General features: G+C 60.4%; 101 protein-coding genes, 2 tRNA genes, 1 other RNA gene and 1 pseudogene (2 of these 105 cut by a window edge). 43 read left to right on the top strand and 62 right to left on the bottom strand.

The window, feature by feature from the left end:
* The 4 genes from H9642_RS03805 to H9642_RS03790 form a co-directional block, all read right to left on the bottom strand.
* A protein-coding gene (locus H9642_RS03805) for a DEAD/DEAH box helicase (RefSeq protein ID WP_251835063.1) crosses the window boundary here: on the bottom strand, nucleotides 1–600 show its beginning. 729 nt of this gene lie to the left of the window's left edge; 600 of the gene's 1329 nt are visible here — the first part of the coding sequence; it begins with the start codon at nucleotides 598–600; the stop codon falls past the left edge of the window.
* Between the two features lie 350 nt (nucleotides 601–950).
* The gene (gloA, locus tag H9642_RS03800) at nucleotides 951–1343 is read right to left on the bottom strand and encodes a lactoylglutathione lyase (RefSeq protein ID WP_251835062.1); all 393 of its coding nucleotides are present in this window, start codon (nucleotides 1341–1343) and stop codon (nucleotides 951–953) included.
* An 88-nt stretch (nucleotides 1344–1431) separates the two neighbouring features.
* On the bottom strand, nucleotides 1432–2649 hold the full coding sequence (locus H9642_RS03795; protein ID WP_251835061.1) for an argininosuccinate synthase: 1218 nt from the start codon (nucleotides 2647–2649) through the stop codon (nucleotides 1432–1434).
* A 100-nt stretch (nucleotides 2650–2749) separates the two neighbouring features.
* Nucleotides 2750–3673 carry a flagellar protein MotY gene (locus H9642_RS03790; protein WP_251835060.1) on the bottom strand — a complete coding sequence of 308 codons (924 nt, stop codon included), beginning with the start codon at nucleotides 3671–3673 and terminating at the stop codon, nucleotides 2750–2752.
* Between the two features lie 239 nt (nucleotides 3674–3912).
* Here H9642_RS03790 and pyrC point away from each other — a divergent pair, with 239 nt between their 5' ends.
* The 4 genes from pyrC (at nucleotide 3913) to bfr (ending at nucleotide 6699) form a co-directional block, all read left to right on the top strand.
* Nucleotides 3913–4959 (top strand): dihydroorotase, encoded by a 1047-nt coding sequence (gene pyrC / locus H9642_RS03785; protein ID WP_251835059.1) that lies wholly within the window; start codon nucleotides 3913–3915, stop codon nucleotides 4957–4959.
* Complete coding sequence (gene rnt, locus H9642_RS03780; RefSeq protein WP_251835058.1) at nucleotides 4956–5627, top strand: ribonuclease T; 672 nt, start codon at nucleotides 4956–4958, stop codon at nucleotides 5625–5627. Before pyrC ends, rnt begins: the two co-directional genes overlap by 4 nt.
* A gap of 194 nt (nucleotides 5628–5821) precedes the next feature.
* Nucleotides 5822–6043: a bacterioferritin-associated ferredoxin gene (locus H9642_RS03775; protein ID WP_251835057.1), complete on the top strand. Its 222-nt coding sequence runs from the start codon at nucleotides 5822–5824 to the stop codon at nucleotides 6041–6043.
* Nucleotides 6044–6228: 185 nt separating this feature from the next.
* Entirely contained in the window at nucleotides 6229–6699 is a 471-nt protein-coding gene (gene bfr, locus H9642_RS03770) for a bacterioferritin (RefSeq protein WP_251835056.1), read from the top strand.
* A gap of 68 nt (nucleotides 6700–6767) precedes the next feature.
* On the opposite strand, the gene grxD is transcribed toward bfr, so the two are convergent.
* Nucleotides 6768–7094 (bottom strand): Grx4 family monothiol glutaredoxin, encoded by a 327-nt coding sequence (gene grxD, locus H9642_RS03765; protein WP_251835055.1) that lies wholly within the window; start codon nucleotides 7092–7094, stop codon nucleotides 6768–6770.
* A 338-nt stretch (nucleotides 7095–7432) separates the two neighbouring features.
* Between grxD and argF the strand changes: the two genes are divergently transcribed.
* Complete coding sequence (argF, locus tag H9642_RS03760; protein ID WP_251835054.1) at nucleotides 7433–8353, top strand: ornithine carbamoyltransferase; 921 nt, start codon at nucleotides 7433–7435, stop codon at nucleotides 8351–8353.
* Entirely contained in the window at nucleotides 8350–9459 is a 1110-nt protein-coding gene (locus H9642_RS03755) for an ABC transporter ATP-binding protein (RefSeq protein ID WP_251835053.1), read from the top strand. Before argF ends, H9642_RS03755 begins: the two co-directional genes overlap by 4 nt.
* 44 nt (nucleotides 9460–9503) lie before the next feature.
* Here the strand turns inward: H9642_RS03755 and H9642_RS03750 are convergent, their stop codons facing one another.
* The 3 genes from H9642_RS03750 to ybaK form a co-directional block, all read right to left on the bottom strand.
* Nucleotides 9504–10289, bottom strand: coding sequence for a PhzF family phenazine biosynthesis protein (locus tag H9642_RS03750; RefSeq protein ID WP_251835052.1), 786 nt, complete (start codon nucleotides 10287–10289; stop codon nucleotides 9504–9506).
* 73 nt (nucleotides 10290–10362) lie between these two features.
* Entirely contained in the window at nucleotides 10363–11856 is a 1494-nt protein-coding gene (glpK, locus tag H9642_RS03745) for a glycerol kinase GlpK (RefSeq protein ID WP_251835051.1), read from the bottom strand.
* A gap of 99 nt (nucleotides 11857–11955) precedes the next feature.
* The gene (ybaK, locus tag H9642_RS03740) at nucleotides 11956–12423 is read right to left on the bottom strand and encodes a Cys-tRNA(Pro) deacylase (protein WP_251835362.1); all 468 of its coding nucleotides are present in this window, start codon (nucleotides 12421–12423) and stop codon (nucleotides 11956–11958) included.
* Between the two features lie 101 nt (nucleotides 12424–12524).
* Between ybaK and glpD the strand changes: the two genes are divergently transcribed.
* On the top strand, nucleotides 12525–14066 hold the full coding sequence (glpD, locus tag H9642_RS03735) for a glycerol-3-phosphate dehydrogenase (RefSeq protein ID WP_251835050.1): 1542 nt from the start codon (nucleotides 12525–12527) through the stop codon (nucleotides 14064–14066).
* Between the two features lie 150 nt (nucleotides 14067–14216).
* On the opposite strand, the gene metE is transcribed toward glpD, so the two are convergent.
* The gene (gene metE / locus H9642_RS03730) at nucleotides 14217–16508 is read right to left on the bottom strand and encodes a 5-methyltetrahydropteroyltriglutamate--homocysteine S-methyltransferase (protein WP_251835049.1); all 2292 of its coding nucleotides are present in this window, start codon (nucleotides 16506–16508) and stop codon (nucleotides 14217–14219) included.
* Between the two features lie 191 nt (nucleotides 16509–16699).
* Between metE and metR the strand changes: the two genes are divergently transcribed.
* Together metR and H9642_RS03720 are read left to right on the top strand one after the other, a co-directional pair.
* Complete coding sequence (gene metR / locus H9642_RS03725; protein WP_251835048.1) at nucleotides 16700–17629, top strand: transcriptional regulator MetR; 930 nt, start codon at nucleotides 16700–16702, stop codon at nucleotides 17627–17629.
* A gap of 151 nt (nucleotides 17630–17780) precedes the next feature.
* Nucleotides 17781–18701 carry a bestrophin family protein gene (locus H9642_RS03720; protein WP_251835047.1) on the top strand — a complete coding sequence of 307 codons (921 nt, stop codon included), beginning with the start codon at nucleotides 17781–17783 and terminating at the stop codon, nucleotides 18699–18701.
* Nucleotides 18702–18782: 81 nt separating this feature from the next.
* On the opposite strand, the gene putP is transcribed toward H9642_RS03720, so the two are convergent.
* Nucleotides 18783–20273: a sodium/proline symporter PutP gene (putP, locus tag H9642_RS03715; RefSeq protein WP_251835046.1), complete on the bottom strand. Its 1491-nt coding sequence runs from the start codon at nucleotides 20271–20273 to the stop codon at nucleotides 18783–18785.
* A 226-nt stretch (nucleotides 20274–20499) separates the two neighbouring features.
* A complete protein-coding gene (locus tag H9642_RS03710) occupies nucleotides 20500–22539 on the bottom strand; it encodes a TonB-dependent receptor (protein WP_433962660.1) in 2040 nt (679 codons plus the stop codon).
* A gap of 192 nt (nucleotides 22540–22731) precedes the next feature.
* Between H9642_RS03710 and lon the strand changes: the two genes are divergently transcribed.
* From lon to H9642_RS03685, 5 genes are all read left to right on the top strand, one after another.
* Complete coding sequence (gene lon, locus H9642_RS03705) at nucleotides 22732–25107, top strand: endopeptidase La (protein ID WP_251835045.1); 2376 nt, start codon at nucleotides 22732–22734, stop codon at nucleotides 25105–25107.
* Between the two features lie 256 nt (nucleotides 25108–25363).
* Nucleotides 25364–26530 (top strand): acyltransferase family protein, encoded by a 1167-nt coding sequence (locus tag H9642_RS03700; protein ID WP_251835044.1) that lies wholly within the window; start codon nucleotides 25364–25366, stop codon nucleotides 26528–26530.
* A gap of 101 nt (nucleotides 26531–26631) precedes the next feature.
* Nucleotides 26632–27375 carry a carboxy-S-adenosyl-L-methionine synthase CmoA gene (gene cmoA / locus H9642_RS03695; protein WP_251835043.1) on the top strand — a complete coding sequence of 248 codons (744 nt, stop codon included), beginning with the start codon at nucleotides 26632–26634 and terminating at the stop codon, nucleotides 27373–27375.
* A complete protein-coding gene (gene cmoB / locus H9642_RS03690) occupies nucleotides 27372–28331 on the top strand; it encodes a tRNA 5-methoxyuridine(34)/uridine 5-oxyacetic acid(34) synthase CmoB (RefSeq protein ID WP_251835042.1) in 960 nt (319 codons plus the stop codon). Before cmoA ends, cmoB begins: the two co-directional genes overlap by 4 nt.
* A gap of 129 nt (nucleotides 28332–28460) precedes the next feature.
* Nucleotides 28461–29537, top strand: a complete 1077-nt coding sequence (locus H9642_RS03685; RefSeq protein ID WP_251835041.1) for a GGDEF domain-containing protein — start codon at nucleotides 28461–28463, stop codon at nucleotides 29535–29537.
* Nucleotides 29538–29570: 33 nt separating this feature from the next.
* On the opposite strand, the gene pdxJ is transcribed toward H9642_RS03685, so the two are convergent.
* The 12 genes from pdxJ to rpoE form a co-directional block, all read right to left on the bottom strand.
* Nucleotides 29571–30317, bottom strand: a complete 747-nt coding sequence (gene pdxJ, locus H9642_RS03680) for a pyridoxine 5'-phosphate synthase (protein WP_251835040.1) — start codon at nucleotides 30315–30317, stop codon at nucleotides 29571–29573.
* Nucleotides 30310–30993, bottom strand: coding sequence for a DNA repair protein RecO (recO, locus tag H9642_RS03675; protein ID WP_251835039.1), 684 nt, complete (start codon nucleotides 30991–30993; stop codon nucleotides 30310–30312). Before recO ends, pdxJ begins: the two co-directional genes overlap by 8 nt.
* A gap of 57 nt (nucleotides 30994–31050) precedes the next feature.
* Nucleotides 31051–31947, bottom strand: a complete 897-nt coding sequence (gene era, locus H9642_RS03670) for a GTPase Era (RefSeq protein ID WP_251835038.1) — start codon at nucleotides 31945–31947, stop codon at nucleotides 31051–31053.
* The gene (gene rnc / locus H9642_RS03665; protein WP_251835037.1) at nucleotides 31940–32629 is read right to left on the bottom strand and encodes a ribonuclease III; all 690 of its coding nucleotides are present in this window, start codon (nucleotides 32627–32629) and stop codon (nucleotides 31940–31942) included. The genes era and rnc overlap by 8 nt, the downstream gene beginning before the upstream one ends.
* Complete coding sequence (locus H9642_RS03660) at nucleotides 32626–33003, bottom strand: DUF4845 domain-containing protein (protein WP_251835036.1); 378 nt, start codon at nucleotides 33001–33003, stop codon at nucleotides 32626–32628. The genes rnc and H9642_RS03660 overlap by 4 nt, the downstream gene beginning before the upstream one ends.
* Before the next feature lie 80 nt (nucleotides 33004–33083).
* Nucleotides 33084–33941, bottom strand: a complete 858-nt coding sequence (gene lepB, locus H9642_RS03655; protein ID WP_251835035.1) for a signal peptidase I — start codon at nucleotides 33939–33941, stop codon at nucleotides 33084–33086.
* A 5-nt stretch (nucleotides 33942–33946) separates the two neighbouring features.
* Nucleotides 33947–35746 (bottom strand): translation elongation factor 4, encoded by a 1800-nt coding sequence (gene lepA, locus H9642_RS03650; protein ID WP_251835034.1) that lies wholly within the window; start codon nucleotides 35744–35746, stop codon nucleotides 33947–33949.
* A gap of 141 nt (nucleotides 35747–35887) precedes the next feature.
* Nucleotides 35888–37318 carry a DegQ family serine endoprotease gene (locus H9642_RS03645; RefSeq protein ID WP_251835033.1) on the bottom strand — a complete coding sequence of 477 codons (1431 nt, stop codon included), beginning with the start codon at nucleotides 37316–37318 and terminating at the stop codon, nucleotides 35888–35890.
* A gap of 28 nt (nucleotides 37319–37346) precedes the next feature.
* On the bottom strand, nucleotides 37347–37802 hold the full coding sequence (locus tag H9642_RS03640) for a SoxR reducing system RseC family protein (RefSeq protein WP_251835032.1): 456 nt from the start codon (nucleotides 37800–37802) through the stop codon (nucleotides 37347–37349).
* On the bottom strand, nucleotides 37799–38734 hold the full coding sequence (locus H9642_RS03635; protein WP_251835031.1) for a MucB/RseB C-terminal domain-containing protein: 936 nt from the start codon (nucleotides 38732–38734) through the stop codon (nucleotides 37799–37801). Before H9642_RS03635 ends, H9642_RS03640 begins: the two co-directional genes overlap by 4 nt.
* Nucleotides 38735–38746: 12 nt before the next feature.
* The gene (locus H9642_RS03630) at nucleotides 38747–39331 is read right to left on the bottom strand and encodes a sigma-E factor negative regulatory protein (RefSeq protein WP_251835030.1); all 585 of its coding nucleotides are present in this window, start codon (nucleotides 39329–39331) and stop codon (nucleotides 38747–38749) included.
* 30 nt (nucleotides 39332–39361) lie between these two features.
* Nucleotides 39362–39946, bottom strand: a complete 585-nt coding sequence (gene rpoE, locus H9642_RS03625; protein ID WP_251835029.1) for an RNA polymerase sigma factor RpoE/AlgU — start codon at nucleotides 39944–39946, stop codon at nucleotides 39362–39364.
* A gap of 364 nt (nucleotides 39947–40310) precedes the next feature.
* On the opposite strand from rpoE, the gene nadB reads away from it, so the two are divergent.
* Entirely contained in the window at nucleotides 40311–41930 is a 1620-nt protein-coding gene (gene nadB / locus H9642_RS03620; RefSeq protein WP_251835028.1) for an L-aspartate oxidase, read from the top strand.
* On the opposite strand, the gene H9642_RS03615 is transcribed toward nadB, so the two are convergent.
* Together H9642_RS03615 and H9642_RS03610 are read right to left on the bottom strand one after the other, a co-directional pair.
* Nucleotides 41899–42351 (bottom strand): protein YgfX, encoded by a 453-nt coding sequence (locus H9642_RS03615; RefSeq protein ID WP_251835027.1) that lies wholly within the window; start codon nucleotides 42349–42351, stop codon nucleotides 41899–41901. The genes nadB and H9642_RS03615 overlap by 32 nt on opposite strands.
* Complete coding sequence (locus tag H9642_RS03610) at nucleotides 42335–42589, bottom strand: FAD assembly factor SdhE (RefSeq protein WP_251835026.1); 255 nt, start codon at nucleotides 42587–42589, stop codon at nucleotides 42335–42337. Before H9642_RS03610 ends, H9642_RS03615 begins: the two co-directional genes overlap by 17 nt.
* Nucleotides 42590–42708: 119 nt before the next feature.
* Between H9642_RS03610 and ygfZ the strand changes: the two genes are divergently transcribed.
* Complete coding sequence (gene ygfZ, locus H9642_RS03605; protein WP_251835025.1) at nucleotides 42709–43650, top strand: CAF17-like 4Fe-4S cluster assembly/insertion protein YgfZ; 942 nt, start codon at nucleotides 42709–42711, stop codon at nucleotides 43648–43650.
* Between the two features lie 28 nt (nucleotides 43651–43678).
* Nucleotides 43679–44515 carry an HDOD domain-containing protein gene (locus H9642_RS03600; protein WP_251835024.1) on the top strand — a complete coding sequence of 279 codons (837 nt, stop codon included), beginning with the start codon at nucleotides 43679–43681 and terminating at the stop codon, nucleotides 44513–44515.
* An 18-nt stretch (nucleotides 44516–44533) separates the two neighbouring features.
* Here H9642_RS03600 and ung read toward each other — a convergent pair whose 3' ends face one another.
* Nucleotides 44534–45250: a uracil-DNA glycosylase gene (gene ung, locus H9642_RS03595; RefSeq protein ID WP_251835023.1), complete on the bottom strand. Its 717-nt coding sequence runs from the start codon at nucleotides 45248–45250 to the stop codon at nucleotides 44534–44536.
* A gap of 122 nt (nucleotides 45251–45372) precedes the next feature.
* Between ung and H9642_RS03590 the strand changes: the two genes are divergently transcribed.
* From H9642_RS03590 to mmsB, 5 genes are all read left to right on the top strand, one after another.
* Nucleotides 45373–46866: a CoA-acylating methylmalonate-semialdehyde dehydrogenase gene (locus H9642_RS03590; protein WP_251835022.1), complete on the top strand. Its 1494-nt coding sequence runs from the start codon at nucleotides 45373–45375 to the stop codon at nucleotides 46864–46866.
* 142 nt (nucleotides 46867–47008) lie between these two features.
* The gene (locus H9642_RS03585) at nucleotides 47009–48175 is read left to right on the top strand and encodes an isobutyryl-CoA dehydrogenase (protein WP_251835021.1); all 1167 of its coding nucleotides are present in this window, start codon (nucleotides 47009–47011) and stop codon (nucleotides 48173–48175) included.
* A gap of 41 nt (nucleotides 48176–48216) precedes the next feature.
* Nucleotides 48217–49035, top strand: a complete 819-nt coding sequence (locus H9642_RS03580; protein WP_251835020.1) for an enoyl-CoA hydratase — start codon at nucleotides 48217–48219, stop codon at nucleotides 49033–49035.
* A 108-nt stretch (nucleotides 49036–49143) separates the two neighbouring features.
* Nucleotides 49144–50247, top strand: a complete 1104-nt coding sequence (gene dspII, locus H9642_RS03575; protein ID WP_251835019.1) for an enoyl-CoA hydratase/isomerase DspII — start codon at nucleotides 49144–49146, stop codon at nucleotides 50245–50247.
* 128 nt (nucleotides 50248–50375) lie between these two features.
* A complete protein-coding gene (mmsB, locus tag H9642_RS03570) occupies nucleotides 50376–51311 on the top strand; it encodes a 3-hydroxyisobutyrate dehydrogenase (RefSeq protein ID WP_251835018.1) in 936 nt (311 codons plus the stop codon).
* Between the two features lie 238 nt (nucleotides 51312–51549).
* Here mmsB and H9642_RS03565 read toward each other — a convergent pair whose 3' ends face one another.
* Genes H9642_RS03565 through H9642_RS03555 form a run of 3 tightly spaced genes read right to left on the bottom strand, consistent with a single transcriptional unit; the run spans nucleotide 51550 to nucleotide 56475 of the window.
* Nucleotides 51550–52902, bottom strand: coding sequence for an HlyD family type I secretion periplasmic adaptor subunit (locus H9642_RS03565; RefSeq protein WP_251835017.1), 1353 nt, complete (start codon nucleotides 52900–52902; stop codon nucleotides 51550–51552).
* 7 nt (nucleotides 52903–52909) lie between these two features.
* Entirely contained in the window at nucleotides 52910–55066 is a 2157-nt protein-coding gene (locus H9642_RS03560; RefSeq protein ID WP_251835016.1) for a type I secretion system permease/ATPase, read from the bottom strand.
* A gap of 59 nt (nucleotides 55067–55125) precedes the next feature.
* A complete protein-coding gene (locus tag H9642_RS03555; RefSeq protein WP_251835015.1) occupies nucleotides 55126–56475 on the bottom strand; it encodes a TolC family outer membrane protein in 1350 nt (449 codons plus the stop codon).
* Nucleotides 56476–56781: 306 nt separating this feature from the next.
* Here H9642_RS03555 and H9642_RS03550 point away from each other — a divergent pair, with 306 nt between their 5' ends.
* On the top strand, nucleotides 56782–59463 hold the full coding sequence (locus tag H9642_RS03550) for a retention module-containing protein (RefSeq protein WP_251835014.1): 2682 nt from the start codon (nucleotides 56782–56784) through the stop codon (nucleotides 59461–59463).
* On the opposite strand, the gene H9642_RS03545 is transcribed toward H9642_RS03550, so the two are convergent.
* The 3 genes from H9642_RS03545 to H9642_RS03535 form a co-directional block, all read right to left on the bottom strand.
* On the bottom strand, nucleotides 59416–61458 hold the full coding sequence (locus tag H9642_RS03545) for a bifunctional diguanylate cyclase/phosphodiesterase (RefSeq protein WP_251835013.1): 2043 nt from the start codon (nucleotides 61456–61458) through the stop codon (nucleotides 59416–59418). The two genes, H9642_RS03550 and H9642_RS03545, sit on opposite strands and share 48 nt — an antisense overlap.
* A gap of 9 nt (nucleotides 61459–61467) precedes the next feature.
* Entirely contained in the window at nucleotides 61468–62133 is a 666-nt protein-coding gene (gene lapG / locus H9642_RS03540; protein ID WP_251835360.1) for a cysteine protease LapG, read from the bottom strand.
* A 116-nt stretch (nucleotides 62134–62249) separates the two neighbouring features.
* Nucleotides 62250–62504, bottom strand: coding sequence for a hypothetical protein (locus H9642_RS03535; protein WP_251835012.1), 255 nt, complete (start codon nucleotides 62502–62504; stop codon nucleotides 62250–62252).
* A 160-nt stretch (nucleotides 62505–62664) separates the two neighbouring features.
* Between H9642_RS03535 and H9642_RS03530 the strand changes: the two genes are divergently transcribed.
* The 4 genes from H9642_RS03530 to H9642_RS03515 all read left to right on the top strand — a co-directional run bounded on the left by H9642_RS03530 (nucleotide 62665) and on the right by H9642_RS03515 (nucleotide 64956).
* Complete coding sequence (locus H9642_RS03530) at nucleotides 62665–62874, top strand: cysteine-rich CWC family protein (RefSeq protein ID WP_251835011.1); 210 nt, start codon at nucleotides 62665–62667, stop codon at nucleotides 62872–62874.
* Nucleotides 62875–62877: 3 nt separating this feature from the next.
* Nucleotides 62878–63570: a pseudouridine synthase gene (locus tag H9642_RS03525; RefSeq protein WP_251835010.1), complete on the top strand. Its 693-nt coding sequence runs from the start codon at nucleotides 62878–62880 to the stop codon at nucleotides 63568–63570.
* A gap of 372 nt (nucleotides 63571–63942) precedes the next feature.
* Nucleotides 63943–64800: an alpha/beta fold hydrolase gene (locus H9642_RS03520; RefSeq protein ID WP_251835009.1), complete on the top strand. Its 858-nt coding sequence runs from the start codon at nucleotides 63943–63945 to the stop codon at nucleotides 64798–64800.
* An 82-nt stretch (nucleotides 64801–64882) separates the two neighbouring features.
* A tRNA-Gly gene (locus tag H9642_RS03515) sits at nucleotides 64883–64956 on the top strand.
* 90 nt (nucleotides 64957–65046) lie between these two features.
* Here the strand turns inward: H9642_RS03515 and H9642_RS03510 are convergent.
* From H9642_RS03510 to rlmE, 15 genes are all read right to left on the bottom strand, one after another.
* Complete coding sequence (locus H9642_RS03510) at nucleotides 65047–65424, bottom strand: BON domain-containing protein (RefSeq protein ID WP_251835008.1); 378 nt, start codon at nucleotides 65422–65424, stop codon at nucleotides 65047–65049.
* 252 nt (nucleotides 65425–65676) lie between these two features.
* Nucleotides 65677–67782, bottom strand: a complete 2106-nt coding sequence (gene pnp / locus H9642_RS03505; RefSeq protein WP_251835007.1) for a polyribonucleotide nucleotidyltransferase — start codon at nucleotides 67780–67782, stop codon at nucleotides 65677–65679.
* A 164-nt stretch (nucleotides 67783–67946) separates the two neighbouring features.
* Nucleotides 67947–68216 carry a 30S ribosomal protein S15 gene (gene rpsO, locus H9642_RS03500; RefSeq protein ID WP_251835006.1) on the bottom strand — a complete coding sequence of 90 codons (270 nt, stop codon included), beginning with the start codon at nucleotides 68214–68216 and terminating at the stop codon, nucleotides 67947–67949.
* Nucleotides 68217–68337: 121 nt separating this feature from the next.
* Complete coding sequence (gene truB / locus H9642_RS03495) at nucleotides 68338–69255, bottom strand: tRNA pseudouridine(55) synthase TruB (RefSeq protein WP_251835005.1); 918 nt, start codon at nucleotides 69253–69255, stop codon at nucleotides 68338–68340.
* Nucleotides 69256–69258: 3 nt separating this feature from the next.
* Entirely contained in the window at nucleotides 69259–69642 is a 384-nt protein-coding gene (gene rbfA / locus H9642_RS03490) for a 30S ribosome-binding factor RbfA (protein ID WP_251835004.1), read from the bottom strand.
* Between the two features lie 128 nt (nucleotides 69643–69770).
* Nucleotides 69771–72257: a translation initiation factor IF-2 gene (gene infB / locus H9642_RS03485; RefSeq protein WP_251835003.1), complete on the bottom strand. Its 2487-nt coding sequence runs from the start codon at nucleotides 72255–72257 to the stop codon at nucleotides 69771–69773.
* Nucleotides 72258–72285: 28 nt separating this feature from the next.
* Nucleotides 72286–73767 carry a transcription termination factor NusA gene (gene nusA / locus H9642_RS03480; RefSeq protein WP_251835002.1) on the bottom strand — a complete coding sequence of 494 codons (1482 nt, stop codon included), beginning with the start codon at nucleotides 73765–73767 and terminating at the stop codon, nucleotides 72286–72288.
* Nucleotides 73768–73814: 47 nt separating this feature from the next.
* Nucleotides 73815–74273, bottom strand: coding sequence for a ribosome maturation factor RimP (rimP, locus tag H9642_RS03475; protein ID WP_251835001.1), 459 nt, complete (start codon nucleotides 74271–74273; stop codon nucleotides 73815–73817).
* Between the two features lie 297 nt (nucleotides 74274–74570).
* Nucleotides 74571–74656, bottom strand: a tRNA-Leu gene (locus H9642_RS03470).
* Between the two features lie 12 nt (nucleotides 74657–74668).
* Complete coding sequence (secG, locus tag H9642_RS03465) at nucleotides 74669–75049, bottom strand: preprotein translocase subunit SecG (RefSeq protein WP_251835000.1); 381 nt, start codon at nucleotides 75047–75049, stop codon at nucleotides 74669–74671.
* Between the two features lie 2 nt (nucleotides 75050–75051).
* A complete protein-coding gene (gene tpiA / locus H9642_RS03460; protein WP_251834999.1) occupies nucleotides 75052–75807 on the bottom strand; it encodes a triose-phosphate isomerase in 756 nt (251 codons plus the stop codon).
* Nucleotides 75808–75906: 99 nt separating this feature from the next.
* A complete protein-coding gene (glmM, locus tag H9642_RS03455) occupies nucleotides 75907–77244 on the bottom strand; it encodes a phosphoglucosamine mutase (RefSeq protein ID WP_251834998.1) in 1338 nt (445 codons plus the stop codon).
* A 14-nt stretch (nucleotides 77245–77258) separates the two neighbouring features.
* Nucleotides 77259–78113: a dihydropteroate synthase gene (folP, locus tag H9642_RS03450; RefSeq protein ID WP_251834997.1), complete on the bottom strand. Its 855-nt coding sequence runs from the start codon at nucleotides 78111–78113 to the stop codon at nucleotides 77259–77261.
* A 12-nt stretch (nucleotides 78114–78125) separates the two neighbouring features.
* Nucleotides 78126–80033 (bottom strand): ATP-dependent zinc metalloprotease FtsH, encoded by a 1908-nt coding sequence (gene ftsH, locus H9642_RS03445; protein WP_251834996.1) that lies wholly within the window; start codon nucleotides 80031–80033, stop codon nucleotides 78126–78128.
* Nucleotides 80034–80189: 156 nt separating this feature from the next.
* Complete coding sequence (gene rlmE, locus H9642_RS03440) at nucleotides 80190–80819, bottom strand: 23S rRNA (uridine(2552)-2'-O)-methyltransferase RlmE (protein WP_251834995.1); 630 nt, start codon at nucleotides 80817–80819, stop codon at nucleotides 80190–80192.
* A gap of 71 nt (nucleotides 80820–80890) precedes the next feature.
* Between rlmE and H9642_RS03435 the strand changes: the two genes are divergently transcribed.
* Complete coding sequence (locus H9642_RS03435) at nucleotides 80891–81202, top strand: YhbY family RNA-binding protein (RefSeq protein ID WP_251835359.1); 312 nt, start codon at nucleotides 80891–80893, stop codon at nucleotides 81200–81202.
* Nucleotides 81203–81240: 38 nt separating this feature from the next.
* Here the strand turns inward: H9642_RS03435 and H9642_RS03430 are convergent, their stop codons facing one another.
* The 9 genes from H9642_RS03430 to grpE all read right to left on the bottom strand — a co-directional run bounded on the left by H9642_RS03430 (nucleotide 81241) and on the right by grpE (nucleotide 92092).
* The gene (locus H9642_RS03430) at nucleotides 81241–81675 is read right to left on the bottom strand and encodes a DUF4149 domain-containing protein (RefSeq protein WP_251834994.1); all 435 of its coding nucleotides are present in this window, start codon (nucleotides 81673–81675) and stop codon (nucleotides 81241–81243) included.
* On the bottom strand, nucleotides 81653–82132 hold the full coding sequence (greA, locus tag H9642_RS03425) for a transcription elongation factor GreA (RefSeq protein ID WP_251834993.1): 480 nt from the start codon (nucleotides 82130–82132) through the stop codon (nucleotides 81653–81655). Before greA ends, H9642_RS03430 begins: the two co-directional genes overlap by 23 nt.
* Nucleotides 82129–85350 (bottom strand): carbamoyl-phosphate synthase large subunit, encoded by a 3222-nt coding sequence (carB, locus tag H9642_RS03420; RefSeq protein WP_251834992.1) that lies wholly within the window; start codon nucleotides 85348–85350, stop codon nucleotides 82129–82131. Before carB ends, greA begins: the two co-directional genes overlap by 4 nt.
* A 15-nt stretch (nucleotides 85351–85365) precedes the next feature.
* Complete coding sequence (leuE, locus tag H9642_RS03415; RefSeq protein WP_433962659.1) at nucleotides 85366–86019, bottom strand: leucine efflux protein LeuE; 654 nt, start codon at nucleotides 86017–86019, stop codon at nucleotides 85366–85368.
* Between the two features lie 12 nt (nucleotides 86020–86031).
* Nucleotides 86032–87168, bottom strand: a complete 1137-nt coding sequence (gene carA / locus H9642_RS03410; RefSeq protein WP_251834991.1) for a glutamine-hydrolyzing carbamoyl-phosphate synthase small subunit — start codon at nucleotides 87166–87168, stop codon at nucleotides 86032–86034.
* Between the two features lie 201 nt (nucleotides 87169–87369).
* Complete coding sequence (gene dapB / locus H9642_RS03405) at nucleotides 87370–88173, bottom strand: 4-hydroxy-tetrahydrodipicolinate reductase (protein WP_251834990.1); 804 nt, start codon at nucleotides 88171–88173, stop codon at nucleotides 87370–87372.
* A gap of 80 nt (nucleotides 88174–88253) precedes the next feature.
* Nucleotides 88254–89378, bottom strand: a complete 1125-nt coding sequence (gene dnaJ / locus H9642_RS03400) for a molecular chaperone DnaJ (protein ID WP_251834989.1) — start codon at nucleotides 89376–89378, stop codon at nucleotides 88254–88256.
* Nucleotides 89379–89501: 123 nt separating this feature from the next.
* The gene (gene dnaK, locus H9642_RS03395) at nucleotides 89502–91427 is read right to left on the bottom strand and encodes a molecular chaperone DnaK (RefSeq protein WP_251834988.1); all 1926 of its coding nucleotides are present in this window, start codon (nucleotides 91425–91427) and stop codon (nucleotides 89502–89504) included.
* A 98-nt stretch (nucleotides 91428–91525) separates the two neighbouring features.
* Entirely contained in the window at nucleotides 91526–92092 is a 567-nt protein-coding gene (gene grpE, locus H9642_RS03390; RefSeq protein ID WP_251834987.1) for a nucleotide exchange factor GrpE, read from the bottom strand.
* 203 nt (nucleotides 92093–92295) lie between these two features.
* Here grpE and recN point away from each other — a divergent pair, with 203 nt between their 5' ends.
* Complete coding sequence (gene recN / locus H9642_RS03385; RefSeq protein ID WP_251834986.1) at nucleotides 92296–93969, top strand: DNA repair protein RecN; 1674 nt, start codon at nucleotides 92296–92298, stop codon at nucleotides 93967–93969.
* Nucleotides 93970–94047: 78 nt separating this feature from the next.
* On the opposite strand, the gene fur is transcribed toward recN, so the two are convergent.
* A complete protein-coding gene (gene fur / locus H9642_RS03380) occupies nucleotides 94048–94452 on the bottom strand; it encodes a ferric iron uptake transcriptional regulator (RefSeq protein ID WP_251834985.1) in 405 nt (134 codons plus the stop codon).
* A 94-nt stretch (nucleotides 94453–94546) separates the two neighbouring features.
* Here fur and H9642_RS03375 point away from each other — a divergent pair.
* Nucleotides 94547–94906 (top strand): annotated as a pseudogene (locus H9642_RS03375) (outer membrane protein assembly factor BamE); the annotation flags it as partial.
* Nucleotides 94907–94954: 48 nt separating this feature from the next.
* Here the strand turns inward: H9642_RS03375 and H9642_RS03370 are convergent.
* Entirely contained in the window at nucleotides 94955–95272 is a 318-nt protein-coding gene (locus H9642_RS03370) for an RnfH family protein (RefSeq protein ID WP_251834984.1), read from the bottom strand.
* A complete protein-coding gene (locus H9642_RS03365) occupies nucleotides 95265–95699 on the bottom strand; it encodes a type II toxin-antitoxin system RatA family toxin (protein WP_251834983.1) in 435 nt (144 codons plus the stop codon). Before H9642_RS03365 ends, H9642_RS03370 begins: the two co-directional genes overlap by 8 nt.
* Nucleotides 95700–95876: 177 nt before the next feature.
* Between H9642_RS03365 and smpB the strand changes: the two genes are divergently transcribed.
* Entirely contained in the window at nucleotides 95877–96359 is a 483-nt protein-coding gene (smpB, locus tag H9642_RS03360) for an SsrA-binding protein SmpB (RefSeq protein WP_251834982.1), read from the top strand.
* A gap of 53 nt (nucleotides 96360–96412) precedes the next feature.
* Here the strand turns inward: smpB and H9642_RS03355 are convergent, their stop codons facing one another.
* A complete protein-coding gene (locus H9642_RS03355) occupies nucleotides 96413–97180 on the bottom strand; it encodes a GntR family transcriptional regulator (RefSeq protein ID WP_251834981.1) in 768 nt (255 codons plus the stop codon).
* A 357-nt stretch (nucleotides 97181–97537) separates the two neighbouring features.
* Between H9642_RS03355 and H9642_RS03350 the strand changes: the two genes are divergently transcribed.
* The 12 genes from H9642_RS03350 to H9642_RS03295 all read left to right on the top strand — a co-directional run bounded on the left by H9642_RS03350 (nucleotide 97538) and on the right by H9642_RS03295 (nucleotide 111926).
* Nucleotides 97538–99226 (top strand): lactate permease LctP family transporter, encoded by a 1689-nt coding sequence (locus H9642_RS03350; RefSeq protein WP_251834980.1) that lies wholly within the window; start codon nucleotides 97538–97540, stop codon nucleotides 99224–99226.
* A gap of 83 nt (nucleotides 99227–99309) precedes the next feature.
* A complete protein-coding gene (locus tag H9642_RS03345) occupies nucleotides 99310–100134 on the top strand; it encodes a (Fe-S)-binding protein (RefSeq protein WP_251834979.1) in 825 nt (274 codons plus the stop codon).
* Nucleotides 100131–101570, top strand: coding sequence for a LutB/LldF family L-lactate oxidation iron-sulfur protein (locus H9642_RS03340; protein ID WP_251834978.1), 1440 nt, complete (start codon nucleotides 100131–100133; stop codon nucleotides 101568–101570). Before H9642_RS03345 ends, H9642_RS03340 begins: the two co-directional genes overlap by 4 nt.
* The gene (locus H9642_RS03335) at nucleotides 101570–102241 is read left to right on the top strand and encodes a LutC/YkgG family protein (protein WP_251834977.1); all 672 of its coding nucleotides are present in this window, start codon (nucleotides 101570–101572) and stop codon (nucleotides 102239–102241) included. The genes H9642_RS03340 and H9642_RS03335 overlap by 1 nt, the downstream gene beginning before the upstream one ends.
* Complete coding sequence (locus tag H9642_RS03330; RefSeq protein ID WP_251834976.1) at nucleotides 102238–105045, top strand: FAD-binding and (Fe-S)-binding domain-containing protein; 2808 nt, start codon at nucleotides 102238–102240, stop codon at nucleotides 105043–105045. Before H9642_RS03335 ends, H9642_RS03330 begins: the two co-directional genes overlap by 4 nt.
* A gap of 139 nt (nucleotides 105046–105184) precedes the next feature.
* The gene (locus tag H9642_RS03325) at nucleotides 105185–105445 is read left to right on the top strand and encodes a PA2433 domain-containing protein (RefSeq protein ID WP_251834975.1); all 261 of its coding nucleotides are present in this window, start codon (nucleotides 105185–105187) and stop codon (nucleotides 105443–105445) included.
* 69 nt (nucleotides 105446–105514) lie between these two features.
* Entirely contained in the window at nucleotides 105515–105847 is a 333-nt protein-coding gene (locus H9642_RS03320; protein WP_251834974.1) for a PA2433 domain-containing protein, read from the top strand.
* 59 nt (nucleotides 105848–105906) lie between these two features.
* Nucleotides 105907–106155 (top strand): PA2433 domain-containing protein, encoded by a 249-nt coding sequence (locus H9642_RS03315; RefSeq protein WP_251834973.1) that lies wholly within the window; start codon nucleotides 105907–105909, stop codon nucleotides 106153–106155.
* A gap of 105 nt (nucleotides 106156–106260) precedes the next feature.
* Nucleotides 106261–106654: a transfer-messenger RNA gene (gene ssrA, locus H9642_RS03310) on the top strand.
* A gap of 166 nt (nucleotides 106655–106820) precedes the next feature.
* The gene (gene imuA, locus H9642_RS03305) at nucleotides 106821–107447 is read left to right on the top strand and encodes a translesion DNA synthesis-associated protein ImuA (RefSeq protein WP_251834972.1); all 627 of its coding nucleotides are present in this window, start codon (nucleotides 106821–106823) and stop codon (nucleotides 107445–107447) included.
* Between the two features lie 7 nt (nucleotides 107448–107454).
* Nucleotides 107455–108861 carry a Y-family DNA polymerase gene (locus H9642_RS03300; protein ID WP_251834971.1) on the top strand — a complete coding sequence of 469 codons (1407 nt, stop codon included), beginning with the start codon at nucleotides 107455–107457 and terminating at the stop codon, nucleotides 108859–108861.
* Nucleotides 108858–111926: an error-prone DNA polymerase gene (locus H9642_RS03295; protein ID WP_251834970.1), complete on the top strand. Its 3069-nt coding sequence runs from the start codon at nucleotides 108858–108860 to the stop codon at nucleotides 111924–111926. Before H9642_RS03300 ends, H9642_RS03295 begins: the two co-directional genes overlap by 4 nt.
* Nucleotides 111927–112003: 77 nt before the next feature.
* Here H9642_RS03295 and H9642_RS18365 read toward each other — a convergent pair whose 3' ends face one another.
* Complete coding sequence (locus tag H9642_RS18365; RefSeq protein ID WP_251834969.1) at nucleotides 112004–114397, bottom strand: hybrid sensor histidine kinase/response regulator; 2394 nt, start codon at nucleotides 114395–114397, stop codon at nucleotides 112004–112006.
* Nucleotides 114394–115343, bottom strand: the 3' portion of a protein-coding gene (locus H9642_RS03285) for an EAL domain-containing response regulator (protein WP_251834968.1). 295 nt of this gene lie beyond the right edge of the window; only the last 950 of its 1245 coding nucleotides appear in the window; the start codon falls outside the window, past its right edge; the stop codon is at nucleotides 114394–114396. Before H9642_RS03285 ends, H9642_RS18365 begins: the two co-directional genes overlap by 4 nt.

Genomic DNA, 115343 nt, shown 5'->3' with positions numbered 1-115343 from the left:
GCGCAGCACCTTGGCCACTACATCGCGCAGGCCGTTGCCGCCGCTGGTGGCGGAGAACAGCAGGGTTTGCTGGCGAGCCGCGCATTCACCGGTCAGGCGCTCGATGTCTTCGGCAAAACCCATGTCGAGCATGCGGTCGGCCTCATCGAGCACCAGCACTTCGACTTCATTGAGTTTCAGGTTGCCGGCGTTGAGCTGCTCGATCAGTCGCCCCGGAGTGCCGATGAGGATATCCGGCACCTTGCGCAGCATGGCCGCCTGGACCTTGAAGTCCTCACCGCCGGTGACCAGGCCAGACTTGATGAAGGTGTACTGGGAAAAACGTTCCACTTCCTTGAGGGTCTGCTGAGCCAGCTCGCGGGTCGGCAGCAGGATCAGCGCACGGATACGCACGCGCGGCTGGGCATCGCCGATCAACCGATTGAGCAGTGGCAGGACGAACGCGGCAGTCTTGCCGCTGCCGGTCTGCGCAATGACGCGCAGGTCACGTCCTTCCAACGCCGGTGGAATGGCCTCGCGCTGCACGGGAGTCGGCTCGGTAAACTTCAGCTCGGCTACGGCCTTCAGCAGGCGTTCATGCAGGGCGAATTGGTCAAACACGTCGGAGCTACCTCAAGAAAAAGCGTTATGGCGGCATAGCCTAAAGGGAAACCCTCCACGGCGCTGCACTTGTTTTTCAAGCAAGGATCAAAAGTTATTCATGTCCCACCAGGGGAGGAGGGTAATCGTCAGCAGATCGAGAATAGTCCAGCGCTAGCCCCCGAGACCCCGGCAACAATTAACGCCTGGCCAACCCGTGCCAGGCGGCATTTCTCGCCGACTGAGCCCGGATATTGAGGAGCAACAACTCCCTAGTATCAAGGCTACGAGTGGCATCAGGCTGGCGAGGACGTCCTCCTTATCAGGGAGGACGTCCTGGTCTATGAGGTGCGCTGGACTGAGCGGATAAATCAGTCGTTACGCTGCGGCGAAAGCAACTCGATTTTGTAGCCGTCCGGGTCTTCAACAAAGGCCAGGATGCTGGAGCCGTGCATCATCGGACCCGGTTCTCGGGTGATCTTGCCACCCCGGGCGCGGATGTCGTCGCACGCTTTGTAGACGTCTTCCACTTCCAGCGCAATATGGCCGTAACCGGTGCCCAGTTCGTAATGCTCGACGCCCCAGTTATGGGTCAGCTCGATCACGCTGTTCTCGGCTTCGTTGCCATAGCCGACGAAGGCGAGGGTGAATTTGCCGTCCGGGTAATCCTTGCGGCGCAGCAGCGTCATCCCCAGCACTTCGGTGTAGAAGGCGATGGATTTATCCATATCGCCGACACGCAGCATGGTATGTAGCAGTCTCATTACATTCTCCTTATCCGATCCGGTTTCCATCGGCTCAAAATGCAAACCCCGGCACATGGCCGGGGTCTTCAGGCACTGTACAAGCTTATCAGAGCGGCGAACGGCCCTTGCCGGCGGCGATGCGCAGACGCAGGGCGTTAAGCTTGATGAAGCCGGCGGCATCGGCCTGGTCGTAGGCGCCCGCATCGTCCTCAAAGGTGGCGATGGTGGCGTCGAACAGGGAATCGTCAGACTTGCGACCGGCGATGATGATGTTGCCCTTGTACAGCTTCAGGCGCACCACGCCGTTCACCGTGGCCTGGGACGCGTCAATCATCTGCTGCAGCATCAGACGCTCCGGGCTCCACCAGTAGCCGTTGTAGATCAGGCTGGCGTATTTGGGCATCAGCTCATCTTTCAGGTGGGCGACTTCGCGGTCCAGGGTGATGGACTCGATGGCGCGGTGGGCCTTGAGCATGATGGTGCCGCCGGGAGTTTCGTAGCAGCCGCGGGACTTCATGCCGACGTAGCGGTTTTCCACGATATCCAGGCGACCGATGCCATTTTCGCCGCCAATGCGGTTCAGCTCGGCCAGGACGGTGGCCGGGCTCAGCTCCTTGCCGTCAATGGCGACGATGTCACCGTTGCGGTAGGTCAGCTCGATGTAGGTGGGAGTGTCCGGTGCGGCTTCCGGAGACTTGGTCCAGCGCCACATGTCTTCTTCGTGCTCGGTCCAGGTGTCTTCCAGCACGCCGCCTTCGTAGGAGATGTGCAGCAGGTTGGCATCCATGGAGTACGGCGATTTCTTCTTGCCGTGGCGCTCGATCGGGATCTCATGCTTGGCGGCGTAGTCCATCAGCTTCTCGCGAGACAGCAGGTCCCACTCGCGCCAGGGTGCGATGACCTTGACACCCGGCTTCAGCGCGTAGGCACCCAGCTCGAAACGCACCTGGTCGTTGCCCTTGCCGGTCGCGCCGTGGGAAATGGCGTCGGCGCCGGTTTCGTTGGCGATCTCGATCAGGCGCTTGGCGATCAGCGGACGGGCAATGGAGGTGCCCAGCAGGTATTCGCCTTCGTAGACGGTGTTGGCGCGAAACATCGGGAACACGAAATCACGCACGAACTCTTCGCGCAGGTCGTCGATGTAGATTTCCTTGACACCCATGGCCTGGGCCTTGGCACGGGCCGGCTCGACCTCTTCGCCCTGACCGAGGTCGGCGGTGAAGGTCACCACTTCACAGTTGTAGGTATCTTGCAGCCACTTGAGAATCACCGAGGTGTCCAGGCCACCGGAATAGGCCAGAACTACCTTGTTAACGTCCGCCATGCCATCGCTCCACGGGGTAGTACGAAAACCTGAGATTCTACTGGTCCCGGCGCGCAAATTACAGCGCCGCATGCCCCGGCGGTGCGGATTGCGCCCCGATTCAGGCCGGGTTGGCGGTGCCCTGGCCTTTGGCGACCTGCTCTTGTTTCACAGTGGAGGGCTCGATGCGATCGAGGTAGAGCGTCACGCGGCGATTTTTAGCCTTGTTGGCTTCGCTGCTGTTGGGCACCAATGGGTAACGCTCGCCGTGAAAACGCACCGTGATGTGCTCTTCAGGAATGCCGTTGGCTTTCAGGTAATTGGCCACGGCCAAGGCCCGGCGGCGCGACAGGTCGCGATTGGTCAGCCGGTTGCCGGTATTGTCCGAATGCCCTTCGAGCTGGATCTGATTGATGCTCGGATCGGCCTTGAGCAACAGCAGAACGCGATCAAGTTCCACGCGAGTCGCCTCATCCAAGTCGATACCGCTGTAGGCGAAGCCCAGCTGCAGGCGCTTGACCTGATCGAAGTTCACCGGCAGCAGCTGCGTCGCGCAATGCTGGTAATCGGCATAGGCTTTGCCGAAGCTCACCGGCAGCAGGCGCACCTCCAGTGCTTCGTTGGTCTGCCAGGTGCGATGGCGCACCAGCGGCGAGCGCCCCTCCAGCAAACCGGTGAGCAGACGCGCCGCCTGCAGCTGGCTGCTGCGCAGCGATACTTCACCCTCGCCCACCGACACCTTGCCTAGATCGATGTCCTTGCGCTCCGGTTGCCAGGGCGCCGCAGCCGCCAGCAAGGTCGCGGACCCCGGACGCATCCAGCGTTGATGACTGACCAGTCGGAAGGTGGCCTGCTCGCCAGCACGGCGCACGAACTGCCCGGCACCGAATTTGTTGATCGGCTGCGTCAGTCGGCATTCGAACTGATCGCCTTCGACCTGCCATTGCGCATGCTCCAGGCGAGGCTGGAACGACAAGGCAGCGGCCGGCAGGCTGACGAACAGGCTGACGAACAGGCTGGGCAGGATGAAGTAGCGCTGGCGCACGGAGGGCTCCACGGAATAAGCGGCGTTCCTGTGAAGTATCGGAGCCGGTGGAAAAAACTTGAGGGGCAAATGGGTGTAGAGCGGCGGTTTTGCGCGAACGCGCACAGATTCAACCTCTCCTATTGGCTTTCCGGGTTACGGTGCTTTATCGACTTTTCTGCTGGCAGTCGATGGCGTGCAGCCGGAAGCAGCGTTTTCCGGTAGCATTCGCGCCACGTTTTACCCGTTTGGAACCTTCGATGACTGACCGTCTGACTCTGCTGCGCCCCGATGACTGGCATATTCACCTGCGCGATGGCGCCACCCTGGCGCAAACCGTAGCCGATGCCGCACGCACCTTTGGCCGCGCCATTATCATGCCCAACCTGGTGCCGCCGGTTCGCAATGCCAGCGAGGCCGACGCCTATCGCCAGCGCATTCTCGCTGCGCGCCCGGCAGCCAGCCGCTTCGAGCCGCTGATGGTGCTGTACCTCACCGACAAGACCAGCGCCGAAGACATCCGCCAGGCCAAGGCCAGCGGCTTCGTGCATGCAGCAAAGCTCTATCCGGCCGGCGCCACCACTAACTCGGACTCAGGTGTGACCAGCATCGACGGGATTTTCCCGGTCCTCGAAGCCATGGCCGACGTCGGCCTGCCGCTGCTGGTGCACGGCGAAGTCACGCGCGGCGAGATCGACGTCTTCGACCGTGAAAAGGCGTTCATCGACGAGCACATGAGCCGCGTGGTGGAGCGTTTCCCGACCCTGAAAGTGGTCTTCGAGCACATCACCACCGCCGATGCCGCGCAGTTTGTACGCGAGGCCTCCGCCAACGTCGGCGCCACCATCACCGCCCACCACCTGCTGTACAACCGCAACCATATGCTGGTCGGCGGCATCCGCCCGCACCTTTATTGCCTGCCGATCCTCAAGCGCAACGTGCATCAGGACGCGCTGCTGGACGCCGCCACCAGCGGTAATCCGAAGTTCTTCCTGGGCACCGACTCGGCGCCCCACGCCCAGCATGCCAAGGAAGCCGCCTGCGGCTGTGCCGGCTGCTACACCGCGTACGCCGCCATTGAGCTGTATGCCGAAGCGTTCGAGCAGCGCAATGCCCTGGACAAGCTGGAAGGTTTCGCCAGCCTGTTCGGCGCCGACTTCTATGGCCTGCCGCGCAATACCGATCGCATCACCCTGGTGCGCGAAGACTGGACCGCACCGGTCAGCCTGCCGTTTGGCGATCAGCGCCTGATGCCGCTGCGCGCCGGTGAAGTTCTGCGTTGGCGCCTGCTGGAGACCCAAGCGTGAGTGAAGATCTGTACGACGACGAACTCGACGGTCGTCCCTCCGCCGACCTGCGCCATCCCATGGCGCGCCGTTTTCGCGGCTACCTGCCGGTGGTCATCGATGTCGAATCCGGCGGTTTCAATTGCCAGACCGATGCGCTGCTGGAAATCGCCGCGGTCACCATTGCCATGGATGAACAGGGCCTGCTGTATCCGGACCACACCTACTTCCATCGCGTCGAACCCTTTGCAGGCGCCAACATCGAGCAGGCGGCGCTGGACTTCACCGGCATCAAGCTGGACCACCCGCTGCGCATGGCGGTGAGCGAAGAGCATGCATTGACCGATATTTTTCGCGGCGTGCGCAAATCGCTCAAGGCCAATGACTGCAAGCGCGCCGTCCTGGTCGGCCACAACAGCAGCTTCGATCTGGGCTTCCTGAATGCCGCCGTGCTGCGCACCGGCATCAAGCGCAACCCGTTCCATCCGTTCTCCAGCTTCGACACCGCCACCTTGGCCGGGCTCGCCTACGGGCAGACCGTACTGGCCAAAGCCTGCCAGGCCGCCGGCATCGACTTCGACGGACGCGAAGCGCACTCGGCGCGCTACGACACCGAGAAAACCGCCGAACTCTTCTGCGGCATCGTCAACCGCTGGAAGGAAATGGGCGGCTGGGACCTGAACGATTAAGCGTTCCCACGCCACGCACTTGGCGCAGCCGATCGGGTCTGCGCCATTGCGCCATGACGTGCGCTTCCCCTGCCTCACTGCTTGCCTGGCTTCGTCACCGCTCAGGGACCGCCGTTCATCCGAGCAAGTTTTGACAATCATTCTCATTGCGATTAGCATCCCCGCATCCAATCAAGCGCAACGAGTAATGCCTTATGTATGTCTGTCTCTGCCAGGGTGTCACCGACGGTCATATCCGTGATGCGATCTACGAGGGCTGCTGCAGCTATCGCGAAGTGCGAGAAACCTTGGGCGTAGGCACCCAATGCGGAAAATGCGCGTGCGTCGCCAAACAGGTGGTGCGTGAAACCATTAATGAGGTCCAGGCCGGACAATCCTCGATGCTCGCCTACCCTGCCAGCTTCAGCGTTGCCTGACCCCGTCAGGCAAAGGTCACCCAAGCCGGGCTTCGCCCGGCTTTTTCGTTAGCGCTAGAATTGGCTACGCAGCCAACGCTGACTGTAATGAGATTGTTTCGCTTTGCGATCAAGGACTTAGGTTTGACACTGGCCGGCCGCGAAGCCAGACTTCTCATTCTCTCCATCTTGCCAGGCGGGCTACTATGAAAGGCGACAAGCAAGTCATTCAGCACCTCAACAAGATCCTTGGCAACGAGCTAGTCGCGATCAACCAGTATTTTCTGCATGCTCGCATGTATGAAAACTGGGGCCTGAACAAGCTCGGCAAGCACGAGTATCACGAATCCATCGACGAGATGAAGCATGCGGACAAGCTGACCCAGCGCATCCTCTTTCTCGAAGGGCTGCCCAACCTGCAGGATCTGGGCAAACTGCAGATCGGCGAAAACCCGCGTGAAATGCTCGAGAGCGACCTGCGCCTGGAACATGCCGGCTTGATCGACCTGCGCGCCTCCATCGCTTATTGCGAGAGCGTCGGCGACTACGGCAGCCGTGACCTGTTGGAAGACATCCTCGAGTCCGAGGAAGAGCACGTTGACTGGCTGGAAACCCAGCTCAGCCTGATCGGCTCGGTCGGCCTGGAAAACTACCTGCAGTCGCAGATGGGCGACTAGATCGCGAAGCACTCGCGAACGCCACGCATAAAAAACCCGCCGATTGGCGGGTTTTTTATGCAGCCGATTCAGGCCTGGGCCTTGGCTACCGCTTCCTTGATCAGGGTCTGCAGTTCGCCCTTCTCGAACATCTCGCTCATGATGTCGCTGCCGCCGACCAGCTCACCGCCGACCCACAGCTGAGGGAACGTCGGCCAGTTGGCATAGGCCGGCAGGTTGGCGCGAATTTCCGGGTTCTGCAAAATGTCCACGTAAGCGAACTTCTCGCCGCAACCCATCACGGCCTGCGCGGCACGTGCGGAGAAACCACACTGCGGGGCATTGGGCGAGCCTTTCATGTACAGCAGGACGGTGTTGCTGGCGATCTGCTCTTTGATGGTTTCGATGATATCCATGGGGCACCTCGGCTAAAACGATTGCCGACCCAGGTCGGCGGGCAGGCGGCGATTGTAGCGGAAAACCCAGCAAGACGCTCAGTCATACTGTTCTTGCAGGCCGGCGAATTTTTCGCTTGGTGCGCCCTGCTGTCGCCTATCCTTGGACGTTCCAGGCTGCGGTATGGGGAAAATGTGACGGAGTGCGAGGCAATTTGCACCGACGCGACATTTCCCGATAAGATCCGGCCCTTTCCCACTTCGTCGCCCCCGAGCGACCTCATCGCGCAGGTCTTCCTCTGGTTGTGTTGGCGTGTTTCGCCAGCGAGCCTGACAGCGTTGTAATTAAGGTAATGAAAATGAGCGCACGGCACTTTCTTTCGCTGATGGATTGCACCACCGAGGAGCTGAACGGCCTGCTGCGCCGCGCCATCGAGTTGAAAGACCTGCGCAACCGCAACATGATCTTCGAGCCGCTGAAAAACCGCGTACTGGGGATGATCTTCGAGAAAGCCTCGACCCGTACCCGCCTGTCGTTCGAAGCCGGCATGATCCAGCTCGGCGGCCATGGCATGTTTCTCTCCCCGCGCGACACCCAGCTGGGCCGTGGCGAGCCGATCAGCGACAGCGCTATTGTTATGTCGAGCATGCTTGACGGCATCATGATCCGCACCTTTGCCCACAGCACCCTGACCGAATTCGCCGCCCATTCACGCGTGCCGGTGATCAATGGGCTGTCCGATGAGCTGCACCCCTGCCAGTTACTGGCCGACATGCAGACCTTTCTGGAAAAGCGCGGCAGCATCGCCGGCAAGACCGTGGTCTGGATCGGCGACGGCAACAACATGTGCAACACCTATATAGAGGCGGCCATCCAGTTCAATTTTCAGCTGCGCATCGCCTGCCCGGCCGGTTACGAACCCAGCGCCACATTGCTCGCCAAGGCAGGCGACCGTGTGCAGATCCTGAGTGATCCGCGCGAGGCGGTAGCCGGCGCCCACCTGGTGAGCACCGATGTGTGGACCTCCATGGGCCAGGAAGAAGAGGCCGAAGAGCGCCTGGCCAGCTTCCGCCCCTACCAAGTCACCCGCGAGCTACTCGACCTGGCCGCCGAAGACGTGCTGTTCATGCACTGCCTGCCCGCGCACCGTGGCGAAGAGATCAGCCTCGATCTGCTCGACGACCCGCGCTCCGTGGCCTGGGAGCAGGCGGAAAACCGTCTGCACGCCCAGAAGGCCCTGCTCGAATTCCTCATCGAACCGGCCTACACCAACGCATGAGCAACGAACTGCTGCTTAACCTGCACGATCTGGCCTGCGGCTACAAAGATCAGAAAATCGTCCAAGGTCTCAACCTGCATTTGAACAATGGGGATATCGGCTGCCTGCTCGGTCCCTCCGGGTGTGGCAAGACCACCACGCTGCGCGCCATCGCGGGGTTTGAGTCGGTCTTCGACGGGGAGATCCGCCTGGCGGGCGAAGTCATTTCCCGCGCCGGCTTCACCCTTGCCCCGGAAAAGCGCCGCATCGGCATGGTCTTCCAGGATTACGCGCTGTTTCCCCACCTGAGCGTGGCGGACAACGTGGCGTTCGGCATTCGCAAACACCCCGAGTGCGCGCGCATCACCGCCGAAATGCTCGATCTGGTCAAGCTCGGACATCTGGGCAAGCGCTACCCCCATGAACTGTCCGGCGGCCAGCAACAGCGTGTCGCACTGGCCCGTGCACTGGCACCGCAGCCGCGCCTGTTGCTGCTTGACGAGCCCTTCTCCAACCTGGATATCGAACTGCGCCGCAAGCTCAGCCATGAAGTGCGCGAGATTCTCAAAGCCCGTGGTACCAGCGGCATTCTGGTCACCCATGATCAGGAAGAGGCTTTCGCGGTCAGCGACCAGGTCGGCGTATTCCGCGATGGCCGCCTTGAGCAATGGGACACCCCGTACAACCTCTATCACGAGCCGGTGACCCCGTTCGTCGCCAGCTTTATCGGCCAGGGCTACTTCATTCGTGGCCAGTTGCTGTCGCCGGAAACCGTGCACACTGAACTGGGCGTGATCCACGGCAACCGAGCCTACAACCTGCCCGTCGGCAGTGCCGTGGATGTGCTGCTGCGCCCGGACGACATCATCTGCGACCCCGACAGCTCTCAGAAGGCCTTGATCATCGACAAGACCTTCCTCGGCGCCTCGACGCTCTACCTGCTGCAGCTGTCGACCGGCACTCAGCTGGAGTCGATCTTCCCCAGCCATGCCGACCACTGGATTGGTGAAAACGTCGGCATTCGCGTAGCTGCCGACCATCTGGTGATCTTCCCCGCCCAGGGCAGCATCGCTGCCCATACCACCCTGCCCGAATCCGGCGTCCGTCGTTTTAGCAGCGCCAGCTGAACCCATTCCCCGGTGTGCATACTCTGCCCCGGGGAATTTTCTCGTCAGTCCAGATACAACTCGCCGCGCGCCACCAGAGTAGCGTGGCCCGCAATCCGTACCCGCTCTCCATCTAGGCGACACTGCAATTCGCCCCCACGCGCCGAGCATTGGAAGGCACTGAGCTCCTTGCGCCCCAGACGCGCAGCCCAGTAAGGGGTCAGCGCGCAATGGGCGGCGCCGGTCACCGGGTCTTCATCAATACCGATGGCCGGTGCGAAGTAGCGCGAGACGAAGTCGTGGTTGTCTCCTGGCGCACTGACGATCACGCCTTGCCAGGGCAGCCGCGCCAGCTCTGCCAACAGGGGCCGACAGGAGCGCACCTGAGCCTCGCTGGCGACAATCACCAGCAGGCTGTCTTTGTTGGTCAGCACCTGTTGCGGTTTCAGACCAAGAATTCTGGCCAGCTCCTGGGGAGCTTCCATAGGGCCGGAAGGGATCGCCGGAAAATCCAGTTCCAGGCGCTCGCCGAGCCGGCGCACGCGCAAGACGCCGGACAGACTGGTAAAGGACAAACTGTCACCCGGCTCGCCATACACCTCGAACAGCACCTTGGCGCTGGCCAAGGTCGCGTGGCCACACAGCGGTACCTCGGTGGCCGGAGTAAACCAGCGAATATGCCAGGCATCGGCCTCAGCTACCAGAAACGCTGTTTCCGCCAGGTTATGCTCGGCGGCGATGCGCTGCATCTGCTCATCAGCCAACCAGTGTTCAAGGCGATAGACAATTGCCGGATTGCCCGCAAAGGGGCGGTCACTGAAAGCATCGACCTGATGGAAAGGCAAGGGCATGGCAGTTCCTCGAAAACAGAAAGAGATTGTACGGAGCGTACGTGGAGCCGCTGGGCGGGACCGTGATATGCCGCTACGAAACGACCTCGCTGCGCACCCGGCTCACTGCATTCAGCCAACCGGCATATAACTCGGCACGCACCGTTTCGGCCATGTTCGGCTGGTAACGCTGCTGGCGTTGCCAATGGCCGGCGATTTCGTCCAGGTCGCGGTACACTCCGGCCTGCAAACCGGCCAGGTAGGCTGCGCCCAAGGCCGTGGTTTCATTGATTTGCGGGCGCTCCACGGGTACGCCCAGGATGTCGGCCAAAAACTGCATCAACCAATTATTGACCACCATGCCGCCGTCCACACGGAGAGCGCTGGGTGCAGCGGCACCGTCCTGCGCCATGGCTTCGAGCAGATCGCGGGTCTGGTAGCACACCGCCTGCAGGCCGGCGGTGACGATTTCCTTGATGCCGGTATCACGCGTCAATCCGAAAATCGCACCACGCGCCTTCGGGTCCCAATAGGGCGCGCCGAGGCCGGTGAACGCTGGCACCAGGTACACGCCGCAGGCCTCGCCGGTCTGGCGGGCCAGCTCTTCACTGTCCTCGGCATGCTTGATCAGCTTAATGCCGTCGCGCAGCCACTGCATGGCGGCACCGGCGACAAAGATACTGCCTTCCACCGCGTAGGTGACTTCGCCCTTGAGACGGTAGGCCACGGTAGTCAGCAAGCGGTTGCGGGACGTCACCGGCGTGGCGCCGGTGTTCTGGATCAGGAAGCAGCCGGTGCCGTAGGTGCTCTTGACCATGCCCGGCGAAAAACAGGCCTGCCCGATCAAGGCCGCCTGCTGGTCGCCCGCCATGCCCAGTACCGGCAACGCGGCGCCCAAAATCCCGGGTTCGATGACGCCGAACTCCGCCGCGCAGTCCAACACCTCGGGAAGCAGGCTGCTCGGAATGTCGAACAGCGCCAGCAGGTCCGCATCCCACTGCTGGGTATGGATATTGAACAGCAACGTGCGCGCGGCATTGCTGGCATCGGTGCGATGCACCTTGCCGCCGGTCAGGCGCCAGAGCAGGAAGCTGTCCACAGTGCCGAAGCGCAGCTCGCCGCGTTCGGCCCGCTCACGGGCACCCGGCACATGCTCGAGAATCCAGCGCAGCTTGCCGGCGGAGAAATACGGGTCGATCAACAGGCCGGTGCGGGCGTTGATCAGCGCCTCATGGCCTGCAGCCTTGAGCGCGGCGCAGTAATCCGCGGTGCGCCGATCCTGCCAGACGATGGCCGGGTGGATCGCCTCACCCGTGGCCGCGTCCCACACCAGGGTGGTCTCACGCTGATTGGTGATGCCGATGGCGCGGATGTCCGCTGCCTGCAAACCGCTCTCGCTCAGTGCCTGGCGGCAGACCGCCAGGGTGCTGAACCAGAGATCTTCGGGATCATGCTCGACCCAGCCATCGGCGGGAAAGTGCTGAGCAAACTCCTGCTGAGCACTGGCCCGCGCTCCGCCATGGGCATCGAAGATGATTGCCCGGCTGCTGGTGGTGCCTTGATCGATAGCCAGAAGGTAGTGGCTCATGGCGTTTCCTTGTTGTTATGGCTGCGGCGAAAAAACGTGGGCGGCTCGCCCAACACCGGAACAGGTGGAAGTATGCCGTGAGTACCAGCCCGCCGCAGCCTATCGTCCAATGACAGCAAAGCTCCCTTGGGTATGCACGGCCAGCACTTCGGCGGCCAATTCCACTTCCAAACCACGACGCCCGGCACTGACATGGATGGTCGGATGCGTGCGAGCCGATTCGTCGATGAACGTGCGCAGCCGCTTTTTCTGTCCCAGCGGGCTAATGCCCCCGACCAGGTAACCGGTGGCGCGCTGTGCGGCAACGGGATCGGCCATTTCCGCTTTTTTCACCCCGGCGGCCTGAGCCAGCGCCTTCAGATCGAGGGTGCCGGCGACTGGCACGACGGCGACCAGCAACTCGCCCTTTTCGCTTACGGCCAGCAGGGTCTTGAACACCCGCTCCGGTACCAGACCGAGTTTTTCCGCCGCCTCCAAACCGTAGGAGGCGGATTTAGGATCGTGGTGATAACTGTGCACCTGATGGTCGGCACGGGCTTTTTTCAGCAAGTCGATGGCGGGTGTCATGGTGAATAGGCAGGATGGTGGTCGATGCTCGCTACGGTAGCGCAAAAACACGGGCAGTTAACCTAGAGTTTCACTGATGCCGTCCGGCCCCAGGAGCCCGCATGACCCTATCCCCTCCCCCGCTCGCCGAAACCTATGACCTGGCCGTGATCGGCGGTGGCATCAACGGCGCCGGGATTGCCGCCGATGCCGCTGGACGCGGCCTCAAGGTATTTCTCGGCGAGCAGCACGATCTTGCCGAGCACACCTCCTCGGCGAGCAGCAAGCTCGTCCACGGCGGTCTGCGTTATCTGGAGCATTATGAGTTCCGACTGGTGCGCGAAGCGCTGGCCGAACGCGAAGTGCTGCTGGCCAAGGCGCCGCATATCGTGCGGCCGCTGCGCTTCATCCTGCCGCACCGCCCACACCTGCGCCCGGTGTGGATGATTCGCACCGGACTGTTCCTCTACGATCATCTGGGGCGTCGGCAGACACTACCCGCCTCGCGCAGCCTGCGTTTTGGCACCGACAGCCCGCTGCGCTCAACCATGACGCGCGGTTTCGAGTACTCCGACTGCTGGGTAGACGATGCCCGACTGGTAGTGCTCAACGCCATGGCTGCCCGCGAACAGGGCGCCCATGTGCACACTCGCACACGCTGCGTCAGCGCACAGCGCCGCCATGGCCTGTGGCACCTGCATCTGGAGCGTGCCGACGGCAGTCGCCTGTCGATCCGCAGCCGGGCCCTGGTCAATGCCTGCGGGCCCTGGGTGTCTCGTTTTATCGAAGATGAACTCAAGCAGCGCTCGCCCCGCCAGATACGCCTGGTGCAAGGCAGCCATATCGTGGTGCCGCGCCTGTACGAAGGCGAGCAGGCTTATATTCTGCAGAACGAGGATCGGCGCATCGTGTTCGTCATTCCCTGGCTGGAGGCCTTCAGCCTGATTGGCACCACGGACCGAGAGTACCTGGGCGACCCTGCCCGCGTCATGATCGGTGACGAGGAAATCGATTACCTGCTGGCGGTGGTCAACCTGCACTTCAAGCACCCGATCAGCCGCACCGATATCCGCCATAGCTACTCCGGAGTACGTCCGTTGCAGGAGGATGAATCCGACGATCCGGCCGCGGTGACGCGCGACTATTGCCTCGAGCTGAGCGACCAGGCGGGCAACACGCCCTTGCTTTCGATATTCGGCGGCAAACTGACCACCTATCGCAAGCTGGCTGAAGCGGCGCTGGAGCAGTTGAGCCCCTACTTTCCGAATATGGGAGCCCGCTGGACGGCAGACACCCCACTGCCCGGCGGCGAAGGCATGAGCAGCCCGGAAGTCTTGATGAACGAACTCTTGACTGATGCCCCATGGCTGCCCAAGGCCCTCGCGCGGCGCTGGGCAACCAGCTACGGCACGCGCAGCTGGAAACTGCTGGAAGGCGTCACGCAGCTGGCCGATCTGGGTGAATACTTCGGCGCGCAGCTGTATGCCCGGGAAGTGGATTATCTTTGCCGCGAAGAATGGGCCTATGCAGCCGAGGACATCCTCTGGCGGCGCAGCAAGCTCGGCCTGTTTCTGAATGCCGGGCAACAGGCAACACTGGCCGCCTACTTGCAGCGCGAATATCCGCATCGACCCTGGCCGCAGGCCTCGGTCACGCTGGGTTAACGCTGCAGACGAGCGACACGAACCAATGTAGGGTGGATGTCGTGTTCACATCCACCATTGCACCGCTCGGTGGAGCGCCACCCGGTGGATCGCCACCCGGTGGATCGAGAACGCGTGATCCACCCTACTTTTCCCCGCTATCGGCCGCCCTTAGGCAAACTGCCCGCGCAACTGCCGTGCCGCCGCCACCATGTTGATCAGCGCCGCTTCGGTTTCCGGCCAGGCGCGGGTTTTCAGGCCGCAGTCCGGGTTGACCCACAGCCGTTCGGCGGGGATGCGTTTCACCGCTTGTTGCAGCAGTTGAATCATTTCCGCCGTGTCCGGCACACGGGGCGAGTGGATGTCGTAGACGCCCGGGCCGATGTCGTTGGGGTAGTGGAAATCGCGGAAGGCTTCCAGCAGCTCCATCTGCGAGCGCGAGGTCTCGATGGTGATCACGTCGGCGTCCATCGCGGCTATCGCTTCGATCACATCATTGAACTCGCTGTAGCACATATGCGTGTGGATCTGCGTTTCGTCGCGCACGCCACTGGCACACAAGCGGAAGGCATCCACCGCCCACTCCAGATACGCCTTCCAGGCCGTGCGGCGCAACGGCAGCCCTTCGCGAAACGCCGCTTCGTCGATCTGCACGATGCGAATGCCGGCGGCCTCCAGGTCGCACACCTCGTCGCGGATCGCCAGCGCCAATTGGCGGGCCTGGATCTCGCGCGACACATCTTCGCGCGGGAACGACCACATCAGCATGGTGACCGGGCCGGTGAGCATGCCCTTCATCACCTTGGCGGTTTGTTGCTGGGCATAGCGAATCCACTCCACGGTCATCGGCGCGGGACGGCTCAGGTCGCCATAAATCACCGCCGGTTTGACGCAGCGCGAGCCGTAGCTTTGCACCCAGCCAAAACGGGTAAAGGCGTAGCCGTCCAGCTGTTCGGCAAAGTACTCGACCATGTCATTGCGTTCGGCCTCGCCATGCACCAGCACATCCAGACCTAACTGTTCCTGCACCGCCACCGCATGGCGGATCTCGGCGTGCATCGCTTCGGTGTAGTCGGTCAGCGACAGCTTGCCCTGCTTGTAGGCCTGGCGGGCCAGGCGGATCGCCGGTGTCTGCGGGAACGAGCCGATGGTCGTGGTCGGGAACAACGGCAATTGCAGACGCGCCCGCTGCAATGCGCTGCGCTCGGCAAACGGCGAATGACGCTGGCTGTGGCGCGGCTTGATCGCCGCCAGACGGTCACGCACCTGCGGTTTGTGAATGCGCGGCGAGGCGGCGCGGCTGGCCTGCACGGCGCGGCTTTCGGTCAGCGCGGCCTGCACGACGGGGTGTTCCGGCTCGTTCACGCCCTTAGCAAGCAGCGCAACTTCGCGGCATTTCTGCACGGCGAAGGCCAGCCAGCTTTTCAGTTCGCCATCCAGTTGGTCTTCACGCTCGAGGTCCACCGGGCTGTGCAGCAACGAGCAGGACGGCGCCACCCACAAGCGCTCGCCGAGGCGTTGGTGGGCCTCCTGCAGCAGCGTCAGCACCGGTTCCAGATCGCAGCGCCAGACGTTGCGGCCATTAACCACACCCAACGACAGCACCTTGTAGGCCGGCAGGCGGTCGAGAATGGTCGGGTATTGCTCGGGAGCACGCACCAGGTCGATGTGCAGGCCGTCCACCGGCAGGTTGGCGGCCAGGCCCAGGTTGTCTTCCAGGCCGCCGAAATAGGTCGCCACCAGCTTCTTCAGCGGCTCGCGCTGCAGCAGGTTATAGGCCCGCTCGAAGGCACTCTTCCAGTCCTGCGGCAAATCCAGCACCAGGATGGGTTCGTCGATCTGCACCCACGCAACGCCTTGCCCAGCCAGACGTTGAAGCACTTCGCCGTACAGCGGCAGCAATCGTTCGAGCAGCTCCAGCTTGTCGAAGGCCTCGCCCTTGGCCTTGCCCAGCCACAGGTAAGTCAGCGGACCGATCAACACCGGCTTGACCTCATGGCCCAGCGCGCGTGCCTCATCAACTTCTTCGAACAGCTGTTCCCAGCTCAGGCGAAACTGCTGGTCGGCGGTGAATTCCGGGACCAGGTAATGGTAGTTGGTGTCGAACCACTTGGTCATTTCCTGCGCCTGGACACCACCGCCGCAGCAGCTCTTTGTGGCACCGCGTGCCATGCTGAACAGCGTGTCCAGCCCGGGCTGGCCGCCGGCGGGGCGGAAACGCTCGGGGATCACCCCGAACAACAACGAATGGTTAAGCACCTGGTCGTACCAGGCGAAATCACCGACCGGCAGCAAATCGATGCCAGCATCGCGCTGCACCTGCCAATGAGCAGCCCGCAGCTCACGGCCCACCTGACGCAGGCCCGCTTCATCCAGGCTGCCTTGCCAATAGGCTTCGAGGGCTTTCTTCAGCTCTCGGTCATGACCGATACGGGGGAATCCAAGGGTGTGAGTGATTGCCATGAAGCTGTCTCCATCAATGATGCCGACATTCTCAGCGCTCTTGCGAATTGAAACAAACTCAAGATTCTATTGTTAATCAATAGATTTACTCATATTTAAACGAGCTCGACACGCAAGGTAGTTTGGGCGAAACTTCGCGGCCATCATGAACAGCACTCATGCTTTCTTGTGTCCGAACCTGGAATTTATCAATGCTGGAAGTCCGTCACCTGAGAACCCTTCATGCATTGCGCGAGTCGGGGAGCCTGGTCGAGGCCGCCGAGCGCCTGCATCTCACCCAGTCGGCGCTATCCCACCAGTTCAAGGAGCTGGAAGAGCGGCTGGGCATGTCCCTATTTATGCGCAAAACCAAGCCGGTGCGTTTCACCAGCGCAGGCCTGCGCCTGCTGCAGCTGGCTGACACACTACTGCCACAACTGCGCGGCGCCGAGCGTGACCTGGCACGTCTGGCCGGCGGCACGGCTGGGCGGCTGCACATGGCCATCGAATGCCACAGCTGCTTCCAGTGGCTGATGCCGACCATCGATCAGTTCCGCGATGCCTGGCCCGAAGTGGAGCTGGACTTGGCCTCGGGATTTTCTTTCGCGCCATTGCCGGCACTGGCCCGTGGCGATCTCGACCTGGTGGTGACCTCCGACCCGGTCGAACTGAGCGGCATTACCTATGTGCCACTGTTTACCTATGAGGCACTGCTGGCGGTGGCCAATCAACATACGCTGGCCAGCCGCCCATTCATCGTGCCCGATGACCTGGCTCGGGAAACCCTGATCACCTATCCGGTGGAGCGCGACCGCCTGGATATCTTTACGCGCTTCCTGGAGCCGGCCGATGTCGAGCCGGCTCAGGTGCGTACCTCGGAGCTGACCGTGATGATGACCCAACTGGTCGCCAGCGGACGCGGCGTGTGCTGCCTGCCCAACTGGGCGCTGCATGAATACAGCGCCCGTGGCTACGTGACGGCCAAGCGGCTGGGCGAGAAGGGATTGTTCTCCACCCTGCACGCAGCCATCCGCAGCGACATGCTGGATGCACCCTTCATGCGCGATTTTCTGCTCACCGCTAAGGACACCTCTTTTGCCACGCTGGAAGGGGTTAGCGCGGCTCCCAAGCAATCACGCTAGCCAGTCGAAACGAAGGTACTGGATGCTTTCATCCTGTGCCAATTTGTCGCGCCCACGGTAGGGACCGGATGACTGGTGAGGCTCTGAGACGCGGCGCATAATCGCCGCGTTTCTCCTGCCCTGCTCCCTCCTATTGTGGACATCCACGTCAATGATCGTTCGTCCGCGCCCTGGCGCGCTGCAGCTGTTTTTTATTCTTCGCGGTTCCATCCTTCCCCAAATTGCCCTCAAGATTGCCTTCATCAGCCTCCTGGCCTGCGTGGTGGTGGCGTGCTATGAAAACGGACTGCTCAACTCGCTCAAGGGCCTGAGCGCTCCCCCGTTCTCCCTGCTGGGTGTGGCGCTCTCGGTGTTCCTCGGCTTTCGCAACAGCACCTGTTACGACCGCTGGTGGGAAGCACGTAAACAGTGGGGCGAACTGATCATCCAGACCCGCAGCCTGGCCCGCGAATCCCAGGCGCTGCTGGTTGGCGAGCAGAACGCTGCGCTGCGCGAACGCCTGCTCAAGCGCAGCATTGCCTTCGCCTACGCCTTGGTGGCTCAGCTGCGTCACGAGGATACGCTCGCCGCCATTCGCGAGCGGGTCAGCGCCGAAGAGCTCGCTCGCCTGCAGACTCGGCGCAATGTGCCGGACTCCCTGCTGTACTGGATGCATCAGGATCTGGCTGCCTGCGTACAAGAGGGGCGCCTGAGCGATATTCTTTACCCGCGCCTGGCTGGGCACCTGGACGCCTTGGGCGCATCTCAGGCGATCTGCGAGCGGATCAAGAATACCCCGACCCCTTTCGCTTACTCGCTGTTGCTGCATCGCACCGCCTGGCTATTCTGCCTGCTACTGCCGTTCGGCCTGGTCAGCTCGCTGCAACTGCTGACGCCGATCGTGGTGGCGATCATCGCTTACACCTTCTTCGGCCTGGATGCGCTGGGAGACGAACTGGAAGATCCGTTCGGCCTCGCCGACAACGACCTGCCACTCAATGCCCTGGTGCGCAGTCTTGAAAGGGATGTGCTGGAAGTGCTCGGCGAGCCGTTGCCAGAACCGCTGCTCCCGCGGCGGTATGTGTTGAACTGAAACGTGGCGTGTTTCGCAAATCTTCGCTTGCAAGGATGCGATTACTTCCGGCCCGCAGAAGCGGGCCGGAAGATGCACACGTCAGATATGCGCGTCCTGATATTCCTTCTCCGCCACGTCAAAGCGTTCCTGGATCGCAGCATTGGGTTCCTTGTCCAGCAGGCTGAACACCACGATGGCCAGAGACCCCAGGATGAAGCCCGGGATAATCTCGTACAGCCCCAGGCCAATGAAGTTCTTCCACACCACCACGGTGATCGCACCGACCAACATACCGGCCAGGGCGCCGTTGCGGGTCATGCGCTTCCATAGCACCGAAATCAGCACCACCGGACCGAAGGCAGCACCGAAGCCTGCCCAGGCATAGGACACCAGCCCCAGCACCTTGCTCTCCGGGTTGTAGGCAATGCCAATGGCGATCAGTGCAATCATCAGCACCATGGCGCGACCGACCCAGACCAGCTCAGTCTGCGAAGCGTGCTTGCGCAGGAAGGACTTGTAGAAGTCCTGGGTCAGGGCGCTCGAGGAAACCAGCAGCTGGGCGCTCAAGGTACTCATTACCGCCGCCAGCACACCGGACAGGATCACACCGGCCACCCAGGGGTTGAAGAGAATCTTCACCAGCTCCATGAATACCCGCTCACCGTTCGCGGTCACGGGGCCGGCCACATCGGGATGGTCGGCGAAATAGGCGATACCGAAGAAGCCCACCGCCACGGCACCGCCCAGGCAGAGAATCATCCAGGTCATGCCGATGCGCCGGGCGTTGGGAATGGCCTTGACCGAGCTGGCGGCCATGAAGCGCACCAGGATGTGCGGCTGTCCGAAATAGCCCAGACCCCAGCCGAGCAGCGAGATGATGGCGATGAAGGACAGGCCCCTGAACATGTCGAAATTGGCCGGATCCTGCATGGCAATGGTGTCCATGGCCGCGCCGAAATCGCCGAGAGCCAGCACCACGAACAGCGGTGTAATCAACAGGGCAAAGATCATCAACGTGGCTTGCACGGTGTCGGTCCAACTCACCGCCAGGAAGCCGCCGACAAAGACATAAAGGATGGTTGCCGCCGCACCGACCCACAGGGCGGTATCGTAGGGCAGGCCAAAGGTGGTTTCGAACAACCGCGCACCGGCTACCACGCCCGAGGCGCAGTAGATCGTGAAGAACACCAGGATCACCAGCGCGGAAAAGATGCGCAGCAGGCGGCTCTTGTCCTCGAAACGGTGAGTGAAGTAATCCGGCAGCGTCAATGCATTGTGGTTGTGCTCGGTATGCACGCGCAGTCGACCGGCGACGAATTGCCAGTTAAGCCAGGCACCGATGATCAGGCCGATGGCAATCCAGCTTTCCGAAAGCCCGGAAACGAATATGGCCCCCGGCAGGCCCAGCAACAGCCAGCCACTCATGTCGGAAGCGCCGGCGGACAGCGCCGTGACGTAACTGCCCAGGCTGCGGCCGCCCAGAATGTAATCGTCGAAGTTCTTGGTGGCGCGATAGGCAATGAAACCGATGAGTACCATCGCCAGGATATACAGGACGAAGGTTACCCAGAGGGGGTTAGTGAAGGTCATGGCGTTTTCCTTATTCTTGCGGATGAAGAGAAGCCAGCTTCATCACGAACAAAAAATGCCAACTGGAGGCAGTTGGCACTCCCGGACAAACCGACATCTAACCAGAGCGTAGACTCTCTGACTCGGCTGTTGCGGGCGACAGGATTATCCATGACTTGTTGACCAAGCCATAGAAAATATCCCGACCAGCGGTACAACCGGGTCGGGATTCGAGCTGACCGGCGATTCAGAACGTCAGGCGCGCGCCCAGCGTCAGATTGCGTCCCGCCAACAGCACCTCATCCTTGATCAGTGAGCTGTGCTCGCGCGCCTTGGCGTCAAGCAGGTTATCGGCCTTGAGGTACAGCTGATAGTCGGCCTGGCTCAGGGTGCCGTGGTAGCCGAGGCTGGCGCCCAGTCTGTTGTAGCCGGCGGTTTCGGTTTCGAAGTCGGCAATGTCGTCCTGGCGCTGCATCCGGTAGAACTCCAACTGACCCTCCACGGATGCACCGAAGCTCTGCTCAAGGCGGACGCCCAGACGGCCGGCGGGTATGCGCGGCAGGGCGTCGCCGTCCTTGAGCTCGCCGCGCACACGGTCGCCGAACAGCGTGGCGGCGAAGCTTTCGGTGAACTGATGGCGCACCTCGCCTTCGACGCCACTCAAAACGGCATCTTCCTGACGGTATTCGACTTCGCGGTAACCGCCGCCCGGATGACGGCCAAGGTCGGCGGCATAGATGAAATCATCCACCTGGTTGCGAAACGCGCTGAAGGTAAAGGTGGTCGGACCAACGAACTTGCGTAGAGTAACTTCGGCGTTGTGGGAGGTTTCTTCCCGCAGCGCTAGATTGCCGCGCTCAATGGTCCGGCTGGCGGGATGCGGGCCGTAGGCATACAGCTCTTCGGCGGTGGGCAGGCGTTGTGCTCGGGACAGCGAGAAGCCCAGCGAATAGGCCGGCGCGAAGGTCCATACCGCGCCGGCCGAAAAGGAGCGACCGACATGGTCGGTGCCTACGTAGCTGGCTACGGCATCGATTGTCTGCCATTCGTGACGCGCCCCCAGCTCATAGCGCCACGCGCCGGCGGTGTATTCCTCCAGTAGGAACAGCGCGTGGTTACGGGTCAGGGTTTGCGGCATGGGGTACTCGGACGTTAGGCGCGCAAAGTCCCGCTCGCTGGTTTGCGCACCCAGCACACCATGCCAGCCCAGCAGCGGCTGGTGAGTCAGCTCGAGACGCGCGTCATGGGCTTCGCTGGCGAACACAGCCATCTTTTCGCCCGCCTCGATCTCGGCATGCCGATAATCGCTGTAGCCGACCCGCAGGCGCGCCAGTTCAAAGCCCGGTAAGGGATCAGTCAATTCGCCGCGCAGGTCCCAGCGATCCTGCTGCATGCTGATGTAGGGCACTGTGCCGCCATGCTCATGGCCATGTTCTTCTTCCTCATGGCCGTGGTCGTGATCGTGGTCATGGCCGTGTTCACCGCAGTGCCAATGATTGCCGTGCGGGTCGCAGTCAACGTGCGCATGAGCCAGCAGGCCGTAGCGGTTTTGCTGCCGGCCGTAGGCCAGGCCGAGGTAGCCACGCGCCCCAACGAAGCTGCCGCCCAGGCTATAGCTGTCGGTGTCGTTGTAGGAGCCGACCTGCTTACCGGCGGCACCCGGAATTTCATATTCATCCGCCTGGCGCTTGACGCCCTCGACGCGCACCGCAAAGTGGCCAGTCCCGGCGGTGAGTCCAAACACGCCGGCGCCTTCGTTCGCCACGCTGTTGGCGCGCATTTCCAGCTCGCCTTCGTAGCCTTTTTCCGGCACATGGGTGGGCACTTTCTTGTCGACCACATTGACCACCCCGCCGATGGCGCCGCCGCCATACAACAACGTTGCCGGCCCCTTGAGGACCTCGATGCGTTCGGCCAGGAACGGCTCGACACCCACCGCATGATCCTGGCTGACGGTCGACGCATCCATCACATCGACGCCATCGCTGAGCACTTTCACGCGACCGCCATCCAGACCACGGATCACCGGGCGACTGGCACCGGCGCCAAAGCTGGCCGCATGCATGCCCGGCACGCCATCAAGGGTTTCGCCCAGGGTCGCCGCCCGGCGCTGAATCAGTGTGTCCCCTTCGAGCACCTCGCTTGAATGGGTCATATCATGGTTTTTCCGTGGCAGGGCGCTGGCACTGATCAGGCTGGTTTCAAGCTCGATGCGCTCGGCAGCCGTACCGGCCGGCATCCAGACAAAGCCGATGGCTAAGGCCATCCAAGGGTAACTGCGGGACATGGTGTGCTCTCAAAAAACGGCAGAGGGAACCCTGATCCAGACGCTTTGCACGCTGGCCAAGGATTGCGAGGGCGGCAAAGTTACCATGTTATATCGTAACGTTTATAGAAGTTTTTGCCCCAACACCCACTGGTTGAAAACCTTCGCCATCAGTCCCATCTAGATAGGCAGGTCCTCTTTTTAGGTATTTCCATGAACGATCAGGCCAATGCCCCGGAAATTGTCACCGGACAACTCGCCCTGCCCGGTCAGGCTCTGCCAGACAAGCTATATGTCATCCCGGTCCACAATCGCCCCTTCTTTCCCGCCCAGGTCCTGCCCGTCATCGTCAATGAGCATCCCTGGAGCGAAACGCTGCAACGTGTAGCCAACACCGACCATCGCTGCCTGGCGCTGTTTTTCCTCGATAAGCCCGCGTCGAGCGAGACAGTCGACTTCGATCCGGACAACTTGCCCGAACACGGCACCGTGGTGCGTGTGCACCATGCCAGCCGGGAAGGCGGCCAGTTGCAATTTGTCGCCCAGGGGCTGACCCGCGTGCGCATCCGTGGGTGGTTGCGCCGCAAGCCGCCGTATCTGGTTGAAGTGGATTATCCGCGCAGCGCCGAAGACTCGCGCGATGAGGTCAAGGCCTATGGCATGGCATTGATCAATGCGATCAAGGAACTGCTGCCGCTCAACCCGCTGTACAACGAAGAGCTCAAGAACTACCTGAATCGCTTCAGCCCCAATGACCCCTCACCGCTCACCGACTTCGCCGCCGCGCTGACCAGTGCGCCGGGCGATGAATTGCAGGACGTGCTGGACTGCGTGCCGGTGCTCAAACGCATGGAGAAAGTGCTGCCGCTGCTGCGCAAGGAAGTCGAAGTAGCGCGCTTGCAGAACGAACTTTCCGCCGAAGTGAATCGCAAGATCAGCGAGCATCAGCGCGAGTTCTTTCTCAAGGAACAGCTGAAGATCATCCAGCATGAGCTGGGCATCACCAAGGATGATCGCAGCGCCGATGCGGATGAGTTTCGCGCACGCCTGGTGGGCAAGACCGTACCGCCGACAGCGAAAAAGCGCATCGACGAGGAACTCAACAAGCTGTCGATCCTGGAAACCGGCTCGCCGGAATACGCTGTCACGCGCAATTACCTGGACTGGGCTACCAGTATCCCCTGGGGCGTCTATGGCAAGGACAAACTGGACCTGGCGCGCGCGCGCAAAGTGCTCGACAAGCATCACGCGGGCATGGACGACATCAAGCAACGCATCGTCGAGTTTCTAGCGGTCGGCGCCTTCAAGGGCGAAGTGGCCGGCTCCATCGTGCTCCTGGTCGGCCCGCCCGGTGTGGGCAAGACCAGCATCGGCAAGTCCATCGCCGAGACGCTGGGCCGGCCCTTTTACCGCTTCAGCGTCGGCGGCATGCGCGATGAGGCAGAGATCAAGGGGCATCGTCGCACCTACATCGGTGCCCTGCCCGGCAAGCTGGTGCAAGCGCTCAAGGAGGTCGAAGTGATGAACCCGGTGATCATGCTCGACGAAATCGACAAGCTCGGCGCCAGCCACCAAGGCGACCCGGCCTCGGCGCTACTGGAAACCCTCGATCCGGAACAGAACGTTGAGTTTCTCGACCACTATCTGGACCTGCGCCTGGACCTGTCGAAGGTCCTGTTCATCTGCACCGCCAATACCCTGGACTCGATTCCCGGTCCGCTGCTCGATCGCATGGAAATCATTCGCCTGTCCGGCTACATCACCGAGGAAAAGCTGGCCATTGCCAAGCGCCATCTTTGGCCCAAACTGTTGGCCAAAACCGGCGTACCTAAGGATCGCCTGTCCATCAGCGATGCCGCCTTCAAGGCAGTGATCGAGGGTTATGCCCGCGAGGCTGGTGTGCGGCAACTGGAAAAACAGCTCGGCAAACTGGTGCGCAAGGCCGTCGTGGGCCTGCTGGAAGATCCTGAACGCAGCATCCGCATTGGTCCCAAGGATCTGGAAGAATCCCTGGGCGTGCCCATCTTCCGTCGCGAACGGCTGCTCGCCGGCGTCGGCGTGATCACCGGCCTGGCCTGGACCAGCATGGGCGGCGTCACCTTGCCGATCGAGGCGACCCGCATTCATACCCTCAATCGCGGTTTCAAGCTCACCGGCAAGCTGGGCGAGGTGATGAAGGAGTCGGCGGAAATCGCCTACAGCTATATCAGTTCGCACCTCAACCAGTACGGCGGCGACCCGGTATTCTTCGACCAGGCCTTTGTGCATTTGCACGTCCCGGAAGGCGCAACGCCCAAGGATGGCCCGAGCGCGGGTATCAGCATGGCCAGCGCCCTGCTCTCCCTGGCCCGCAACCAGGCGCCGAAAAAGGGCGTGGCCATGACCGGCGAGCTGACCTTGACCGGACAGGTGTTGGCCATTGGTGGGGTACGCGAAAAGGTCATCGCCGCGCGCCGGCAAAAGATCTTCGAGCTAATCCTTCCCGAGGCCAACCGTGGCGACTTCGACGAGTTGCCGGATTACCTCAAGAGTGGCCTCACCGTGCACTTCGCGCAGCACTTTGCCGATGTGGCTAAGCTGCTGTTCTAACAGAACGACCAGGCGCCACGCGCCGCTCTAGACGCGGCCCGTGGCCCGTTTTTTCGCTGCTAAAAAATTCGGTAAAAACTCGCATCGGCTATTTTTTGGTCTACCGTGACTGAGTGCACAGTGAAACGCCAGAAATCTGGCGTTTCACTTCGCCGCGCAGGGAATGTCGGCATCGCACACTGCTCGAACATCATCCGTTCCGAAATTAGGGCATCAACGGATGGTTAAAACGGGATCGACTGGAAGGGACTCGAAGATGCCTGCCGACCAACGCTTTACCGTTCTGGATAGTTTTCGCGGCCTTGCCGCCATCGCCATCGTGCTGTTTCACATGCCCATCCTGCTGGCGATCAGCGAGCTGGAGTTCTTTCGCAACGGGCATGTGTTCATTCAATTCTTCTTCGCCCTGAGCGGTTTCGTACTGTGCCACGCCTATGCTCATCGCCTGACCAGTGTTGCGGCGCTGCGCGATTTCGCCGTTGCTCGCACCTTCCGCCTGTATCCCTTGCACCTGTGCCTGCTCGGCCTGTTTCTGCTCCTGGAAAGTGGCAAATTGATGGCCCAAGGCCAGGGCGCGTCGGTCGAGGCGTTCAGCGGCAACGTCGCTCTTGAGGAAATCCTCCCCAATCTCCTGCTGCTGCAGGCCTGGCTGCCTGGAGCAGACAGCCTGTCGTTCAACGCGCCCGCCTGGACTATCAGCGTCGGCTACTACGTATACCTGCTGTTCGGCTTGATTGTGGTAGTGCTACCACGACGCAACAGCCTCGTGTTCTCGCTCATTTGCCTACTGACGTGCCTGAGCTTGCTGATGCACGTTCACGCACTGGAAGGAGAAGTCCTCAAGGGAGTCGGCTGTTTCTTTGCCGGAGCCCTGCTCTACCGGCTATTCATGGGTTTGCGAGCCCTGCCACTGAGCCACACAGAATTCACCGTACTGGAGGTCAGCACACTGCTGGTGCTGGTGTTGGTTCTGGACAGCAGCTATCTCTACCGCGACTTGTTCACCAGCTTGATGCTCTTGCTGACCATCTTCATCTTTGCCTTTGAAGGCGGCGTCGTCTCCCGATGGCTCAAGCAGCGCTGGTTGCAGGCTCTGGGCTTATGGTCCTTTTCCATCTATATGACTCACGTTGCCATCCTGGCCGCCTTGCAAGGGCTTGCCCTGCAGCTGTCGAAGTTGCCAGGACTGGAACACCTTGCGCCCTCCCAAGCCGAGCCTCACGGCATCGTCGCCATGGGTTACATCAGCACCCAAAACCTGTTACTTGATAATCTGATGGCAGTGGCCGCCGTGCTGGCTGTGATTCTGGTGTCGTCGCTGACTTACAAATATATCGAGCTACCGGGCATCCGCTTGGGCAAAAGACTGCAAGGCAAAGCCCCGCTGTCGCACTTCAGGGAAAAATCACACGCCATCAACTAGGTCGTCCTGCAGCGATGGCTCAGGCGGAGTGATAGAGAGCAAGCACAAGCTGTCACTCTTGGCTAAAATGCCTGCCTTTTCCGCACGACCGTAGTCTCGCCATGCGCCAGGAACCCGACCAGATTTTTGCCCAGCCGTTGGCCCAGGTAACGGACTTCGTCTTCAACGAAGACGTGGCCCGCGTGTTTCCCGACATGATCAAACGCTCGGTACCCGGTTACCCGACCATTGTCGAAAACATCGGCGTACTGGCTGCACGCTTCGCCCAGCCCGACTCCGTACTCTATGATCTGGGCTGCTCTCTAGGCGCTGTGACCCAGGCTCTGCGCCGTCATGTACGCAGCGAGCAATGCCGGATCATCGCCGTGGATAATTCCGCCGCAATGGTGGAACGCTGCCAGGAATACCTGCTGGCTCAAAATTCCATGTTCCAAGAGCTGCTACCCGTCGAGGTGATCGAGGCGGATATTCTGTCGCTGCAGTTTCAGCCAGCTTCACTGTTCGCCCTGAATTTCACACTGCAATTCATTTCTCCCATCCAGCGCCCCGAATTGCTGACCCGCATACATCAGAGCCTCCTGCCTGGCGGCGCGCTGATTCTTTCGGAAAAGCTGTGCTTCCAGGACCCTGAAGAACACGCACTGCTTACTGAACTGCACCTCGATTTCAAGCGTGCCAATGGCTACAGCGAACTGGAAATTGCCCAGAAGCGCAGCGCCATCGAGAACGTCATGCTGCCAGACAGCCTGGAGCAACATCGTGAGCGCTTGCTGGCAGCCGGCTTTACCAAGGTCATCCCCTGGTTCCAATGCCTAAATTTCGCCTCACTGATTGCCCTGCCATGATTGACCTGACGTCCCTGATCCAGCGGCTGTCCGGCACACCCCTGTCCGGTTGGGCAAGCACCTTGCAAACACAGCTCGACGCCAAACTGACCATCGGCCATGGCGACCTGCAACGCTGGCAACGGGCACTGGATGCCCTGCCGGCGTTAAGCCCGAGCCACGTTGAACTGGCAGAGGCGTTCCGGCTAGACGCCGGCTGCGAAGCACCTGTACGCGCGCAGTTGCGTGAGGCCTTGCTGGGCCTGTCGCCCTGGCGCAAGGGGCCCTTTGAGCTGTTTGGCGTGCACGTTGATACGGAATGGCGTTCGGACTGGAAGTGGGCGCGTGTTCGTCCGCATCTCGACCTGACCGGCAAGCGCGTCCTGGATGTCGGCTGCGGCAATGGCTATTACATGTGGCGCATGTTGGGCGCTGGCGCTGACAGCGTGATCGGCGTGGACCCCAACTGGTTGTTCTTCTGCCAATTCCTGGCCATGCAGCGCTACCTGCCGGATCTGCCCGCCTGGCATTTGCCTTTCGCCCTCGAAGAGTTGCCGGAGAAGCTGCAAGGCTTCGACACGGTATTCTCTATGGGGGTGCTCTACCATCGCCGCTCCCCCATTGATCACCTGCTGGCGCTCAAGGACTGCCTCGTCAAAGGGGGTGAGCTGGTGCTGGAAACCTTGGTGGTGGAGGGCGACGCCAATCAGGTGCTGGTGCCGGAAGACCGTTACGCACAAATGCGCAATGTCTGGTTTTTGCCTTCTGTGCCGGCGCTGGAGCTGTGGTTACGCCGCGCGGGCTTTGAAAACGTGCGCTGTGTCGATGTCAGCCAGACCAGCCTCGATGAACAACGCAGCACCGAATGGATGCGCTTTCAATCGCTGGCCGATTTCCTCGATCCTGCCGACTCATCCCGCACCGTTGAAGGTCTGCCGGCCCCGAGACGTGCAGTACTGATTGCACGCAAACCTTAAGCAACACATGTGGCGCATCGCTCAATTCGAGCTGACTGATAAGCCACTAATAGCACACGGCTAGTAGCAAGCATTGCGAGGCCAGGCGAAGCGCGGCATCCTTGATGCAAAAGCTCGATATAAAAAAACATGGATCGATTTTTTGCACGCTTTTTACAGCGCTTGCGCACTGATTTTCAGCTTTCGATCATCAGTCTGATGGGGCTATTCGGTGTTTTGGGGATTTCGCCCTACGCCGTATACCGCCTGTTGGAGGGCAATTATCTGGTTGGAATCTCTGACCTTGTGATTGTCCTGTCGACCGTGGCCGCCGTCATATTTGCCTGGGTAACCGGCAATACGACCAAGGCAGGCCTCTACGTGTGCTGCGTATTTACCTGTCTGGCCACGCTGATCGCCATCAATCTGGGTGTGAATGGCCTGTTCTGGATCTATCCCTTGATCCTGTTCAACTTCTTCATGGTTTCGCCAGGCAAAGCCAGCATTGCCACCCTGCTGGTGTTGGCCGGCCTGATCGGCCATTCACTGTGGCAACCGGGTACCGTCTTCGAAAGTTACTACCAGATGGGCTCTTTCCTGGTCACCAGCCTGATGGCGTGCATCCTGACCCTGATATTTGCCTATCGCACTCAGCTTCAGCGCGAACAATTGCAGGTTCTTGCCATCCAGGACGGGCTGACCGGCGCCCGTAATCGCCGGGCGATGGATACAGATCTGAAAATCGCTGCCTCACGCAAACGTCGCCACGGTAAACCGCAAGCACTACTCGTCATGGACCTGGATCATTTCAAACAGATCAACGACCGTTTTGGCCACCCTGCCGGGGATCAGGTCTTGATCGACTTTGTCCGCTTGATCAAACGCTCATCCCGTCAGGAAGACCTGCTCTACCGCTTTGGTGGCGAGGAGTTTCTCCTGCTTCTGCAGGACACCGAGCTCAGCGGCTTGCAAAGTGCTGCCGCACAGTTGCATCAACAGGTCCGCAGCGGTCTGCTGGGTCCCGGTGGACCGGTTACCGTATCCATGGGTGGCGCCGTCTTGCAGTCGTGTGAGCCCTGGACCAGTTGGCTACAGCGCGCCGACCGCTGCCTTTATCAGGCCAAAAGCACCGGGCGCGACCGCATCATCATCGATACCCAGGAAAGCCAGCCGCAGGCTCACGTCGATCCGCAATCCACACCACTCGTAGCGTCGACCGATACCTGAAGGCTGGCTCCACGGTTCGCTTTACTTGAGAAATTAACGGTGCGCTGCGGCAGCGAGAATCAGCGCTTTCATTTCCTGAACCGCCGGCTTGAAACCGACGAACAAGGCATGAGCGACAATCGCATGACCGATGTTGAGTTCGTTGATTCCTGGGATTGCCGCCACGTCGTGCACATTGTGGTAATGCAGACCATGCCCGGCATTGACGATAAGCCCTAGCTGTCGTCCCAATGCTACGCCCTGACGAATCCGCTCCAGCTCCAAGGCCATTTCGGCGGGTGTGGTGGCATCGGCATAGCGCCCAGTGTGCAACTCGATGGCCGGGGCGCCGATGCGGGCAGCCGCTTCGATCTGCCGGGCGTCGGCATCGATGAACAGCGACACTTCACTGCCCAGTTCGGCCAGCATGGCCACCGCATCCCCAATTCGCTCCTCTTGGCCAACCACTTCGAGGCCACCCTCGGTGGTCAATTCTTGACGGGTTTCCGGCACCAGGCAGATATGCTCCGGACGGATGCGCTCGGCAAATGCCAGCATTGCCTCGGTCACCCCCATCTCGAAGTTCATGCGGGTTTGCAGGCACTCCTTGAGCAGGAGCACGTCGCGGTCCTGAATGTGCCGCCGATCTTCACGAAGGTGCACGGTAATGCCATCGGCACCGGCTTCTTCGGCGTCCAGTGCGGCCTTGACCGGATCCGGATAGCGCGTCCCGCGTGCCTGACGCAAGGTCGCCACATGATCGATATTCACACCAAGCAGAATGCGCTGATTGTCAGACACGAGGAGGCTCCTTGATATTCATGAACAACTCGCGGCTGACCAGTGGTCGGCCGCCCAAATGTGGGGCGAGCGCCTGACGCATCAGGCGTTTGGCAGCCGCCAGCACTGCAGGGTCATTCCAGTCGACGACGGCCATGGCCAGCAGATCGTGACCATGGAACACGCCGGGCTGGAATTCAACTGTACGCTCCAGGCCTGCCTCCGGCTTCAAGCGATAATAGGCTTCGGCTTCTATGGGTTGGCCGTGACGATCGAGGTCCAGGGCAAAGCCATAGCCAAGCTGCTCAAGCAAGCGCCACTCGAATGCGCGTAGCAGGGGTTGCAGCGCATGGCCGGCGGCCAAGGCCTGAAGAGTCAGGGCATAGTGCTCGAAGATGATTGGATGAGGGTCTTGCATCGGCAACAGACGAATCAGCAATTCATTCAGGTAAAGCCCGCTGAACAGTGCATCGCCGTGTAGCAGGTTCGGAACGCCTGCCGACTCCAATCGTGCCACGGTCTTGAGTTCGCCGCGCCCGCGCAACTCGATATCCAAGGGCAAAAAGGGCCGCGCCTGACTGCCGGACTTGCTTCGAGCGCCGCGCAGCACGGCCCGCAGACGACCCTCTGGGGTAAACAGGTCTACCAGAGCGCTGGTTTCCTTGTAAGCACGGGCGTGCAGGACAAAGGCAAGCATCAGGGGTTAACAGCCCGGGCAACCCTTGGGACGTTGGCTTGCCCGGCGCCGCTCACATCACTGTTCTCGGTAACCGAGCGAATGCAGGGCTCGCTCATCATCGGACCAGCCGCCCTTCACCTTGACCCACAAGTTGAGCATGACCTTGGAGTCGAACAGTACTTCCATGTCCTTGCGCGCGTCCTGACCAATCTGCTTGATCCGCTCGCCTTTCTCTCCAATGAGAATTTTCTTCTGCCCGTCACGCTCCACCAGAATCAGCGCATGGATATGCAGAATGCGCCCTTCCTGCTTGAACTCTTCGATCTCCACGGTGATCTGGTAGGGCAGTTCGGCGCCTAGCTGACGCATAATTTTCTCGCGCACCAGCTCGGCGGCCAGGAAGCGGCTGGAGCGGTCAGTGATCTGGTCTTCCGGAAAGAAATGCTCGTTCTCGGGCAAGTGCTCGGCCACCAGACGCTCCAAGGTGTCCAGATTGTGCCCGTGCAAGGCCGAAACCGGTACGACCTCGGCGTTGGGCAATTGCTCGGTCAGCCACTGCAAATGCGGCAGCAGTTCGGCCTTGTCTTCCATACGGTCGGCCTTGTTGACGGCGATGATCAGCGGGCCCTGGACATACTGCACACGGTCCAGTACCAACTGATCTTCGTCGGTCCAGCGCGTACGGTCGACCACGAACACCACGACATCCACGTCCTTGAGCGCAGAGGCCGCACTCTTGTTCATAAAGCGGTTTAGCGCTTTCTCGTTGTTCTTGTGCAGGCCGGGGGTATCGACGTAAATCGCCTGCACCGCGCCCTCGGTCTTGATCCCGAGCATGTTGTGGCGTGTGGTCTGCGGCTTGCGCGAAGTGATCGCCAGTTTCTGGCCAAGAATATGGTTGAGCAGCGTGGACTTGCCCACGTTGGGGCGACCGACGATGGCCACGTAACCGCAGCGACTGATATCAGTCATGAGCATTCTCCACGCCCAGGGCAATCAGCGCAGCGGCGGCGGATACCTGCTCGGCGATCCTCCGACTGGCGCCCTGCCCGCGGGTCTTGTCATTCAGCAGACTGATCCGGCACTCGACGAAGAACGTCCGGCAGTGCGGATCACCTTGTATATCCACCACCTCATATTGAGGCAGTTCACAGCCGCGCGATTGCAGAAACTCCTGTAGCCGGGTCTTGGGATCCTTGTTGGTATCCACCAGCGTCAGGCTTTCAATCTCAGCATCCAGCCAGGCCAGCACGCGCTCGCGCGCCGGCTCCATGCCGGCATCCAGGTAAATCGCGCCGATCAATGCTTCGACCGCATCGGCCAGAATAGAGTCGCGCCGATAACCGCCGCTTTTCAGCTCTCCCGACCCCAGGCGCAGGTATTCGCCCAGCTCGAAGCCACGTGCCAACAAGGCTAGGGTCTCGCCCTTGACCAGGCGGGAGCGCAGCCGGGAAAGCTGTCCCTCGCGTGCCTGAGGAAAGCGCTCGAACAGCGCCTCACCTGCCACGAAATTGAGGATGGCATCGCCGAGAAATTCCAGACGCTCGTTGTTGCGACCGGCAAAGCTGCGGTGTGTCAGTGCCAGGACCATCAGATCCTGATTGATGAAGGTGTAGCCGAGCTGACGCTCGAGACGGCTTAAAGGTGAGCTCACGGGATTCTTACGCGAAATTCTTTATCGAAGTGAACCACAAGATCGAGACTATCAATCAACGGTTCGCGCTTTTCATATTTCAACCGAGCATGGAACTGGTTATTTTCCACCCGCACGGTCAGTGCTTTGTCCATGTCCAGGTCGCGAATGTTGTTTACTTGCATGCCTTTGCTGACATGCCGGTAAAAATCGCCCACGGTACGAATATCTGCCGCCTGATCAGTCTCGACCGAGGCTATGATTTTTTCCATCGACAGATTGTCGAGATAATGCGGGATGACCTTGAACGCAGTGCTGGCAATAAACGCCACCACTGCCAGTACTACCATCCAGCTCAGCAGCGAAAGTCCTTTCTGCGAATGCGAGAACGTCATGAATCGACCTCATGTCGGAATTATCGGCAGCCAAGCCTATATAAAGCGGGCGATACCGTATTGCACGGTACCGCACAAATTCAATGGATCAGGCCGACACGAGAGAGGTTGGGCAGGTTGCCGCCCTTGGGCTCAGGCCAACTAAGCCACACAGCAAAGGCCTTGCCGACGATATTGCGGTCGGGAACCATGCCACGCAATTCCACAGCAAGGGCCGTATCGTTCCAGTAACGGCTGTCGTTGGAGTTGTCGCGGTTATCGCCCATCATGAAATAATGGCCATCCGGCACAGTCCATTCGCGGCTGGGTTCGATGCGATACCGCCCCATTTCCTTGCGAATCATATGCTCGGCAGCGCCCAGCTTTTCCTGATAGAGCCCAGCGTTGCCCAAGGTGCCCGGCTCTTCGCCCAGCCATTTCTCAGCTACCGGCTCGCCATTGATGAACAAGCGCTTTTCACTGCTGTAGCGCACCGTGTCACCCGGCAATCCCACAACTCGCTTGATATAGTTGATATTCGGATCGCTGGGGTAGCGGAATACCATCACATCGCCGCGCTGCGGATCACCAATATCGATCACCTTGGTATCCAGCACAGGCAGACGGATGCCGTAAGCGAATTTGTTGACCAGAATAAAATCACCCACTTCCAACGTCGGCTTCATCGAGCCAGACGGAATCTGGAAGGGCTCAACCAAAAATGAGCGCAATACCAGCACAATGGCTAACACCGGAAACAGTGATTTTCCGTATTCGACCAGCATGGGCTCCTTGCTGAGTTTCTCAACCACCTGAGGATCAGGCTCGCCCTGCAACTGGCCCTGGTAGGTGCTGATCACCGCACGCCGACGAGGCGCCAGCACCAGCATATCCAGCAGGGCCAAGGCCCCGCATACCGCAACGGCAATGACCAGTAACAGCGGAAAATTGATCGACATGGGTCTTAGCTATCCACCTTGAGAACGGCAAGAAACGCTTCCTGAGGAATTTCCACGTTGCCGACCTGTTTCATCCTTTTCTTACCAGCCTTCTGCTTTTCCAGCAGCTTGCGCTTACGGCTCACGTCGCCGCCATAGCACTTGGCCAATACGTTCTTGCGCAGCGCCTTCACTGTCGTACGCGCAACCACCTGACCGCCAATGGCTGCCTGGATTGCCACGTCGAACATCTGTCGTGGAATCAGCTCTTTCATCTTTTCGGTCAGCGCGCGGCCTTTCTGGTTGGCACGGTCGCGGTGCACGATTAGCGCCAGGGCATCCACCTTCTCGCTATTGATCAGCACATCCAGGCGGACCAGATTCGCTGATTGGAAGCGATCGAAGCTGTAGTCCAGTGAGGCATAGCCGCGGCTTACTGATTTCAGGCGATCGAAGAAGTCCAGCACCACTTCGTTCATCGGCAAATCGTAGCTGACTTGTACCTGACTGCTGAGAAATTGCATGTCGCGCTGCACGCCGCGCTTCTCGATGCACAGGGTAATTACGTTACCCAAGTGCTCCTGCGGGACAAGGATATTGGCGCGCACGATGGGCTCGCGCATATCGTTGATCGCCGCTGGATCAGGCAGCTTGGACGGGTTGTCGACATAGATCGTCTCGCCGCTCTTCAGTTCCACCTCGAATATTACGGTAGGTGCGGTGGTGATCAGATCGAGATTGTACTCGCGCTCCAGTCGCTCCTGGATGATTTCCATGTGGAGCATGCCGAGGAAGCCAATGCGGAAACCGAAGCCAAGCGCATCGGAGCTTTCCGGCTCGTATTGCAAGGCGGCATCGTTAAGGGTCAGCTTCTGCAAGGCTTCGCGGAAGGCCTCGAAATCATCGGAGCTGACTGGAAACAGGCCGGCGAACACCTGCGGCTTGACGCGCTGGAAGCCAGGCAGCATCGCCACATCCGGCGTGGCAGCCAATGTCAGCGTATCGCCCACCGGCGCACCGTGAATATCCTTGATGCCAGCAATGATGAAACCCACTTCGCCAGCTTTCAGGTCGGCGGTTTCGGTGTGCTTCGGACTGAAAACCCCCACGCTGTCCACCTGGTGCAACTTGCCCGTGGACTTGACCAGAATCCTGTCACCCTTTTTCAGCCGGCCATGCTTGACCCGCACCAGCGACACTACGCCTAGGTAGTTGTCGAACCAGGAGTCAATGATCAACGCCTGCAAAGGTGCGTCGATCTCGCCTTGCGGCGGCGGAATCACCTTTACCAGACGCTCCAGCACATCATCCACACCCATGCCGCTTTTGGCACTGCAGGCCACGGCATCCGTAGCGTCGATTCCGATGATATGTTCGATTTCGTCTTTGACCCTGTCCGGATCGGCCTGGGGCAGGTCCATCTTGTTGAGCACCGGCATGACTTCCAGGCCTTGCTCGATGGCGGTGTAGCAGTTGGCGACCGATTGCGCTTCGACACCTTGGCCCGCGTCCACGACCAGCAAGGCGCCTTCGCAGGCGGCCAGAGAGCGGCTGACTTCATAGGTAAAGTCGACGTGGCCGGGGGTGTCGATGAAATTCAGCTGATAGGTTTTACCATCCCGTGCGGTGTAATGCAGGGTAACGCTGTGCGCTTTGATGGTAATGCCGCGTTCACGCTCCAAGTCCATGGAGTCCAGAACCTGGGATGCCATTTCGCGCTCGGACAGGCCGCCGCACATTTGAATGAAACGATCGGCCAGGGTGGACTTGCCGTGGTCAATGTGGGCAATGATGGAAAAATTGCGGATGTGGCTAAGATCACTCACAGATCAACACTCGAAAGGGGCTGCGGGAACTCCCGCCGAGAAATAGCAGGGAATTCTACCCGAAGGCTGCACCCAGCGTCACGTCTACCTGCAGCGAACAAAAAAGGGCGATTGCTCGCCCTTGCTTTGGTTAGACAAAAACTATTCCGACAACTTGAAGGTAATAAAGCTGGCGCGGCCCTGACGCAGTACACGCATGGATACCGAGCGATTCTTTGGCAGTTCCTTGGCCACCTGCGTGAAATGCTGAGCGGATTTGATTGCCTGATTGCTCAAGTGGGTGATGACATCGCCTGGTCGCAGGCCGATCAGCGCGGCCGGGCCGTTGCTTACTTCCTTGATCAGCACACCGCCTTGCAGGTCCAGCGCTTTTTTCTGCTCGCTGTTCAGGTCCACGACCGTGACACCGAGCCGATTGCTGCTGCTTTCGACTCCACTCCCCGGCGTGCCAATGGCAATCTCCTCGCCCTCTTCTGGCAAGGCGCCAATCACCACCTCCAGCGTCTTTCGCGAGCCGTCACGTACCACTTCCAGCTTGGCCTTGTCACCAGGCTTGATGCCGCCCACCAAGTGGGGCAGATCGGCCGACACGACGATCTGTCGTCCATTAAGGGTGAGAATTACATCGCCGACCCGCAGCCCACCCTTGGCCGCCGGACCTTCTTCCAGAACCTGCGCGACCAGCGCACCTGCCGGCTTGTCGAGACCGAAGGATTCAGCCAGGTCCTTGTTGACCTCTTGAATCACCACGCCTAGCCAGCCGCGGCTGACCTTGCCGGTATCTCTCAACTGGTTGGCCACGTCCATCGCGACATCAATCGGAATGGCGAAAGACAACCCCATGAAGCCGCCAGATCGGGTGAAAATTTGTGAATTGATGCCGACCACTTCACCGTTCAGATTGAACAACGGACCACCACTGTTACCAGGATTGATCGCTACATCGGTTTGGATAAACGGTACATAACTTTCATTGGGGAGGCTGCGACCTTTGGCACTGACAATGCCTGCCGTCACCGAATAGTCGAAACCGAACGGTGAGCCAATGGCTAGCACCCACTCCCCGACCTTCAAGTTGTCAGACTTGCCCAGCTTGACCGTGGGCAGGTTGCGTCCTTCGATTTTCAACAACGCAACATCACTGCGTGGGTCGGCGCCGATCAGCTTGGCTTCCAGCTCACTGCGATCGGACATGCGAACGAGAATTTCATCCGCATCGGCAACCACATGGTTATTGGTCAGCACATACCCATCCGCAGAGATGATGAAACCAGACCCCAGCGATTGAGCTTCCTGCTGCCGACCGTTGGGCGAGCGCGGTATTTGTGGAATATTGCGTTCAAAGAATTCACGAAACAGTGGTGGCAGGCCTTCCAGATCCGGAATCAACTGCTGCCCAGCCTGATTACGCTCCGGTAATTTCTGCCGAGTGCTGATATTGACCACTGCCGGCCCAGCCTGCTCCACCAGCTCGGTAAAGTCAGGCAGATCTGCCTGCGCTACCGTTGCCAGGGCCAGCATTAGCATAGCCATCAGACCACTCAGATAAGACTTGACCTTCACTTTCGACATAAGACTCCCCTGCTAGCAGCAAAACTGCTCAGTAGACACTCGAAGTGCCTGCGAGCAGAGCACGCAGCACGACAGGCTGCAGTGCTGGATCATCCGCCGTGCGCCGACTGCGCCAGCGAATGTATAACCAGGAACACAGTAATCCGCCCAGACTGGCCATAATTATGTGCGGTTCGGAACCACCCAGCGCCTGCACCAACAAAGCACAGAGAAAGAGGCTGAGCAAAGGCAATAAATAAACCAACAGGGAGCCGCGTAACAAGAGCTCTTCACGTACGCCAATAGCCACGCTATCGCCAACATCCAATTGCAAATCGGTGAGAGCCCGCACATGCCCTCGGCGGCTTCCGACCCCCAACTTCTCCATCATTCCCTGACCACAACCGGCATTGGCCGAACAAGTGGAACAGGTGCTTTTGCGCACGGTCTCAACCCAAACCGCGCCAGGCTCGACTGCAACGACCCGCCCTTGCTCTTCGATCACTGCGAACTGTTCCCTGACTCCGAACGCATCGATAGCGCAATCCGCTCGGCAGTGCCGACAGGAATCTCGCCGACTACGGTAACCATCAAATCACCGTTTGCCGTGGAAAGGCGGCGCGAGACAGTTGCAGTCGGCCCCAACTGGCTGCGCACATCGGCGATTTGCGCATCGCCCAATGGCTCGAGGAAAATTGAAAATCGCGCCAAACCATCGCCGTACATCAGCCAGGCGACAGGGGCGGCTTCGGCAGAGGCACGCTGCTCGACAATCTGATTGAGAACAAACCCGGCAGGCAGCCAATCAGAACGCCAGGACTTTTCGGACAGCTGACGCGAATCGCGAACTTCCACCGGCTCGCATTGCTGGCTGGGCTGCACCATCGCCAACGATGCACCTTCCTGGAATTCAACATACTGGAAGCGCTCCAAAGGCTGGCCCTTTTCATTGAGCAACAACGACTTGAGCGGTAATGCCGTTTCGCGATCCAGATGAAGCTCAAAACCATAGCGATGCTGATCGCGCGGTATCAGCGCCAGCACCACAGCAGCGCGACCGGCAACCCGGGAATTGCCCGCCACACGCATCTCATACCATTGATTAAGCTGGCGCGTGTCCAGATTGCGTACCGACCACCGCTCTTCGATCAATGGACTGACCAAGCTGCCATTCATACAGGTGAGTCGACCATTGGTACGCAATGTTTCGTGAGCGGGGCCATCCAACTGCAACATACGTTCCTGAACGCTGTTCGAGGCGACATGACGCCAAATTTCATGGCTGGAAAAACTGCCATTGCGCTCATAAACGAAGGCTCCATGGAAGCCTGTTTGTTGTTCCGCTGCTTGTAGCCGTAGCAACCAATCCTGAGCATCTGCCCAAGCCGATTGTCCAAGCAGCGCACTGACTCCAAGCGCAAATGAAAGAAAACGCATGAGGTTCCTTTTTTAGCGATTTTCCAGACTAGCAGCCCGAGCGGAAGGCAAAGCACTTTCCTCGCCACGCCCCGATTGCTGTACATGCTGACGCAGGTAGTCGGCCAGACGCTGGTCATGCCAGCTCGGCTGCGCTCCTTGCTCAGCCATTACAGCTCCGGACTCACCCTCGGCGCTATACCCGGCCAGCACGGCAGGTCCCTGCACATGCGGAATGATTAGATTATTCGATGGAGCAGTTTGCTGCGCCATTTCAGCACCCGTGATCTGGTCCTGGTTGTAAAAGCGCACGCCTGCAAGGACGGCCAGCGTCACCGAAGCGGCAATAGCCAGACGCCCCAGTCCGCTCCAGCGCGACCGAGACCCAGACGGCTCTGGCATCTTTTCATCTGCCAAAGCAGCCATCACACCCGCTGCGATATCCAGCCGCGGCTCTTGCAGTTCCTTATGTATGACAGCGCGCGCGATTTGATAACGCGACCAAATGGCTCGCAACTCGGACTCGTCACTGGCGGCGAGCACTCGATGCAATTCCAATTCGTCCGCTTCGTTATCCATCACCGCGGACAGCGATTCCCGCAGAGACTCACGATTCATGGTTTCCTCTCTTGGCATTTGGCCGCCATCTCAGGCTTGTTCATGCAACAGGGGTTGCAAGGCTTTATCGATAACCTCTCGCGCCCGAAAGATGCGCGAGCGTACGGTTCCTACAGGGCATTGCATGACACTGGCTATGTCTTCATAACTCAGGCCATCAAACTCACGCAACGTCAGCGCCGTGCGCAAATCTTCCGGTAATTGTTGGATGGTTCGATGCACAGTGGTTTCGATTTCATCTCGCAACATGGCGCGTTCTGGCGACTCGATATCCTTGAGGGCATGATCACCCTCGTAGAATTCCGCGTCCTCAGCACTGACATCGTTATCTGGTGGCCGCCGACCGCGAGCAACCAAGTGATTCTTCGCCGTATTGATGGCGATGCGGTACAGCCAGGTGTAAAAGGCGCTGTCACCCCGGAAATTTCCAAGCGCACGATAGGCTTTGATGAACGCTTCCTGAGCAACATCCTGAGCTTCATGAGTGTCATGCACGAACCGTACGATCAGGCCTAAAATCTTGTGTTGATACTTCAGCACAAGCAAATCGAAAGCCCGCCTATCTCCTCGCTGAACACGCTCAACAAGCTGCTGATCCTGCTCCTGGGTTAGCATGAACGCTCCTCTCTGACCCCGGAGAACTTCCGCACTCGTTGGTGGCCTGGCTTACACAGATAGACCCAAGCGTTACGCAAAAGTTCTCCCCCTTCCAAGCAAGCTTCGTGCAGGGTTTATCAATTCGTGGCACAAGCAAAAAGCGCCTGCGCGTGTATAAAAAAGTCATCTCTGCACGAAATGCGATATTGAGCCCTCGCTAAAGGCCTCTTGTTTGTAGCCCTGATGCGCTCAGGTCTCCAGCATCCTTCTATCGAAAGCCGCTGTCGGCAAAAGTTCCATGACCCGATGCGACGCCATACAACTATTTTGTCGTTTCAGCCCTCGATATACTAGCGACCGCCATCTCGCCTAAGGCCCAGCCATGCGCCAACACTTGCAGCACGACGTCTTGATAATCGGCAGTGGAGCAGCCGGCCTCACGCTGGCCCTGACCCTCCCCGCGCACCTACGCATTGCAGTGTTGAGCAAGGGTGAGCTGGCCAATGGCTCGACATTCCATGCCCAGGGCGGAGTGGCTGCGGTTCTGGATGACCGCGACACCGTCGAGTCTCATGTTGAAGATACCCTGATCGCCGGCGGCGGACTGTGTCGCCAGGACGCCGTTCGCTTCACCGTGCAGCACAGCCGTGAAGCGATCCAATGGCTGATCGACCAGGGCGTACCCTTCACTCCCGATGATGGCAGCACCGACAGCGAAGACAATGGCTTCGCCTTTCACCTGACCCGTGAAGGCGGCCACAGCCATCGGCGCATCATCCATGCCGCCGATGCCACCGGCGCGGCCATCTTTACCACGTTACTGCACCAGGCTCGCCAGCGGTCGAATATCGAACTGCTGGAACAGCGCGTGGCCATCGACCTGATCACCGAGCACAAACTGGGTCTGTCCGGACAGCGCTGCCTGGGTGCCTATGTACTCAATCGCGAGAGCGGCGAGGTGGATACTTATGGCGCCCGCTTTACGGTGTTGGCCACGGGCGGCGCCGCCAAGGTTTATTTGTATACCAGCAACTCCGATGGCGCTTGCGGAGACGGCATTGCCATGGCCTGGCGGGCAGGCTGCCGGGTCGGCAATCTGGAATTCAACCAATTTCACCCAACGTGCCTGTACCACCCTCGGGCGAAGAATTTCCTGATCACCGAGGCCCTGCGCGGCGAAGGCGCTCTACTCAAGCTGCCCAACGGTGAACGTTTCATGCCGCGCTTCGACAGCCGTGCCGAACTGGCACCACGGGATATCGTCGCCCGCGCCATCGACCATGAAATGAAGCGCCTGGGTATCGATTGCGTATACCTGGACATCAGCCACCGGCCCACGGACTTCATCAAGAATCACTTTCCCACCGTGTACGAACGCTGCCTGGAGTTCGGCATCGACATCACTCGCGAGCCGATTCCCGTAGTCCCGGCTGCGCACTACACCTGTGGCGGTGTGCTGGTCGACTCGTGCGGACACACCGATGTCCCGAACCTCTATGCCATTGGCGAAACCAGCTTCACCGGCTTGCACGGGGCCAATCGCCTGGCCAGTAATTCGCTGCTGGAATGCTTCGTGTACGCCCGCTCGGCGGCTGCCGACATCCTCGAGAAGCTCGAACAGATCAGGTTACCCACCACCCTGCCCAGCTGGGATGCCAGCCAGGTGACCGATTCCGACGAAGACGTGATCATCGCCCACAACTGGGACGAGTTGCGGCGTTTCATGTGGGACTACGTGGGCATCGTGCGCACCACCAAGCGCCTGCTGCGCGCCCAGCACCGTGTCAATCTGCTGTTGGACGAGATCGATGAGTTCTACAGTAACTACAAGGTGAGCCGAGACCTGATCGAGCTGCGCAACCTGGCCCTGGTAGCCGAACTGATGATCAGGTCGGCAATGGAGCGCAAGGAGTCCCGCGGGTTGCATTACACCCTGGATTATCCCCACCTGTTACCCGAAGCACGGGACACTATTCTGGTGCCACCCACCTACGTCGAGTGAACTTCAGGCGCAGGCGCAGGCGTCGATGATCATCACGCGCCAACGCATCGCGGGGAATGCACACCCCGCGCCGCCAGCGCTCGCCGGGCAGGCGGTAATGCAGAACGATCAGAACGGGCAAGGCCAGGCTATCAGGGCGCAGCTGCACCGGGCGCCAGCCGGCCTGTGCGCTCCACAGTTGCCAGCCACGCGAATCATGACGCAACCCGCGCACCGCGTGCCTTGAGCGCAACAGGATATGTCGTGGCAGCACCCATAGGGCATGCCCGCCGCACGCGATTACACCGAGCGCGACCCAGCCGCCAGGCAGGTCGGCAAGCAGTAGCGCGACCAGCGCCAGCAGCCAGGCGAACAGGTAGGCCGCCAGCAAGCTCCCAGAGGGCTGCCAGCGACACTCGAAAACGTCACTTGGGTTGGACACGGTCCAGAATGATTTTCACGATGCGGCGCAGATCCGGATCCTGAGGCTCTTCGCGCTGCATGAACCAGCCAAACATGTCCTGGTCCTCGCATTCCAGCAGTTGGCGATAGCGCGCCTGATCTTCGGCATCCAGGTGCGAGTAAACCTCCCGCACAAAAGGCACCAGCAGCACATCCAGCTCCAGCATGCCGCGGCGGCTGTGCCAGAAAAGTCGGTTGAGTTCGATATCGTCGGCCATGGGAGGCTCCTTTCACGTAAGAGCGGCAGTATAACGAGCCGGCTCGCCCTGGACACCCGCTGACAAGCCTCGCGCTGCGCTCTATGATGGTCGTCCCTGCCTTTTTATCAGCGACTGACATGGCCGACTCTGCTTTTTTCTGCCCGCTGCCCCATGAAGGCATCCTTGCCGTACGCGGCCCCGATGCCAGCAAATTCCTTCAAGGCCAGCTGACCTGCAACCTCAACTACCTCGTATCGAGCAGCAGCCTTGGCGCGCGCTGCACGCCCAAAGGGCGTATGCAATCGAGCTTTCGCATTCTGCCCCACGGTGATGGCTACCTTTTGGCCATGGCCCAGGAGCTGCTCGATGCGCAATGCGCGGACCTGAAAAAATACGCGGTCTTTTCCAAGGTACAAGTGCTTGACGAAAGCGATCAATGGTCGCGCTTTGGCCTCAGCCAGGCCGATGCCGTCCTGCACCAACTGGGTCTGGAGCTAGCAGATGACGGAGTCGAACCGCTGACCCAGGCTGACGAACTGCTGGCTCTGCGCCTTCGCGACGGCCGTGCCGAACTCTGGGTGCCGGCCGCTCAAGCCCAAACCATCCAGGCGCGCCTTGCCGAACAGCTGCCGCAGGCGCCTCTGAATGATTGGCTGCTGGCCCAGGTGCGCGCCGGTATCGGCCAGGTGTTCGGCGCCACCCGCGAGCTGTTCATTCCACAGATGATCAACCTGCAGGCTGTCGGCGGCGTGAGCTTCAAGAAAGGCTGCTACGCCGGGCAGGAAATCGTCGCCCGCATGCAGTACCTGGGCAAGCTCAAGCGGCGCCTGTATCGCCTCAGCCTGCCGGTCGAACAGGTACCGGACATCGGCACAGAACTGTTCTCGCCCGTGCATGCCACCAGTGTCGGCAACGTGGTGCTGGCTGCCCTAGCGGACGGTCATGTCGAATTACTCGCAGTGGTTCAGGAAGATGCCCTGTTGGATGGACGCCTGCACCTGGGTACCGCCGAAGGCCCTTCATTGACGTTGTGTGATTTGCCCTATCAGTTGGATGCCGACCGCGAAATCCAGCAGTAAATATCTCTTCTCGTCTACTGAGGAATGCATGAGCAAGCTTGCCGAGAAAGTCCAAGAAGAACTGATCCAGGCCCTAGAAAAGGACGAACTGGTTCTCCCCACCCTGCCTGAAGTGGCCATCCAGGTCCGCGAGGCGGCCGAAGATATCAACATCAGCACGCTCAGCTTGAGCAAGGTGATCGGCCAGGATGCAGCATTGACCGCCCGCCTGATCAAGGTCGTGAACAGCCCCCTGATGCGCAGCAACCGGGAAATCACCGACCTGCAGATGGCCATCGGTCGCCTAGGCATCCTCTATACCTGCAGCCTGTCCATCGGTCTGGCGATGGAACAGATGTTCCAGGCCACCACCGACGCGGTCGACAAAAAGCTACGTGAGGTGTGGAGCAAAAGTACCGAGATTGCCGCTATCAGCCATGTGCTCTGCCGGCATTTCACTAAATTGCAGCCCGATCAGGCGACGCTGGCCGGCCTAGTACATCAGATCGGCGTGCTGCCCATCCTGACCTACGCCGAAGAGCGCGGTGACCTGCTAGGCGATCCGGCCAGCCTCGACCATGTAATCGAACGGGTTCATCCCCTGCTTGGTGAGCGGATCCTGCGTCACTGGGAATTCCCGGCGCACATTGCCATCGTCCCCAGCCAAATGCAGGACTTCACCCGCGACTCACCCTCGGTGGATTACGTCGACATCGTGCAAGTGGCAGCACTGCAGAGCTACCTGGGCAGCAGCCATGCCTGCAACCAGTTGGACTGGGCCGACATACCCGCGTTTGCCAAGCTGGGCCTCGATCCCAGTGTGGACGTTCAAGCCGACGAAGACCTCGGCAACGCCACGCTGGCCGCCATGGGCATGCTGCAATAACGCGACCACCGGCGCGCGTTAATCCGGCATGCTCTGCTGCACCGCAACAGGCGGCAAGCGCCAATCAATCGGCTCCATGCCGTTCTGTTGCAGATACTTGTTGGCCCGACTGAAATGTCCATTACCGATGAAGCCTCGATGGGCAGACAACGGTGAAGGATGTGGCGAACGCAGGATCAGATGCCTGGTCGGGTCGATCAGGCGCTGCTTGCTCTGCGCATGGGCGCCCCACAACAGGAACACCAGGTGTGGTCGGCTTGCGCTGACGACTTCGATCACCTTGTCGGTAAACGTCTGCCAGCCGACCTTGGCGTGCGAGCCGGCCTGGCCCTGCTCGACCGTCAACGAGGTATTGAGCAGCAGCACCCCCTGATCCGCCCAATGCTGCAGGTAGCCATGGCCGGGAATGTCGATGTTCAGGTCGCGCTTAAGCTCTTTGTAGATGTTCTGCAGGGATGGCGGCGCGGGCACGCCAGGCTGTACTGAAAAGCAGAGTCCATGGGCCTGACCAGGGCCGTGATAGGGATCTTGACCGAGGATCACCACCTTTACCTGATCGAGGGGTGTGGAGTTCAGCGCGTTGAAGATCAGCCCCCCCGCAGGAAAGATCGTTTTGCCGGCATTCTTTTCATCCCGCAAGAACGCGCTCAGCTGGCGCATATAGGGCTTGTCGAATTCCTCGCGCAGTGCATTCTTCCAGCCCGCTTCCAGTTTGATGCGATCGTCGTTGGTCATTGTTTCTCCACTGCGCTGTCAACAAAGCCGGCACGCTAGATAAGCCCCACCCTCAAGTCAAGGCAACCGCCTACCCTCTTCCTATACTCATGGCAAAAGTATGCGGGTGCGGAGACAGCACAATGAGCAAGGTGATTCCCCAACTGATCGATGGCGAATGGCGCGTCAGCGCGGACGCCGAACCTATCGAAATTCGTGATCCGGCTACACAGGAAGTCATTGCCCTGGCGCCCAGTGCCACCGCAGAAGAAATAGAACTGGCGGTGGCCAGCGCGCAGCGTGCCTTCCAGACTTGGCGCGAAGCGCCGGTGCCCGAACGCGCCCGCCTTATGCTGCGCTACCAACACCTGCTCAAGGAGCATCACGACGAGCTGGGCGAATTGCTCGCCCGCGACACCGGCAAGACTCTGGCTGATGCCAAGGGCGATGTCTGGCGCGGTATCGAGGTGGTTGAACATGCGGCCAACATTGCCAGTCTGCTAATGGGCGAAACCCTGGAAAACGTCGCCCGCGACATCGACACCGCCAGCTGGGTACAACCATTGGGCGTGTGCGCCGGCATTACTCCGTTCAACTTCCCGGCCATGATCCCGCTGTGGATGTTTCCGCTGGCCATTGCCTGCGGCAACAGCTTCATCCTCAAACCATCCGAACAGGACCCGCTGACGCCCAATCGGCTGGCCGAACTGTTTCTTGAAGCCGGCGCGCCCAGGAACATTCTGCAAGTGCTGCACGGCGGGCGCGAAGTGGTCGATGCGCTGCTTGTTCACCCGCAGATTCGTGCGCTGTCCTTCGTCGGCTCGGTGGCGGTGGCCCAGCATGTGTATCGCATCGGCACCCAGCACCTGAAGCGCGTGCAAGCATTCGCCGGCGCCAAGAACCATCTGGTGGTGCTGCCGGATGCCAACAAGGAGCAGGTGCTGAGCAATCTGATCGGCGCCAGCTGCGGGGCCGCCGGGCAACGCTGCATGGCCATCAGCGCGGCACTGTTCGTCGGTGAATCGCGCCAATGGATACCCGAACTGGCCGCCCGCATGGCTGAGCTGCGCCCCGGTCATTGGCAGGACGCCAGCGCCGCCTACGGTCCGCTGATCAGCCCGCAGGCACGCCAGCGTGTCCAGCGCCTGATTGCCGCAGGCAAGGCCGAGGGTGCCGAGTGCCTGCTGGATGGCTCGGACTGCTCAGTGGCCGACTTTCCCGACGGCAACTGGGTTGGCCCCACGCTGTTTCGCGGCGTCACGTCACAGATGAGCCTGTACCGTGAAGAGATTTTTGGCCCGGTATTGATCTGCCTGGAAGTGGATACGCTGGCAGACGCCATCGAGCTGATCAATGCCAATCCGTATGGCAATGGCACCAGCCTGTTTACCCGCTCCGGCGGTGCTGCGCGGCACTTCCAGCATGCCGTGGAAGTGGGCCAGGTAGGCATCAACGTACCCATCCCGGTGCCGTTGCCGTTCTTCTCCTTTACCGGCTGGCGGGGTTCGTTCTACGGCGACCTGCATGCCTATGGCAAGCAAGCGGTGCGTTTTTACAGCGAGACCAAAACGGTGACCACGCGCTGGTTCGAAGACGATGCGTCAAGCGACCCGAACCTGACCATCCACCTTAAGTAACGCAAATTGGCAACGCTACCATCCGCTCCCCATGTAAACCTGTACAGAAAACGAACTGCAGGTATCTTCGGAAACGCGCCGTGCTCATGGAGTCCCTCCGGGCATTGCGTGTTCGGCTACCCATCAACTCAGTGAGACCGCCATGGACTTCGAACCGAGTGACGAACAACGCCTCCTGATCGACAGCGCCCGCGCCTTTGCCCGCCACGAACTGACTCCACACGCCGCCGACTGGGACCGCGATCATTATTTTCCCGTCGAGGTCATCCGCCGTGCCGCTGCTCAGGGTTATCTGAGCCTATACCTGAGCGAGGCGGATGGCGGCCTGGGGCTGTCGCGACTGACCTCCTCGCTGATCTTCGAGCAACTGAGCGCCGGCTGTGTATCGACCGCCGCCTACCTGACCATTCACAACATGGCATCCTGGATGCTCGCCCGCTTTGCCGACGAGGAACTGAAAGCCGCCTGGCTGCCGCGCCTGATCAGCGGCGAGTTGCTGGCCTCCTATTGCCTGACCGAACCCGATGCCGGTTCGGATGCCGCGCACTTGCGCACCCGAGCGCGCCGCGATGGCGATGAGTATGTGCTGGACGGCAGCAAGTGCTTCATCTCCGGGGCGGGCAGCACCGATGTTTTGATCGTCATGGCGCGCACCGGCGAGGACAGCGGCGCCAAGGGCATTTCCTGTTTTCTGGTCGCTGGCGATGCCCCCGGGGTGAAGTACGGGCGCAACGAACTGAAGATGGGCTGGCGCTCTCAGCCGACCCGCAGCATCAGCTTTGAAGGCGTACGCATTCCGGCCAGCCAGCGCATCGGCCCGGAAGGTGAAGGCTTCATCTATGCCATGAAGGGGCTGGATGGCGGACGCATTAACATCGCCAGTTGCTCGCTGGGCGCGGCCCAGGCGGCGCTGGAGCAATCCCTGCGCTATGTCGAGGAGCGCCAACAATTCGGCAAACCGTTGAGTGAATTCCAGGCCCTGCAATTCAAGCTCGCCGACATGCTCACCGACCTCACTGCCAGCCGGCAGATGGTGCGCCTGGCGGCTCATCGACTCGACAACAACAATCCCGAAGCCAGCCTGTACTGCGCCATGGCCAAGCGCTTCGCCACCGATCACTGTTTCGAGGTGTGCAACCAGGCCCTGCAAATACACGGTGGCTATGGTTATCTCAACGACTATCCGCTGGAGCGCTGGGTGCGCGACAGCCGCGTGCACCAGATCCTCGAAGGCACCAACGAAATCATGCGGGTGATCATCGCCCGCCGCCTGCTGGCCCAGGGCGGCACCCTCGATCGCCTGCTGTAACTCGACAGATACTCTTCCTTGACGCGGAGAACACCGAAGCCATGAGCCACGCTGTTGAAACCTATCAGTCCGAACTCGTTGAGCTGACCCACAAGCTCACCGTGGAAAAGCACGGCCACACCGCCCTGATCACCATCAACCACCCACCAGCCAATACCTGGGACCGCGACTCGCTGATCGGTCTCAAACTGCTGATCGAGCATCTCAACCGCGACGATGACATTTATGCGCTGGTGATCACCGGTCAGGGCGACAAGTTCTTCAGCGCCGGCGCCGACCTCAAGCTGTTCGCCGATGGCGACAAGGCCCGTGCCCGCGACATGGCGCGGCGCTTTGGCGAAGCCTTCGAAGCCTTGCGCGACTTTCGCGGTGTGTCGATTGCCGCCATCAACGGCTACGCCATGGGCGGCGGCCTGGAATGCGCCCTGGCCTGCGACATCCGCATTGCTGCCAGTCAGGCGCAGCTGGCGCTGCCGGAGGCCTCGGTGGGTCTATTGCCCTGCGCTGGCGGCACCCAGGCACTGGCCTGGCTGGTCGGCGAAGGCTGGGCCAAACGCATGATCCTTTGTGGCGAACGCGTCGATGCCCAGACCGCCTTGCGCATCGGCCTGGTGGAGCAGGTGGTGGAAAACGGCGAAGCCTGCTCCACTGCCCTGCGACTCGCCGCCAAAGTGGCACGGCAAAGTCCGGTCGCGGTACGCGCCATCAAACCGCTGATTCAGGGCGCCCGCGAACGCGCGCCCAACTGCTGGCTGAGCGAAGAACGTGAGCGCTTCATCGACCTGTTCGATGCTGACGACACCCGCGAAGGGGTCAACGCCTTTCTGGAAAAGCGCGAACCTCAATGGCACAACAAATAGAGGGCGGATTCGTTCACACGGGGGTTTCAGACACGCAGGGATGGATGACGCTTTTTTACATCCCTGCGCCCCGCTGCCCAGCGGGTAACGGTATTTACAGGAAGCTGTATGAACGTGCATTTCGAAGAACACACCGGCCAGCATGGTTTCCGCATCGCCGTCGCCAGCCTGGATGCGGAAAAGAGCCTCAATGCCTTGAGCCTGCCAATGATCGAGGCGTTGAACGCTCGCCTGCACGCCTGGGCCGAAGACCCGGCCATTGCTTGCGTGCTGCTGCGCGGCAACGGCGCCAAGGCCTTTTGCGCAGGCGGCGACGTGCGCCAATTGGTCGAGACCTGCCGCCAGCAACCCGGCGAAGTGCCCGCTTTGGCGATGCGCTTTTTCGCCGACGAATACCGTCTCGATTATCGCCTGCACACCTACCCCAAGCCGCTGATCTGCTGGGGCCACGGCTATGTGATGGGCGGCGGCATGGGCCTGCTGCAGGGTGCAGCGATGCGTATCGTCACGCCCAGTTCGCGACTGGCCATGCCGGAAATCAGCATCGGCTTGTACCCGGACGTCGGTGCCAGTTGGTTCCTGTCCCGGCTGCACGGCAAGCTCGGCCTGTTCCTGGGCTTGAGCGGCGCTCAGTTGAATGGCCGCGATGCGCTAGACCTTGGCCTCGCCGACCGCTTCCTCCTAGATGGGCAGCAACCCGAATTGCTCGATGGCCTGACGCAGCTGAACTGGCAACTACAACCGGCGCAGCAATTGCTCAGTCTGCTCAAATCCCTGGAGCAGGAAGCACAGGACCAATTGCCGCCAGCCCAGTGGCTGCCGCGTCGAGAGCGCCTGGATGCCCTGCTCGATGTTGCCGACCTGCCGGCCGCCTGGCAAGCCATCGTGGCGCTGCACAATGACGACGACCCGTTGCTGGCCCGCGCCGCCCGCACCCTGGCCGAAGGCTGCCCGCTCACTGCTCACCTGGTGTGGCAGCAGATCCAGCGTGCCCGGAATCTGTCGCTGGCCGAGGTGTTCCGCCTGGAATACGCCATGAGCCTGAATTGCTGTCGCCATCCGGAATTTGCCGAAGGCGTGCGCGCCCGCCTGATCGACAAGGACAACACACCCCATTGGCGCTGGCCCGATGTGGAACAAATACCCGACGCGGTGATCGAGGCCCATTTTCAGGCGACCTGGGAAGGCCCTCATCCGCTGGCGGACCTGTAGGGGAAACAGACCAAGCGCTACGCCCCACGGGGCGACCCGTTGGGGTCATTTAACGAGCGCAGGCTTTATTAGCGGCCTGTTAACGCCGGGCGGGCTATCTTGAACAGCACACACCCAAGGAACCCACCATGACCCGCATCGCCTTTATTGGCCTTGGCCACATGGGCCTCCCCATGGCCCGCAACCTGCTCAAGGCCGGTTATGCCGTGCAGGCATTCGACCTGGTGCAGAGCGCCATCGACCAACTGGCCGGCGAAGGCGCTCAGCCCGCCGCTTCGGCGCTGGCCGCCACACGCAATGCCGAAGCCGTGATCAGCATGTTGCCGGCCAGTCGCCATGTAGAAGAGCTGTACCTGGGCGAAAGCGGCCTGCTGGCCCAGTTGCCCACCGGCACGCTGGTTCTTGAATGCTCGACCATTGCCCCCGAATCGGCCTGGCGTGTCCACCAGGCCGCCGCGCAACGGGGCATCGAGCTACTCGATGCGCCCGTCTCCGGCGGCACCGCCGGCGCAGCGGCCGGCACCCTGACGTTCATGATTGGCGGCCAGGCCGAGACTCTCGACAAGGCCCGGCCGATCCTCACTGCCATGGGCAAGAACCTGTTTCATGCCGGCGGCGACGGCGCCGGACAGATCGCCAAGGTCTGCAATAACCTGGTGCTCGCGGTACAGATGATCGGCACTGCAGAGGCCATGGCCCTGGGTGCTGCCAACGGACTGGACCCCAAGGTACTGGCCGAAATCATGCGACAGAGTTCGGGCGGGAACTGGGTGCTGGAACGCTACAACCCCTGGCCCGGCGTGCAGGAAAACACCCCATCCTCCAAGGGCTACAGTGGCGGCTTCATGGCCGAGCTGATGGCTAAGGATCTCGGCCTGGCCCAGGAAACCGCCCAGCACAGCGGCAACAGCACCCCACTGGGCGCCCTGGCCCTGCACCTGTATCGGCTACTGGTACAACAGGGATTGGGCAAGCAGGATTTTTCCGTGGTGCAAACCCTGTTCCGCCAAGGGGATTCCTCACAACAGCCCGAAAAGCAGCCCGTGGGCGAAAGAGACGTTTAGCAAGCTGTTGAAAAATGTAGGCGAGACAGGCAAGACAAGGCGCAACGCAGTGACAACCGAAGGTTGGTCAAAAAAGACGAGGAAGCGGATCGGGCTCGCGTTCGAGTTAGGCGTTCTAAATGAGCATGACTCACTTCGTTCGCCCTTCGGATCGTGCTAAAGCGCGTTAGCCGTAAGCGGCTTGCCGAGCCTGTTTTTAACGCAGTATTGCCAACGCAGGTAGTTTTTCAACGGCCTGTTAGCGCTCGCGCAACGCCTCGGCCCTGGCCCGCAGGATGGGCTTGAGCAGGTAACTGAGTACACTTTTGCGCCCGGTGATGATGTCCACCGAAGCGATCATGCCAGGGATGATCAATAGCGGCTGTTCTTCGGTGCCCAGATGGCTTTTGTCGGTGCGCAGGGTGATCAGGTAGAAGCTGTTGCCCTCCTCGTCATTCACCGTGTCGGCACCGATCTGTTCCAGGCGCGCCGACAAACCGCCGTACCGGGTGAAGTCGTACGCGGTGAATTTGACCATCGCCTCCTGCCCCGGATGAAGAAACGCGATGTCCTGCGGACGAATGCGCGCCTCGATCATCAGGGTGTCATCCAGTGGAACGATTTCCACCAGGTCGCTGCCAGGCTGGATCACCCCGCCGATGGTATTCACTTGCAGTTTCTTCACGATGCCGCGCACCGGAGAGGTCACCAGCGTACGCTTGACTCGATCGAACAGAGCCTTGCCAGTGGAGTGAATCTTGCTCAGCTCGGTACGGGTCTCGTTGAGCTGGGCCAGCGCTTCGCTGCGAAAACGCCCGCGCGTTTCGTCGATCTTGCGCTCGACTTCCTTGATTGCCGCTTCGGCTCTTGGAATCGCCAGGCGGGCGGCTTCCAGCTGTCCTCTGTTCTCGATTTCCGTGCGTTTTAGACGCAGGATTTCCACGGGAGAAATCGCCCCCTCGGCCACCAAGGGCTCGGACATACTGATCTCTTCGGTGAGCAGTGCAAGGCCATGGCTGTACTGGCTTTGTTTGGCCTGAATATCGCGCAGCTCCTGCTGGCGCTGGATCAGTTGCTCTTCAAGCCCGGCCACTTCATCGCGCAATTGCTGACGGCGGCTGTCATGCAACGCCTGCTCGCTGCCGGCCAGATGCGGTGCCGCCTCGCTGAGCAGCGGCGAGAAATGTAAGTCACGCCCCTCCACTTCGGCATTCAGCCGCTCCAGGCGCAACGACAGGGCCAGGCGGTCTGCCTCGGTTTCGTCAACATTGGAAGCGAAGCGCGTGTCGTCCAGGCGCAACAACGGGTCGCCGGCTTCGACGATCTGCCCTTCGCGCACAAAGAGTTCGGCGACGATGCCGCCTTCCAGATTCTGGATTTTTTGCAGGCGCGAAGTAGGTACTGCTTTGCCATCGCCCCGGGTGACTTCATCCACGACGGCAAAGTGGGCCCAGAATCCAGCGAACAGGAAGAATCCCAGCACGGCCCAGATGGTCAGCCGCACCACCCTGGGCGCATCGTCCACCAGTGCCTGACCGACATCGGGCAAAGGCGCACCGCTCAAGGCACGGCCACCGCGAAAATAGCCTCGCTCGCCAGAGCGTGATTTCAAGCGTGGCTCAGCGAACATTGATCTGCCCTTTGGCCAAGGCATCCAGCAGTGCATCCCTCGGGCCATCGGCGATCAACCGCCCTTGGTCGAGGATGATAACGCGCTCCACCAGACTGAGCAGCGAGGTGCGGTGGGTGACAAGCACCAGCGTCTTCCCGCGTACCACCTCGACCAAGCGCTGCTTGAGGCGCTCTTCACTGGTGCTGTCCAGGGCGCTGGTGGGCTCGTCGAGCATTAGCAGCGGCGGGTCCAGCAGCAGCGCCCGCGCCAGGGCGACAGTCTGTCGCTGACCACCCGACAGGTGCTGGCCGCGTTCGCCGACTTGCAGCTCATAGCCCTGTGGATGCCGCTGGGCAAACTCGTGCACCCCAGCAAGCTCAGCCACTTCCAGCACCCGCTCGTCGTCGACGTAGCGGGCGCCACTGACCAGGTTGTCGCGCAGCGTGCCGCTGAGCAGCTGAATATCCTGGGGCACATAACCAATGCCGTGGCGCAGGTCGCTGACATCCAGCTGACGTATATCCAGGCCATCCAACAGCAGGCTGCCGGCATCCGCCTGATAAAGCCCGACCAGCAGCTTGGCCAGGGAGCTTTTGCCTGATCCGCTGCGACCTATGATGGCGACCTTCTCGCCGGGCCGGATGCTCAGGCTCAGCCCCTTGAGAGCGAGGCTCTGCTGCCCTGGGTAACGAAAATCCAACTGACGGCATTCGATGGCACCGTTCAGATGCTGCCGCGTCAACGGCCGCTGATTCGCATGGCGCTCCTGGGGCAAGGCCATCATCTGATCGATGTTCAGCTTGGTCAGGCGGGCCTGCTGATAACGGGTCAGCAACCCGGACAGTTGGCCCAGCGGCAACAAAACCCGACTGTTGAGCATGTAACAGGCAATCAACCCCCCCATGCTCAACTGGCCAGCGATGATCAGATACACCCCCAGTACGATCATCACCACACCGGCCAGCTGCTGGATCAGTTGCGTGAGATTGAGCGCCAGGCTGGACAGCAGGCGCGCCCGCAACTCCAATCGGCTCAGCGTGCCGATAGTTTGCTCCCAGGCATACTGGCGCTCGCTTTCGGCATTGTTGACCTTGATGCCATCCAGCCCAGCCAGGGTCTCGATCAGGCTCGACTGCCGCTCCGCCGAGAGCGCCATACTACGCGCCAGGGTATCCGCCAGTGGCTTCTGCAACAGCCAGCCCAGCCCCAGCGCCAGCGGGAAGGCCAGCAAGGGTATCCACACCATCGGCCCGCCCAGCCAGGCAATCACCAGCAGGACCAGCACCGTAAAGGGCAGGTCGATCAGGCTCGTCAGGGTCAGCGAGGCCAGGAAATCGCGCAGGCTCTGAAACTCATGGATGTTCTGTGCAAAGCTGCCGACTCGCGCCGGACGCAACTGCAGCGGCATACCCAGGATGCGCTCAAACAGCGTGGCGGAAATGATCAGGTCGGTCTTCTTGCCGGCCAGGTCCAGACACAGCCCGCGCAGGGTCTTGAGCAGCAAGTCGAACAGATAGGCGCCGGCAATGCCGATGGCCAGCACCCAGAGCGTGGCCAGTGCCTGGTTGGGCACCACCCGGTCGTAGACATTCATCACGAACAAGGGGGCAAATAGACCGATCAGGTTGATCACCAGGCTGGCGGCGATCGCATCGACATACAACCAGCGCGAACGATACAACGTGTCACGAAACCAGGCGCTGACCCGCGGGATCAAGCTACTGCGCTGCAGGTCGAAGGCATGCCGCGGCTGGGCAAAAAAAGCTTCGCCGCTATATTCGGCCTGCAGCGCCGCAACGCCCAGACTGATTTCCCCACCTTCGCTTTCACTAAGCAGCAGACGCGCCCGACCGGCTTCATCTAGCCCCAGCCAGATGGCTGTGCGCCCTCCCTTGAGCAAGAGCAATGCCGGCAAGGCCAAAGGCGGGATTGCATCTAGCGACCTACGCAACCATCGCCCCTGCAAACCGGCCCGCGCCGCGGCCCGCGGCAGCAGCTGTGCACTGAGGCGCTGCGCGGGCAATGGCAAGCCCGCCGTCAGCAGGGCTCGGCTGGCCGGGCGTTGATGCAGCGCGCAGAGCAGCAGCAAACCATCCAGCAGAGGGTCGTCATGACGGCTGCGCGGATCGAGGGCAGGCAGCGCGGGGTGGGCATTCGCCCCCATATCAACTCTCCGCAAGCCAGTGGATGGCGGGCCGGTTTGCCAGATTAGACATCAGCACATCACTGCAGGCGGGGTAGCTGGCGTCCATCATCGTGAACCGCCAGCGCTTCCAGAGGCGCCACCACTCCCTGGCTCTTCATCAGCTCACCCGTGGCGGCCTTGATGCGGTATTGGCTATACAGCTCGGCATAGGTGACATCCACCAAACGCCGCTGGGCGGCGAACAATTCGTTTTCATTATCCAGCAGGTCGAGCAGGGTCCGGTCGCCGAGGCTGAATTGCTTCTGATAGGCCTCACGCACCCGCACACTGGAACGCACGTAGTTGGCGGCAATGGCTTTCTGCTCGCGGGCATTTTCGAGGGCATTCCAGGCCAGCCCCAGGTCTTCGGTGAGTACGCGCAGGGCATTGTTGCGAATATCGCGGGCCTGATTGACCTCATAGGATCTGGCTTCGAGCTGGGCTCGGTTGCTGCCCCCGGCCAGCAGGTTGTAGCGCATGCGCAGCATGGCCTGCCATTCGTTGGTATGGCCTCGCAGGCCGTCGATGTTGTTGTCGGCGCCACGTGACAGTTCAGCATCAAGGCGTGGGTAGAACGCCGCCTTGGCCGCCTCGTACTGCCGTTCGGCGGCCAGCACATCGGCCTCTGCCGAGCGTAACTGGGGATTGTTCTCAATCAGTCGCTGCCGGGCTTCATCGCGGTTGCCAGGCAACTGGGCCAGTACGCCCACAGGCTTGCTCAATCCTTGCGGGGCATGGCCGACCACACTCAAGAAATTGACCTGCGCATCGGCTAGATTGGTCTGCTCGGTCAGCAGGTTATTGCGCGCCTGGGCCAGGCGGGCCTCCGCCTGGTCACTGTCGGCACTGCTGCCCACACCTCGCCGACTGCGCAGGTAGATCTGATCGAATATGCGCTCATGGCTTTTCAGGTTTTCCTCGGCCAGTTGCACCAGCTCCTCGCGGCGCAACACATCCAGATAGACCTCTACCGCCTCCAGCGCCGTGCGCTCCGAAGTGGCCAGCAGACCATAGGCGCGCGCATTGACGGTGGCTTCCTGGCGCCCCACTTCACTGGACGTGGCAAACCCGTCGAAGAGCATCTGCTGGATACGCAGCGACGACTCACCGCGAGTCAGCGTGGTCCAGTGACTGTCGCGAGCGGCCCGGGTGGTCGGATCATCGGTGCCTTCGCGGCCATAGCCGGCGAAGACATCGATGCTGGGCAGGTATCCACCCCGTGCTGCCTTGAGTTGGTAATCAGCCGCCAGGCGACCATTGATGCCGGCCTGCACCTGTGGATGCGCTTGCAGCGCCTGCTGTATCGCCTCGGGCAGGCTCTGGGCATGCGCGTTATGTACCGCAGCCGCCAGGGTGAGCGGTAAAAGGCAAAGCAAGGGCTTTCGCATGGTGACGTCCTTTTCAAAATAGAGCATTCCAGTGCTGACTTCGACTTCCGAGCGAATCGACTCTCCTGAGTCTTTTCTCCGACCGCTACGCAGAGCGTTAGCCCGTCCAAGGATCACCGCAATCAAGCGTCAGCTCGTCGCGAAACATCGAGGTGTTTCAAAACCGAACGCACAAGGCATAGCCAAGAAAACGACATAGTGTCAAGGAAGCAGGGCACAACGACGACATCTTGACTATAAATGCCATGAAGTGCCGCACACGCTACCGCTGGCAGGAAGCCCATTCATATCAAGGAGAGATCGTTCATGAGCAGTGTCTTCGCCGTTGTCCACACCGTGATCGGCGTGGTTTTCTCCCGCTCTCCCGACGGCTTGCGCCGCCTGCTCTCGGAAGGAGATCGGGTGTACCAGGGCGATCAGATCATTTCCAACGACCACGACACCCGAGGAATGATCACTCTGGCTTTGCCTGACGGACGCATGCTGGACCTGGGCCGCGACACGCAATGGACGCAGCCTCTGGGGCCCCGCAACCCGGACAATATCGGCGAGGCCGTGCAGGAAATGCGCGAGATCTATGTGCCGGATGAATACGCGATGGACCCCAGCCTGTGGTTCGAGCCGACCGCGGCAGGCCCGGAACCGGTGACCGACGAGCCCGGCCACCTGGCCGGAGGGCGGCGCAAGCTCATCATCCTCGAAACCACTGACGGTCAAGTGGAGGCAAGTACGGGCTACGCCACAGCGCAGACGTTTCAGTCTATACCTGACGCCGCCGATAATGACATCAAAGCCGGCCTGGACACGCAGGGCGCCACCCCGGAAGAGCCGGTACCAACGCCAACACCACCCGGCGAGCCTGATTTTCAGGTCAGCGACCTGCATATCACCACGCCTGAGGACACCCCACGCCAGGGGCAACTCGGCACCAGCGACACCGACGCTTCCGCGCTGACCTACAGTCTGATCCAAGGTCCGCAGATGGGCACTCTGATGCTCAATGCCGATGGTTCCTTCACCTATACGCCGCAACAGGATTACAACGGCCCTGACGTCTTTACCGTCAGCGTTTTCGATGGCCGGGGGGGCAGCGACACGTTCACCGTGACCATTGGCGTCACTCCCGTGAATGATGCGCCGACGTCAGCCGATCAGGCCGTCAGCCTGGATCTGTGTGAGCTGTACGTCTTCACCCGCGACGATTTTTCCTTCAGTGATCCGGTGGACGCCGCGACCGGCCAGATACATACCGCGCTGAATCTGATCATCGGTGAACTTCCGGCCTGCGGCATGCTGCTTCTCAATGGCCAGCCGGTGAGCTCCGAGCAGGTCATCAGCTTTGCCGATATCGCGTCCGGCAAGCTGCAGTACCAACCAGGGGCAGGAAGCGAGCCGGCCAGTTTCAGCTTTCAGATCCAGGATAATGGGGGTACGGCGGACGGTGGCCTGGACACGTCCGGACCCTACACCTTTGCCCTGCACCAGGGCGGGCTGCATATTCCGGAACAGCCCAACGAAAATAACGAGGTCATTACCGACGGCGGCAACGATATCGTTCTCGGCGATACTGGCGGCACCCACTATCCCCCGCTCCCTAGCCAGAACTTCAACATCGCCTTGGTCGTCGACACCTCGGGCAGCATGGCCGACCACGTCAGCACCAGTGACCTGTCTCGCATCCAGGACGCGTTACGCAGCCTGGCCGAACAGCTCAAAGGCTATCAGGGCACGGTAAATATCAGCCTGATCGGCTTCGCCTCCCAGGCCACCCTTCATACGGAGATTGCCGGCCTTAACGCCAGCACTATCGACCCTTTGCTGAGCGCCATCGGCAACCTGCAAGCCTCAGGCGGCACCAACTACGAAGCGGCATTCAACGAAGCCCTGCACTGGTTCGGCAAACAGCCGCAGAACGACTACGAAAACCTCACCCTGTTCATTTCCGACGGCAACCCGACTCAGTACTTCAACGACTATAACGGTAACCTCGCCGGGACCGGGACCGTCACCAGCGCCGAAACCCTGCAGCAATCGTTGGATGCCTTCGCACCACTCAGCGCGATCAGCCATGTGTTCGGCATCGGTGTGGGCCAGGAAGCCGGTCACGACTACTTGCGTTTTTTCGACAATACCCAGGGCGGCGGCATCGAGGAGGTTGTGCTGCTCGACGCCGACGGTGTTGCCCAGACACTGAGTGGCCCGGTGGGCGAAACGAACACACCGCAACAGGTCATCGACTTTGCCAAGACGCTGTATGACAGCCTGGCAACCCCGAAACCCGTCGCGGTGGGTGACGACACCCTGCTTGCTGGTGCAGGCAATGACATCATCTTCGGAGATGTCATCAACACCGACCACCTGCCCTGGGGGCTCAACGGCAACCCACCCAAACCCACAGATCTGCCGGACGGCTCGGGGCTGTTGGCCTTGCAAGCGTTTCTCCAGCTGAAAAACGGTGCTCCGCCCACCACTGCCCAGCTGTATGACTACCTGAAGAACCACCACGCCAGTTTCAATGTCGAGGGCGATACTCGCGGCGGCGATGACCTGCTCGATGGTGGAGCCGGCAACGACATCCTCTACGGCCAGGGCGGCAACGATATCCTGATCGGCGGCAGTGGCAACGATTTGCTCTACGGCGGTACGGGTGCCGACACCTTTGTCTGGCAGGCTGGAGATGCCGGCACAGCGGGCAAGGCTGACGTCGACATCGTCAAGGACTTCAAGCTGCTCGAAGGCGACCGCCTGGACTTGCGTGGCCTGCTCCAGGGCGAACATGAGGGCAACCTTGAGCAATACCTGCAACTGCTCACAGACAACGGCTCATCGACCCTGCTGGTCAGCTCCACCGGCCAGTTCACGGCTGGCAGTGACTCGGCCGGCCAGGCCGATTTGCGCATTCATCTAGAAGGCGTTGATCTTTCGTTCAGCAGCCTCAATTCACTTATTGCCGGTGCCGACCCAACCATTCGTGTCGATCACGCCTGACTCCGACCGGGCCAGACGAGGTCGAGCGGGCTCATCACCGCTCGGCCTTTCAGCCCAAGGGGCCGGCTCGCCAAACAGTCGCCCCGCCACGCCCTGCATACCAATTTTTTGCAACACAGCGAGCTCGGCTGGTGTTTCCACCCACTCGGCAATCAGGGGTAATTCAATACTGCTGGCGGCCTGCTGGATGGCCGCGATGAAGAGGCGTTTGTCTTCTTCCCGGTCAATGTCGTGGATGTAGCTGCCATCGATTTTCAACCAGGCCAGTCCCAACCGAGACAAGTTTCCCAGCAGGCCAAAACGGCCGCCGAAATGCTGTAATCCCAAGGTGAAGCCAAGCTGGTTCAGGCTATGGGCCAGGGACTCCAGGCGCGCGGCAGGGAGTACCTGGTTACTCGACAACTCCAGCGTCAAGCGTGAGCTCAGTTGTCCATGGCGACGCAACAAGGCCAGCAGTGCATCCTGGCCCTGAGCCGTTTCCAGGCTCGCGGTAGACAGACTGAGCGCCAGGGGCAATCGGTGCGTGGTCATGTGCTCAAGCACCAGTTCAACCATCAGTTGATCAAATCGCAGCAGCCAGCCAAAACGCTCCAGCCAGGGCAGGAAACGCCCGGCGGTGTAATAGTGCCCCTGACCGTCGGGCAATCGCGCCAAAACCTTGTAGTGCAGCAGATGCTCGGGATCTCGGGCCTCTACCACCGGTTGGAAATACAAGCTGAAGCGCTTGTTTTCCAAGGCGTGCTCAAGGCGCTCACGCCAGCCTTGGCGATCCTCAAGGCCAACCTGACCGGCACTGCGCTCCAGACGCAACCAGTGCTTGCCCTCCCGCGAGTCAATCCGTGATAGCCCTTCATTCATCAGGTGCAACAACTGCTGAACGTTATCGCCCGCAGCAAAAGGCACCAGAGCTATCCACACCACCGGCTCGACATCCGTGGTGCCCGTCTCGTGTAAAACATTGAGATCCTCACTGATCTTTACGGCCCACTGCTCAGCTTCTTCAACCAGCAGCCCGGGCAACATCAGAGCAAACTCGCCTCCTCGTATCCGCGCCAGCAACGGTGCTATCAGGCCTGCGCCTCTACAGCGCTTTTGCAACAGTCGGGCAATCGTCCGCAGCAACTCATCGGCCTGCTCACCGCCCAGGCGCTGATTCAGCCCGGATAGGTCATTGACTTGAACCAGGAACAGAAATCCCCGGCGCACCTCCTCCTCGTCTGACAAGCGCGAACGGACCTGCATATCGAAGGCACGTCGATTGGCCAGGCCAGTCAGCACATCCTGATACGCCTCGTCACGTAGCGCTTCGGTGTGTGCAGCCTGCTCCTGAAACTGCTCGCGAAGCGTGTTGACCATCCGGTTCATGGCCTGCACCACTGGCTGCAATTCGGGAGTGGCGGGCACGGCTGCCAGGCTGTGGAACTCTCGCCGACTGACCGCCTCGGCCTGCCTCACCAGATAATTCAGCGGCTGTAACAGACGGCGCAGCAGCCAGGCGCCCAGCAAGGCGCTGAATACGGCGCATGACGTCAACCAAAACAGGCTGGCCAATGTGGTTCGCCATAGCCCTGCCAAGGCGAACTCGGGATTGCTCTGCACTTCGACGCGGGCCGCCTGTTGCCAGCCTCGGCTGACCAGCGCTTCGGCTTGCAGGGGCGGCAAGTTGATCAAAGACACAAACCAGCCCGGCGCAGAAAACGCCTCGACCGGCACGCTGCGCTCGGTCAGGATGTGCCCCGCGCTCGGATCGACCACCCGTATGTGCGTGAAATAGCCGCTGTCAAAGATCGAGCTGACTAGCAACTCAACCACTTGCGGATCATCGACATGACTGCCCAACGACAAAGCCAGCGCGGTAGCCGCATCCTGAGCATGTGCACGCAGCTGATCGACCCGCTGCTCACGGGAACTCTCCAAGCTGACCAAAACATTGCCGACACAGGCGACGAGCAGCACGGCACAGATGGCCAGCAGTAATTGTTTGAACAATGACATCCCTTTCTCCTAGTGCAGCTCCCCGGGGAAGCCCTCAGCTGCCATTTTTCTCAATAGATCTTGCCAGCGGGACAAGCGCTTGCTGTCTCCTACCCGACGATTTCCGCTCTCCCCTGGAAACCATAAGCCTTCGCCATTGAAGGCGTAGACGGGCAATAAATCATCCCGCTGCTCGGCGGGAAGGATCTCGACCTCAAGGTTGTCCAGTACCAGCGGCAACGCTTGCGGACTGGGGTAATACGCCAGCACCATATGGGCCTGGCTCAACTTCAGTGCTTTTACATAGGTGATGCGCAGCTTTTCGCTGGGCACGCCCAAGTAACGCAGGCTGATGTACTTGGCCAGGGCAAAGTCCTCGCAATCCCCCGCGCCTTGGTGCAAGGCCTCGACGGGGGTAGCCCAATAATCAGCCTGGCCCCACAGCCAGTGATCGTCTGCAAAAGCCAGCTGCTGGTTGAAGAAGCTATTCACAGCCTGAAGCTGTGCCGCTTCAGTCTGCCCCACCAGCTCACCCAGCAACTCTTGCCAACCTTCCAGGCGCTGTCGTCCTTCGCCAAGCGGCCCGTAAAGGCGCTCGGCGCTCGGAATGATCCGCGCAAAATTCCAGTCGGCCAGCGCCAGGCCGGCCCATCCCCACACCAGTAACCCGAGCCCGGAAAGCCAAATCCTTTTCATGTGCAGCGGCATAGTCCTGCATCGGCGGTTGGTGGTCGTGTCTCCGAACGCTCTCAGCAGCATAGACGCTGCCGCCCAGGTCATCGGTTCGCCGTGCAGCTTCATCTGCCGTCAGGTTATGGCTGGCGCACCCAGTTGTAATGGCTGAACTCGCCCCGTCCGTGATAACGGCGGGCGGGAACGAAGCGGTACTCCATCACTTGTGCGTCATCGAAGCGGGGGCGCACAATCGGGCGATGATCGTCGTAGCGATAAGGGTTGCGAACCACGGACTCGGATTGATCGTTGATGGAAGCTGAAGGTTTGCTCTGCCCAGCGCATCCCCCCAGCAGCACGGTGGCACTGAGCACGACCATGATGAACGTCTGCATAACAGCTCCCACGTACAAGGACCGGACAATTGAGACTGCGCACAACCCTCGGCGTTTGCCGGCCTGTCACAAAAACGACCAGCGTGCGCCCGTGACGCTGACGCTGTGCCGCGCTAGGATGGCGCCTTTTTCCACAGGCTGATCCACCGCCAGGGCTACCATGACTTCAGATTCGCAATGCTGTCCGTTGTGCGGCCAGACCAACCTGTGCGAGGCCCAACGCGCCATCGAGACCGGGCAGCCCTGCTGGTGCTTTTCCAGCGTCATCGAGCCGGCTGCCGTGCTCCGCGTACCTGCCCGGCAGCGCAACCAGGCGTGCCTATGCCATGCCTGCGCAACCACGGCCGTTGCCTGCCCAGGCGAGCGCTAACGGATGCGCCTTGACCGCTTTATTGCTCATCAACCTCACCTCAGCCGCCAGGACGCTAATCTACTGATCAGCGCAGGGCGCGTTCAGGTTGATCATCACGTGCGCCGCGACAGCCGTCTGGAGGTAAATGAATTCAGCCATATTGCGCTCGACGGCACCGTGCTGCAGAACGGCAAACCGGCGCGCTACTACATGCTGCACAAACCCGCCGGTTATGTAAGCGCCACCTGCCACGACGAACATCCCACCGTACTTGACCTGCTCACCGATACGGATACTCAGGACCTGCATATTGGCGGGCGCCTCGACCTGACCACCACCGGCCTTCTGCTGATTACCAACGACGGACGCTGGTCACGGCGCCTGACCCAGCCGGGCAGCGCATTGGGCAAGGTGTATTACGTAGAAACCGAAAAACCCATCGGCCCTGAGTACGCCGAAGCTTTCGCCACTGGCCTTTACTTCGCCTATGAAAACCTCACCACGCGCCCTGCCCAGCTGCAGGTGCTCGGCAGTCACGCCGCGCGCCTGACGCTCTATGAAGGCCGCTACCATCAGGTCAAGCGCATGTTTGGTCATTTCCGCAACCGAGTCACACGCTTGCATCGTGAGCGCATGGGCCTCTTGCAGCTCGATCCATTGCTTGAGTGCGGTAGCTATCGGGCACTCAATAGCGAAGAAATTCGCCAGGTCTGATGACCGCTGGGCGGATTAACCCGTATTTCTTCGACCTGACTTGTTGCCGTCACACTCCGTTGCTTCACTGGGAGCGCAAACAAGAAGCGAGCGTAGTTCGCATCGCATAAGCGAGGTACGAGGCGCAGCACGTCTCAAGCGGGATGCATTCATCGTATGCGGAGTGATCCGCCGATGCCCGTCACCCACCAGCTCTCCTGACCCGTTCGTCTTTGGTCATCAGGAGCATCTTTCACAAACCTGCCTACCTGTCTGAAGCCTGCGCAACGCCGACGGTCTCCGCTTGCGTCCAGCTCCAGGGGTGAGGCATGCCGGATGAAACAGAGAAATCACCAGATTTATCGCCAGTTGCCATTAAGGGAGGCACTCCAGATGAAAGCGGAAATCGCTGTACTGGATATTCAAGGAATTTACCGGATCTACACGGAGCTACATCGAGCAAAGACGCCAGCGGGCACCATCCTTCTGATCAACGGCTCGCTCTCCACCCTGGCGTCATTCGCCCAGACAGTTCGCTACCTGCAACCGCACTTCAATATCGTGCTGTTCGATCTGCCCTATGCCGGCCATTCGCGGCGCTACAACACGCACCATCGCTTGCTGAGCCGCGACGATGAGGCGGACATCATCATCGAGCTGATCGAGCATTTCAAAACCGACTGCCTGCTGTCTTTCTCCTGGGGCGGCATTGCCAGCCTCAAGGCGCTGGCGCGCCATCCTCGGCATGTTCGCAAGGCTGCAATCAACTCCTTCTCGCCGCTGATTAACGGCGCCATGCTCGATTATCTCCAGCGCGGCTCGCAGGTTCTGGGTGCCTGCGACCGCGACGGTATCGGCGAGCTGGTCAATAGCACCATAGGCACGCACCTGCCTTCGCTGTACAAGCGCTACAACCATCGCCATATCAGCTCGCTGGAAATCTACGAATACGCCCAGATGAAGTTCCATGTCGACACCGTGCTCCACCATGAGGGCCGCTCCTGTGTCAGCCATGCCGATGTCATTGAAATTCCACTGTTGTTTATCAACGGCGAGTGGGACGAATACACCACGGCTCAGGATGCTCGCCAGTTCGCCCGGCATGCACGCCACTGCGAATTTCACAGCGTGGCCAGAGCAGGGCATTTCATCGACATCGAGCACAGACAGGCCAACCTGGATACCCGCAACGCCCTGTTGGATTTCCTGTTTGCCCCCGCCATACCGCACCGCCAGGCCATGGCGGTATGAACTGAATCGCCGGGTTTTGAAAAACAGTTACACGCCGGACTTCATTTCTTCAATGCTTTCTGGTACAAAGTCGGCCTCCCAAGCGGGCGTCGTATAATGGCAATACCCTAGCTTCCCAAGCTAGAGCCGTGGGTTCGATTCCCATCGCCCGCTCCAGACTGCAACAAAAAAGCCCTGATCACTCAGGGCTTTTTTATTTCCGCAAGCTCGCTGATTCAGGCCTTCATAGGCCAAATCAACGCATGCTTACTCGGCTACTTTCAAACCATCCGCAGCCACGTCGCGTACGCCTTTGATCTCCTTGGTTCTGGAGATGGCCATATCGCGCTCGGCTTCGGTAGCGACTGTGCCGGACAGTGAAACCACCCCATTCTTGGTTTCCACCTCGATTTCCATACCGGGGGTGGTGTCATCGGCCAGCAGGGTGGATTTGACCTTGGTAGTGATCCACGTATCGGAAACCGCATCGCCTGCCTCATCCATGGTGTCATTGGCGGCCAGTAGCAGCGACTGGGCAGGAACGGTCTGAGGGAGCTGATTATCGGCCAGGGCCAGACTTGCGAACGGCAGACTAAGGGCGGCGGCAATGGCTACCGAGGTCAACGAGGTCTGGAAATTTTTCATGTTTTTCACTCCTGTCTTTTAAGGAATCTGCAACGCGCTCCGGCTACAGATATCAGAACAGGCGCAAGCGGCATGCCAGCTTCGCTTAACTTTTAATCCCTTATATTTCAATAACTTAGTAAACGATACGCACCATGGCTCTATGCAATTTGCACGCTTTTGCCGTTGCGTTGCGTGCAACCTGCAATGCACCAATCTCGCTCACAAAAACAAAAAAGGCCCCGAAGGGCCTTTTCTTTATGCGCTGTTCAATCAGGCTTGGGACGCTTTCGCCGCCGCCACGTCCTTGATCGACAGCTTGATGCGACCGCGGTTGTCCACGTCCAGCACCAGCACTTCAACTTCCTGGCCTTCCTTGAGCACATCGGTGACCTTCTCGACGCGCTGATCGCTCAGCATCGAGATGTGCACCAGGCCGTCCTTGCCCGGCAGGATGTTCACGAAGGCACCGAAATCGACGATGCGCTCGACCTTGCCGACGTAGATCTTGCCGATCTCGGCTTCTGCCGTGATGCTCAACACGCGCTGCTTGGCAGCTTCGGCCGCATCCTTGGTTTCGCCGAAGATCTTGATCGAACCGTCATCTTCAATATCGATCGACGCCTTGGTCTCTTCGCAGATGGCGCGAATGGTGGCGCCGCCCTTGCCGATCACGTCCCGGATCTTGTCCTGGTCGATGCGCATAGCAATCATGGTCGGTGCGTTGGCGGACAGCTCGCTGCGCGACTCGCCGATCACCTGATTCATCTGACCCAGGATATTCAGGCGTGCTTCCAGTGCCTGATTCAGGGCGATCTCCATGATCTCTTCGGTGATGCCCTGGATCTTGATGTCCATCTGCAGAGCGGTTACGCCCTTGGCAGTACCGGCGACCTTGAAGTCCATGTCACCGAGGTGGTCTTCGTCACCGAGGATGTCGGTCAGGACGGCGAACTTCTCACCTTCCTTGACCAGACCCATGGCGATACCGGCCACCGGAGCCTTCATCGGCACACCAGCGTCCATCAGCGCCAGGGAAGCGCCGCACACCGAAGCCATGGAGGAAGAACCGTTGGACTCGGTGATTTCCGAGACGACACGGATGGTGTAGGGAAATTCATCAGCGCTCGGCAGCATGGCGGCGACGGAGCGGCGGGCCAGGCGACCGTGACCGATTTCGCGGCGACCGGTGGCGCCCATGCGACCACATTCACCGACCGAGTAGGGCGGGAAGTTGTAGTGCAGCATGAAGGGGTCTTTCTTCTCGCCTTCCAGAGTGTCGAGCAACTGCGCGTCACGGGCGGTGCCAAGCGTGGCGACTACCAGTGCCTGAGTTTCGCCACGGGTGAACAGGGCCGAGCCGTGGGTCTTGTCCAGAACGCCGACTTCGATGTTCAGGCCACGCACAGTGCGCGTGTCGCGACCATCGATACGCGGCTTGCCGTTGACGATGTTCTCGCGCACGGTGCGGTATTCGATTTCGCCGAAGGCTTCCTTCACTTCGCCGGCGGAAGGCTGGCCTTCTTCACCAGAGAAGCGAGCGACGACCTGGTCACGCAGCTCACCCAGGCGCGCGTAGCGATCCTGCTTGATGATGATGGTGTAGGCCTGGGAAATCGCCTCACCGAACTCGCTGCGGATGGCATTGAGCAGCTCGGTGTTTTCAGCCTTCGGCTGCCATTCCCAGCTCGGCTTGGCCGCTTCGGCCGCCAGCTCGGTGACCGCCTGGACCACCACCTGGAACTCCTCGTGGGCGAAGAGTACGGCGCCCAGCATCTGGTCTTCGGTCAGCTCCTTGGCTTCCGACTCGACCATCAGGACGGCGTCCTTGGTGCCTGCCACGACCATGTCCAGGCTGGAGGCCTTGAGCTGCTCATAAGTCGGGTTCAGCAGGTAGCCGGTTTCCGGGTGGAAGGCTACGCGAGCGGCACCGATAGGTCCGTTGAACGGAATACCGGAAATGGCCAGCGCGGCAGACGTACCGATCATCGCGGCGATGTCCGGATCGGTCTTCTTGCTGGTGGAGATCACAGTACAGATAACCTGCACTTCGTTCTGGAAACCTTCCGGGAACAGCGGACGGATCGGACGGTCGATCAGGCGCGAGGTCAGGGTCTCTTTTTCGGAAGGACGCGCTTCACGCTTGAAGAAGCCACCGGGGATCTTGCCGGCAGCGTAGGTTTTTTCCTGATAATGCACGGACAAGGGGAAAAAGCCCTTGCTCGGATCAGCCGTCTTCGCGCCGGTTACAGCAACCAGCACGGCGATATCGTCGTCAACGGTGACCAGCACTGCGCCGGAGGCTTGGCGGGCGATACGGCCCGTCTCGAGGGTTACGGTCGATTGACCGAACTGAAATTTCTTGATGACCGGGTTCACGGTGTGTTCCTTCTTATGTTGCCTTGGGGGAAATCTTCAGAGGATGCGGGAATCGGACCCAGCCTCCCCTGAAAAGCATGAAGCTGGAAGCACAAAGCTGGAAGCAAGCGCAATGTGCGTTGCTTCCAGCTTCATACCTCCAGCTCCAGCTCGGCGTGCGACGCTTAGCGACGCAGGCCCAGGCGACCGATCAGGGCGCTGTAACGAGTGATGTCCTTACCCTTCAGGTAATCCAGCAGCTTGCGGCGCTGGTTAACCATACGGATCAGACCACGACGGGAGTGGTGGTCCTTGCCGTTGGCCTTGAAGTGGCCTTGCAGCTTGTTGATGTTGGCGGTCAGCAGGGCTACCTGCACTTCCGGGCTACCGGTATCGCCTTCAGCTTGCTTGTACTCGTTAACGATCTGGGCTTTTTCTTCAACGCTCAGTGCCATGGTAATGGACTCCTAGAGTGAACAGGCCGGGACGAATCCCGTGTTTTAAAAAGAGGCATGACCGTGCCTGCTAACAGCCACCCTCGTTGCCGCGAATCGCATGACGATCCGCGGGTTCCGGTCATTCCGACCGAATCAGTCGACGCGGCGCAACGCGCCCGTCATCACTCACTTCACCGATACCGATAAAGCGACCGGTGTGATCCTGCACCCGCATCATGCCGAACTTCGGCGCTTCCGGGGCACGGACTGGCTGACCATGCAACCAATAATAGGCGCTATGCTCGGACAGCTGGATCAGCGGCCAATCTGTCAGGCCACAATCCACCGGCAACAGAAAGCGATCCACAGCTTCCGCGCCGCCTTCAGCATGAACGGCTTCCAGCTCTTCCAGGCTGATCGCCTGATCCAAGCCAAACGGCCCTGCCTGAGTCCGGCGCAATTCAACCACATGGGCACCACAGCCGAGCAGCGCACCCAAGTCTTCCACCAGGGTACGAATATAAGTGCCCTTGCTGCAGCCAACGGCCAGGCGAACCTTGTCGCCCTCACAGGCCAGCAACTCCAGGCGGGAGATAGTAACAGAACGCGCCTCGCGCTCCACTACTTCCCCGGCACGCGCCAACTTATAGAGAGGCTGACCGTCTTTTTTCAGTGCCGAATACATCGGCGGCACCTGCTGGATCTCACCGCGAAAGCGCGGCAGCAAAGCCTCGATCTCGGCGCGACCAACCGTCACCGCGCGACGTTCGAGAACTTCGCCCTCGGCATCGCCGGTGGTGGTCGTCACGCCAAGTTGCATGACGGTTTCGTAGGCTTTGTCGGCATCCAGCAGGTACTGGGAAAACTTTGTAGCCTCACCGAAACACAGCGGCAGCACACCGGTTGCCAAGGGATCAAGGCTGCCGGTGTGGCCCGCCTTTTCCGCATTCAGCAGCCAGCGCACTTTCTGCAACGCGGCATTGGAGCTGAAGCCATGGGGCTTGTCGAAAATCAGTACACCGTTGACCTTGCGGCGTATGCGTTTGACCTGAGCCACGCGTTATTCCCCGTCCTTGGTGTGCTGGCGATCCTCGGCTACCGCACGCTCGATCAGCACCGACAATTCAGCACCACGACGAATGCTCGCATCATAGTGGAAGCGCAGCTGCGGCACGCTGCGCAGCTTCATCGACTTGCCCAGCAGCATACGCAGGTAACCAGCCGAGTCGTTGAGGATGTCCAGATTCAACTTGAGCTTTTCGTCGTCAAAATCACCCATCAGGGTGATGAAAATCTTTGCATGCCCGACATCGCGACTGACTTCCACCGCGGTGATGGTCACAAACCCGAGCCGCGGGTCGCGAACCTCACGGGGAATCATTTGCGCCAGCTCGCGTTGCATCTGGTCGCCGATGCGCTGGGTGCGACTGTATTCTTTAGCCATAAAAACCTGCCTCAAGCGGCCAGTGCACGCTTGGAAAAACCATGAAACTGCAACGGCAAACGGCAAGCTCGATCAGTAGCCAAAAGGCCACCTCTCGAAGCTTGCCGCTTGAAGCGTGCAGCCGCTCGTTAGAGCGAGCGCGCCACCTGGACCTTCTCGAACACTTCGATCTTGTCCCCGACCTTAACGTCGTTATAGCTCTTCACGCCGATACCGCATTCCATGCCGGCACGCACTTCGGCCACGTCGTCCTTGAAGCGGCGCAGGGATTCCAGCTCGCCTTCAAAAATGACCACGTCCTCACGCAATACACGGATCGGACGGTTACGGTGCACCAGACCCTCGAGCACCATACAACCGGCAACCGCACCAAACTTCGGCGAGCGGAAGACGTCGCGCACTTCGGCAATACCCAGGATATTCTCCCGAACATCACTGCCGAGCATACCGGTGAGCGCCTTCTTAACGTCCTCGATGATGTCGTAAATGACGTTGTAGTAGCGCATGTCCAAGCCTTCGGCCTCGACAATCTTGCGCGCTCCAGCATCAGCCCGCACGTTGAAGCCAAACAGTACGGCGTTGGAAGCCAGTGCCAGGTTGGCATCGGATTCGGTGATACCGCCGACACCACCGCCGACTACGCGCACCTGCACTTCGTCATTGCCCAGGCCGTTGAGCGAACCCTGCAGAGCTTCCAGGGAACCACGCACATCGGACTTGAGGACGATGTTGAGCGTCTTCTTCTCGTCCTGGCCCATGGTCTCGAAGATGTTCTCCAGCTTGCCGGCGTGAGCACGGGCCAGCTTCACTTCGCGGAACTTGCCCTGACGGAACAGTGCTACTTCGCGAGCCTTCTTCTCGTCGGCGACGACAGTCAGGTCATCACCGGCTTCAGGCGTACCATCCAGGCCGAGAATCTCGACCGGAATAGCCGGGCCAGCTTCTTTGACCTGCTTGCCGCTCTGATCGAGCATGGCGCGGACGCGACCGAAGGTCACACCGCACAGAACCACATCACCCTGACGCAGAGTACCGTCCTGGACCAGCACGGTTGCTACCGGACCACGTCCCTTGTCGAGACGCGATTCCACCACGACACCGCGGCCTGGCGCAGACGGGGTTGCCTTGAGCTCGAGAATTTCGGCCTGCAGCAGCACGGCTTCGAGCAGCTCATCAACGCCGGTACCCATCTTGGCGGACACCGGAATGAACGGCGTGTCACCGCCCCACTCTTCCGGAATCACATCCAGCGCGGCCAAGCCGTTCTTGATGTTGTCCGGATTGGCTTCGGGCTTGTCGATCTTGTTGATTGCAACCACCAGGGGCACCCCAGCGGCTTTCGCATGCTGGACCGCTTCTTGTGTCTGAGGCATGACGCCATCATCAGCTGCCACCACCAGGATCACGATATCGGTCGCCTTCGCACCACGGGCACGCATGGCGGTAAACGCGGCGTGACCAGGGGTATCCAGGAAGGTCACCATGCCGCGCTCGGTTTGAACGTGGTAGGCGCCGATATGCTGGGTGATGCCGCCAGCTTCGCCCGAGGCGACCTTGGCGCGACGAATGTAGTCGAGCAGCGAGGTCTTGCCATGGTCGACGTGACCCATCACGGTCACAACCGGTGCACGAGTCATTGCCTCGCCTTCGAATTTCAGCGATTCAGCCAGCTGCTCTTCAAGCGCGTTGTCGCTGACCAACTTGACCTTGTGGCCCAGTTCTTCAGCCACCAGCTGTGCGGTTTCCTGATCAAGAACCTGGTTGATGGTCACCGGAGTGCCCATCTTGAACATGAACTTGATCACTTCCGCGGCTTTCACAGACATCTGCGCAGCCAGATCGGCCACGGTGATGGTTTCGCCGATGGAAACATCACGCACAACCGGACCGCTCGGGCTCTGGAAGCCGTGCTGATTACGCTTCTTCAGCCGGCCCTTGCCACGTCCGCCACGACGAAAGCCATCGCTTTCTTCGTCGAGAGTACGCGGTGCGACACGTGGAGACGGGGCCTTGTCCTTGGAAGCCGGACGCGGCTGCGCAACCTTGCGCTCACGCCGATCATCCACCACTTCGCGTTTTTCAACACGACGCGGCTCTTCTTTCTTACGCACTTCACCGGCAGCTGGAGCAGCTGCTTCGCGCACCACCGGGCTACCCGGCTCAGCCTTGGCAGCTACCGGAGCTTCTGCGCTCGCGGCAGGTTGCTGGCGGGCAGCCTCTGCCTGGGCTTTCTGCTTCGCTTCTTCTTCGGCCTTCAAACGCGCCGCTTGCTCGGCAGCACGCTGTTCTTCCAATTCACGCTGCTTGTCGGCCTCGATTTCAACCGGGCTGCGCTTGACGAAGGTCTTCTTCTTACGGACTTCGACACTGATGGTCTTGCTGCCTGGAGCTTTCAGGGTCGTGGTGGTCTTGCGCTGCAAGGTAATCTTGCGCGGCTCATCTCCCTTCGCACCATGATCACCCTTCAGGTGGCTCAACAGCGCCTGTTTTTCACTATCGGTCACTACTTGCTCAGCGCTCGTGTGCGGCAGGCCAGCCTCACGCATCTGCAGCAGCAGTCGCTCGACCGGTGTGTCGACCACTTGGGCCAGTTCTTTCACCGTGACTTGCGTCATGCATTTCTCTCCTCAGGCCGCAATTGCTTTACTCGAACCAGTGGGCTCGGGCGGCCATGATCAGCTTGCCGGCACGCTCTTCGTCCATGCCGTCGATGTCGAGCAGGTCGTCGATCGACTGCTCGGCCAGGTCTTCGCGGGTGGCAACGCCCCGCAGTGCCAACTCAACTGCCAGCTCCTTGCCCATGCCCTCAAGGGAGAGCAGGTCTTCGGCCGGTTGCACGTCTGCCAGTTTTTCTTCGGTCGCGATCGCCTTGGTCAACAGGCGATCCTTGGCCCGGGCGCGCAGCTCATTAACGATGTCTTCGTCGAAGCCATCGATATTGAGCATTTCCTCCATGGGTACATAGGCAATTTCTTCCAGGCTGGTGAAACCCTCTTCCACCAGGACCTGTGCCAATTCTTCATCAACTTCCAGCTCATCGATGAATGCTTGCATGATGTCGCCGGTTTCAGCCTGTTGCTTGGCCTGAATATCGGCTTCGGTCATGACGTTCAGTGTCCAGCCAGTCAACTGACTGGCCAGACGCACGTTCTGGCCGCCGCGGCCAATGGCCTGCGCCAGGTTGTCTTCGCCGACGGCAATATCCATCGCATGGGCATCTTCATCGACAATGATCGCCACCACTTCCGCGGGGGACATGGCATTGATCACAAACTGTGCGGGGTTGTCGTCCCACAGCACGATGTCGACACGCTCACCACCCAGCTCACCGGAAACTGCCTGCACGCGCGAACCGCGCATGCCGATACAGGCACCCTGTGGATCAATGCGCTTGTCCTTCGAGCGCACTGCGATCTTGGCGCGCGAGCCCGGATCACGGGATGCTGCCATCACCTCGATCAGCTCTTCGGCTATTTCCGGCACTTCGATACGGAACAGCTCGATCAGCATCTGCGGCGCAGTGCGCGACAAAATCAGTTGGGGGCCGCGGTTTTCTGCTCGAATTTCCTTCAGCAGCGCACGAACGCGCCCACCGACTCGGAAAATCTCCCGCGGAATGATCTCTTCACGCGCCAACAAGGCCTCGGCGTTATTGCCCAAGTCAATGATTGCACTGTCCCGGGTAACCTTTTTCACGGTTCCGGAAATGATCTCGCCGACCCGCTCGCGGTAAGCGTCGACAATCTGCGCGCGCTCGGCTTCGCGCACTTTCTGCACGATTACCTGCTTGGCAGTTTGTGCAGCGATGCGGCCGAACTCGATAGATTCGATCTTTTCTTCGACGACATCACCGACCTGAGCGTCAGACTTGTGCTCTTGGGCCTCGGCAACGGTTAACTGAGCTGCCGGATTCTCCTGATCCTGGTCTTCGACCACAGACCAGCGACGGAATGTGTCGTAGTTGCCGGTTTGGCGGTTAATCGCCACCCGCAGCTCAACCTCGTCTTCAAAACGCTTTTTGGTGGCGGTTTCCAGAGCGAGCTCAAGCGCCTCAAAAATAACATTAGCCGGTACGCCCTTTTCATTGGACACCGACTCAACAACCAGCAGTACTTCTTTGCTCATTGTACGCCTCGCCTTTCGCAATCCATTGGATCCGCGGGATCCGCGTTTTAGTCAAAACGGGGAACGATATTGGCCTTATCGATCGAATCGATCGGCAACAGGTACTCATGATCGTCAACTAACACCACGACATCCTGCTCTTCTACCCCGCGGAGAATCCCCTGAAAGTTGCGTCGCCCGTCAAAAGGAATACGCAGTTTGATCTTCACCTGCTCACCGGCATACACAGCGAACTGCTCCAGTGTAAACAAGGGCCGATCCATTCCCGGGGAGGAAACTTCAAGGGTGTATTCATTGCTGATCGGGTCTTCCACATCAAGCACGCCACTTACTTGACGACTGACCTTTTCGCAGTCATCGACGAGAATGCCATCAGCATGATCAATATAGATTCGCAGCAGTGAATGCTTGCCTTGGGGAAGAAATTCGATACCCCAGCATTGATAGCCCAAGGCTTCGATCACAGGAGACACCATCGCTTGCAACTGTTCTAGCTTGCTCGACATCGAGAGCCTCCTTTTTCTGGAAATAAAAAATGGGCGAAACGCCCATCCATTCACCCATCCATGAACAGGATGGAACTGACTATGCAGCCAACAAAAAGCCCCTGAACAGGGGCTTGGCTACTACTGGCTGCGGGGCTGGATGAACCAACGTCCTTCGGGATACGCGCCCGACGAGCTACCAGACTGCTCCACCCCATACACCTAAAGCTGGAGCGGCAGTATATTGCCCTGCCCTACAAAGGTCAAACACACATCCCGCAAACAAGAATACCCGCTAACAGCGGGCATTCTTGTGTATGGTACCGAGGAGGGGACTCGAACCCCTACAGCCTATGGCCACTACCACCTCAAGGTAGCGTGTCTACCAATTCCACCACCTCGGCAAAACTGCTTTGTTACTCCTGACCCGGAACTACCGGCACATCAGCCTCATTGGCTGCTGGCTTGGTCGCTTCGGGCAGCGGGACGTCTTCGACGGCCGCTGGCTTCTGCACTTCCAACACTGCAGGATCAGGCAAACCGACCTGGTCAAGCATATCAGCTTTATCTTTAGCAAAATACGCTAAACCCAAGCTGGTAATGAAAAAAACCGCAGCGAGTATACCAGTAATTCGACTCAGAAAGGTAGCAGAACCTTGACTACCAAATACTGTATTCGAAGCGCCAGCACCAAACGACGCACCCGCATCCGCGCCCTTACCTTGCTGAATCAGCACCAGCCCGATTACCGCCAGCGCCATCAACAAGTGAACAACAATCACGACAGTCTCAAGCATCTTCAGCTTCCCGCGGCACGACAGATCGCACCAAACTCTTCCGCGTTCAGGGAGGCCCCACCAATGAGCCCACCGTCGATATCCGCCATGCCGAACAACTCAACCGCATTGGCCGCCTTAACACTGCCGCCGTAGAGAATTCGGACACCGCGCGCAACCTCAGCACTTTCAGCTCTCAGCTGCGCACGTATCGCGGCATGTACTTCTTGCGCTTGCTCCGGGCTCGCTGTCAATCCGGTACCAATGGCCCAAACCGGCTCGTAAGCCACCACCGCACGCGAAAAGGCACCAACCCCCATTTGTTCAATGACGCTACCCAACTGACGCGCAACAACTTCTAGCGTCAACCCGGCCTCACGCTGCTCCAGCGTTTCGCCAACACACAGCACCGGCATCAAGCCACAAGACTGTGCGGCTGCGAATTTCCGGGTCAACATGGCATCCGTCTCACCCAGCACCTGACGACGCTCGGAATGACCGATCAATACCATGCTGCATCCAGCATCAGCCAGCTGACTGGCTGCAATCTCGCCAGTCAAGGCACCCTGCATCGGTTCTACTGCGCAGTTCTGCGCCCCGACAGCAATCGCCTTACCTTCCAAGCCCATGACCACCTGATGGAGGTAAAGACTCGGCGGCATGACCGCAATCTCAACACCAACCGGCAACGCCAACTGACGAAGACCTTTAATCAGCTCCGCAACGCTGGCGCGGGTACCGTGCATCTTCCAGTTACCAGCTACCAGTGGTCGACGCATGCTGCACCTCGTCGGTCAAAGTGGGCGCAGATATTACCCAACAGATTGAATACTGGCAAGCGAATCAAATACATAGATTGGCTTCGCTTGCTCGATGGATTACGCGCAAGCATCAGCCACGATTTTAGCCAAAGCCTCGGCATGACTACGCACCTGAGCCTCATCGTCACCTTCAACCATGACGCGCACCAGCGGTTCGGTTCCGGACTTGCGCAACAGCACGCGCCCACGCCCCGCCATCTTTCGAGTAACCTCATCACACGCCTCCTGCACTGAGGGATTTGCAACGGGATCCTTACCGCCGCCAAAACGCACGTTGACCAGCACCTGAGGGCATTTGCTAAGCCCCTGACGTGCTTCCTGCAATGTTTCCTTGCGATGCTTGAGCGCCATCAACACCTGCAATGCGGCAATGATCGCATCACCGGTAGTTGTGTGCCGGCAGCATACGATATGCCCCGACCCCTCACCGCCCAGCTGCCAGCCACGAGCTGACAGCTCAGCCATCACATGACGATCCCCGACCTTAGCTCGAGTGAACGGAATTTGCAGCTCTTGAAGCGCGAGCTCCAGACCCAGATTACTCATCTGAGTGCCCACGACCCCACCGTTGAGGATGCCGCGCTCATGATAGTCACGGGCAATGATGAACAGCAGTTCATCGCCGTCCACCGCCTGCCCACTCCGATCGACCATCAGCACCCGATCACCATCACCATCGAAAGCGATCCCGATATCTGCGCCTTGCTTGAGCACTTCGGCCTGCAGCGACTCTAAATGCGTGGAGCCGCAACCCTCATTGATATTCAAGCCGTCGGGCTGGGCAGACAACACACTCACCTGCGCACCCAGCTCGCGAAATACGCTGGGCGCCACTTTGTATGTAGCCCCATGGGCGCAGTCGATCACCAGCTTCAGACCACCGAGCTTAGTGCTGGTCGGTACACTGCTTTTGCAAAACTCGATGTAACGCCCGGCGGCATCGTTGATTCGCGATACCTTGCCGATCTGAGCCGACTCGACAACACTCATCGGTTGATCGAGCAGCTCCTCGATCAACGCCTCCACTTCATCAGGCAACTTGGTACCCTGACCGGAGAAGAATTTGATGCCATTGTCATAATGCGGGTTATGCGATGCACTGATGACGATTCCCGCTTCGGCATTGAAGGTGCGAGTTAGATAAGCGATGGCCGGGGTCGGCATCGGCCCGAGCAGCATCACATCTGCGCCCGCTGCTACCAGACCCGCCTGCAAGGCCGATTCAAACATGTAACCGGAGATCCGCGTGTCCTTGCCGATCAACACCCGGCAAGTACCCTGCCGACGGAAAGCCATGCCCGCCGCCCAACCCAGCCTGAGCATGAACTCGGGAGTAATTGGAAATTGGCCGACGCGTCCACGTATGCCATCGGTACCAAAGTACTTTCTACTCATGCTTGCTCCATAAATTACTCAGCGGACTCGACTGCCGCGATCATCCTTACGACATCGGCCGTTTCCGCGACATCATGAACCCGAATGATGCGAGCCCCCTTGGCCACCGCCAGGGCTGCCAAGGCCAGGCTGCCGTAAAGCCGTTGTGGGACCTCACGGCCCAATGCCTGACCAATCATTGTCTTGCGCGAGACACCTACCAGCAACGGACGACCGAGCTTGTGCAGGTCGGTCATGTGTTTAAACAAGCTCAGGTTATGCTCAAGCGTCTTGGCAAAGCCGAAGCCCGGATCGAGCACGATGCGCTCCTCGGAAATACCCGCCTGTACGCATTCAGTCATGCGCAGCCGCAAGAACTCCGCCACTTCAACCGTTACTTCCCGATCATAGTGCGGGCTGTGCTGCATGGTCCCCGGCTCACCTAGCATGTGCATCAAGCAAACCGCCATGTTGCTATCCACAGCCGCATCCAAAGCGCCATCGCGACGCAGGGAGCGCACATCATTGATCAATCCTGCGCCCAGACGAGCCGTTTCACGGATCACTGCCGGCGTGGATGTATCAACCGAGATCACCACATCCAGTTCGCGAGCAATGGCCTCGACAATCGGCGCCACGCGCTCAATCTCCTCAGTGGGGGATACCGGTCGCGCTCCCGGGCGCGTCGACTCGCCGCCTACATCGATCAGCGACGCGCCGGCCTGTACCATTGCCGCCGCATGTCGTAAGGCTGAGTCGCGTTGAGTGTAGCTGCCGCCGTCGGAAAAGGAGTCCGGCGTGACATTGAGGATGCCCATCACGTGTGGACGGGACAAATCAAGAACCCGGTTGCCGCAAGGCAACCGGGTCGGGTCAAGCAGTTTGGTCATGAAAAACCTTGATCAGTGTTCGCCTGCCGGGCCTCCGATGGGCGACTCCGGCCGTTCGGCACGAGGCTCGGAATTGCCCGAGGCGCCCGAACCATCCTCCCAGTCGCGTGGCGCTCGTGGCGTGCGACCGGCCATAATGTCATCGATCTGTTCGGCATCGATGGTTTCGTATTTCATCAAGGCTTCAGCCATCGCGTCCAGCTTGTCGCGATTATCCACCAGCAGTTGCTTGGCGGTGGCATAGCAGCCATCAATGATACTGCGAACCTCTTCATCGATCAGCTTAGCCGTTTCACCCGAGACATTGGTGTGCTGGCTGCCTGCGCTACGCCCAAGGAACACTTCGCCTTCTTCTTCGGCATACATCAGCGGACCGAGCTTTTCCGAAAGCCCCCATTTGGTCACCATGTTCCGCGCCAGCTGTGTGGCCCGCATGATGTCATTGGAAGCACCGGTGGTCACGCCATCAAAGCCCAGTGTCATCTCTTCGGCGATACGTCCACCGAATAACGAGCAGATCTGGCTGATCAGTGCACGCTTGGACAGGCTGTAGCGATCCTCTTCCGGCAGGAACATGGTCACACCCAGGGCCCGTCCACGGGGGATGATCGAAACCTTGTAAACCGGATCATGCTCGGGCACCAAGCGACCTACGATTGCATGCCCGGCCTCATGAAAAGCGGTGTTGAGCTTTTCTTTCTCGGACATGACCATGGTCTTGCGCTCGGCGCCCATCATGATCTTGTCTTTGGCCAGCTCGAATTCCTTCATTTCCACCAATCGCTTGCCGGCACGCGCAGCAAACAAGGAAGCCTCATTCACCAGGTTGGCCAGGTCGGCACCGGAGAAACCGGGTGTACCACGGGCAATTACCGAGGCCTCGACGTTATCGCCGATCGGCACCTTGCGCATGTGCACCTTGAGAATTTGTTCGCGACCGCGGATATCCGGCAGACCGACCACCACTTGCCGGTCAAAGCGCCCAGGGCGCAGCAGCGCCGGGTCAAGCACGTCGGGACGGTTGGTGGCCGCGATGACGATGACACCATCGTTCGCCTCAAAACCATCCATCTCCACCAGCAACTGGTTGAGAGTCTGCTCGCGCTCGTCATGACCGCCACCCAGCCCGGCACCACGGTGACGACCGACGGCGTCGATTTCGTCGATGAAGATGATGCAGGGCGCGTGCTTTTTGGCCTGCTCGAACATGTCACGCACACGACTGGCGCCAACACCGACAAACATTTCCACAAAGTCCGAACCGGAAATGGTGAAGAACGGCACCTTGGCCTCACCCGCAACGGCCTTGGCCAGCAGGGTTTTACCGGTACCCGGTGATCCGACCATCAGCACGCCGCGCGGAATGCGTCCGCCCAGGCGCTGGAACTTGCCCGGATCGCGCAGGAACTCAACCAACTCGCTGACTTCTTCCTTGGCCTCGTCGCAACCGGCGACATCGGCAAAGGTGGTTTTGACCTGGTCTTCCGAAAGTAGGCGCGCCTTGCTCTTACCGAAGCTCATCGGACCGCCCTTGCCACCAGCGCCACCTTGCATCTGGCGCATGAAGAACATGAACACGGCGATGATCACCAGAATCGGGAAGCTGGCTACCAGCAACTGAGTCCAGATGCTCTGCTGCTCAGGCTGCTTGCCTTCGATCACTACGTTGTTGTCGATCAAGTCCCCGATCAGGCCACTGTCCTGAATGGCCGGACGAATCGTCTTGAAAGTCCCACCATCGGTGCGCTTGCCGGCGATCACGAAGCCATCGACGGTCACCCGCTCGACGCGCCCCTCTTTCACCTGACTGATGAACTCGGAATAGTTCAACGTTTGCGGTTCGTTGGGGGTGGAGAAGTTGTTCATCACCGTCACCAGCACGGCTGCGATGATCAGCCACAGGATCAGATTTTTTGCCATATCGTTCAATTAGCTACCCTCTGAAGCTGGCCCCGGTCCGGAGCATGCCCCGCATGACGGCTGGTTTATTCCGGCCTAACTTACTACACAACCCCTGCCAGCGCAGGTGCCGTCTGTAACCCTTTATGAACCTTTGACTGCAGGCTCGGGCGTTAATTACATCTGCTGATCGCGAAAACCGCGGGCCAGCAAATACTGCTCTCGCGATCTATCCCGCGAGGACAGGGGCTTGCGCATCTGCACCTTCTCGAACATCTGGCGCGTCTGCTTGTGATACTCGTCGAAGCCTTCACCCTGGAAAATCTTGATCAGAAAATCGCCACCAGGGCGCAGTACCCGGGTGGCCAGGTCCAATGCCAACTCGCACAAATACATGGCGCGTGGCTGATCGGAGGCTCTGACACCACTCATATTGGGGGCCATATCGGAAATCACAAGGTCTACTTTGGAATCACCAATGGCTTCCAGCAATTGCGCGAACACGACATCATCGGTGAAGTCGCCCTGGACAAAGGTCACATCAGGGATGCTGTCCATCTCCAGAATGTCCGACGCGATCAGGCGCCCCCTGTCACCAATCACCCGGCTGGTCACCTGTGACCAGCCCCCAGGGGCAGCGCCCAGATCGACCACGGTCATGCCGGGGCGCAGGATGCGATCCTTCTCCTGGATCTCCAACAATTTGTAGCTGGCACGGGATCGGTAACCGTCCTTTTGCGCCATCTTCACATAGGGGTCGTCAAAGTGTTCTTTCAGCCAGCGCTGGCTAGTCTTGGAACGGGCCACGTAATACCTCTTGGACGACGGCTCGGGTACACTAGCCGCCTTTTTTGTACATTGAACTTCAGGGCTTGATTATGGCGCTCTCGCAAGAGCAGAAGAAACAATTCAAATCTATCGGCCACCATCTGAAACCGGTATTGATCGTCGCGGATAATGGCTTGAGCGAAGGAGTCCTGGCTGAGCTGGAACGCGCGCTTGCCGACCATGAACTGATCAAGATCCAGTTTCGCATCGCTGAACGGGATGATCGTCACGCAGTGATCGTGGAGCTGTGCCAGGCCGCCAACTGCGAGCTGGTACAAAGCATCGGAAAAATGGCCTTGGTGTATCGCAAAAATCCTAATGCGAACCGCCAGCTTTCCAACGTCCATCGGCACCAGGCTTAAGCAAAACGCAAAGCTGGAAGCCAACAGGCTGCCAGCTTCTAGCGCTGCTCTCTGCCCGGCACGGGCTGCAGCACAAGCAGCAAACCACAGACCGCCATGGCCAGGTAGCTGAATACTTGCCAATACGCCGAGCCCATCCAGCCAGCACTACTTGCCAGATGACCGGCCGCCAGCAACACGACAGCCAGTAACAATTGGCTGCGCGTGTCTCGCCAAATTCCCCGCGCGCCTTGCGCTAATACCAGCACGACAGCCTGCATAACCGCGCAAAAAGCTGCAAAGCCTACCAGCAGTGGGCGCAGCCCATTGGCAATTTCGTCAATCAGTAGTGGTGCCAGCCCGACTTTTTCCAGCGCAGGAAAGACCACGAAATGCAGCAACCACAGGCCGCCAACCCAGAATGTCTGGGCCAGCAGCCAGGTGATGCCAGCGGCCCGCAAGGGCCGTGAGTCAGATGTGTCGAACCTGGACAATCTCGTACTCAATCAGCCCACTCGGTGTCTTTACCGTCACCACATCACCCTCTTCCTTGCCCACCAGGGCGCGGGCGATAGGCGAACTGACCGACAGCTTGCCGATTTTCACATCAGCTTCGTCGTCACCCACGATTTGGTAGGTCACCTGCTCATCGGTTTCGCAGTTAGCGATATCCACAGTGGTGCCGAAAATTACTTTACCGGTGTGAGCAATGGTCGTGACATCGATCACGATCGCATGCTGCAGCCGACCTTCGATATCGCGAATGCGCGCCTCGACCATGCCTTGCTGCTCGCGGGCCGCATGGTACTCAGCGTTTTCCTTGAGATCGCCCAATTCACGCGCCGTACCGATCTCCTTACTAAGTTTCGGGCGCACGACCTTGGTCAAGTGAGCCAATTCTTCTTCCAGGGCGCGAGCGCCCTGAACGGTCATGGGAAATTTGCTTGTCATGCCTTGATTCCTGCATGGAGCTCCTGCAGCCGACGGACCGTCTTCTCGGGGCCGAACTTCAGCGCTTCACACACCGCCTGGCCGCCTGCCAGTGTGGTGGTGATGCATACTTTGTGCTGCAGGGCATTACGTCGAATGGAATAAGAATCAGCGATCGACTGACGTCCTTCGGTGGTGTTGATAATCAGCGTCACTTCTTCGTTTTTGATCATATCAACCACGTGAGGACGACCTTCGGTCACCTTGTTCACGCGGCGCACCGGCAGACCGGCGGCCTCGATGATTTTAGCGGTACCAGCGGTTGCGACCACTTCGAAGCCCAACTCGACCAGATCAGCAGCCACCTGCGCAACGAACGGCTTGTCGTCCTCGCGCACGCTGATAAAGGCACAGCCACCGGTCGGCAGTACTTCACTGGCACCCAACTGAGCCTTGGCGAAAGCCTCGGCGAAGCTGTCGCCCACGCCCATGACTTCGCCGGTGGACTTCATCTCTGGGCCAAGGATGGTGTCGACGCCCGGGAATTTGGCGAACGGGAAGACCGCTTCCTTGACGCTGTAGAAGTTTGGAATGATTTCCTGGGTGAAACCGATTTCCGCCAGGGTCTTGCCGGCCATGACGCGCGCGGCCACCTTGGCCAGCGACTCGCCGATGCACTTGGACACGAAGGGTACGGTACGCGAAGCACGCGGGTTCACTTCGATGACGAAAATATCTTCGCCCTGCACCGCCATCTGCACGTTCATCAGACCGACCACGCCCAGTTCCAGGGCCATGGCCTTGACCTGTTCGCGGATCTTGTCCTGGATGTGCATGGGCAGCGAGTAAGGCGGCAGCGAGCAGGCGGAGTCGCCTGAGTGCACGCCAGCCTGCTCGATGTGCTGCATGATCGCGCCGATGACCACTTGCTCGCCATCGCACACGGCATCGATATCGACCTCGATGGCGCAGTTGAGGAAGTGGTCCAGCAGCACCGGGCTGTCGTTGGAGACTTGCACGGCTTCGCGCATGTAGCGCTTGAGTTCTTCTTCCTGGTAAACGATTTCCATCGCCCGACCGCCGAGCACATAGGAAGGGCGTACTACCATCGGATAGCCAATGGTCTTGGAAGCGGTCAACGCTTCGTCTTCGCTGCGCGCGGTGGCGTTCTGCGGCTGACGCAGGCCCAAACGCTGGACCATCTGCTGGAAACGCTCACGGTCTTCGGCGCGATCGATGGCGTCCGGGCTGGTGCCGATGATATTGACACCCGCTTCTTCAAGCGCGCGGCACAGCTTCAGCGGCGTTTGACCGCCGTACTGCACGATCACGCCCTTGGGCTGCTCGATGCGCACGATTTCAAGCACGTCTTCCAGGGTGACCGGCTCGAAATACAGACGATCAGAGGTGTCGTAGTCGGTCGAGACGGTTTCGGGGTTGCAGTTGACCATGATGGTCTCGTAACCGTCTTCACGCATCGCCAGCGCTGCGTGCACACAGCAATAATCGAACTCGATGCCTTGGCCGATACGGTTCGGGCCGCCGCCAAGAATCATGATCTTGTCGCGGTCAGAAGCATTCGCCTCGCACTCTTCCTCATAGGTCGAGTACATGTAGGCGGTATCGGTGGCGAACTCGGCGGCGCAGGTGTCCACGCGCTTGTAGACCGGCAGCACCTTGAGCTTGTGGCGATGGTTGCGCAGGCTCTTCTCACTGACGCCGAGCAGCTTGGCCAGGCGCGCATCGGAGAAGCCCTTGCGCTTCAGCTTGTACATCAAATCTCGATCGATGCTGGAGAGGTTCAGGGTCTTGACCTTTTCCTCCTCCTTGACCAGGTCTTCGATCTGTACCAGGAACCACTCGTCGATGCGGGTCAGTTCGAACACGTCGGCAATCGTCTTGCCTGCACGGAAGGCATCGGCGACGTACCACACGCGGTCGGCGCTGGGCACGGTCAGCTCACGCTTGAGAATGCTCTCGGCTTCCGGGTCGTTCAGGTCGAGCATGGGATCGAAACCGCTCACACCCACTTCCAGTCCGCGCAACGCTTTCTGCATGGACTCCTGGAAGGTCCGGCCAATGGCCATGACCTCGCCCACCGACTTCATCTGTGTGGTCAGGCGAGCGTCAGCCTTGGGGAATTTCTCGAAGGCGAAGCGCGGAATCTTGGTCACGACATAATCGATGGCCGGCTCAAAGGAGGCCGGGGTGCGGCCGCCAGTGATGTCGTTGGACAGCTCGTCCAGGGTATAGCCGACCGCCAGCTTGGCGGCAATCTTAGCGATCGGGAAGCCGGTGGCCTTGGAGGCCAGCGCCGAAGAACGCGACACGCGCGGGTTCATCTCGATGACCACCATCCGGCCGGTGTCCGGGCAGATGCCGAATTGCACGTTGGAGCCGCCGGTTTCCACGCCAATCTCGCGCAGTACCGCCAGGGAGGCGTTGCGCAGGATCTGGTATTCCTTGTCGGTGAGCGTCTGGGCCGGGGCGACAGTAATCGAGTCGCCGGTATGCACGCCCATCGGGTCGAAGTTTTCGATGGAGCAGACGATGATGCAGTTGTCGTTCTTATCGCGGACAACCTCCATCTCGTACTCTTTCCAACCGATCAGCGATTCGTCGATCAGCAACTCGTTGGTTGGCGACAGGTCCAGACCCCGGGTGCAGATTTCTTCAAACTCTTCCCGGTTGTAGGCAATGCCGCCACCGGTGCCGCCCATGGTGAACGAGGGGCGAATGATGCACGGGAAACCGACCTTCTCGAGCACCTTGAAGGCTTCTTCCATGCTGCGCGCAATGCCTGAGACCGGACAGGCCAGGCCGATGTCTTTCATGGCCTTGTCGAAGCGCGATCGGTCTTCGGCCTTATCGATGGTGTCGGCATTGGCTCCGATCATCTCGACGCCAAATTTTTCCAGCACGCCGTGCTTTTCCAGGTCCAATGCACAGTTCAGCGCGGTCTGGCCACCCATGGTCGGCAGCAGCGCATCGGGACGCTCTTTCTCGATGATCTTGGCCACGGTCTGCCATTTGATCGGCTCGATGTAGGTGGCGTCGGCCATGGCCGGGTCGGTCATGATGGTGGCCGGGTTGGAATTCACCAGAATGACGCGAAAACCTTCCTCGCGCAGGGCCTTGCAGGCCTGGGCGCCGGAGTAGTCGAATTCGCACGCCTGGCCGATGACGATGGGGCCGGCGCCGAGAATCAGGATACTTTTAATGTCTGTACGTTTTGGCATGGGACTCTCGAGTAATCAGGACAAGGTTGCGGTGGCCAGCTTCACGCCAAAGCCGACGAACAAGGCGCCGATGCCACTACTGGCACCGGCGACCAACCGCTGCCGCTGGCGAAACCACTGCGCCAGGCGTGCACCGGTGAAAATCAGAACGCTCAAGTAGGTCAGGCTGATTACCTGCAGAATCGTGCCCAGCACCAGGAATGACAAACCCGGATTGGCGTATGCCGGGTCGACGAACTGGATAAAAAAGGACACGAAAAACAGGATCGCCTTGGGGTTCGACAGGCTGAGCAACAGAGCGCGCCGGAACGGCTCAGCCAACTCATGCGCGGATGTTCCAGCTGCTTTCTGCTGCGGCTGATGCCACTGGCGCCAGGCGCCGCGCAGCATGTTGAAGCCGATGTAGAACAGGTAGGCCGCTCCCAGGTACTTCAGGGCAACGAATAACAGCGGCTCGGCCTTGAGCAGCGAGACCACGCCCAGTGCAGCAGCGAGCATCAGCAGGCTGTCACCGATGAACACCGCAGCAGCGGCACTGTAGCCGGCTGCCACCCCTCGACGAGCAGCGCTGGCGAGCACGAACAGTGAATTGGGGCCTGGCAACAGAATCACCAGTACCGTCCCGAGGACATAGGTCCACAGGTCAATTACCCCCAGGCTCGCCAGCATCGTCGCGCGACCTTACTTGCGCGCCGCCATGGCGGCGATGAAGCGGTCGAACAGCGGAGCCACATCGTTGGGGCCCGGGCTGGCTTCAGGGTGACCCTGGAAGCCAAAGGCAACCTTGTCGGTGCGCTCAATACCCTGCAGGGTGCCATCGAACAGCGACTTGTGCGTGGCGCGCAAGCACGACGGCAGGTTGTCAGCATCCGCAGCAAAACCGTGGTTTTGGCTGGTGATCATCACCACGCCAGTTTTGAGGTCCTGCACCGGGTGGTTGGCACCGTGATGGCCACAGCCCATTTTCACTGTCTTGGCGCCGGACGCCAGGGCCAGCAATTGATGACCCAGGCAGATACCGAACACCGGGATGTCTGTCTCGAGAACGTCCTTGATCGCCTGGATGGCGTAGTCGCATGGCTCGGGATCGCCAGGACCATTGGACAGGAAGATGCCATCGGGATTCAGCGCCAGGGCCTCGCTGGCCGGCGCCTGGGCTGGCAGCACGGTCACCCGGCAACCCCTCGCGACCAGCATGCGTAGGATGTTGCGCTTGACGCCGTAATCGTACGCCACGACATGGTAGGGCAACTCGGCTGCGGGGATCTCCGGATGGCTGTCAGTTTCCAGTGTCCACATGCCCGAGCGCCACTCGTAGCGCTCCTGGGTACTGACTACCTTGGCCAAGTCCATGCCTTTGAGGCCGGGAAAGCTGCGCGCCAGCTCAAGGGCTTTTTCCTCGGTGGCGTCGGTACCGGCCAGGATACAGCCATTCTGAGCGCCTTTTTCACGCAGGATACGGGTCAATCGACGAGTATCAATACCAGCAATGGCCACCGTGCCGTGTTCTTTGAGGTACTCATCCAGCGGCTGCTTGCAGCGCCAGTTACTGGCCAGCAACGGCAGGTCGCGAATGACCAGGCCGGCAGCCCAGACACGATCGGACTCGGCGTCTTCCGGCGTGGTGCCGGTGTTGCCGATATGGGGATAAGTCAGGGTGACGATTTGCTGTGCGTAGGAGGGATCGGTGAGGATTTCCTGATAGCCGGTCATGGCGGTGTTGAACACGACCTCGCCGATGGTTTGCCCATCGGCACCGATGGATTCACCGCGAAAAATGCTGCCATCAGCAAGTGCAAGTATGGCTGGCGTACTCAAGAGACCTCCCGTAGATCTGGCTGGCGCAAACGCAGACTGTAAAAAAGCGGGATGACGTGTGAAGGTCATCCCGCTTTTTTATTGGGTCATTCTGCGTAACTTTAGTGGACACACTAAATGCGAAAGTGTACAGAAATGACCGATTTGGGTCCACCGTTAATGCGCATGGATTTTCGCCTCCAGTCGCACCGCCTGCATCCATTACTGGAGCCCGAGCACATCCTGCATGTCATACAGCGACGCTGGCCGATCCTTCAACCACAACGCGGCGCGCACCGCTCCCTTGGCAAAGGTCATGCGACTGGATGCCTTATGGGTGATTTCCACGCGCTCGCCATCAGCAGCGAACAGCACGGTGTGGTCACCGACCACATCGCCAGCGCGTACGGTGGCGAAACCGATGGTTTCGCGCTCTCGGGCACCGGTCTGACCTTCGCGCCCATACACCGCAACCTTCTGCAGATCGCGCCCCAGGGCATTGGCGACGACTTCGCCCATGCGCAGCGCGGTACCCGACGGTGCATCGACCTTGTGACGATGGTGGGCCTCGATGATTTCGATATCCACATCGTCACCGAGCACGCGCGCGGCGGTGTCCAGCAACTTCAGGCACAGATTGACGCCGACGCTGAAGTTGGCCGCAAAGACGATCGGAATTTCCTTGCCTGCTTCGGCCAGCAGCTCCTTTTCTTCAGGACTGAATCCTGTAGTGCCAATTACCATGGCCTTGCCGGCCTGACGACAGAGCTCGAGATTCTTCAACGTCACGGTCGGGTGAGTGAAATCGATCAACACGTCAAAGTTGTCCAGCACGCTGGCCAGATCACCCGACAGTTGCACGCCGATTTTGCCCAACCCCACCAGCTCGCCGGCATCCGCGCCCACCAGACTGCTGTCTGGGCGATCGATGGCGGTGCTTAGCTGAGCACCCTCGGCCTGGCGTACCGCTTCGATCAGGGTTTTGCCCATGCGCCCGGCGGCGCCCATGACTGCTATACGTTGCATAAAGTCAGCTCCGAGCTGCAAGCCTCAAGCTGCAAGCGCCGCCTGATTGAGGCTTGCTGCTTGCAGCTTGCAACTTTGAGTTATAGATCGCCGAAAAAGCGCTTCATGCCTTCGAACCAGCCGCTGGCCTTGGGCGAATGCGAGCTGTCGTTCTGCAGGCTGCTGCGGAACTCTTCCAGCAGTTCGCGCTGACGCTTGCCGAGATTCACCGGGGTTTCCACCACCACCCGGCACATCAGATCGCCTGCACCGCCACCGCGCACTGGCGCCACGCCCTTGCCGCGCAAGCGGAACATCTTGCCGGTCTGGGTCGCCTCAGGGATCTTCAGCTTGACGCGGCCATCCAGGGTCGGCACTTCCAGCTCACCGCCCAGCGCGGCATCGGCGAAGCTGATCGGCACTTCACAGTACAGATGCTTGCCATCGCGCTCGAAGATTGCGTGCTCACGTACGTTGACCACCACATACAGGTCACCGGGCGGGCCGCCCAGCGTGCCGGCCTCACCTTCGCCCGACAGGCGAATGCGGTCTCCGGAATCGACGCCCGCTGGCACTTTGACCGACAGGGTCTTGTGCTCTTCCGTGCGCCCCTGGCCATGGCAGGTGCCACAGGGATCGGTGATCATCTTGCCACTGCCATGGCAGCGCGGGCAGGTCTGCTGCACCGAGAAAAAGCCCTGCTGCATGCGCACCTGACCGATACCGCCGCAGGTCGTGCAGGTGACCGGGCTGGTGCCCTTCTTTGCCCCGGAGCCGTCGCAGGTTTTGCAACCGACCAGGGTCGGCACACGGATGGTCACTGTCGTGCCGCGCACCGCTTCTTCCAGATCCAGCTCCAGCGTGTAGCGCAGATCGCTGCCACGCATCGGGCCGCCGCGCTGGCCGCCACGCTGTCCGCCGAAGAAATCACTGAACACGTCGCCGAAGATGTCGGAGAAGCTTGCGTTACCACCGAAGCCGGCCCCACCGCCCATCTGCGGATCGACACCAGCGTGGCCGTATTGATCATAAGCGCCGCGCTTACTAGCATCGGAAAGAACTTCATAAGCCTCATTGGCTTCTTTGAATTTCTCTTCCGCGTCATGGTCGTCCGGATTGCGGTCGGGGTGGTACTTCATCGCCAGACGTCGGTAAGCCTTTTTCAGCTCGGCCTCACTGGCACTGCGCTCCACGCCCAGTATTTCGTAATAGTCTCGTTTTGCCATTTCTCTCGGATTCCTCTGACGCCCCCTCCAGACACGTCAACGCGGGAGCAGGCTCCCGCGTGGCGTGTCAAGGACGCACGACCCCAGGGGCCGTGCGCGGTGAGGCGGAAGCAAACGTGACGTTTACTTGTTTTCCTTGACCTCTTCGAACTCGGCGTCGACCACGTCGTCGCCAGCCGATTTGGCACTGCTCTCGTTGCCAGCGCCCGGCTGGGCTTCGCCGGCCTGGGGCTGTTCGGCATACATCTTCTGCGCCAGCGGGGCGGTGACTTCCGACAACGCGGTCATCTTCGCCTCAATCACCGTCTTGTCGTCGCCCTTCACCGCGACTTCAAGTTCGCCAATGGCTTTTTCGATGGCAGCCTTGTCTTCGTCGGTGGCCTTGTCGCCCGCCTCGACGATCATCTTGCGGGTCGCATGCACCAACTGGTCGCCTTGGTTGCGCGCGCCAGCCAGCTCTTCGAACTTGCGATCTTCCTCGGCATTAGCCTCGGCATCACGCACCATTTGCTCGATTTCTTCGTCGGAGAGGCCGGAGTTGGCCTTGATCACGATGGACTGCTGCTTGCCGGTGGCCTTGTCCTTGGCAGACACGTTGAGGATACCGTTGGCGTCAATGTCGAAGGTCACTTCGATCTGCGGAACGCCACGCGGCGCCGGCGGAATATCGGCCAGGTCGAACTTGCCCAGTGATTTGTTCTGCGCGGCTTGCTTGCGCTCGCCCTGCAGCACGTGAATGGTCACCGCGCCCTGATTGTCGTCGGCGGTGGAGAACACCTGGGACTTCTTGGTCGGAATAGTGGTGTTCTTCTCGATCAGCGGGGTCATCACGCCACCCAGGGTTTCGATACCCAGGGTCAGCGGCGACACGTCGAGCAGCAGCACGTCCTTGACATCGCCGGCCAGCACGGCGCCCTGGATGGCAGCACCCATGGCCACGGCTTCATCCGGGTTGACGTCCTTGCGCGCTTCCTTGCCGAAGAACTCGGCAACTTTCTGCTGCACCAGCGGCATGCGAGTCTGACCGCCGACCAGGATCACGTCATCGATCTTGCCGACGTCGATACCGGCATCCTTCAGAGCAATGCGGCACGGCTCAATGGTGCGCTGCACCAGGTCTTCGACCAAGGCTTCCAGCTTGGCGCGGGAAATCTTCACGTTCAGGTGCTTCGGACCCGACGCATCGGCGGTGATGTACGGCAGGTTGACGTCGGTCTGCTGCGCGGAGGACAGCTCGATCTTGGCCTTCTCGGCAGCTTCCTTCAGGCGCTGCATGGCCAGCGGGTCGCCCTTGAGGTTCATGCCGGTTTCTTTGTTGAACTCGTCGACGAGATAGTCGATCAGACGAATGTCAAAGTCTTCACCGCCCAGGAAGGTGTCGCCGTTGGTGGCCAACACTTCGAACTGGTGCTCCCCGTCGACTTCAGCGATCTCGATGACCGACACGTCGAAAGTACCGCCACCCAGGTCATAGACGATTACAGTGTGGTCGCCCTTGGCCTTGTCCATACCATACGCCAGCGCAGCCGCGGTGGGCTCGTTGATGATGCGCTTGACGTCCAGGCCAGCAATGCGACCGGCATCCTTGGTGGCCTGACGTTGGCTGTCGTTGAAGTAGGCCGGCACAGTGATGACCGCTTCGGTAACCGGCTCGCCGAGGTAGTCTTCGGCGGTCTTCTTCATCTTCTTCAGCACTTCGGCGCTGATCTGCGGCGGGGCCATCTTGTCGCCCTTCACCTCGACCCAGGCATCGCCATTGTCAGCCTTAACGATCTTGTAAGGCACCATGCTGATGTCTTTCTGCACGACGTCTTCATCGAAACGACGGCCGATCAGACGCTTCACCGCGTACAGGGTGTTGTGCGGGTTGGTGACCGCCTGGCGCTTGGCCGACTGGCCAACCAGGGTTTCGCCATCATTGGTGTAGGCGATGATCGACGGAGTGGTGCGACCACCCTCGGCGTTCTCGATAACCTTGACGTTACCGTTTTCCAGAATAGAGACGCAGGAGTTGGTTGTCCCCAGGTCGATGCCGATGATTTTACCCATTTCATTTCTCCCGAAATTTGGTTTTTACCGCGTCCCTATTCCGGGCCGCTCCAGCTCAATTACGCTTGTTCACACAGATGGGGGCTGGCTGATGGATTTCAAGCCTGCTCGTTGATCGACGGCGGCGTGTTGGCCGCGGCCTTGCTGACCACCACCATGGCCGGGCGCAACAGCCGGCCATTGAGCAGATAACCCTTCTGGAACACCTTGACCACGCTGCCCGGCTCGAGCGTTGCGCTCTCTTCCATGGCCATGGCCTGATGATGCTCAGGGTCGAAAGGCTCGCCGTGCGGGTCCACTTGCTCCAGTTGATGGCGCTTGAGCGTGTCGAGCAGCAGTTTATGCGTCAGCTCCAGGCCTTCGCGTACCGCCTTGCTGGCCTCATCATTCGGGTTGGTCATTTCCAGCCCGCGCTCCAGGCTGTCGACGACGGCCAGCAGGTCCGCGGAAAACTTTTCCAACGCGAACTTGTGTGCCTTTTCCACATCTTGCTCTGCGCGGCGACGCACATTCTGCAATTCGGCTGCGGTGCGCAACACTTGATCCTGTGCGCCGGCCAGTTGCTCTTCCAACTCTTGGATACGAGCGTCCAGCGCCTCGCCATTTGCCTCAGCAGCCGGGGCTGCTTCCGCATTCTGGTTTTCCAGGTTTTGTTCATCAGCCATGGGAGTCTCCTATGAAAGGGAATGCCGGACATTGCCAGCGTCGAATGCCGGCCAATATGGGGGCGCCGCCTGCTTCTTCAACCCCCGCACGCACACACACCCCCAACATCGTAATTTTTTTCTTCAAACCAGGAAGAAGGACGCTTGAAGCGCCCCCGCCGACCACTGTATAAATACACAGCCAAGAATTCTGGGAGCTCATCATGCTGGCGCACCTGTCCATCCATAATTACGCCATTGTCGAACACCTGGACCTCGAACTGAGCGGCGGGATGAGCGTCATCACCGGCGAGACGGGGGCCGGCAAGTCGATCATGCTCGACGCCCTCGGTCTGGCTCTGGGCGATCGCGCCGACAGCAGCGTGGTACGCCCCGGTGCAGACAAGGCCGATATCCTGGCCAGCTTTGATGTCACCCGAATTCCTGAAGCCCAGGCCTGGCTGCGCGAGCGCGACCTTGAACAAGACGGCCCATGTATCCTGCGCCGGGTGATCACCGCCGAAGGACGCTCACGCTCCTATATAAATGGCACCCCCTGTCCGCAGGGCGATCTCAAAGCCCTGGGCGAATTGCTTATTGATATCCACAGCCAGCATGAGCATCAGTCGCTGCTGAAGATCGACACCCATCACCGCTTGCTCGATGCCTATGCCGGCGCCAGCGAACTGGCCCGCCAGGTGCAACTTGCCGCAGTTCGCTGGCGGCAGACTCGCCAGGAACTGGAGCGCATCTCCAGCACCAGCGAAGAGCAGCGCGCGCGCCACCAGTTGCTCAGTTACCAGCTGGAAGAATTGGAAAACCTGGCCCTGGGCGAACAGGAACTGGAACAACTGGAGCAGGAACACAAGAATCTCAGCAATGCCGAACAGCTGCTGAGCGCCTGCCGTCTGGTGATCGAGCTGTGCAGCGAGAACGATGCCGGCAACGTCCTCTCGGCCTTGACTTCCAGCCTGAGTCGCCTGACTGGTTTCAGCAGCCAGCCCGGCGCACTGAGCGAAGCCGTGAACCTGCTGGCCAGCGCGCAGATTCAGGTCGAAGAAGCCGTCGGCGAGTTGAACCGTTTCCTCGATCATTTCGATGCCGATCCCGAGCGCCAGCAATTCCTCGAAGAGCGCCTCGACACCATCTATACCCTGGCCCGCAAACACCGCGTGCAACCGAGCGAGCTGGGTGAATTGCAGCAACGCCTGCTAGATGAGCTGGAGGGTCTGAACGCCGATGACCAGGCACTTGAACGCCTGGACGAAGAACTCACCGCTTACACCCGTCACTATCAGGACAAAGCCACCGAACTAAGCGCCTTGCGCAGCGACGCCGCCCAGCGCCTGAGCGCGGCCGTAGAACAGGAAATGCAGCGCCTGGGCATGCCCGGCGGGCGCTTCAGCATCGAACTGCACGCCGGCAAGCAGGACATTCCGCAGCCTCAAGGATTGGAGCTGGTTGAGTTTCAGGTCAGCGCCAACCCCGGCCAACCCCTGCGCCCACTGGGCAAAGTGGCGTCAGGCGGCGAACTGTCGCGCATCAGCCTGGCCATCCAAGTGATTACGGCACAGACCTCGCGCGTACCCACTCTAGTGTTCGATGAAGTGGACGTCGGCATTGGCGGCCCCACCGCCGAAGTGGTCGGTCAGCTGCTACGCCGCCTAGGCGAAGGCGGCCAAGTATTGACCGTCACCCATCTTCCCCAGGTAGCCGCGCAAGGTCACCAACACCTGTTTGTGCACAAACTGCGCGGCAGCGATGAGACACGCACTGCCGTGACCCACCTGGAGTCGGCACAACGCATCGAGGAAGTCGCACGCATGCTCGGCGGTGTCGACCTGACCAAAGAATCCCTGGCCCATGCACGCAAGATGATCAGCAGCGCCAAGGCCTGACTTGCACGCAGAGCAACCAGAACACCGCCATAAAAAAGGCGACCTATAAAGGTCGCCTTTTTGCTATTCGGATTCGCCTTATGGCTTCTTGCGTACGTACAGCACCAGATTGTGGTTGACCAGCTCAAAGCCATGCTCTTCAACAATCTGCTTTTGGCGCCGCTCGATATCGGCGTCCATGAATTCGATGACCTCGCCGGTATCGACACACACCATGTGATCATGGTGGCCACTGTCGGCGAGTTCGAAAACGGCGTGACCACCATCGAAATTATGCCGAGTCACCAGACCGGAGGCTTCGAATTGGGTCAGCACGCGATAGACGGTGGCCAAGCCAACATCTTCGCCAGCCTCCATCAATGCTTTGTAGACATCTTCCGCGCTCATGTGCCGCTGTTCTGCGGTATCCAGCATTTGCAGGATCTTGACTCGCGGGAGAGTTACTTTAAGGCCTGCCTTTCGCAGTTCGTTGTTTTCAGACATGGTCAGCTTTCTCGTGGCTGCTGTTTCGCAGCTCCCTACATACGGGTATGATCCGGGTCAACTGCCCGGCCAAGATAGTGGAAGTCACCCTCCGATGCAAAACACCAAGCTCTTGCTCTCGAGTTTCTGCCTGATGGCACTCCTGGCAGTCGCCGGCTGTTCATTCCCTGGGGTCTATAAAATCGACATTCAGCAAGGCAATGTCGTCACGCAGGACATGATAGACCAGTTGCGCCCTGGAATGACCCGACGCCAAGTGCGGTTTATCATGGGCAACCCCTTGATTACAGATACATTTCACGCCAATCGCTGGGATTATCTCTACAGCCTGCAGCCCGGTGGCGGTGAGCGTCAGCAAGAACGCATAAGCCTGGAATTTGATGGCAACGACCAGCTGGTCAGCATGTCTGGCGACTTCCGTCCCGGCGTCAGCCGCGATGAAGCCATTCTGGGTACAGCGCCCCGCCCGTAACGCCTAACGCGCGCTTGGGCGCCAGGTGCTTTAGTCCCCCTCGCCCGCCTTGGCGCGTGCCGCACGCGCAGCACGCTGCTTGCGTACTTCCTTGGGATCAGCTATCAGCGGTCGGTAGATCTCCACCCGCTCACCGTCTTCCAAAACACGCTCCTCCGGCTTGGCCACCGCCTTGCCAAAGATTCCCAGCGGACTACCCGCCAGATCCAGCCCCGGAAACTCCGCATCCAGCCCCGAGCGCAACGCAGCCTCGCGCAGGGTAGTGCCGCTCGGCACGCTCAGTCGCAGCAATTTCTGCTTGTCGGCCAGCGCATATACCACCTCGATGGCGATAGGCGACTTATCCATATAGCTGCTTGGCTCGCTGGCAAAAAGCATCCACCAAGGTGTTGGCCGCCTGATTGAATAATGGCCCCAGGGTCGCCTTGATCAACGGACCGTCGTAATCGAATGTCAGGTCCAGGCTGATCTTGCAGGCTTTTTCAGTCAGCGCTTTAAAATGCCAAACCCCGTGCAGTTGACTGAACGGGCCATCCTCCAGGTCCATGATGATGGACTCGCCCGCCTGCAGGCTGTTACGGGTCACGAAGCGCTGACTCATACCCGCCTTGGCCAAGGTCATGCTGGCCCGCATCTCGTGTTCATCACTGGCCAGGATTTCGGTGGCTGAACACCACGGCAAGAACTCCGGATAACGCGCCACATCATTGACCAGGTCATAAAGCGCCCGCGCCGGATACGGCAACAGCGCGGAGCGTTGGATATGCGTCGTCATGCGGACTTAAATTCCTCGATTCGGCGGCGCAGCACCGAAAACGGCAATACGTCGTGGCCGCTGGCCAGGGGATGACTAAAAACTGCGCGCATTGTCGGAGATTAGTCGCTGTCTCTCAAGTTTTGACATGCGCGGGCAGTCGCCATCAGCATCGCGACTCCCTATAATGCGCGCCCTATGGCTAAACAAAAGAAACAATCGCAGGGCAGCATCGCACTTAATAAAAAGGCGCTGCATGATTATTTTATCGAGCATAAGTTCGAGGCCGGCCTGGCCCTGGCTGGTTGGGAAGTCAAAAGTCTGCGCGCGGGCAAGGCCCAGCTGGTGGATAGCTATGTCCTGCTCAAGGATGGCGAAGCCTGGCTGATGGGTTGCCATATCAGCCCGCTCAAGACCGCCAGCACCCACGTCATTGCCGACCCGACACGGACCCGCAAGCTGCTGCTGAATGCGCGCGAGCTGGACAAGCTGTTCGGCTCGGTGCAGCAAAAAGGCTATACCTGCGTGGCCCTGTCGCTGTACTGGAAAAGCCACCTGGTCAAATGCGAAATCGCCTTGGCCAAGGGCAAGAAGGACTTCGACAAGCGCCACACCGAGAAAGAGCGCGACGCCGACCGCGAGGTGCAACGCGCCATGCGCACCAAGGGCAAGGGCGACTAAGCGCTCCAGCTCCCGGTCGGGGCCCTGCTTCTAGCATTCAGGCGCCCCGCCCACTACACCCCTACCCGCCGTCGCGCTCGCGCTTCGCGCTGCTCTTCCTGCTGACCGGCCGCCAACACATCCTGCACGTAGCTGATATGCCGGTGCACGATATCTCTGGCATCCGCTGCTCGGCGTTCGATAACCGCCTCGTACAACTCCCGGTGCTGCTGCATCAGCATGTCACGGGTTTCGCTGCGCACGGCGTACATACCACCAATATTGGTGACCACGTTGCGCTTGAGCAGATCGAACAAGCCGCGAATGGTGTGCAACAGAACCGCGTTGTGGCTTGCCTCGGCAATGGCCAAGTGAAAGTGCGCGTCCGCCACGCCTTCTTCCATACGCGTGACGGTATCGCTGCGTGCGTAACACTCCTGCAGCTCAGCAAAAGCGGCAGTCAGGCGCTGCTGATCAAGCTCCGTCGCCCGCTGGGCGGCGTAGTAGGCGCATGCACCTTCCAGGGTGTGGCGAAATTCCAGCAGATCGCGCTGGGCATCGGCATTATTCTCCAAGAGCTGCAGCAGCGGATCGCTAAATGTCGAACCCAAGGCTTCAGCGACAAAATTACCGCCGCCCTGACGACTGACCAACAGCCCCTTGGCCGCCAGTTTTTGGATCGCCTCGCGTAATGAAGGGCGCGATACACCAAACTGCTCGGCCAGCACGCGCTCGGCCGGCAGGCGCTCGCCTGGTTTGAGGGTGCCTTCCAGAATCATGCTCTGCAATCGCTCGACGATATCGTCTGATAAGCGCCGCTGCTGCACCCGCCCGAACCCCATACGCCCTTCCCCTTTCACGCATTGATTAAATCAGCGGCCATTCTACCCGCGCCGTCTGAGCCCTGATATGTCGCCCTTTCGCCACCGACAGCTCATCGGCGCCGGCCGGTCCCGTATCAGCGCTGCATATACTTTAAACAACCAATTCCTCTTGCTTGGCTCGCTAGATCGCACCAACCCATTACGTGGCGCAACCAATACCAAAGTCGCAGGTGCGCAAATTGACAGGCAATCGACAGCACTTTTACTCTGTCGATCCTGAACTGTAAATTGGTCTGACCAATTATCCTGTCAGCTGTTTTTGCTGCCCTAGCGGCCACCCGCCGGGCGATCACAACAATTAGGGAGCCACCCCAGATGCAAACCTGGCAACAACTCTACGCCCCACTGGGCAGCCTCGGCCTTTCCGCACTGGTGGCGCTGATCCCCATTGTGTTCTTCTTCCTGGCCCTGGCGGTGTTCCGCCTCAAGGGGCATGTGGCGGGCACCATCACGCTCGCGCTGTCTATCCTGGTCGCCATTCTGGCCTTTGGCATGCCGGCCGAAATGGCCCTCGCCTCAGCTGGCTACGGCTTCATCTACGGTCTCTGGCCGATTGCCTGGATCATCGTCGCGGCGGTGTTCCTCTACAAGCTCACGGTCAAGAGCGGCCAGTTCGAGATCATTCGTAGCTCGGTGCTGTCGATTACCGGGGACCAGCGCCTGCAAGTGCTGTTGATCGGCTTCTGCTTCGGCGCGTTTTTGGAAGGTGCCGCTGGCTTTGGCGCACCGGTGGCAATCACCGCCGCCCTGCTCGTTGGCCTGGGTTTCAACCCGTTGTACGCCGCAGGCTTGTGCCTGATCGCCAACACCGCGCCGGTGGCCTTTGGCGCCCTGGGCATCCCGATCATCGTCGCCGGCCAGGTGACCGGCATCGACGCCTTCGACATCGGCGCCATGGCCGGTCGCCAATTGCCCATTCTGTCGGTCATCGTGCCGTTCTGGCTGGTGGCAATGATGGACGGCTGGCGCGGCATCAAGGAAACCTGGCCCGCGACTCTGGTAGCCGGAGTCAGCTTTGCCGTAACCCAGTATTTCACCTCCAACTACATTGGCCCGGAACTGCCGGACATCACCTCGGCGCTGGTCAGCCTGGTGTCCCTGACGCTGTTCCTCAAAGTCTGGCAACCGGCCCAGGCTGCCGTTCCCGCCGTGGTTGGCGTCAGTGCAGGCAGCGCAGCGGTAGCCGGCGGTTTCGGTAAGATGCGCAGCACCGAGCCGTCACCCTACAACTTCGGCCAGATCCTCAAGGCGTGGTCGCCCTTCCTGGTACTGACCGCCATGGTGACGCTGTGGACCCTGAAACCATTCAAGGCGTTGTTCGCAACCGGCGGCCCGCTGGATTTCACCGTGTTTATGTTTGAAATTCCGTATCTGCATAATCTGGCGATCAAGATCGCGCCGATCGTCACCGAGCCGACGCCGATCGCTGCGGTATTCAAGCTTGATCCGATTTCTGCCACCGGGACCGCGATCTTCTTCTCGGCGCTGATTTCCATGCTGATCCTGAAGATCACGCCTAAAAATGGCCTGACCACTTTCAAGGACACCGTGGTGGAACTGAAATGGCCGATCATCTCCATCGGCATGGTGCTGGGCTTCGCCTTTGTTACCAACTATTCGGGCATGTCCAGCACCCTTGCGCTGGTCTTGGCCGGCACTGGCGTCTTGTTCCCGTTCTTCTCGCCCTTCCTGGGCTGGCTGGGCGTGTTCCTGACAGGCTCGGACACGTCGTCCAATGCCCTGTTCAGCTCGCTGCAGGCCACTACTGCGCAGCAGATCGGCGTCAACGAAACCCTGCTGGTGGCGGCTAATACCAGCGGCGGCGTAACCGGCAAGATGATTTCGCCACAATCCATCGCCGTGGCCTGCGCCGCCACCGGCATGGTCGGCAAGGAGTCGGATCTGTTCCGCTTCACCCTGAAGCACAGCTTGATCTTTGCCACGTTCGTCGGTCTGATCACCCTGGCCCAAGCGTATGTATTCACTGGCATGCTAGTGAACTGATTTCACCACCATAACAACAAGCCGGGCTCCGCCCGGCACCTGCCACTTCGTGGACAACCGGGCCCACCGGGAGAATTAAGCCGATGAGCGATCTGTTTTATAACGCAGTCCCTAACGCCACCCGGGTGGCGCCGCCGCTGCCCACTCCACGTGAATATCCAGCCAGCAAGCCTGCCGAGGTCTACCTGTTCGGCACTTGCGTGGTCGATCTGTTCTTTCCCGAAGCCGGCCTCGACACCATTCATTTACTGGAACGCGAAGGCATCAAGGTGCACTACCCCCAGGGCCAGAGCTGCTGCGGCCAGCCTGCTTACACCAGCGGCTACACCGATGAAGCTCGAGAAGTGGCGCGCGCTCAGCTCAAGCTGTTCGACGAAGGTTGGCCGGTGATCGTGCCGTCCGGTTCCTGCGCGGGAATGTTTCGCGAGCATTACGCGCTGTTGTTCAAGGACGAGCCGCAGATGCTGAAACAGGCCCAGGCGCTCGCCGAGCGCACCTTCGAGCTGGCCGAATTCCTCCTGCATGTGTGCAAGGTGGACTTCCAGGACCAGGGCGCACCGATCAAGATTGCCCTGCACACCTCGTGCACGGCACGCCGAGAGATGAACACGCACCTGCATGGCCGCGCACTGCTTGCGCAGCTGAACAATGTCGAGCGTGTCGAGCACGACCACGAAAGCGAATGCTGCGGCTTTGGCGGCACTTTCAGCGTGCGCATGCCGGACATCTCCGGTGCCATGGTGGCGGACAAGACCCGTGCACTGAAGGAATCCGGCGCCGACCAGATGCTCACCGCCGACTGCGGCTGCCTGATGAATATCAATGGCGCCCTGGAAAAGCAAAACGCCACGCTGCGCGGCCAACACCTGGCCAGCTTCCTGTGGGAACGCACCGGAGGTAAGGCATGAGCCAGCAGATCCCCGTCGTCGAGCTGCCCAGCCGCGAGTTGAAACACAACGCCCATATGGCCCTGGGCGACGTCCAGTTGCGCAACAACATGCGCACCGCCATGGACTCGCTGATGGTCAAGCGCCTGATCTCGATGCCCGACGAGTACGAACGCGAACATTTGCGCGAGCTGGGCAACCACGTGCGCGCCCGCGCCCTGTCGCAACTGCCCGACCTGCTGGAAACGCTCGAAGCCAACCTGACCCGCAACGGCGTCACGGTGCACTGGGCCGAGACCACCGACGAGGCCAACGCCATTTTCCTGGAGATCGCCCAGGCCCATCAGGCCAAACAGGTGATCAAGGGCAAGTCGATGGTCAGCGAAGAAATGGAGATGAACCATTTCCTCGAAGGCCACGGCATCGAGGCGCTGGAATCGGACATGGGCGAGTACATCATCCAGCTCGACCATGAAAAGCCCACCCACATCATCATGCCGGCGATCCACAAGAACGCCCGCCAGGTCGGCTCGCTGTTTCGCGACAAGCTCGGCATCGAGTACACCGAGGACGTCGATGCGCTGATCCAGACCGGTCGCAAGATCCTGCGCCAAAAGTTCTTCGAGGCCGACATTGGTGTTTCCGGGGTCAACTTCGCCGTGGCGGAAACCGGTACCCTGCTGCTGGTGGAAAACGAAGGCAACGGCCGCATGTCCACCGGTGTGCCGCCTGTGCACATCGCCGTTACCGGCATTGAGAAGGTGGTGGAAAACCTGCGCGACGTGGTCCCGCTGCTCTCGCTATTGACCCGCTCGGCACTGGGCCAGGGCATCACTACTTACGTCAACATGATCTCCGGACCGCGCCAGGCCGACGAGCTGGACGGCCCGCAGGAAGTCCACCTGATCCTGCTCGACAACGGCCGCAGCCAGGCCTTCGCCGACAGCGAATTGCGCCAGACACTGAATTGCATCCGCTGCGGCGCCTGCATGAACCACTGCCCGGTGTATACGCGCATCGGCGGCCAGGCTTACGGCACCGTGTATCCGGGGCCGATCGGCAAGATCATCTCGCCGCACCTGCTGGGCCTGGAAAACACCCCGGATCACCCGTCCGCCTCGTCGCTGTGCGGCGCCTGTGGCGAAGTCTGTCCGGTGAAGATTCCGATTCCGTCGTTGTTGCGCCGTCTGCGCGAAGAGAACGTGAAAAAGCCTGACGCAGCCCATCACCTGTTGCGTGGCCAGGGCAGCAAGTACTCGGCCCAGGAACGGCTGCTGTGGAAAAGCTGGCAACTGCTCAACACCTCACCGCTGCTCTATCGCGTGTTCGGTTTCTTCGCCACCCGCCTGCGTGGCCTGACCCCGAACATTGGCCCCTGGGCACAGAACCACAGCGCGCCGAAACCGGCGGCCCGTTCGCTGCATGAACTGGCGAAACAGCATCTGGAGGCCAAATAATGTCTGCCAAAGCCAACATTCTCGCCAAGCTGCGCAACAGCCTGGCCGGCACTCAGCCGCTGATCGACGACTTCGACGAAGCCCTGGTGACCGAGCCCTGGAGCTACCCGGCCGAGCAACGCACCGAGCGCTTGCGACAGTTGATGGAAGCGGTGCACACCGAAACCCACCTGACCACAACAGATGCCTGGCCCGCATTGCTGGAAAAACTGCTGACCGACAAACAGCTGCCCAGCCTGCTGATCGCGCCGACCACGCCTTGGGGCGCGCAAATTGCCGAACACTTCGCCGGCCGCGACGCTGCGCCGACGTTGAAGGCCTACGACCGTCCCATCGAGCAATGGAAGGCCGAGCTGTTCAACGACACGCCGGCCAGCCTGACCGGAACCCTGGGTGCCATCGCCGCCACCGGCAGCTTGATTCTCTGGCCGACCCCGCAGGAACCGCGCCTGATGAGCCTGGTGCCGCCGGTGCACTTCGCGATCCTCAAGGCCAGCCAGGTGTACAACAATTTCTACGAGGTGCAGCAGAAGCAACAGTGGGCACAGGGCATGCCGACCAATGCCCTGCTCGTCTCCGGCCCCTCGAAGACCGCTGACATCGAACAGGTGCTGGCCTACGGCGCTCATGGGCCGAAGGACCTGATCGTGCTGATCCTGGAGGATGCATGAGTCTGCCCGGCGTCTTTCTTAAAGCAGTCGAGGCGCTGATTCCCCGCGAGCGGCTGTTCGACGACCCGCTGTCCACCCTGGCCTTCGGCACCGACGCCAGTTTCTACCGGCTGATTCCCAAGCTGGTGGTGCGCGTCGAGTCCGAACACGAAGTGGTCGAACTGCTCAAGCTGGCCAACGCCGAGCGGGTGCCGGTGACGTTTCGCGCCGCCGGCACCAGTTTGTCCGGCCAGGCGATTTCCGATTCGGTGCTGATCGTTCTGGGTGATCATTGGAACGGTCGTGACGTCCGCAACGGCGGCGCACAAATCCGCCTGCAACCCGGCGTGATCGGCGCCAATGCCAACGCCGTGCTGGCCCCGCTGGGACGCAAGATCGGCCCCGACCCGGCCTCGATCAACGCGGCGAAGATCGGCGGCATCGTCGCCAACAACTCCAGCGGCATGTGCTGCGGCACCGCGCAAAACAGCTACAAGACCCTGGCCGGCTTGCGCCTGGTCCTGGCCGACGGCACGGTAGTCGATAGCGAAGACCCGGCTAGTGTTGCCGCCTTCGAACACAGCCATGCCGATTTGTTGGAGCAATTGGCCCAACTGGGTCGGGAAACCCGCGCCAACACCGCGCTGGCCGACAAGATTCGCCACAAGTACCGGCTCAAAAACACTACCGGCTTTTCCCTCAACGCCCTGGTGGATTTCGACCAGCCGCTGGACATCCTCACCCACCTGATGGTCGGCTCCGAAGGCACCCTGGCATTCGTCAGCGCGGTCACCTATGACACCGTGCCCGAGCACCCGCACAAGGCCACCGCGTTGATCGTCTTCCCCGACGTGGAAACCTGCTGCCGCGCGGTGCCGGTGCTCAAGCAGCAGCCGGTGTCGGCCGTGGAACTGCTGGACCGGCGCAGCATGCGCTCGGTGCAGAACATGCCCGGCCTGCCGGAGTGGGTCAAAGACCTGTCCGCCACGGCCTGCGCGCTGCTGATCGAGTCCCGCGCCGCCACCCAGACGCTGCTGCACGAGCAACTGGCGAGCATCAACACCTCGATTGTTGGTTTTCCGGTGGAGAAGAAGGTCGACTTCAGCGAAGACCCGCTGGTCTATAACCAGCTCTGGCGCATCCGCAAGGACACCTTCCCGGCCGTCGGCGCGGTGCGCAAGATCGGCACCACGGCGATCATCGAAGACGTCACCTTCCCGGTGGAAAAACTCGCCGACGGCGTCAACCGCCTGATCCAGCTGTTCGAAAAGCACCATTACGACGAAGGCATCCTCTTTGGCCACGCCTTGGAGGGCAACCTGCACTTCGTCTTCACCCAGGGCTTCGACGACCCAGCCCAAGTGGCGCGTTATGAAGCCTTCATGCACGACGTCACCCAGCTGGTGGCCGTGGAATACGGCGGCGCGCTCAAAGCCGAACACGGTACTGGGCGCAACATGGCGCCGTTCGTCGAACTGGAATGGGGCAGCGACGCCTATCAACTCATGTGGCGGATCAAGCGCCTGCTCGACCCCAACGGCATCCTCAACCCGGACGTGATTCTTTCCGAAGATCCGCGCATCCACCTGAAGAACCTCAAGCCGCTACCGGCCGCCGACGAGATCGTCGATAAATGTATCGAATGCGGTTTCTGCGAACCGGTGTGCCCGTCCAACGGACTGACCCTGACGCCACGCCAGCGCATCGTCATCTGGCGCGATATCCAGGCCAAGAAACGCGCCGGCATCGATACCACTGATCTTGAGCGCGCCTACGAATACCACGGCCTCGATACCTGTGCGGCGACCGGCCTGTGCGCCCAGCGCTGCCCGGTAGGCATCAACACCGGTGATTTGGTGCGCAAACTGCGCGGCGTCGACGCCCACCGCCAGGGCACCGCCACTTGGCTGGCCGAGCACTTCGCCACGGCTATGAAAGGCGCACGCTTCACCCTGACAGCGGCCAATGGCGCCCGCAAGCTGCTCGGCGCGCCGCTATTGGCGAAAACCTCGGCCAGCCTGCGCAAACTTTCCGGCGAGCGCCTGCCACAATGGACGCCGGCCTTGCCGCAAGCGGTCAAACCCATCGCCTACACCCCGGCCAGTGAGGATGCACGGCCACGGGTGGTGTACCTGGCCGCCTGCGTGTCTCGCGCCATGGGCCCGGCGTTCAGTGACAGCGAACAAACGCCACTGATCGACAAGACCCGCGCACTACTGGAAAAGGCCGGCTACCAGGTCGTCTTCCCCGAGGAATTGGACAACCTGTGCTGCGGCCAGCCGTTCGCCTCCAAGGGCTACGCCGAACAGGGCGAGCGCAAGAAGCAGGAGTTGCTCGCTGCCCTGGCCAAGGCCAGCCGTGGCGGCCTCGACCCGATCTACTGCGACACCAGTCCCTGCACCCTACGCCTGGTACAGGACCTGGGAGATAGCCGCCTGGATATCTACGACCCGGTAAAATTCATCCGTGAGCATCTGCTCGATCGCCTGGACATCACCCCACAGGATACGCCGGTGGCGGTGCACGTCACCTGCAGCACCCAGCACCTGGGCGAAGCGCAAACGCTGATCGACATTGCCCGGCGCTGCGCCACGGACGTGGTGATTCCAGAGGGCATCCACTGCTGCGGCTTCGCCGGCGACAAGGGTTTCAGCCAGCCGGAGCTCAACGCCCATGCACTGCGTTCGCTCAAGGATGCGGTGCGGGTCTGCACGGAAGGCATCAGCACCAGTCGTACCTGCGAGATCGGTCTGTCCAGCCACAGCGGCATCGACTACCACGCGCTGGTCTATCTGGTGGACCGCGTCAGTCACGCCAGGGCCTGAAGGTTCGCACAATATTGAGCCCCGCATCGGCGGGGCTTTTTAATGCTTTATCCACAAATCTGAACCCTTGGCCAACCGGAGCGTCAACGTTATGAGTCCACGAACTCACTATTGCCCTGACGCAAACCGAGGACACACCATGAAAAGCCCAGCCCTGCTTATTGCTGCTGCACTGTTCTTTGCCCCGGCCGCTTTTGCCGACGATGACCAATGCTCGGCCAGCATCGACCAGCTGGATGAAGCCATGGACCAACGTGAGCTGACCGACACCCTGGAAGACCAGGTCGATGAGCTCAAAGACCAGGCCGAACAATACAAGGACGACGACAACACGGCCGAATGCATCAGCACCGTCGACCAAGCCATGCAACTGCTCAACAGTACTCCGATGAAAAACTGACACGGCGCTGGGCCGGCATAGTGGACGTGCCGCGGTGGCCAGCACCGCTTACCCGAGATGGAGTCCACCATGAAACGCATAGCGTGCTTACTCATCGCCGCTTGGCTCACTGCTCCGGCATTTGCCGCCGACGATCGCTGCTCCGCCAACCTCCAGCAAATCAATGACGATAAAGCCACCAAGATTACGGTCGGCGATCCCATGACTACCCAAATCGAGATGCTGGAACAACAAGCCCAGGAAGCGCAAAGCGCAGGTGATACCGAAGGTTGTATCGCCTCGAGCGAACGCGCCCTGCAAATGCTGGACAGCGCCAACCGTCAAGGTTCCGGTGAGGGCAGCGGCTCCGGAGGTGCGAATGGCGGCACGGGCGGTGGTGCGGGTGGCGGCGCTGGGCAGTAAGCCCGCGCGCCCACACCGCAGACTATTCCCACCCAGCCGCTCTTTGCGTGAGGTGATTTATGCGCCGTTTAATGCTTACCCTTGCAGCCGTGTTGATCAGCTCTTCGGCATGGGCCATGCACTGTCCTCAAGACATGGCCCGTATCGATGCCCAGCTCAGCAGCGATCCACCCAGCGATCCCGCCGTCCTCGCACAGGTGCAGAAGTTGCGCGCCGAAGGCGAAACGCTGCACAACGAAGGCAAACACGAGGAGTCCATTCAAGTGCTGGAACAGGCCCAAAGCCTGCTCGACGAGCATAAAAACTGACCAGCGGCCTTGAAAAAGATCTTCGTGCCCTTATCTTGATGACAAGCGTTCGACGCAGTGACGCCTTTGGCGTACACTGCGCCAACGTTGTCACCACAACGTTTTGGGGCCGATTAGGATTCGACGCCGGTTGCGAAACTCTAGGTGCATGCCGAGTTGGTAACAGAACTCGTAAATCCACTGTTGCAACTTCTTATAGTTGCCAATGACGAAACCTACGGGGATTACGCTCTCGCTGCGTAAGCAGCCTTAGCCCTTCCCCCCTGGTCGCTTCGGCGCCAGCAATCATCAGGGGATGCCTGTAAACCCAAAATGATTGTCATATAGAACAGGATCGCCGCGTAGTACGTTGTGGACGAAACGGCTAAATATTACACAACTCGCCCAAAACACCCTGCCAATCGGGCGGTCGCGGGTTAACTCAGTAGATCTGGCTAAGCATGTAGTACCGACAGCGGAGTACTGGCGGACGGGGGTTCAAATCCCCCCGGCTCCACCAAACAAACAAAAGACGTCTTCGGACGTCTTTTTTTGTGCCCGGATTCCGGGGTTGGTGGGCGGTGCTGGCGATCCCCCAACAACTGGTCCGGCATTTATCGCCACTGCTTGACCGGTTCTTGGTCAAACGAAATACTGTACCTATATACAGTATCCAGGTACTTAGCATGTCCTCCGTGGTCGCCCTTGATCACCTGCTCGATACGCGTCGTGTCTGGCGTGGCCAAGCCGTCGTTTCGCACTCCGCCCGCCAGCCCACCGGGCACACTGAGCTAGACGCCGCCCTGCCCGGTGGTGGCTGGCCGGACGCTGCGCTGAGCGAAATTCTCGTCGTTGCCACCGGCCTGGGCGAGCTGCGTCTGCTGTGGCCGACCCTGGCACGCCTCACCGCTGCCGGCGAGCGTGTGGTGCTGGTCGATCCGCCCCATGTTCCCTACCCGCACGCCTGGCTGGCGGCGGGCGTCGATCTGCGTCACCTGAGCATCGTCCAGGCCCGTGGCCGCGACGCCCTCTGGGCCGCCGAGCAGTGTCTGCGCTCGGGCTGCTGCGGCGCTGTGTTGTGCTGGCCAAAACAGGCCGATGACCGCGCCCTGCGTCGCTTGCAGATTGCTGCGGAGACCGGCCAGACCCCGGCTTTTGCTTATCGCTCGCTGGACGAAGCGGCCAATCCCTCGCCCGCCGCCCTGCGCCTGGCAGTGGACCCGCAGCAGGTGCGTATCCTCAAGTGTCGCGGCGGCCTGGTCCCGGCCCGGCCGATTGCCACAGCGGCCTTCGCTGCCGCCAGCGGACGCTGACGTCGTCATGCGCTGGGCCTGTATTCTGCTCCCGCAACTGGCCATGGATGGCGAGCTGCGCCAACGTGCAAACCCAGACACGCCCTTGGTCTTGCTGGCCGGTCCGGCGCAGCGGCGCAGGCTGCAGGCGGTCAATCCGGCAGCGCGCGCCCTTGGTCTGAAGCCGGGCCAATCCCTCACGTCCGCCCAGGCACTCAGCCAGAATTTCGCAACCGCCCCATACGACCTGGCGGCGATTGAGCGTTGCCAACAGTTTCTGGCTGCCTGGGGGTACCGCTACAGCGCCCAGGTCAGTCTGCATTATCCGCGCTGCCTGCTGCTCGAAGTGCAATCCAGCCTGGGCCTGTTCGGCCCCTGGCCGCGCTTCGAAGCGCGCCTGCGCAAAGAGTTGACCACTCTGGGCTTCCGCCACCGCATTACCCTCGCGCCTAATCCCGCTGCCGCGCGAGCGCTGGCCAATGTTCATGATGGCCTGGCAGTGGACGACGGAAACGCACTGCATCAGGCACTAGGCCAGTTGCCGGTGGATCGTATCGGGCTCTCCCGCGAGGTTGCCGCCGCGCTCTCCCGCATGGGCGTGCGCAACCTCGCGCAGGTTCTCACCCTGCCTCGCGACGGCCTGGCCAAACGCTTTTCTGCCGAGGTGCTGATTCAGCTGGACAGGCTGCTCGGACAGCGTCCGCTGGCGATGGAGTTCTACCGGCCGCCGGATGTGTTCGAGGGGCGCATCGAGCTGAACTTCGAAGTCGAGTCGCACCAGGCGCTGCTCTTCCCTCTGCGCCGGCTGACCGCCGATCTCGCCGCTTACCTGGCGGGGCGCGACAGCGGCGTGCAGCGTTTCATCCTGCACCTGGAGCACCGCAACCGACCTGACAGTCAGGTGCCGGTCGGCCTGCTGAGCGCCGAGCGCGAAGCCGCCATGCTCTTCGAGCTGACACGGGGTCGCCTAGAACAGCAGCAACTGCCGGCACCGGTTCTGGCAGTACGGCTGGTCGCCCATGACTTGCCACCGTTCGTGCCGGAACACCGCGTGATGTTCGAGGAACGTCCACAGCAATCGCTGCCCTGGGAACAGCTGCGCGAACGGCTGCGTGCCCGTCTTGGCGACGACGCCGTGCAAGGGCTTGGCGCCCGCGCCGACCATCGTCCCGAGCGGACCTGGAGCAGCCGGTGGGCAGACGTGACGCTGCCGCCCTGCGGCCCCCGCCCCGGCTGGCTGTTGACCGAGCCGCAGCCACTGCGCGAAGGCACCGTGAAGCTATTGAGTGGCCCGGAGCGCATCGAATCCGGCTGGTGGGACGGCGGCGATGTGCGCCGCGACTATTACCTGATCGAAACCCGCGCTGGCCAGCGTGGCTGGGCCTTCAGGACGGTGGGCGACGGGTCACTGATGCTCCACGGGTGGTTCGCATGAGCGACTACGCCGAGCTGCATTGCCTGTCGAACTTCAGCTTCCAGCGCGGCGCCTCCAGCGCATCTGAGCTGTTCGAGCGTGCCGCCCGTCTCGGCTACAGCGCCCTGGCAATCACCGACGAGTGTTCGCTGGCCGGCATCGTGCGCGCTTGGCAGGCAGCCAAAGAGCATAATCTGCCCCTGATCGTCGGCAGCGAAATGCGCATCGAGGACGGCCCGAAGCTAGTGCTGCTGGTCGAGAACCTGGTCGGCTATCAGACGCTGTGCCGGCTGATCACCCAGGCCCGACGCCGTGCCGAAAAAGGCCGTTATCGCCTGCTGCGCGAGGACTTCGACGCACCACTGGACGGGTTGCTGGCCATCTGGCTACCGGACAATGACGCTGGGCAGGCCACCTGGCTGCGGGGCTGCTTCCCGCAGCGACTTTGGCTGGGCGTGGAACTGCACCGCGGTGCGGACGATGCAGCGCGTCTGCAGCACATGCTGGAAATAGCCACTTCCCGCGACCTGCCGGCCGTCGCTTGCGGCGATGTGCACATGCACGCCCGCGGGCGCCGAGCCCTGCAGGACTGCATGACTGCCATCCGTCATCACCTGGCGGTCAGCGAGGCCGGCGCCCACCTGCACCCCAACGGCGAACGTCATTTACGCCGCCGCGAGGAGCTGGTCGAGCTCTACCCGCCCGAGTTGCTCGCCGAAACCCTGCGCATTGCCGAACGCTGCACGTTCGAGCTGGGCCAGTTGCGCTATCAGTACCCGCAAGAGCTCGTCCCCGCCGGACACACTGCGACCAGTTGGCTGCGTGAACTGGTCGATCAGGGAGCGCGCGCGCGCTGGCCGGATGGGGTGCCGGAAAAAGCCTGGGCGCTGATCGATCATGAATTGGCGCTGATCGCCGAACTGAAGTACGAAAGCTACTTTCTGACCGTCCATGACATTGTCCGCTGGGCTCGCGCACAGGGCATTCTCTGCCAGGGGCGCGGCTCGGCAGCCAATTCAACGGTGTGTTTTGCACTGAGCATCACCGAGCTGGACCCGTCGCGCAGCCGGCTGCTGTTTGAGCGTTTCCTGTCCCATGAGCGCAACGAGCCACCGGATATCGACGTCGATTTCGAGCACGAGCGCCGCGAGGAAGTCATCCAGTACATCTTCCACCGCTACGGCCGGGAGCGCGCAGCGCTCACCGCGGTGGTGAGCACCTACCATGGCGCCGGTGCGGTACGTGATGTGGCCAAGGCGCTTGGCCTGCCACCCGATCAAATCAATGCACTGGCCGACTGTTGCGGGCGCTGGAGCAATCAACCGCCGGCTGCCGAACGCCTGATGGAGGCCGGCTTCGATCCGAAAAACCCGCTGTTACATCGGGTGCTGACGCTTACCGGCGAGTTGATCGGCTTTCCTCGCCATTTGTCCCAGCACCCGGGCGGCTTTGTCATTTCCGAGCAACCGCTGGCCACCCTGGTGCCGGTAGAGAACGCCACCATGGCCGAGCGGACGGTGATCCAGTGGGACAAGGACGATCTGGATCTGGTCGGTCTGCTCAAGGTCGACGTGCTTGCCCTTGGCATGCTCAGCGCACTGCGCCGCTGCTTCAACCTGATCAAGCGGTATCGCGGCACGCGCTGGACCCTGGCCACCCTGCCCCAGGAGGACCCGGCCACCTACCGCATGATCAGCCGCGCCGACACCATCGGCGTATTCCAGATCGAGTCGCGGGCGCAGATGGCCATGCTGCCGCGCATGCGCCCGCAGACTTTCTACGATCTGGTGATCCAGGTGGCCATCGTGCGTCCCGGGCCGATCCAGGGCGACATGGTCCATCCCTACCTGCGCCGGCGCAACGGCGAGGAGCCGGTACTCTACGCCTCGGAGGAACTGGTCCCGGTATTCGAGCGCACCTTGGGCGTACCGTTGTTCCAGGAACAGGTCATGGAGCTGGCCATGGTTGCCGCTGATTACACCCCGGGCGAAGCCGACGAGCTGCGCCGCAGCATGGCCGCCTGGAAACGCCATGGCGGCCTGGAAAAACACCGTGAGCGGCTGACCGAGCGCATGCTCGCCAAACAGTACCCACCCGAATTCATCGCGCGCATCTTCGAGCAGATCAAGGGCTTTGGCAGCTACGGTTTTCCCGAATCCCACGCGGCCAGCTTTGCGCTGCTCAGCTACGCCAGCAGTTGGCTGAAATGCCACGAGCCAGCCGCCTTCGCCTGCGCGCTGGTGAACAGCTGGCCGATGGGCTTCTACAGCCCCGATCAGGTGCTGCAGGACGCCCGTCGCCATGGTATCGACGTGCGCCCCGTTGATGTGTGTTGCAGCGACTGGGATTGCAGCCTGGAGGATGCCGGCGGCCCGCAACCGGCAATCCGCCTGGGGCTACGCATGATTCGCAGCTTTCGCCAGGCCGATGCACAGCGCATTGAGGCGGCTCGTCAGGCGGGTCCCTTCATGTCGGTCGAAGACCTGAGCCTGCGCGCCGGCCTTGACGCTGTCGCCCGCGAACGCCTGGCCGATGCCGGCGCCTTGCGCGACCTGGCCGGGCACCGTCATCGGGCGCGCTGGGCCGTGGCGGGAGTAACCCCTCAACTACCACTGTTTGCCGGTCTTTCGGCCGACGAGGAGGCATCAGTAAGCCTGCCACTGCCCACGGTGGGAGAGGACATGTTCACCGATTACGCAACCTTGGGCACTACCCTGGGCCCACACCCGCTGACGCTGCTGCGTGGCCAGCTCAAGGCCATGCGCTGTCGGAGCTCGCGGGAGTTACTCGCGGCCGAACCTGGCCCGCCAATCAGCGTTGCCGGCCTGGTTATCGGCCGTCAACGTCCCCAGACCGCCAGCGGCGTGGTCTTCGTGACCCTGGAAGATGAATTCGGACTGGTGAATGTGATCGTCTGGCACGACCTAGCAGAGCGCCAGAGACGACCACTGGTGCAAGCACAGCTACTGCGCGTCGACGGTCATCTGGAAGCGGCGGATGGCATACGCCATGTCATCGCCGGCCGATTGACCGACCTTTCCCCGCTTCTGACCGGCCTGGAGGTGCGCAGTCGAGATTTTCGGTGACGGCCGGTGATGTTATTGACAACGCGACTCCTTGCCCGGGGTCGGCGCACGGAGGGTTATTTCATCCGCCTTTGCCCTCAAGAGGCCAGCCCAGCCTTGATCGCCTTCAACAATCGGTCGAATTCAGCAACGAAACGCTCATACATCCCGCCCCAGGCACGCCCTTCCTGCAGGCACAGCTCCAGATCCACGCTGAGTTCCTGCAAGCGCTCAGCGCCTAGAGTGGCGGCCATTGACTTGAATCGATGCAGCGATTCCTGCGCGTCCGCGAATTGCTGTTGAGTCAGGTTGGCGTAGAGCTTGTCCGCCACATCCGCGTGATCATCGACAAAGCGGTGCAGCAGACTGCGGTACAACTCATGATTGTTGAGCAGACGTCCCAGTGCGGCATGCTGCTCGAGGCCTGGAATGGCGGGTAATCCCCCCTCGGCCGGGATAGGAACGCGCAGAGCGAGGGTCTGTTGTGATCGTCGGCCCAGCCAGCGCTCGAGCACGGACTCGAGGTGTTGCGGGTCGATGGGTTTGGCCAGGTAGTCGCTCATGCCCGCTTGCAAGCAGCGTTCGCGGTCGCCGCTGAGGTTGTTGGCGGTCATGGCGATGACGGGGAGATCCGGATGGCCGGGGCGCAACCTGCGTATGGTTTCCAGTCCATCCATAACAGGCATTTGGATGTCCAATAGAACCAGATCGATGCTCGGGTCACTTGCCAGTTGCCGCAAGGCCTCGGCGCCGTTTACCACCGAGGTGACCCGCAGCTCCAGTGCCGCTAACAGTTCACCCGCGACCTCGCGATTCAGCGGGTCATCCTCGACTAGCAGAACGTGCCGGCCCCGCACGGATGGCATAGTGAGCACATCGCCATAGTCTTCTTCCGGCACTAGGGGCGTTCCAGGTGCAATTTCTAGGGTGAGCAGAAACCCGAACAAGCTGCCAGCCCCTAGCTCACTGCGGATCACCAACTGCCCACCCAACAGGGTCACCAACTGCGCGCTGATGGCCAGCCCCAAACCTGTGCCGCCGTAGCGGCGGGTCGTGGAGTCATCCAGTTGCTGAAAGGGCTTCAACATCTCATCCAGCCGGTCGGCAGGGATGCCGATGCCGCTGTCTTGCACCTCGAAACACAGCCGGCAGTGACCCTCCCCCTGTTCTTGCTGGCGCACTCGCAACGTGATGCTGCCGCGCTCGGTGAACTTGATCGCGTTGTCCATGAAGTTGATCAGTATCTGCACAATGCGCAGCGGGTCGCCAAAGAACAGCCCTGGCAATTGCGGGTCCACATCTACAACGAGCTGCAGCGGCTTGTCCCTGGCACGCTCCCACACGATGTCCACCGCGCTGTCCAGCAGACGCTGCAGGGAGAATTCCACCCGCTCGGCCTGCATTTCTCCGGCCTCCAGCTTGCTGAAGTCGAGGATATCGCCGACCACGTTCTGCAAGTGCTCTGCCGATTTGATGATCTTGTCCAGATAGGTGTTCACCTTGAACTCAGAGTTTGCGCGCCGGGCCAGGTGCGTGAGTCCCACCACTGCGTTGAGGGGCGAACGAATCTCGTGGCTCATGTTCGCCAGGAAATTGGCCTTGGCCTGCGTAGCGGTCTCGGCTTGCTCCTTGGCCTCCATCAGCTCGGCGGTTCGCTCCTGGACCTGCCTGTCGAGATCAGTGGCCAAGCTCGCCAACGCGTGCCGTACACGTGCCTGCTCAGTCTCATCGATGGCCAGGCTGCCCAAGGCTCGTGGTTGGCCATTCGTGTCATGAATCGGAAATGAAATCAGCCGGTAGGCTCTGAAATCAGGATGCTCCACCTCGCCGGTTTCAAAATGCCGTGTTTGAGGAGCTTCTGAGTGCAGCGTGTCTCGCTGTATCTGCCAGAGAACACGCGTTAATGGGGGTAGCTCGTTGCCGGGGTTAATGTCCGACAGGTTGAGGCTACCCCATCGGGCAACCTCCTCAGACTTCAAGGTCGCCCGGTTCTCGAACTTCACCTGGCCCGTCAGGCCACGAATGCGCACCATCAGAGGCAGATGGTTGAGTACCTGGTGATAGAGCACCTCGCGCTCAGCGAGATGCTTGCGGTTTCGCCGCGTCCACAACGTCAGCCAGATCACCAAAGCAATGGCCACGGCGCAGAGTGTCAGTATCAGGTTTCGGGCAAGCCGATGCGTGTCGCGCAACAACTGCAAATCGTGCTCTACATGCAGGCCCAGCTCGAGTTCGTCCAGCCATAGCGTTGCGCCTGTCTGGGGAGCACTGCTGTAGTCGAGCTGATTCTCGGCATAGCCTACCGTGCCCAGTGGGCGCCGGTTGCCGGCCTCGTCCACTGCGAATACGCGTACCTTTTCGCGTAACTGCGCGGCATCACAGTCGCCGAACTTGCCCTCCACCGCCTGCAGGGTCGCTAGGGTGATCAGTACCAGTAGCAGGCACGCGCCTGCCGGAGCGAGCAGCCAGGAACACCTTGTACCCTGCTTCACCCGTCAATCCACTGCGCAAGTGACGTGAGCCCCGCATGCCGCTGATGCCAGCCAGCCAGCTGCTCGCCTGGCATCGGGCGTGAAAAAAAGTAGCCCTGGCCGGAATGACAGTCGAGTGATTCCAGCAACAAAAGATCTTCAGGGTGCTCGATACCTTCGGCAACACAGGGCAAACCAAGCTTGTGCCCCATCTCGATGGCTGAGCACAAAATAGCCCGCGCTCGCTGGTTCTTGTGCGCCTCGCGGATAAAGGCATGATCGATTTTGAGTTCGGTAAAGGGCAAACGCGAAAGCTGGCGTAAGGTGGAAAATCCAGTGCCATAGTCGTCGATCGAAAGACCAAAACCTGCCAGACGCAAGCGACCCACCGAAGCCAGGGTGAGCATCGGATCGTTCATCAAGGCACTCTCGGTCACTTCCAGCACCAGTTGGCTCGGCTGGCAGCCGGCCGCAGCCACCCGATGGATCAGCTCATCAGCAAAATGGCGGTCGGCCAGGAGACTGATATCGACATTGAGCGCCATGCTGATCGAGTCATCCGTCAGTCCCAACAGATCTTGCAGAACCTGCTCCACAAGGCTGAACGTCAATTTGCCGAGCAATCCGCAGCCCGTTGCCAGAGGAATGAAGTCGGCCGGGTGAATCAATTCGCCGTCAGGCTCCACCCAACGCGCCAGCACCTCGTACCCCGTCACGCGCCCGCTCTGCAAGTGCACCTTGGGCTGGTAAAAAGGGTGGATGAAGCCCCGCTCAATCGCCACATCGAGTTCGGCCTCGTCCGGCGAGCGCCGTGACAAGACACGGCGCCTTGAGCCAGCTCGTCTCTCGCCCGCGGTGGATAGCAGCCGGTGCAGGTCCTGCCCCACGATGGGCTTTTGCAAGCTACCCAGCAACGGCATATCCGCCGCCTGCAGCATGCCCTCAACGGTAGAAATCAGCGCTTCCT

Source organism: Serpens gallinarum, from assembly GCF_014836765.1.
In the GTDB taxonomy this organism is placed as follows: domain Bacteria; phylum Pseudomonadota; class Gammaproteobacteria; order Pseudomonadales; family Pseudomonadaceae; genus Serpens; species Serpens gallinarum.
Note: the sequence above shows the minus strand (reverse complement) of the source record. Positions and strands in the feature narration are given on the sequence as shown.

What these genes read in the sequence shown, in the direction of transcription:
- grxD (WP_251835055.1), bottom strand. Translation starts at nt 7,094, where the DNA reads ATGGATATCATCGAAACCATCAAAGAGCAGATCGCCAGCAACACCGTC.
- H9642_RS03545 (WP_251835013.1), bottom strand. Translation starts at nt 61,458, where the DNA reads ATGTCATTGTTCAAACAATTACTGCTGGCCATCTGTGCCGTGCTGCTC.
- glmM (WP_251834998.1), bottom strand. Translation starts at nt 77,244, where the DNA reads ATGAGTAGAAAGTACTTTGGTACCGATGGCATACGTGGACGCGTCGGC.
- folP (WP_251834997.1), bottom strand. Translation starts at nt 78,113, where the DNA reads ATGACCAAACTGCTTGACCCGACCCGGTTGCCTTGCGGCAACCGGGTT.
- glpD (WP_251835050.1), top strand. Translation starts at nt 12,525, where the DNA reads ATGACCCTATCCCCTCCCCCGCTCGCCGAAACCTATGACCTGGCCGTG.
- H9642_RS03635 (WP_251835031.1), bottom strand. Translation starts at nt 38,734, where the DNA reads ATGCGTTTTCTTTCATTTGCGCTTGGAGTCAGTGCGCTGCTTGGACAA.
- H9642_RS03435 (WP_251835359.1), top strand. Translation starts at nt 80,891, where the DNA reads ATGGCGCTCTCGCAAGAGCAGAAGAAACAATTCAAATCTATCGGCCAC.
- H9642_RS03585 (WP_251835021.1), top strand. Translation starts at nt 47,009, where the DNA reads ATGGACTTCGAACCGAGTGACGAACAACGCCTCCTGATCGACAGCGCC.
- fur (WP_251834985.1), bottom strand. Translation starts at nt 94,452, where the DNA reads ATGTCTGAAAACAACGAACTGCGAAAGGCAGGCCTTAAAGTAACTCTC.
- H9642_RS03325 (WP_251834975.1), top strand. Translation starts at nt 105,185, where the DNA reads ATGAAAAGCCCAGCCCTGCTTATTGCTGCTGCACTGTTCTTTGCCCCG.
- H9642_RS03600 (WP_251835024.1), top strand. Translation starts at nt 43,679, where the DNA reads ATGAGCAAGCTTGCCGAGAAAGTCCAAGAAGAACTGATCCAGGCCCTA.
- H9642_RS03355 (WP_251834981.1), bottom strand. Translation starts at nt 97,180, where the DNA reads ATGGGGTTCGGGCGGGTGCAGCAGCGGCGCTTATCAGACGATATCGTC.
- ung (WP_251835023.1), bottom strand. Translation starts at nt 45,250, where the DNA reads ATGACCAACGACGATCGCATCAAACTGGAAGCGGGCTGGAAGAATGCA.
- H9642_RS03350 (WP_251834980.1), top strand. Translation starts at nt 97,538, where the DNA reads ATGCAAACCTGGCAACAACTCTACGCCCCACTGGGCAGCCTCGGCCTT.
- H9642_RS03660 (WP_251835036.1), bottom strand. Translation starts at nt 33,003, where the DNA reads ATGACGTTCTCGCATTCGCAGAAAGGACTTTCGCTGCTGAGCTGGATG.
- H9642_RS03720 (WP_251835047.1), top strand. Translation starts at nt 17,781, where the DNA reads ATGATCGTTCGTCCGCGCCCTGGCGCGCTGCAGCTGTTTTTTATTCTT.
- H9642_RS03520 (WP_251835009.1), top strand. Translation starts at nt 63,943, where the DNA reads ATGAAAGCGGAAATCGCTGTACTGGATATTCAAGGAATTTACCGGATC.
- cmoB (WP_251835042.1), top strand. Translation starts at nt 27,372, where the DNA reads ATGATTGACCTGACGTCCCTGATCCAGCGGCTGTCCGGCACACCCCTG.
- dnaK (WP_251834988.1), bottom strand. Translation starts at nt 91,427, where the DNA reads ATGGGTAAAATCATCGGCATCGACCTGGGGACAACCAACTCCTGCGTC.
- H9642_RS03590 (WP_251835022.1), top strand. Translation starts at nt 45,373, where the DNA reads ATGAGCAAGGTGATTCCCCAACTGATCGATGGCGAATGGCGCGTCAGC.
- cmoA (WP_251835043.1), top strand. Translation starts at nt 26,632, where the DNA reads ATGCGCCAGGAACCCGACCAGATTTTTGCCCAGCCGTTGGCCCAGGTA.
- recO (WP_251835039.1), bottom strand. Translation starts at nt 30,993, where the DNA reads ATGCTTGCCTTTGTCCTGCACGCCCGTGCTTACAAGGAAACCAGCGCT.
- H9642_RS03795 (WP_251835061.1), bottom strand. Translation starts at nt 2,649, where the DNA reads ATGGCGGACGTTAACAAGGTAGTTCTGGCCTATTCCGGTGGCCTGGAC.
- nusA (WP_251835002.1), bottom strand. Translation starts at nt 73,767, where the DNA reads ATGAGCAAAGAAGTACTGCTGGTTGTTGAGTCGGTGTCCAATGAAAAG.
- imuA (WP_251834972.1), top strand. Translation starts at nt 106,821, where the DNA reads ATGTCCTCCGTGGTCGCCCTTGATCACCTGCTCGATACGCGTCGTGTC.
- dapB (WP_251834990.1), bottom strand. Translation starts at nt 88,173, where the DNA reads ATGCAACGTATAGCAGTCATGGGCGCCGCCGGGCGCATGGGCAAAACC.
- infB (WP_251835003.1), bottom strand. Translation starts at nt 72,257, where the DNA reads ATGACGCAAGTCACGGTGAAAGAACTGGCCCAAGTGGTCGACACACCG.
- pyrC (WP_251835059.1), top strand. Translation starts at nt 3,913, where the DNA reads ATGACTGACCGTCTGACTCTGCTGCGCCCCGATGACTGGCATATTCAC.
- lon (WP_251835045.1), top strand. Translation starts at nt 22,732, where the DNA reads ATGAACGATCAGGCCAATGCCCCGGAAATTGTCACCGGACAACTCGCC.
- lepB (WP_251835035.1), bottom strand. Translation starts at nt 33,941, where the DNA reads ATGTCGATCAATTTTCCGCTGTTACTGGTCATTGCCGTTGCGGTATGC.
- H9642_RS03340 (WP_251834978.1), top strand. Translation starts at nt 100,131, where the DNA reads ATGAGCCAGCAGATCCCCGTCGTCGAGCTGCCCAGCCGCGAGTTGAAA.
- rpoE (WP_251835029.1), bottom strand. Translation starts at nt 39,946, where the DNA reads ATGCTAACCCAGGAGCAGGATCAGCAGCTTGTTGAGCGTGTTCAGCGA.
- H9642_RS03700 (WP_251835044.1), top strand. Translation starts at nt 25,364, where the DNA reads ATGCCTGCCGACCAACGCTTTACCGTTCTGGATAGTTTTCGCGGCCTT.
- H9642_RS03335 (WP_251834977.1), top strand. Translation starts at nt 101,570, where the DNA reads ATGTCTGCCAAAGCCAACATTCTCGCCAAGCTGCGCAACAGCCTGGCC.
- H9642_RS03555 (WP_251835015.1), bottom strand. Translation starts at nt 56,475, where the DNA reads ATGCGAAAGCCCTTGCTTTGCCTTTTACCGCTCACCCTGGCGGCTGCG.
- H9642_RS03580 (WP_251835020.1), top strand. Translation starts at nt 48,217, where the DNA reads ATGAGCCACGCTGTTGAAACCTATCAGTCCGAACTCGTTGAGCTGACC.
- argF (WP_251835054.1), top strand. Translation starts at nt 7,433, where the DNA reads ATGAGCGCACGGCACTTTCTTTCGCTGATGGATTGCACCACCGAGGAG.
- rpsO (WP_251835006.1), bottom strand. Translation starts at nt 68,216, where the DNA reads ATGGCACTGAGCGTTGAAGAAAAAGCCCAGATCGTTAACGAGTACAAG.
- H9642_RS03320 (WP_251834974.1), top strand. Translation starts at nt 105,515, where the DNA reads ATGAAACGCATAGCGTGCTTACTCATCGCCGCTTGGCTCACTGCTCCG.
- H9642_RS03685 (WP_251835041.1), top strand. Translation starts at nt 28,461, where the DNA reads ATGGATCGATTTTTTGCACGCTTTTTACAGCGCTTGCGCACTGATTTT.
- bfr (WP_251835056.1), top strand. Translation starts at nt 6,229, where the DNA reads ATGAAAGGCGACAAGCAAGTCATTCAGCACCTCAACAAGATCCTTGGC.
- H9642_RS03630 (WP_251835030.1), bottom strand. Translation starts at nt 39,331, where the DNA reads ATGAATCGTGAGTCTCTGCGGGAATCGCTGTCCGCGGTGATGGATAAC.
- ybaK (WP_251835362.1), bottom strand. Translation starts at nt 12,423, where the DNA reads ATGACACCCGCCATCGACTTGCTGAAAAAAGCCCGTGCCGACCATCAG.
- H9642_RS03775 (WP_251835057.1), top strand. Translation starts at nt 5,822, where the DNA reads ATGTATGTCTGTCTCTGCCAGGGTGTCACCGACGGTCATATCCGTGAT.
- H9642_RS03750 (WP_251835052.1), bottom strand. Translation starts at nt 10,289, where the DNA reads ATGCCCTTGCCTTTCCATCAGGTCGATGCTTTCAGTGACCGCCCCTTT.
- recN (WP_251834986.1), top strand. Translation starts at nt 92,296, where the DNA reads ATGCTGGCGCACCTGTCCATCCATAATTACGCCATTGTCGAACACCTG.
- H9642_RS03345 (WP_251834979.1), top strand. Translation starts at nt 99,310, where the DNA reads ATGAGCGATCTGTTTTATAACGCAGTCCCTAACGCCACCCGGGTGGCG.
- metR (WP_251835048.1), top strand. Translation starts at nt 16,700, where the DNA reads ATGCTGGAAGTCCGTCACCTGAGAACCCTTCATGCATTGCGCGAGTCG.
- smpB (WP_251834982.1), top strand. Translation starts at nt 95,877, where the DNA reads ATGGCTAAACAAAAGAAACAATCGCAGGGCAGCATCGCACTTAATAAA.
- lapG (WP_251835360.1), bottom strand. Translation starts at nt 62,133, where the DNA reads ATGAAAAGGATTTGGCTTTCCGGGCTCGGGTTACTGGTGTGGGGATGG.
- mmsB (WP_251835018.1), top strand. Translation starts at nt 50,376, where the DNA reads ATGACCCGCATCGCCTTTATTGGCCTTGGCCACATGGGCCTCCCCATG.
- grpE (WP_251834987.1), bottom strand. Translation starts at nt 92,092, where the DNA reads ATGGCTGATGAACAAAACCTGGAAAACCAGAATGCGGAAGCAGCCCCG.
- rbfA (WP_251835004.1), bottom strand. Translation starts at nt 69,642, where the DNA reads ATGGCTAAAGAATACAGTCGCACCCAGCGCATCGGCGACCAGATGCAA.
- ygfZ (WP_251835025.1), top strand. Translation starts at nt 42,709, where the DNA reads ATGGCCGACTCTGCTTTTTTCTGCCCGCTGCCCCATGAAGGCATCCTT.
- nadB (WP_251835028.1), top strand. Translation starts at nt 40,311, where the DNA reads ATGCGCCAACACTTGCAGCACGACGTCTTGATAATCGGCAGTGGAGCA.
- H9642_RS03530 (WP_251835011.1), top strand. Translation starts at nt 62,665, where the DNA reads ATGACTTCAGATTCGCAATGCTGTCCGTTGTGCGGCCAGACCAACCTG.
- dspII (WP_251835019.1), top strand. Translation starts at nt 49,144, where the DNA reads ATGAACGTGCATTTCGAAGAACACACCGGCCAGCATGGTTTCCGCATC.
- H9642_RS03525 (WP_251835010.1), top strand. Translation starts at nt 62,878, where the DNA reads ATGCGCCTTGACCGCTTTATTGCTCATCAACCTCACCTCAGCCGCCAG.
- H9642_RS03315 (WP_251834973.1), top strand. Translation starts at nt 105,907, where the DNA reads ATGCGCCGTTTAATGCTTACCCTTGCAGCCGTGTTGATCAGCTCTTCG.
- gloA (WP_251835062.1), bottom strand. Translation starts at nt 1,343, where the DNA reads ATGAGACTGCTACATACCATGCTGCGTGTCGGCGATATGGATAAATCC.
- putP (WP_251835046.1), bottom strand. Translation starts at nt 20,273, where the DNA reads ATGACCTTCACTAACCCCCTCTGGGTAACCTTCGTCCTGTATATCCTG.
- H9642_RS03755 (WP_251835053.1), top strand. Translation starts at nt 8,350, where the DNA reads ATGAGCAACGAACTGCTGCTTAACCTGCACGATCTGGCCTGCGGCTAC.
- metE (WP_251835049.1), bottom strand. Translation starts at nt 16,508, where the DNA reads ATGGCAATCACTCACACCCTTGGATTCCCCCGTATCGGTCATGACCGA.
- carB (WP_251834992.1), bottom strand. Translation starts at nt 85,350, where the DNA reads ATGCCAAAACGTACAGACATTAAAAGTATCCTGATTCTCGGCGCCGGC.
- H9642_RS03560 (WP_251835016.1), bottom strand. Translation starts at nt 55,066, where the DNA reads ATGGGGGCGAATGCCCACCCCGCGCTGCCTGCCCTCGATCCGCGCAGC.
- tpiA (WP_251834999.1), bottom strand. Translation starts at nt 75,807, where the DNA reads ATGCGTCGACCACTGGTAGCTGGTAACTGGAAGATGCACGGTACCCGC.
- greA (WP_251834993.1), bottom strand. Translation starts at nt 82,132, where the DNA reads ATGACAAGCAAATTTCCCATGACCGTTCAGGGCGCTCGCGCCCTGGAA.
- secG (WP_251835000.1), bottom strand. Translation starts at nt 75,049, where the DNA reads ATGCTTGAGACTGTCGTGATTGTTGTTCACTTGTTGATGGCGCTGGCG.
- H9642_RS03365 (WP_251834983.1), bottom strand. Translation starts at nt 95,699, where the DNA reads ATGACGACGCATATCCAACGCTCCGCGCTGTTGCCGTATCCGGCGCGG.
- H9642_RS03710 (WP_433962660.1), bottom strand. Translation starts at nt 22,539, where the DNA reads ATGTCCCGCAGTTACCCTTGGATGGCCTTAGCCATCGGCTTTGTCTGG.
- H9642_RS03510 (WP_251835008.1), bottom strand. Translation starts at nt 65,424, where the DNA reads ATGAAAAATTTCCAGACCTCGTTGACCTCGGTAGCCATTGCCGCCGCC.
- H9642_RS03330 (WP_251834976.1), top strand. Translation starts at nt 102,238, where the DNA reads ATGAGTCTGCCCGGCGTCTTTCTTAAAGCAGTCGAGGCGCTGATTCCC.
- H9642_RS03295 (WP_251834970.1), top strand. Translation starts at nt 108,858, where the DNA reads ATGAGCGACTACGCCGAGCTGCATTGCCTGTCGAACTTCAGCTTCCAG.
- H9642_RS03550 (WP_251835014.1), top strand. Translation starts at nt 56,782, where the DNA reads ATGAGCAGTGTCTTCGCCGTTGTCCACACCGTGATCGGCGTGGTTTTC.
- leuE (WP_433962659.1), bottom strand. Translation starts at nt 86,019, where the DNA reads ATGCTGGCGAGCCTGGGGGTAATTGACCTGTGGACCTATGTCCTCGGG.
- H9642_RS03645 (WP_251835033.1), bottom strand. Translation starts at nt 37,318, where the DNA reads ATGTCGAAAGTGAAGGTCAAGTCTTATCTGAGTGGTCTGATGGCTATG.
- H9642_RS03535 (WP_251835012.1), bottom strand. Translation starts at nt 62,504, where the DNA reads ATGCAGACGTTCATCATGGTCGTGCTCAGTGCCACCGTGCTGCTGGGG.
- rimP (WP_251835001.1), bottom strand. Translation starts at nt 74,273, where the DNA reads ATGTCGAGCAAGCTAGAACAGTTGCAAGCGATGGTGTCTCCTGTGATC.
- era (WP_251835038.1), bottom strand. Translation starts at nt 31,947, where the DNA reads ATGACTGATATCAGTCGCTGCGGTTACGTGGCCATCGTCGGTCGCCCC.
- H9642_RS03300 (WP_251834971.1), top strand. Translation starts at nt 107,455, where the DNA reads ATGCGCTGGGCCTGTATTCTGCTCCCGCAACTGGCCATGGATGGCGAG.
- H9642_RS03370 (WP_251834984.1), bottom strand. Translation starts at nt 95,272, where the DNA reads ATGGATAAGTCGCCTATCGCCATCGAGGTGGTATATGCGCTGGCCGAC.
- glpK (WP_251835051.1), bottom strand. Translation starts at nt 11,856, where the DNA reads ATGAGCCACTACCTTCTGGCTATCGATCAAGGCACCACCAGCAGCCGG.
- dnaJ (WP_251834989.1), bottom strand. Translation starts at nt 89,378, where the DNA reads ATGGCAAAACGAGACTATTACGAAATACTGGGCGTGGAGCGCAGTGCC.
- H9642_RS03610 (WP_251835026.1), bottom strand. Translation starts at nt 42,589, where the DNA reads ATGGCCGACGATATCGAACTCAACCGACTTTTCTGGCACAGCCGCCGC.
- ftsH (WP_251834996.1), bottom strand. Translation starts at nt 80,033, where the DNA reads ATGGCAAAAAATCTGATCCTGTGGCTGATCATCGCAGCCGTGCTGGTG.